We start from the raw sequence: 115,343 nt of genomic DNA on the forward strand, positions 1-115,343 counted from the left end.
CACCGCTCGTGGCTTAAAAGCCGGTGATATCGCCCGCGTTTATAACGCTCGTGGTCAGGTACTGGCTGGCGTGGTTGTCAGTCCGGATTTTTCCCCTGGCGTGATTCGTATTCATGAAGGCGCATGGTATTCCCCGCAGGAAGGAGGGAAAGCCGGGACATTATGCACCTATGGCGACCCGAACGTGCTGAGCGCGGATATAGGTACTTCACAATTGGCCCAGGGGCCTTCGGCGCATACCGTGCTGGTGGAGGTCGAGCGTTATCAGCAGAAAGCCCCGCAGGTGACGGCATTCGGTGGTCCGCAGATTGTGAAAGAGGAGGGGACCAGTGCAGCATAAGCAAATTCATCAGCAGCGGGCGGCTGTGTACCAGTGGTTTTCGCAACTGTTATTTCGTGAGCTGGATGAAAAACAGCTCGCCAGTCTGGAAAACGGCGATAGCCAGGCTTGGATTGCCTCACTGGCGGCGGTTCCTGGAGTGTCTGCCGAGGTTAAACGTTTTGAGCGTAGTCTGAGCCGGGTTTTGCGGCGCGACTCCCGTCAGCTGGAGCTGGCAGCAGATTTTGCCTCGCTGTTTCTGCTGGCCCCGCCGGCTAGTGTTTCTCCCTATGCAGGGCACTATCCACACACGACAGCGGCAGAAGAACGTCGGCAAATGAATGTGTTGCTGATTGAGCAAGGTCTGGCAGCGAGAGAGAATGAGCCCTCCGATCATATTGCCGTGCAGTTGGCATTAATGGCGAGGATGGTTGCTAAAGAGGAGAGGCTATCGGCGCAATACTACTTTTTGCATCATCATATTCTGTGCTGGGCACCGTTATTTCGCGACGCTTGTCTGGTGCGGGATAACGAGGGGTTTTATCCTCAGGCGGTTAATCTGATAGTGCGTTTTATGCAAGAGGATGAACAGTATCTGGAGTCATTGTTGATGGATGATTTTTATCTCAGCAGTCAGCGCTGAATATGACAAAGGGACAGCTGGTGCTGTAATGCCAGTCAGTAAAGTATTATGGAGAACATTCTATTGCGGCATAGGATTCCGTTCACCTCAGCGGAGTCATTTCTCTGGAAGCGCAGATACGCGTGAACGTGCAAGGGAGACTCACCGCCGTCTCCCTTGCATCCCAGGCTCCCGGCGGGAAAATCGTCGCGATGCGAGTTATTCGTCTTATGTCGTCTGCCTGTCGGGTCGGGGCCGAGCCTGCATCCATGCAGGCCGTCCCCTCTGTCCGCATCCCTGCGGACAGACCCGGTCAGCCGTCAACGCCTCATCGATTTTCAGCCGGACCGGTGTCATCGCTTTAACGCTCTGACTTCCAGTTAAATCTTTTTTGCTGTTTAAACAAAATACGCAGATGGTCAGGTGTGGGCTGGTCCGGCTGAAAATTGCCGACGTGTTTTCGTAAGGCCGGGAGAGCCAGCATGGATGCTGGCTCAGGGCGCGCTTTGCAGGGATGCTACCTCGCGCCCGGCCCGATAGCCTGAAGAAATAAGCGGAGGGGACCACGAAGTGGCAATTTTCCCGCTGGGAGCCGGGATTGTTAAGGGTACGGCGATAGTACCCTTAACACGTTCACAGGCAGTATTGTTTCAGATAAGTGATATCACTAAAGTGAACGGAACATTTTGCCAGAGACAACATGTCATTATCTTTGGTTCACCTGTAACGACAGGAGATTAATCTGCACGGCCCATATAGCGACGTTCTTCGATATGAATACGGATTTTTTCACCCGCACTTAGGTACTCAGGAACCTGGATCACCAGACCGGTGCTCAGGGTTGCTGGCTTGTTGCGCGCGCTCGCTGAAGCGCCTTTAATACCCGGTGAGGTTTCAACGATTTCCAGGTCTACAGTCTGCGGCAGTTCAAGCGCCAGCAGTTGGCCGTCCCAGGTCAATACCTGCATGTCCGGCATACCGCCTTCCGGCATGAACAGCAGCTCTTCTTCAATCTGGTCTTTGGTGAAGGTATACGGGGTATAGTCTTCTTTATCCATAAAGATGTATTCGTTGCCATCGACGTAGGAGAAATCAACGCCACGACGGCTCAGAGTGACGGTATCCACGATATCGTCGCCTTTGAAGCGCTCTTCAACTTTCAGACCGGTACGCACATCAGAAAAACGCATTTTGTACAGCGTGGCAGCACCACGTGCAGACGGTGATTGAATATCGATATCTTTTACAATCAGCAGTTTGCTGTTGTAGTTCAGTACCATACCTTTTTTAATTTCGTTCGCTCTTGGCATCGAAAAAATCCTGTAGTGAGGAGTGTCTAAAATATCGCGTAAAACTACTCGCGCCGGGGCATTCAGGCAAGCGGAATTCATGCTTTTGCTGGTGCAAAAAAGGTGGTACTGTGCCCTTCCCGCACAATCCGATGGTTTACGATAAAGAGAGTACTGTATGGAATGCCGTCCGGATTGTGGTGCATGCTGCACCGCGCCTTCAATCTCCAGTCCCATCCCCGGTATGCCTGATGGCAAGCCCGCTAATACGCCCTGCGTTCAGTTGGATGAATCCCTGCGTTGCAAAATTTTTGCGTCGCCGCTACGACCAAAGGTGTGCGCCGGTTTACAGCCCAGTGCGGAAATGTGCGGACAGACGACGCACCAGGCCATGGTTTATCTTATCGAGCTTGAAGCGCTGACCGCACCTTAAACGTCCTTGATGCGCGCCAGGCACACGACGGTGGCGACGATCATCACCAGCGCAAACCAGAACACCGCGTGATAGTTCCAAATTTCAGCGGCAATCCCCGCCAGCGATCCGGCAATAATCCAGCCCACGCGAATGGTATTCGTATAGAGGGTGGTGGCTGAACCCGCCTGTCCCGGCATCAGGTCCTGGAAATAGAGCATACCAATCCCGCCGAGAATACCGATGTAAATCGCGTTCAGCAGCTGTAAGCCAAGCAATATCGCCGGAGAGTGAGCCAGCAGCATACCGGCATAAAAGAAGAATCCGGCAACGACGGCAATTCTCATCAACAGACGTTTACCCAGACGCTTTGCAAAATAGCCAGCAATCAACATGGTCGGGATTTCCAGACCGGCTGCGGTGCCCATCATGATGCCAGCCAGTTTTTCCGGCAGATGCAGTTCGTTGATGATAAACAGCGGCATATTAATGATATAGAGACTATTGGTTCCCCACATTAATGTGCAGATAACAAACAGCAGCAACGTGTCGCGTCGATTGCGGCGCGGGGCCTCAACTGCGCCTGTCGCGAGAGGCACGTTTTTACTCATTGAGGGTAAAAACAGCCAGACCATTACGCCGCAGACAACAAACGCCACCGCCGCGCTGAGATACATCACTGTAAAGCTGAATCCCATGGCCAGCGCGTAGGCCAGCGGCGGGCCAATTACCCAGGCTAGCGAAACCTGCGCACGTAATATTGAGCTGAACATGACGGCTTCCCGACCTGTGCGGTCGGCGTGTTCACGGGCGAGAGCAAACATTTGCGGGTTGGCGGTCGATCCAAAGCTGCTGAGGAATACCCCGATAAACAGCAGAATAAAATAGTTACGGTTCCAGGCGAACAGCACGCAGGCCAGCATCCCCAGTACGCAGCAAAACACAATCAGGTTTTTGCGATCGCCTTTTTTATCCGAGCGTCCGGCCAGAAACTGACTCACCAAAATGCCGATCACGGCGCTGCCGGTAAAAAAGAAACCGACCATGCCGGGACGGGCATGGACTTCATCCGTCAGAAAAAGGCTAAGCGTTGGCGTCTGCAACGCACCGGCGATACCCGTCAGAAATGCGACAAGCAGGAACGCCGAAGACGTTAAATCAAACGCCTTGGGTGTGGCGGCTACGGGGGTGTTATGCATGTTTTGATATCAATGATGTGAAGAGACGCGGAGTTTACGCTGCTTGTCAGAAAATAAACAGGGAGCCAAATCAAAATCGGCATCAAAAATCAAAATAGCATTTCAGTCAGAGAATGCCGTTTGCTGACGCTGCTGAATCTGACATGCTGACGCCGATTTTTCGTCAGCATTTTTTTCTCCCACGCAGAGAAAGTGTGCGTTATCTCTAAATTCAGCAAGTAATTTGTCAACTTTACTTGTGTGCTGAAGAAAAAAGAGCAAGACTTCTTGAAACGTTTCAGCGTCATCTCGCCATAACTGATAGAGTCAGGTGACGCCTTTTTTCTCATGTTAGCTGAATCGTTTCAAATCAGCGGGAGAGGAGAACCATGTTCCAGTTATCTGTTCAGGATATTCACCCGGGCGAACAGGCCGGGAATAAAGAAGAGGCTATTCGCCAGGTTGCCGCTGCCTTAGTACAGGCGGGTAACGTGGCGGAAGGCTACATCGATGGCATGCTGGCGCGTGAACAACAGACGTCCACGTTCCTCGGCAACGGTATTGCTATTCCTCACGGTACGACGGACACGCGCGATCGGGTGCTGAAAACCGGTGTGCAGGTATTTCAGTTTCCGCAGGGCGTGACCTGGGGCGAAGGGCAGGTTGCTTATGTGGCAATCGGCATCGCCGCAAGTTCTGATGAACACCTCGGTTTACTGCGTCAGCTGACACACGTGCTGAGCGATGACTCCGTCGCTGAACAGCTGAAATCTGCGACCACGGCGGAAGAACTGCGTGCGCTGCTGATGGGTGAAAAGCAAAGTGAACAGCTGAAGCTTGATAACGAAACGCTGTCGCTGGATGTCGTGGCCAACTCGCTGGTGACGCTGCAGGCACTCAACGCGGCACGGCTGAAAGAAGTCGGTGCGGTTGACGCCACCTTTGTGGCCAGAGCAATCAATGAGCAACCGATGAATCTCGGTCAGGGGATCTGGCTGAATGACTGTGCTGAAGGTAACGTGCGTAGCGCCGTTGCGGTTAGTCGTGCAGCAACAGCGTTCGATGTACAAGGTGAAGCGGCAGCCTTGCTGGTGACCGTCGCCATGAATGACGATCAACCGGTTGCGGTGCTGAAGCGCCTTGGCGATCTCCTGCTGAATAATAAAGCTGACCGTTTGTTGAAAGCTGATGCGGCAACGGTGCTGGCGCTGCTGACCAGCGATGACGCCTTAACTGATGATGTACTGAGCGCCGAATTTATTGTGCGCAATGAGCATGGTTTACATGCCCGCCCGGGCACCATGCTGGTGAATACGATTAAACAATTTAACAGTGAAATTACCGTGACAAATCTTGATGGAACCGGCAAGCCGGCGAATGGACGCAGTCTGATGAAAGTTGTGGCGTTAGGCGTGAAGAAAGGACATCACCTGCGCTTTACTGCACAGGGCGAAGATGCTGAACAGGCGCTGAAGGCGATTGGCGAAGCCATCGCAGCAGGTCTTGGGGAGGGCGCGTAATGAGCAGACGTGTTGCTACTATCACCCTTAACCCGGCCTACGACCTGGTGGGTTTCTGCCCGGAAATTGAACGCGGTGAAGTGAACCTGGTTAAAACCACCGGTCTGCATGCGGCAGGGAAAGGGATCAACGTCGCTAAGGTTTTGAAGGATTTAGGTATCGATGTCACTGTGGGTGGCTTCCTGGGTAAAGACAACCAGGATGGTTTTCAGCAGTTGTTCAGCGAGCTGGGCATTGCCAACCGTTTTCAGGTCGTGCAGGGCCGTACCCGTATTAACGTCAAGCTGACCGAAAAAGACGGTGAAGTATCTGACTTCAACTTCTCCGGCTTTGAAGTCACCCCGGCTGACTGGGAACGCTTTGTAAATGATTCGCTGAGCTGGCTGGGCCAGTTCGACATGGTGTGCGTCAGCGGCAGTTTGCCAACCGGCGTGAGCCCGGAAGCCTTCACCGACTGGATGACGCGCCTGCGTAGTCAGTGTCCTTGCATTATCTTTGATAGTAGTCGTGAAGCGTTGGTAGCAGGTCTGAAAGCGGCGCCATGGCTGGTGAAGCCAAACCGTCGCGAACTGGAAATCTGGGCCGGTCGTAAGCTGCCGGAAATGAAAGATGTGATTGAAGCGGCGCATGCGCTTCGCGAGCAGGGGATCGCTCATGTGGTGATTTCACTCGGCGCGGAAGGTGCGCTGTGGGTTAACGCCTCAGGCGAGTGGATTGCTAAACCGCCGTCAGTTGAGGTGGTCAGCACCGTCGGCGCGGGTGATTCAATGGTTGGCGGTCTGATTTACGGCCTGCTGATGCGTGAGTCCAGCGAACATACCCTGCGTCTGGCGACGGCTGTTGCCGCCCTGGCGGTAAGCCAAAGTAATGTAGGCATTACCGATCGTCCTCAGTTGGCCGCAATGATGGCGCGTGTCGACTTAAAACCGTTTAACTGACAGCAGGAGAGGCATAATGAAAACGCTGCTGATTATTGACGCTAATCTCGGCCAGGCTCGCGCTTACATGGCGAAAACCCTGCTTGGAGCGGCGGCACAGAAAGCACATCTGGAAATTATTGATAATCCGAATGATGCCGAACTGGCAATTGTTCTGGGCGATACGCTTCCTGCCGACAGTTCGCTGAATGGCAAAAAAGTCTGGCTGGGCGACATTGGTCGTGCGGTTGCGCATCCTGAACTCTTCCTTAGCGAAGCTAAAGGCCATGCAAAACCTTACAGTGCCCCGGTTGCAACAGCAACTGTGGCCAGCAGTGGTCCAAAACGCGTGGTGGCGGTGACGGCTTGTCCGACCGGTGTTGCTCATACGTTTATGGCCGCTGAAGCGATTGAAACTGAAGCGAAAAAACGTGGCTGGTGGGTGAAGGTTGAAACCCGAGGTTCTGTTGGCGCAGGTAACGCTATTACGCCGGAAGAGGTGGCTCAGGCTGATCTGGTGATTGTGGCAGCTGACATTGAAGTTGATCTGGCGAAGTTTGCCGGCAAACCGATGTATCGCACCTCTACCGGTCTTGCGTTGAAGAAAACAAAGCAGGAGCTGGACAAAGCGCTGGAAGAAGCAACACCGTACCAGCCAACCGGTAAAGCGCAGACTTCAGCAACCGAAAGTAAGAAAGAGAGCGCGGGGGCGTATCGTCACCTGCTGACGGGCGTCTCTTATATGCTGCCGATGGTAGTTGCTGGCGGCCTGTGTATTGCACTCTCGTTCGCTTTTGGTATCGAAGCGTTTAAAGAGCAGGGTACGCTGGCGGCGGCGCTGATGCAGATTGGCGGTGGTTCAGCCTTCGCGCTGATGGTGCCGGTACTGGCAGGTTATATCGCATTTTCCATCGCTGACCGTCCGGGTCTGACGCCGGGTCTTATCGGCGGTATGCTGGCGGTAAGCACCGGTTCCGGCTTTATTGGCGGGATTATTGCTGGTTTCCTTGCCGGTTATGTGGCGAAGCTTATCAGCACGAAGCTGAAACTCCCGCAGAGTATGGAAGCGCTGAAACCGATCCTGATCATTCCGCTGTTCTCAAGCCTGGTGGTTGGCCTGGCCATGATTTACCTGATCGGCAAACCGGTGGCGGGTATTCTGGAAGGTTTGACTCACTGGCTGCAAACCATGGGTACGGCCAATGCGGTGCTGCTTGGCGCGATTCTTGGCGGCATGATGTGTACCGACATGGGTGGTCCGGTTAACAAGGCGGCGTATGCTTTCGGTGTGGGTCTGCTGAGTACACAAACTTATGCGCCGATGGCGGCCATCATGGCTGCGGGTATGGTACCTCCGCTGGCTCTGGGTCTGGCAACGCTGGTTGCGCGTCGTAAGTTCGACAAAGCGCAGCAGGAAGGCGGCAAAGCTGCCCTGGTACTGGGCCTGTGCTTTATCACCGAAGGGGCAATCCCGTTCGCTGCCCGTGACCCAATGCGCGTTCTGCCTTGCTGTATCGTTGGTGGTGCGATTACCGGGGCTATCTCGATGGCGGTGGGTGCGAAGCTGATGGCGCCACACGGCGGGCTGTTTGTCCTGTTAATCCCAGGTGCAATCACGCCGGTGTTGGGATACCTGCTGGCAATTATTGCCGGTACGCTGGTAGCCGGTCTCTCCTACGCGGTGCTGAAGCGCCCGGAAGCTGAGGTTGTGGCAAAGGCGGCCTGATTTAACGTCAATACCAGGGGCAGAGAATTCTCTGCCCCTTTTTTATGCTTTTACCTATACCGTTGCAGCATCGCCACAATAATCCATCCAGCCTTAATAAAACGGGTCAGGTAATCATTGGCGCGATGATAAAACCAAAGGCAACGCCAGCAATGATCCCACCCAGTCCTGGCAGCATAAACGGATGGTTTAAGACATACTTGCCCACGCGCGTTGTCCCTGTGGTGTCGAACTCCATTGCCGCCAGCGAAGTCGGGTATGTTGGTAGAACAAACACCCCGGTTACCGCCACATAGGAGGCCAGAATTGCCCATGTAGGCACGCCGAGCGCAACGGCCAGAGGGATGATCAGCGGCGTGGTGGCGCCTTGCGAGTAGAGAAGCGCACAGGTACCAAACAGCACCAGTGCCAACAGCATGGGATAAGCCCGTAGAATATCGCCTGCGATATCCTTAATCTCCGCTAAGTGGGCATCAATGAAGGTCGTTCCCAGTGTAACAATCCCGAGAATGACCGCCAGTGAACTCATCCCTGATCTAAACGTGGATGTCAGGACAATAGCATCGGTTGATGTTTTGCATAACACCACCATCAGGCAAGCGGCAGCCAGCATACAGATAATGATGATATCCCGGGTATTCATTGGGTTGCCTGCATCGAATCCAGGGCGTAGCTGCGGGCAGGCGGCAAGAATAACGATGACGACCGTTGCCAGCATAAACAGGGCGACTGAGAGTTTGGCACCCGGCGTGGTGCTGTTTTGCCCTTCATATTTACGCACTAATCCTTTTTGCAGGCGTTCCAGATAGACTTCATCATCCTGAAGCTCGCATCCCTGACGTGAGGCGATAAAAGCGGCAACCATCGCGGCGACAAACGAAGCTGGTAGACATACCGCCATGACCTGAATAAAGGTGATACCGTTGCCCTCCATAATGGTCAGCATCGCCGCCATTGCGGCACTGATCGGCGAACCGGATATCGCCACCTGGGAGGCGACTACGGATCCGGCGAGCGTACGAGAAGGGCGGATACCGGACTCTTTGGCGACTTCGGCAATCACTGGCAGGGTAGAAAATACAATGAACCCTGTTCCGGCCATTATGGTCATCGACCAGGTGATAATCGGTGCAATAATATTGATATATTTAGGGTTACGCCGCATGAAATTACCGGCAACACGAACCAGATAATCCATACCTCCTGCGGCCTGTAGCGCCGATGCTGCCACGACAACTGTCATAATAATAAGGATAACGTCAACGGGTGGCGAGCCAATTTGCAGATCAAATCCCAACGTTAAAATAGCCAGCCCCAGACCACCGCATAAACCGATACCTATTCCGCCGAGGCGGATACCAAAAAATATTGCACCCAACACGACGATAATTTCTAACCAAACCATAATGGCCTCCGCCAGAGAATAATTTGTTATTAAAATAAGTGGTTGTTTAATGCTTTATTAATCTGGTAATGGCTGTTATTGCGCCAGAAGATGATGTTTGCCAACTCGTTTTTCGTACCATTTAATACCGGCGCGAACTAATGATCCGGTTGAGTCAATATATTTATCTGGAGACTTTCTGACTGCGTCGGCAAGAATGACGGGGACTTCAGTACATCCCAGTACAATGATTTGTGCGCCGCGTGAGAAGAGCACTTCAGCCTGTTCACTCATCAGCGTTTGTGCCCGCTTAAGGTCGCCGGCTTTTAAGCAATAAATACTTTCCATGACCTTTTCCTGATCGGATGAATCAGGACTGATGCAGGTTAAACCAAGAGATTCTATGCCTTTTTGGTAGAGTCCCATGTAAAGGGTGGCGTTAGTAGCAAGTAAACCGATACGTGATTTTCCGCAGTTTTTGACCTCATTCATGGTTGTTTCAACGATACTGAGTAACTCTGTATGACAGCACTCTTTTAATTCATTAAACCAAAAATGGGCGGTATTACAGGGGATCACAATACACTCCGCACCAGCATCTTCCAGTTTGTGCATATAATCACGCATTGCCGGAAGTGGGGAATGACCATGATGCATTAACGCATCAGTTCGGTCTGGAATATCAGGGATGGATGAAATAATTAATGGGATATGTTCCTGATCGCGTTGCGCTGCGGTAAAGGTGACGAATTTATTAAAAAGATCGACGGTTGCAGCAGGCCCCATACCACCAAGTACGCCAATTAAACCTTTCACGATATATACCTCTATTTACCGATATTTAATATTCAGAGCTGGTGTCTATCTGGTGCTTATGTTTAACAGCAGAGTGTCGTGAGGAGAAATGCAATAATGTTTGGTTCAATGCAAAAAACGCATGAGTGTGATGTCTTTTACCACCTCAGCTGGCCGGCAATCAGCCAGAGGCCCGACGTTACGCGGTGGGTGAGCGGTCGTGGTCGATGAGTAAAGAAACATGTTAATGTCAAAAACGAAGGCATTATGCAAAAAATGAATCACCAGATACTGATGTTGAATATCATCTCCGGGAATATTCAGGCATGATGCTTAAGACTAATCGACATATTTAAACATCCGCGTGACAGGCATGAAAAATATCGAGACAAAATGGTTATATGATTTTCTGACGCTGGAAGCGTGTCGTCATTTTTCCCAGGCCGCGGAGGAGCGCAACCTATCCCAACCGGCATTTAGCCGGCGGATCAAGGCGCTCGAATCCGCTGTTGGGGTGCTGCTGTTTGACCGTACGACGAGTCCACTGCAGCTGACGGAGGAGGGTAAGTTATTCCATTCGCAGACCCGTAGCCTGCTGCAACAACTGGAATGCAATTTAGATGAGCTAAGTGGTCACAACCTGCTTGGCGTTCCCAATATCAAAATAGCGGCGGCACATTCTTTGTCGCTGACGATGTTGCCCAGATTAGTACATTCAATGTCGGCATGGGGCGAGGAGTTTGTGTACCACGTCGAAGCGATTGACGTAGTCCAGGCGGTGAATACGCTGCGCGAGGGGAAAAGTGATTTTATTATCTCCTTTCGCGATGAAGACTTAATGCAGTCACCTTTCTGCGGCTTGAAGGTTTTTGAGTCTGAGCTGTATCCCGTCTGTGCTGCGGATGCACAGGGTAAGGCGTTGTTTGATATCTATCAGCCGCAGGTGCCGATTCTGAACTATACTAGCACTTCCTACATGGGAAGATTGGTTAACCGTCACCTGGCGGAGGTGGGCAGTATTTCGGCGCGTACGCTGTTTATGTCTTCGATGAGTGAGCTATTGAAGAATATGGCATTAGATGGTCATGGTATCGCCTGGCTGCCAGCGTGGACGATCGTGAACGAATTGCGCGATAAGCGCCTGGTTTGTCTGGACACGCCGGAGTTTATGGTGCCAATTCAGGCCTATATTTACCGAATGGATACCCGTTTGAATAAAACGGCTGAGCATTTCTGGCGGATTTTGTACAACCATATGCCAGAGGATCTGGTTACGCTCACTTGATACGCGCCAGCTTGTCTGGCGCGCGGAGATCGTTACGCCACTGCTTTTTCTGTTTGCTGGGCTTTCAGCCAGGCGATCTCTTCGGCCCAGATATCCGGATTAATGGTTTCCAGCACCATTGGAATACCGTCAAAACGATTATCCTGCATAATCCAACGGAAGGCATCATGGCCAATATTGCCTTCACCCAGGCTGTGATGACGGTCAACGCGACTGCCAAACGCGCTCTTGGCGTCGTTCAGGTGCATACCGCGTAGATACTTGAAACCGACAATACGTTCAAATTCCGCAAACGTTTTTTCGCACTCTTCTGCGGAACGCAAATCGTAACCCGCCGCGAAAGCGTGGCAGGTATCAATACAAACGCCAACTCGGGACTTATCTTCGACGCCGTCGATAATGGCGGCCAGGTGCTCAAACTTGAATCCCAGATTACTGCCTTGTCCGGCGGTATTTTCGATTACTGCCGTAACGCCCTGGGTCTGAGCGAGGACGATGTTGATGGATTCTGCAATGCGCGCCAGACACTCATCTTCCGGGATCTGCATCAAATGGCTACCCGGGTGAAAGTTCAGCAGGGATAAGCCAAGCAGTTCACAGCGTTGCATTTCATCAAGAAATGCATCACGCGATTTTTCCAGCGCATCGCTGACCGGGTGACCGAGGTTAATCAGGTAACTGTCGTGAGGCAGGATTTGTGCAGAGGTGTAGTGGTACTTCTCACAGGCAGATTTGAAATCATCAATGATTTCGGTGGTCAGCGGCGCGGCACGCCACTGGCGCTGATTCTTGGTGAACAGGGCGAATGCGGTCGCTTCGATTTCTGCGGCTCGAATAGCGGCGTTAGCCAGACCGCCAGCGGCGCTTACGTGCGCTCCGATGTATTTCATAAATTTAACCCGCCATACTCAAATACAAAAAGGGAGAGTATAGCGGGTTAATGGAGGTGAGTCGTGATCGTTTATGCCATCAGGGCGTGGACAGCGACGTTAATCGCAGCACCACCGACAATCAACCAGACAAACAGCAGCAGGGCCATCAGTAACGGTTTGGCACCGGCTTTTTTCAGTGCGCTAACGTGAGTGGTTAACCCCAGTGCAGCCATTGCCATTGCCAGCAAAATGGTGTCCAGCGTTACCAGCATGTTCACAACCGACTGCGGCAGCAGGTGGAACGAGTTAAAAATCGCGACCACAATGAACAGGATGGCAAACCATGGAATAGTGATTTTGCTTTTCTCACCACCCGTAGCCGGAGACAGTTGTTTAACGCGAGCTGCCAGCAGGATGAGGAACGGTGCCAGCATCATGACGCGCAGCATTTTGGCAATAACCGCGGCGTTTTCTGCATCCGGGTTAATGGCGTGCCCGGCAGCCACTACCTGCGCCACTTCATGCATGGTGGAACCAATGTAAATGCCGTAGGTTTCTGGGCTAAACCAGTGTGCCAGCAGCGGATACATTGCCGGATACAGGAAGATAGCGATGGTACCGAAGATCACCACGGTGGCGACAGCGACGGTTACCTTACTGGCTTCCGCTTTCACTACCGGCTCGGTTGCCAGCACGGCGGCGGCACCGCAAATGCTGCTCCCCGCGCCAATCAGCCAGCTGGTGTGGCGGTCCAGACCAAACACTTTTTGCCCCAGGAAACAGGCAATCATAAAGGTACTGCTCAGCGTTAACACATCAATCACGATACCGCTGACGCCGACGTCAGCAATTTGCGCGAAGGTGAGGCGGAAGCCGTAGAGGATGATCCCCAGACGTAATAGATGTTGTTTAGCAAACAGCACGCCGCCGTCACAGCTTTTCCAGATGTGCGGATAGACGGTGTTGCCGAGGACCATTCCCAACAAGATTGCTAAGGTGAGGGCGCTGAACCCGGCACCTGCGACGGCGGGAATAGATCCACCCCATAAGGCGACCCCAGTGATAACTGCACTCAGGGCAAGCCCCGGAATAAAATGCCACGCTGTACGACGATGAGTCTGCAAGGTGAGTTCTGTCATATCCTTCTCCTTTATCTGGGTAAAAGAGTACGGCGAAGTGGTTTAAAAATAAAATTGATTATATATTTATAATTAATCTATATAAGTGGTATACCCGTCATACTTCAAGTTGCATGTGCGTTGGCTGCGCTCGTTCACCCCAGTCACGTACTTAAATACGCTCCCGGGGATGCTCTCTCTTACCGCCTTCCTGCAACTCGAATTATTTAGGGTATAAGTAACGGATATCCGGTGGAAAACGACTATGCATATCACCCTGCGACAACTTGAAGTGTTTGCTGAGGTACTAAAAAGCGGTTCAACGACCCAGGCGTCTGTCATGCTGGCATTGTCGCAGTCGGCGGTGAGTGCGGCACTTACCGATCTGGAAGGGCAACTCGGCGTGCAACTGTTTGACCGTGTCGGTAAACGACTGGTGGTCAACGAGCACGGGCGTTTGCTCTACCCACGAGCGTTGGCGTTACTTGAGCAAACAACCGAAATCGAACAGCTTTTTCGCGAAGATAATGGTGCCATTCGGGTCTATGCCAGTAGCACCATTGGTAACTATATCTTGCCTGCTATGATCGCCCGCTATCGGCAGGATTTTCCTGATTTGCCGCTCGAGCTGAGCGTGGGTAACAGTCAGGATGTGATTAATGCGGTGCTGGATTTTAGGGTAGATATCGGACTGATCGAAGGGCCTTGTCACAGTACTGAAATTATTTCTGAACCGTGGCTGGAAGACGAGCTGGTGGTGTTTGCCGCACCGTCGTCACCGCTCACAAAGGGGCCTGTTACGCTGGAACAGCTGGCTGCTTCGCCGTGGATCCTGCGTGAACGAGGATCGGGTACGCGCGAACTGGTGGATTACCTGCTGCTGTCTCATCTGCCGAGATTTCAGATGGCAATGGAGTTGGGTAACTCCGAGGCCATTAAGCATGCGGTGCGTCATGGTCTCGGGATCAGCTGCTTGTCGCGTCGGGTTATTGCGGAGCAGTTGCAGGCGGGAACGCTGAGCGAAGTTCCCGTGCCGCTGCCGCGTTTAGTCCGTACTCTCTGGCGCGTGCATCACAGGCAAAAACACATCTCCAATGCCATTACGCGTTTTTTACATTACAGCGATCAGGTCGAGCTGGGCGAATAGGGCGCTTACTGTCGTAATGTCACCTCTGTAGAACGGCGGTTATAACTTAACCGCCTTACACCGCATATTTTCTGCTTTACTTATAATCCGCGGCCAGTCATGAAGGTCTCTTATAACAGCGTATTTGTGCCGGAAGAATGCCATTTCGTCTGCTACAATCGCGCCTCATTTTTTGGATGGATAGCATTTTCACATGGTTTCCGAAACTAAAACCACAGAAGCGCCCACGCTACGTCGTGAACTGAAGGCGCGTCACCTGACGATGATTGCCATTGGAGGTTCCATCGGTACGGGTCTTTTCGTTGCATCTGGTGCAACTATTTCTGCAGCGGGTCCAGGCGGCGCGTTGTTCTCTTATATTCTGATCGGTCTGATGGTGTACTTCCTGATGACCAGCCTCGGTGAACTGGCTGCCTATATGCCGGTTTCCGGCTCGTTTTCCACCTACGGTCAGAACTATGTAGAAGAAGGCTTTGGCTTCGCGCTGGGCTGGAACTACTGGTACAACTGGGCGGTAACGATTGCCGTTGACCTGGTGGCCGCACAGCTGGTGATGAGCTGGTGGTTCCCGGACACGCCGGGCTGGATCTGGAGTGCGCTGTTCCTCGGCGTTATCTTCCTGCTGAACTACATTTCCGTTCGTGGATTTGGTGAAGCGGAATATTGGTTCTCACTGATCAAAGTTACCACCGTCATTATCTTCATCGTGGTTGGTGTGATGATGATTTTCGGTATCTTCAAAGGCGCTCAGCCGGTGGGCTGGAGCAACTGGACGACCGGCGATGCACCGTTTGCCGGTGGTTTTGCTGCGATGATTGGCGTGGCGATGATCGTCGGTTTCTCCTTCCAGGGGACGGAGCTTATCGGTATCGCGGCTGGCGAATCTGAAAATCCTGAAAAGAACATTCCACGTGCGGTACGTCAGGTATTCTGGCGAATCCTGCTGTTCTATGTGTTCGCAATTTTGATTATCAGCCTGATCATTCCGTATACCGATCCAAGCCTGCTGCGTAACGATGTAAAAGACATCAGCGTTAGCCCGTTCACGCTGGTATTCCAGCATGCGGGTCTGCTGTCTGCGGCAGCGGTGATGAACGCAGTTATCCTGACGGCGGTGCTGTCCGCAGGTAACTCCGGGATGTACGCCTCCACGCGTATGCTTTACACCCTGGCATGTGACGGTAAAGCGCCGCGTATTTTCGGCAAACTGTCTCGTGGCGGCGTACCGCGTAACGCGCTGTATGCGACCACCGTGGTGGCGGGGCTGTGCTTCCTGACTTCAATGTTTGGCAACCAGACCGTGTACCTGTGGCTGCTGAATACTTCCGGGATGACGGGCTTTATCGCCTGGCTGGGGATTGCTATTAGCCACTATCGCTTCCGTCGCGGTTATGTACTGCAGGGGCACGATGTGAAGGATCTGCCGTACCGTTCTGGCTTCTTCCCGCTGGGTCCGATCTTCGCCTTTGTGCTGTGCCTGATTATCACCCTGGGTCAGAACTACGAAGCGTTCCTGAAAGACAGCATTGACTGGGGCGGCGTGATGGCTACCTATATCGGTATCCCGCTGTTCCTGATTATCTGGTTTGGCTATAAGCTGACCAAAGGAACCCGTTTTGTTCGCTACAGCGAAATGAAATTCCCGGGCCGCGTAAAGAAGTAACAGTATAAAAAAGCATAACAAAAACCCCGGCATGATGAGTGCCGGGGTTTTTTATTGCGCCTAACTTAGAAGCTGTAAGTCATGCCAACCGTGTAACGACGTCCATCAAGGACGGTGTCGTAGGTATCGTAATCGATTTGTTTATCCAGCACGTTATACACGCCAGCGGTCATCAACAGATCCTTGGTAGCATAGTAACGTAAACCAACGTCGACCTGAGTATAGGACGGGGTGCCCTGTGCCATGGAGGTACGGCTCAGGTATTCAGACGTTTTCCCGCGCAGATTCAGACGGCTCCAGAAACCGAGATCCTGCGTAGCCTGCCAGTCCAGCGTCGTGTTAAACATATGCTTCGGCATTTTGTTCAACGGTTGGCCTGAGAACTGACCGCTTTTCTGCTCAGATTCTGTGTAGGTGTAGTTCGCGGTCCAGTTGACGTCAGAGGTTATTTTCCAGCCGAAGGTGGATTCTACGCCGCGCATATTGGCTTTATCGACGTTAACGCGATCGCTGACGAAGTCATAATGAGTGCCGCCGATGGTGCAGGCCGGATCGGAACTGCTGTTACAACGGCGAACTTCGGTGATTTTGTTTTTAAAGTCGGTATTGAACAACGTAACGCCTGCGTTGAGGTCGTTGCCGTTATCCCACAGTAAACCGATCTCTTCGCTGAGGCTTTTCTCCGGTTTCAGGTCCGGGTTGCCGACAATGATTCCGTTCAGACGACCGCCGCCGGTGACCTGTCCCCAACTGGCAGAAGACTGGCGCAGATCCGGTGCGCGATAGCCCGCGGAAACACCGCCTTTTAAGGTCCACTGATCGCTCAGATGCCATACGCCATAGCCGCGCGGCGTCCAGTTGTCACCGTAGTTTTCATCCTTATCCATACGCAGACCGCCGGTCAGCGTGAAGGTATCGGTAACGGCCCATTCATCTTCAGCAAACAGCGCCCAGCTCCAGCGAGTCAGTTTGTTCAGTCCATCAGCAGCTTGCAGCTGGTTGCCATTATCGCGCAGTTTTTCATAACGGTATTGCCCGCCCAACGTCAGGGTGTGCGCCCCAAGGAATACCTGGTTCTGGTTATTGAAAATCGAGTTGTAGGACTTCATCTGGCGACCGGGGTTGTCGGTCTCTTCCTGCTGGACATAGCTGGTGGAGTTGAAGTCGTCGTAATAACCGCTGTGGGTTATTGAGTACGTGGTGTGCACATACTTGTTTTCGCTTTTACTGTTGGGCTTACAGCTTCCGTTGCGGCAGTTTTCCTCGGCCATGGATTTGCCCGGCGTACTGTCGCGATCCTGCAATTCACGTGCATAATCGAAATCGATGTCGTTTTTATCATCTGGCGTAAAGTTCAGGGTTAATCCCCCGCTACGCATACGCTGTTCATTGTAGCCATTTACGATTTCATCTTCCGCGCGGTGGGAGAATAATCCGGTCACCTTCGCGCCAAGTAATCCGTCAATCAGTGGTCCAGACGCATAGGCGTTGGTCTGGTAAATATCGCCGGAGTCTCTGTCTTCCTGGAAAGTGGCATCGCCGTGCAAAGAGCCGGTCCAGGCTTTAGTATTCGACACTTTTTTGGTGATGACGTTAATGACGCCGCCCATCGCATCGGAGCCGTAGAGGGATGACATCGGGCCGCGGATTACCTCGATACGCTCAATGGATTCCAGCGGCGGCAGCCAACCTTGCTCAATACCTGAGTTGTCGCTGTTAGGACGTGTACCGCGGGTGCTGATGCGTTTACCGTTGACCAGGAAGAGAGTGTATTGCGAAGCCATACCGCGAATACTGATATCGCTACTGCTCCCCCCGCCAGTGACGACGACGCCAGGGACATCTTTTAGCGCATCGGTGACATCTCGATAGGCTTTGTCCTCAATCTGCTGCTTGGTAATAACAGATATTGAAGCCGGGGCATCCTGAATTTTCTGCTCGAAACCGGTAGCGGTAACGACCACGGTGTCTTGTTCAGCGGCATGGCCGAGTGATGGGAGGCAGGCGACGCATACTGCGGCAGCTACAGCCTTAACGTGAGGTATAGTCATTTGTATCATTCCATTTAAATGAATCAAACTGCGCGTCATGTGAAAGGCCATGACAATTGTATGTATTTGTCTTTTAAGGACTCTTTTCAGTAAAGAAGCGGGGGGATTGTACAAAAGTATGAATGTTTGTAAACACAAATGATAATAGAAATCATTTGTGTTTGATATGATTTGAAGTTAAATACTTTTTAAATCAATAGGATAATGGACGAAGAAAAAAGGAGAAAAAGTGAAGGAATGATGGAGAAATGAAGAGGGCTTCCGCCCTCAACTAAGAAATTACTTCAGCAAATTCTGGGCGTGGAAGCGCAGGTGATCCTCAATAAACGACGCAATAAAGTAATAGCTATGGTCGTAACCAGGCTGGATGCGTAGCGTCATTGGCCAAGCGGTCTGACGGGCAGTTTCGGCTAGTACCGCGGGCTGCAACTGATCGGCAAGAAACTGATCGCTGTCTCCCTGATCGATTAGCGTCGGGATCGCGTCTGCGGGTTTGCTGGCCAGCATCAACGCGCAGCTATCCCACTCTGCCCACTGTGTTTTATCTTCGCCCAGATAAGCACTAAAAGCCTTCTCACCCCACGGAACACGACAAGGGTTTACGATCGGCGCAAAGGCGGAAACGCTGGTGTATCTCCCGGGATTTTTCAGCGCCATAATCAATGCGCCGTGGCCGCCCATGGAGTGTCCGCTGATGGCGCAGCGATCGCTGACGTTAAACTGCGACTGAATCAGTGCCGGAAGCTCATCACGCAGATAGTCATACATACGAAAATGCGTTGCCCACGGCTGCTGGGTGGCATTGAGGTAAAATCCTGCCCCTTGACCTAAATCGTAGCCGTCATCGTTGGCAACCTGCTCGCCGCGCGGGCTGGTGTCCGGCATCACCAGCACTATACCCAGCTCAGCCGCGATGCGCTGCGCACCCGCTTTGGTGGTGAAGTTTTCATCATTGCAGGTCAGGCCCGACAGCCAGTACAGCACCGGAGGCGGAGCGTTATCGCGGGGTGGTGGAAGAAAAATACTGAAGGTCATGGCGCAATTTAACGTGGTGGAGTCGTGACGCCAGCGTTGCTGCCAGCCTTCAAAACAGCGGTGCTCTTCAAGCATTTCCATGCGTGGCTCCTTGTTGTGTTGAACCTGAATGTGTTTGCGAACTCATCATAATACAGATTATTCATAGCACTGTGAGTAACTTTCACTTCCGCATTGAGCAAACATACTTCATCATCTATATAACTTTACATTAACACTCGACGTCACCGGGCTAAAAGACAAGTGAAATCAGCGACGCTGAAAGGCTGTGCCAATTTCAATAATTATCACGGTGAATACTGGATTATGTGCGCCGCCTCACGCACAATGTTCTGGCTGTGACACAGCCTAAAAACTTTGCCCCATGCAGGGCAGAGGCGCCCCACCTGCAGGAGAAGAAGAAATGTCATCACTCAGTAAAGAAGCGGCACTGGTTCATGAAGCGCTGGTTGCGCGTGGTCTCGAAACCCCGCTGCGCCCACCTGTGCAAGAGATGGATAACGAAACACGCAAACGTCTTATCTCTGGCCATATGACCGAGATTATGCAATTGCTCAATCTCGATTTGAGCGATGACAGTCTGATGGAAACTCCGCATCGCATTGCGAAAATGTATGTCGATGAGATTTTCTCTGGTCTCGATTACGCCAACTTCCCGAAAATCACCGTCATTGAAAACAAAATGAAGGTGGACGAGATGGTCACGGTCCGCGATATCACGCTGACCAGCACCTGCGAACACCACTTTGTCACTATCGATGGCAAAGCGACGGTGGCGTATATTCCGAAAGATTCGGTCATTGGTCTGTCGAAGATTAACCGCATTGTGCAGTTCTTTGCACAGCGTCCGCAGGTACAGGAACGTCTGACCCAGCAAATTCTCACCGCGCTGCAAACGCTGCTCGGGACGAATAATGTGGCGGTATCGATTGATGCGGTGCATTACTGTGTGAAAGCGCGCGGCATTCGCGATGCGACCAGTGCGACCACCACCACTTCTCTTGGCGGATTGTTTAAGTCCAGCCAGAACACGCGTCAGGAATTCCTGCGCGCAGTACGTCATCACAACTGATTAGGGCAGGAACCATGGAGCGTAATGTCACGCTGGATTTTATTCGTGGCGTTGCCATTCTTGGTATCCTGCTTCTCAATATTAGCGCCTTTGGCCTGCCGAAGGCGGCATACCTCAATCCCGCGTGGTATGGCAACATCACCTTATCCGATGCCTGGACCTGGGCGCTGCTCGATCTCTTTGCGCAGGTAAAATTCCTCACGCTGTTTGCATTGCTGTTCGGTGCCGGTCTGCAAATGCTGCTCCCGCGCGGCAAACGCTGGATCCAGTCGCGGCTTACGTTGCTGGTGCTATTGGGATTCATTCACGGTTTACTCTTCTGGGATGGCGATATCCTGCTGGCATATGGCTTGATCGGCCTGATTTGCTGGCGGCTGATCCGGGATGCGCCGTCGGTGAAAAGCTTGTTTAACACCGGCGTGGTGCTTTATTTGGCGGGCGTTGGTGTATTGCTGCTGTTGGGTGTGATCTCCGGGAGCGAAACCAGCCGGGCCTGGACGCCGGATGCTTCAGCGTTGCTGTATGAAAAATACTGGAAAGTGAACGGCGGAATGGAAGCAATCAGTAATCGCGTGGATATGATGTCCAATAGCTTGCTGGCGTTAGGTGCGCAATATGGCTGGCAACTGGCGGGGATGATGCTGCTCGGCGCGGCATTAATGCGTAGCGGCTGGCTAAAAGGGCAGTACAGTTTGCAGCATTATCGACGCACTGGCGTTCTGCTGGTTATTATCGGCATGGCGATTAACCTGCCTGCTATCATCGCCCAGTGGCAACTGGACTGGGCCTACCGCTGGTGTGCCTTCCTGTTGCAAGCTCCGCGAGAACTGGGGGCGCCGTTGCAGACCATTGGTTATGCCGCGCTGATGTTTGGTTTCTGGCCACAGCTTAGTCGCTTAAAATGGGTCATTGCCGTCGCCTGTGTGGGTCGCATGGCATTAACCAACTATCTGTTACAGACCTTAATCTGCACCACGTTGTTTTATCAGGCCGGTTTATTTATGAAATTTGACCGGCTGGAGCTGCTGCTTTTCGTCATCCCGGTCTGGGCGATTAACTTACTTTTCTCTGTCATATGGCTGCGTTTCTACCGGCAGGGCCCGGTGGAATGGCTGTGGCGTCAATTAACCCTGCGTGCTGCGGGGACATCATTACCACGAACATCCAGATAACGATCTGGATCACATTCATTAACAAAATGGATGTAAGCGCTTTCATTCCTGTGACATCACTCACGCAGTCCGTTTCATTGTGCTGACAAAATACCCAGCCTGGGGTGTCTGCGGGCAGCCGCAATCTAAAACAGGGCAGTGAATATGGTAACCATTCGTGATGTGGCACGGCAGTCTGGCGTTTCTGTAGCGACCGTTTCCCGCGTACTGAACAACAGTGCGCTGGTGAGTCCCGATACGCGTGAAGCGGTAATGAAGGCAGTCACTCAGCTTGGCTATCGACCTAATGCCAACGCACAAGCGCTGGCGACGCAGGTAAGCGACACGATTGGTGTTGTCGTCATGGATGTATCAGATGCGTTTTTTGGCGCGCTGGTAAAAGCCGTGGATATGGTTGCTCAGCAGCATCAGAAGTATGTCCTGATTGGCAACAGCTACCATGAGGCGGAAAAAGAACGTCATGCCATTGAGGTGTTGATTCGCCAACGCTGTAACGCGCTGATTGTACACTCTAAAGCGCTGAGCGATCGGGAACTGGCCGAGTTTATGGATCAAATCCCCGGCATGGTACTGATCAACCGCCTTGTTCCTGGCTACGCCCACCGTTGCGTCTGCCTGGATAACATCAGCGGTGCCAAAATGGCTACCCGAATGCTGCTAAATAATGGTCATCAACGCATCGGTTATCTGGCATCAAGCCACCGCATTGAAGATGACGCCATGCGCAAAGAAGGGTGGTTAACTGCTCTGAAAGAGCAGGGGATTGTTGCGGCAGAAAGCTGGGTCGGCACCGGTTCGCCCGATATGCAGGGCGGAGAGTCCGCGATGGTGGAACTGCTGGGGCGTAACTTACAACTGACGGCGGTCTTCGCTTATAACGACAATATGGCAGCCGGCGCGCTGACCGCGCTAAAAGATAACGGCATCGCTATTCCATTACACCTTTCTATCATTGGCTTCGATGATATTCCCATCGCGCGTTACACCGATCCGCAGCTAACCACTGTGCGCTATCCCATTGCTTCAATGGCAAAAATGGCGACGGAGCTTGCGCTACAGGGGGCGGCTGGCACGTTGGATCCGCAGGCGTCGCATTGTTTTATGCCAACGCTGGTGCGTCGCCATTCAGTAGCGCTGCGGCAGAATGCGGCACCGATCACTAACTCATAACGTTGCGCGATGTAACCGCTTTCAATATGTGAGTAAATTCACAGTATATTAACAATGCGATAGCTATGATGACACTGTTTGTTGCGCTGTAACTACTATGTAACGGTGAATAATCACTTTCATCGAGGTATAGGTGCCTTAAACAAAAATTAAAGCCTGTTTTTGGAGCGTTGCCAGACACGGAAGAAATATTTTTTAAAAGTGAGCTTCGGCGTTCAGTAACACTTCAGTAACGTTCTGCCTGCCGAGCATTTATCTCAAGTACTACCCTGCATAATAAAACCGGAGATACCATGAATAAGAAGGTGTTGACCCTGTCTGCTGTAATGGCAAGCATGTTATTCGGCGCGGCTGCGCACGCTGCTGATACCCGCATTGGTGTGACTATCTATAAGTATGACGATAACTTTATGTCTGTAGTACGTAAGGCTATTGAAAAAGATGCCAAAGCGGCACCAGATGTACAGCTGCTGATGAACGACTCGCAGAACGACCAGTCCAAACAAAACGATCAGATCGACGTGCTACTGGCAAAAGGCGTTAAAGCACTGGCGATTAACCTGGTTGACCCGGCAGCTGCTGGCACGGTCATTGAAAAAGCACGCGGACAGAACGTACCGATCGTGTTCTTCAACAAAGAACCTTCTCGTAAAGCGCTGGACAGCTATGACAAAGCGTATTACGTCGGTACCGACTCTAAAGAGTCCGGCATTATTCAGGGTGATTTGATTGCCAAACACTGGGCAGCTAACCCGAACTGGGACCTGAACAAAGACGGCAAAATTCAGTTTGTTCTGCTGAAAGGCGAACCGGGACACCCGGATGCTGAAGCACGTACCACTTACGTGATTAAAGAGCTGAACGACAAGGGCATTAAAACTGAGCAGCTGCAGTTAGATACTGCAATGTGGGATACCGCTCAGGCGAAAGATAAGATGGATGCGTGGATGTCTGGTCCAAACGCGAACAAAATTGAAGTGGTTATCGCTAACAACGATGCGATGGCAATGGGTGCAGTTGAAGCGCTGAAAGCGCACAACAAAACCAGCGTACCGGTATTTGGTGTGGATGCGCTGCCTGAAGCGCTGGCTCTGGTGAAATCTGGCGCCATGGCCGGTACCGTCCTGAACGATGCCAACAACCAGGCGAAAGCCACCTTCGATCTGGCGAAAAACCTGGCTGACGGCAAAGGTGCGGCAGATGGCACTAACTGGAAAATTGAGAACAAGATTGTTCGCGTTCCGTACGTAGGTGTCGATAAAGATAATCTGGCAGAGTTCACCAACAAATAAATACTCCGTATGTGGGCGCAATTTCATTGCGCCCTTAATAATGCACTCTGCAAGGCCAACAAGGTATAATTATGGTCAGCACACATACTCAGTCGTCAGGCGAATACTTGTTGGAAATGACCGGCATCAACAAGTCCTTCCCCGGCGTTAAGGCGCTTGATAATGTCAATTTAAAAGTCCGCCCGCATTCTATTCACGCCCTAATGGGAGAGAATGGAGCGGGGAAATCAACATTATTGAAATGTCTTTTCGGCATCTATCAAAAAGATTCCGGCAGTATTTTATTTCAGGGTAAAGAAATCGATTTTCATTCTGCGAAAGAAGCGCTTGAAAATGGTATTTCGATGGTACACCAGGAATTAAACCTGGTATTACAACGTTCTGTGATGGACAACATGTGGCTGGGACGCTATCCCACCAAAGGCATGTTTGTCGATCAGGAAAAAATGTACCGCGATACCAAAGCGATATTTGATGAACTGGATATTGATATCGATCCACGTGCGCGCGTCGGTACATTATCCGTTTCACAAATGCAGATGATTGAAATTGCGAAAGCATTCTCCTATGACGCCAAAATCGTCATCATGGATGAACCAACTTCATCGTTAACTGAAAAAGAAGTTAACCATCTGTTCACCATCATCCGTAAGCTAAAAGAGCGTGGATGCGGTATTGTTTATATCTCTCACAAAATGGAAGAAATCTTCCAGCTGTGCGATGAAATTACCGTACTACGCGACGGTCAGTGGATTGCGACCCAGCCGCTGGAAGGGCTGGATATGGATAAGATCATCGCCATGATGGTCGGACGTTCACTGAACCAACGTTTTCCGGATAAAGAAAACAAACCTGGTGAAGTCATTCTGCAAGTGCGTAACCTGACCTCGCTGCGCCAGCCGTCGATTCGTGATATCTCGTTTGATTTGCACAAAGGGGAGATTCTTGGGATTGCAGGTCTGGTAGGCGCAAAACGCACGGATATCGTTGAAACGCTTTTTGGTATTCGTGAGAAATCATCAGGTACGATTACGCTACACGGCAAAAAAATTAATAACCACAGTGCAAATGAAGCCATCAACCATGGTTTTGCACTGGTCACGGAAGAGCGCCGCTCAACCGGTATTTATGCATATCTGGACATTGGTTTTAACTCGTTAATCTCCAATATCCAAAACTATAAAAACAAAGTTGGTCTGTTGGATAATTCCCGCATGAAGAGTGATACCCAGTGGGTAATTGACTCCATGAGGGTAAAAACACCGGGTCATCGTACGCAAATCGGTTCACTTTCTGGCGGTAATCAGCAAAAGGTGGTTATTGGTCGTTGGTTATTAACCCAGCCAGAAATTCTGATGCTGGATGAACCGACGCGTGGAATCGATGTTGGCGCGAAATTTGAAATTTATCAGTTGATTGCCGAACTCGCGAAAAAGGATAAGGGGATTATTATTATTTCCTCTGAAATGCCGGAGCTGCTGGGTATTACCGATCGTATTCTGGTGATGAGCAATGGTCTCGTCGCTGGAATTGTTGACACTAAAACAACAACGCAAAACGAAATCCTCCGTCTTGCGTCTTTGCACCTTTAAGATTAGGGGCTCCTCATGAGTGCGTTAAATAAGAAAAGTTTTCTTACTTACCTGAAAGAAGGCGGAATTTACGTTGTTCTTTTGGTTTTGCTGGCGATTATTATTTTCCAGGATCCCACTTTCTTAAGCTTACTGAACCTGAGTAATATTCTCACGCAATCCTCGGTGCGTATTATTATCGCATTGGGTGTGGCTGGACTGATTGTTACCCAAGGGACCGACCTGTCGGCGGGGCGTCAGGTTGGCCTGGCGGCAGTGGTGGCGGCAACTCTGTTGCAGTCGATGGAGAATGCCAACAAGGTATTCCCGGAAATGGCGACGATGCCAATCATTGTAGTGGTGCTGATTGTTTGCGTGATTGGCGCCATTATCGGTCTGGTGAACGGTATTATCATTGCTTATCTGAACGTAACACCGTTTATTACCACACTGGGTACGATGATTATCGTTTACGGGATCAACTCCCTGTACTACGACTTCGTCGGCGCATCGCCAATTTCTGGCTTTGACAGCGGATTCTCAACCTTTGCGCAGGGCTTTATTGCACTGGGCAGTTTCCGACTCTCCTACATCACTTTCTATGCGCTGATTGCGGTGGCTTTTGTGTGGGTGCTGTGGAACAAGACCCGCTTCGGTAAAAACATTTTCGCCATCGGCGGAAACCCGGAAGCTGCGAAAGTGTCCGGGGTAAACGTTGCGCTGAACCTGCTGATTATCTATGCGTTGTCTGGCGTGTTCTATGCCTTCGGCGGTTTGCTCGAAGCCGGGCGTATCGGCTCGGCGACCAACAACCTCGGCTTTATGTATGAGCTGGATGCGATTGCGGCGTGCGTGGTTGGCGGCGTGTCGTTCAGCGGCGGGGTAGGTACCGTGTTTGGCGTAGTAACCGGTGTGATCATCTTCACCGTCATCAACTACGGTTTGACCTACATCGGCGTGAACCCTTACTGGCAGTATATTATCAAGGGCGGCATTATTATCTTCGCGGTCGCGCTGGACTCACTGAAGTACGCGCGTAAGAAGTAATCTGGGAAGAGAAAAATAAAACCGGTGCAGGGGCGTTCTGCATCGGTTTTTTTATTTGATAAAGAGTAACCAGATACCAGTGAACAGTGCACCAATGGCCATACCGAAATAAACGATGATATAGCTCCAGTAAGTGCTGGGTTCTTTAGCGCGAGAAATGATCATTGGCGTCTGCGAACCTTTCACTGTTTTCTCGACGATACCGGAACGCAGTCCCTTCAGGCCTTCTCTGCACGTCCAGAGAACAATCATCAGTACGCCAATAACGATAAAGATCGTTTTTCCTTCCATGCTTATTTTCCTTGTTTCTTTTGTAATTCGAGTAATTGTTCAGGCGTGACCGCCGGATACCCCTGCGCATCGTCCGGTACCTGATGCATAGTAGGGATGGGCACCAGTGGGCCTAAAAAACGGGGCTCACGTTTGAAAATGTAGAGATCGGCGAGTGCGCCAAAACGGGCGCCAAATTCACGTACCCGCACGGTGAGCATATCTTTTGGCGAAGGTACGGCGTAGCACTGGGCCTGAATACCCATATGCAGCGCAATAAACAAGGCGCGCTCACAGTGGAATCGTTGAGTAATAATGATGAAATCGTTGGTATCAAAGACCTTGCGGGTACGCACGATGGAGTCGAGTGTCCGGAACCCTGCGTAATCAAGCACGATGTCAGCGGGATCGACGCCTGCGGCAATCAGATCCTTACGCATCGTCATGGGTTCGTTGTAGCTTTGCTGGGCATTATCGCCGCTTAACAGCAGATAGTTTACCTTCCCGCTGTTATAGGCGTTCAATGCGCCCTGAATGCGGTAACGGTAATATTGGTTGATGACGCCGGTGCGGTAATACTTCGCCGTGCCCAGAACCACACCTACCTGGCGGTAGGGTAAATCCTGCAGTTCGTCGTAAATGTAGGGAGCCGTCTTCCAGCTCATCCAGCGATCGAGTCCAAGCACAGTCAAAAGCAGCAAGCCTAGCAGGACTAACAGGCTGTAAAACACGCGCTTTAACATGCAGAAAACTCGTTATTTGGATGGAATTTCAATCAGGCTACTGTACCGGAAGACGTAGCGCAAGAAACAGCAGTCTGATTGAGGGGATTTTAGGCATTGCGCATAGTGCCGGATAGCGGTGTAAACACCTTATCCGGCCTACGAACTGGCGTTATTGAGTCGATTAACCCAGAAGTACGCGCTCTATATTGTCGCAGCCCAGTGCTTTCAGCGTGGCGGAGGTTGCATCCCACTGAATCAATGGCGCGTCGGCTTTTTCAGCAAGTACAGCACGTTGGATATCTGGATAATCATAACCGTTGAGATTCAACAGGTTTAACGCGCCCTGCAGCGGTGGCAGGGTCGGGTTAAAGGCGGCATTTTCAGCATAGCTGCCGCTAAAAATACGACCATCTTTACACTCCAGCGCCACGCCGCTTGGGGATTTGCTGTACGGCATATGGCATCTGTTGGCAGCGGTGATTGCCGCCTGAGTCAACGTATCGCCCTGCAGCGCGAAGCCGTGATCCTGATCGTCCATCAGCAGCGTTTTAATCTCCAGATCCTTCGGGCCGAAGGCATCTGGCAGGTAATCGCGAAGCACGTGTGGTGCACGTCCCGGCAGATGAATACGTAAATCCAGTCCGCTGTTCAGTTCGTTCATAAACTGGCGACAATGGCCGCACGGCGTGTAGTTGACGGTGATGGCAGCGAGCCCTTTTTCACCGCGCAGCCAGGCGTGGCTGATGGCGCTTTGCTCGGCATGAACGGTTTGCTGCATGGTCGCGCCCAGGAACTCCATGTTCCCACCGAAGTACCAGTTGCCGCTGATGCCGCGAGAAATTGCCCCAACGTTGAAGTTGGATAGCGGAGTACGTGCGCAGGCCGCAGCCAGCGGCAGCAGAGCGAATGCCAGCGCGTCTTCGTCCAGTCCCGATTCGCGTTTCAGCAAAGAGACCTGCTCAGCAGTCAGCATGGCGGGGAAATGTGCATCCGCCAGAACAGGGGCCAGGGCTGATTGCAAGTTATCCGCGAGTTGGGCAAAAGCAGTTTGAAAACGTGGATGCATGGCGATGCCTCATAACAATGTAATGGAATCGTAGTTTACGGGCCTGTTATGGCTTTATATGTGATCCAAATCTCATTGTGTATGCAACTTATGAAACTTAAATGAAAAATGTGCAACGCATCGCAAATAAATAGCTAAAAAATGAAGGTTAACCCACCACTGCCAGAATAATCGGGAACAGGAACGGGGCTACCAGCGAGGTAATAATGCCGCAAATGACCAGCGCCAGTGAGCTAAACGCACCTTCCTGATAGTCCAGTTCCGCACAGCGTGCGGTGCCCAGGGCGTGCGACGCGGTGCCCATTGCCAGCCCACGAGCGGCCTTGGTGCGAATACGCATCGCATTAAGCAACGTATGACCAAATACTGCCCCGAGAATGCCGACAAAAATGACGCAAACGGCGCTGATAGCCGGAATACCGCCAATACTGCCACCCACGGCCATAGCGATAGGCGTGGTGACCGATTTTGGCATGATTGACGCGGCAATTTGCGGCGATGCGCCCATCAACAAGGCGATTGTTGTACCTGTAACCATCGCCACAACGCTGCCGGCAAAACAGATAGCAATGATTGATTTCCAGCGGGCGCGAATCTGGTGCAACTGTTCGTATAACGGATAGGCCAGCGCGACCACGGCAGGTTGCAGCAAATCGTTCAGCACTTCGCTGCCTTTGAAATAGTGATCGTAGGGAATACCGGTCAGCAGCAGAATGGGAATAATTACCACCATGGCCACCAGCAGAGGGTTCAGCAAAGGCATTTTAAAGCGAGCTGCCAGCTTACGTGCGCCAAAAAATACCGCCAGCGTAAGAGGTAACGACCACCAGATATACGACATCATTTTTTTGCTTTAGCCTCTTTTTGCCCAACGATTTTGCGCTCACCGTGCACAATGTGCGAGCTCCAGCTCACCACCAGGAAAACGACCAGCGTACTGATGGTACAAGACACCACCACCGGACCAAATTGTGCGCGGAGCAGGTCAAAGTACTGCATGATCCCCACGCCAATCGGGACAAACAACAGGGCCATATAACGAATCAGCACGTAGCAGCCAGGGTTAACCCATTTTGCCGGTAACACCTGCAAAGCCAGTAAGACAAATAGGATCAGCATGCCGATAATGCTGCCCGGAATGGTGATAGGGAGTAGCGATGCAAGAAAAATACCTGCATAGAGGCAGGCATAAATCAGGACGAATGCGCGCAAATATTGCCAGATAACGTTCAGTGCTTTGCTCATAGTTGAAACCCTTGACGAGACTCATTCATCATACAATTAAACTTAAAAACGTGCTACCGATCACATCATGAATTCTAAGCATAGAGGAAATAGATATCTGGAACATCGGGCGATGGCCCTAACTCTCCGCGCTAAACCTGTGCCAGATAATACAAAAAACGATTCAGGGCGGTAGTCGGCGTTTCGTTGTTGCGCCAGAATACGCCGACGCTGCCTTTTTGTTCAATCTTCGGCAGATTCAGGATAGCCAGCTGTCCCTGGGCGGCATACCTTTGTGCCAGACGCAAAGAAAGAATAGAGATCATGTCGCTACTTTGCAGCAGGTTGGTACTGACGTTGATCGATGCTGATTCAATGATGTTTTCCGGCAACATGACGCCGTTATCAACCAGTGCGTTATCAATGCTTATCCGGATAGGGGTTCCTGTCGGCCAGACAATCCAACGCCAGTTCGCCAGATCGTGCCAGGTGAGCAGGGGATATTTTGCTAAGGGATGGTCGGGACGGGCGACGAAACAGACCGGTTCGGTATATAGCACCTGGTAATTGAGCGGCAACTGAAGCGCCCGACCGCCGACGCGACCGACGACGACATCCACCGAACCCGCGAGCAGATCGTGCAGCAGCGGGGTCATCACTTTCTCTTCAATATTCAGATGCAGGGTTGGTAACTCTTTAAGCAACCCCAGTATTGCCTGAGAAACACAGTCGGTCGCGACCGGCGAGCAGCCAATCTTCAGACTCCCTACAAGGCCGCCTTGCTTAAAACGGGCGATCTCATACTGCGAACGTTCCATATCATTGATTAGGCGTTGGGCATGCTGCAGTAGCAGTTTGCCGCCTTCGGAAGGACGCAAGCCTTTGCTATGACGTTCAAAGAGCGTGATGCCAATCTCATCTTCGAGTTGTGATAACCATTTCGACAACGCGGGCTGGGTGATATTCATCATCCGGGCGACGTGAGTCAGATTTCCCTGTTCGCCCAGTGCAATAAGCGTTTGCAGGTGGTGCAACTTCAGTTTCTGCGCCCAGTTTGCCATTTGCTATAACCTCCAGGTTATACCTCTGCATGAAAAGCCATTGTACATTTCATCTCCAAACATACAAAGTCGCAACATACCTAAAACAAAACAGACATCAACTCTACCTGCACTGAGGCATTCACTATGACTCAACAACATGATCTACAAGCGCTGATCGATTCCGCCCCCGTCGGTAAGACCCAGTGGCGCGTTATCATCTGCTGTTTTCTGGTTGTCATGCTCGACGGATTTGATACCGCGGCGATTGGTTTTATCGCACCCGACATTCGCACTCACTGGCAACTGACTGCCGGCGATCTGGCCCCGCTGTTTGGCGCAGGTCTGCTGGGACTGACCGCTGGCGCGCTGCTCTGTGGCCCGCTGTCCGACCGTTTTGGCCGCAAAAGAGTGATAGAACTCTGCGTGGCATTGTTCGGTGCGCTAAGTCTGATCTCGGCTTTTTCACCCGATCTACAAACGCTGGTTATTTTGCGCTTCCTGACCGGTTTAGGTCTGGGCGGCGCAATGCCAAATACCATCACCATGACGTCTGAATACCTGCCAGCGCGTCGGCGTGGGGCACTGGTCACCATGATGTTCTGCGGATTCACCCTGGGATCGGCAATGGGCGGCATCGTCAGCGCGCAGCTGGTGCCGGTGATTGGCTGGCACGGCATCCTGGTGCTGGGAGGCGTTCTACCGCTGATGCTGTTTGTGGCCCTGCTGTTTGCGCTACCGGAATCCCCACGCTGGCAGGTTCGTCGTCAACTGCCGCAAAACGTGATTGCCAGAACCGTTAGCGCCATCACCCGGGAACGTTATGACAATACCCATTTTTATCTCAACGAGGGCGCCGCAATTGCTAAAGGCAGCATTCGCCAGCTGTTCGTCGGGCGACAGCTGCCCATTACCCTGATGCTATGGGTAGTGTTCTTTATGAGCTTGCTGATTATTTATCTGCTCTCCAGCTGGATGCCAACGCTGTTAAACCACCGTGGAATTGATCTGCAGCATGCCTCCTGGGTGACCGCTGCCTTCCAGATTGGCGGTACGCTTGGCGCGCTGGCGCTGGGCGTGCTGATGGATAAATACAATCCTTTCCGCGTGCTGGCCGTGAGCTATGCGCTGGGCGCGGTATGCATCGTCATGATTGGTCTGAGTGAGAACGGCCTGTGGCTGATGGCGCTGGCCATTTTTGGCACCGGCATTGGTATCAGCGGTTCTCAGGTTGGTCTTAATGCGTTAACCGCCACGCTTTATCCGACACAAAGCCGGGCGACGGGCGTCAGCTGGTCTAATGCGGTGGGACGCTGCGGCGCGATTGTCGGCTCACTTTCCGGCGGCGTGATGATGGCGATGAATTTCTCATTCGATAACCTGTTTTTCATTATTGCCGTCCCGGCGGCCATCAGCGCGGTGATGCTTACGCTGCTGACGGTTGTTATCCGCCAGTCGGCCTCTGCCTCGAATACTCTGCCTCGCGCAGGTGTTGTGAATGAATAAGGAGAATCCCTATGTCTGAACTGAATCAGGATGTTAAGAACAGCCGTCAGCAGTTTTACCAGCATATTTCCGGGCAGAATCTGACCCCGCTGTGGGAGTCGCTGCATCGTCTGGTGCCGCCAACTCCGAACGCACATTGCGCGCCAGCGTACTGGAACTATCAGGAGATCCGTCCACTACTGTTAGAAAGTGGCAATCTGATTGGCGCGAAAGAGGCGATTCGTCGCGTGCTGGTGCTGGAAAACCCAATGCTGCGCGGACAGTCTTCAATCACCCCAACGTTGTACGCGGGATTGCAGTTAATTATGCCGGGCGAGGTTGCGCCGAGTCACCGCCACAACCAGTCTGCGCTGCGCTTTATTGTCGAAGGGAAAGGGGCATTTACCGCCGTGGATGGCGAGCGCACCCAGATGCAAGAAGGCGATTTTATTCTGACGCCGCAGTGGCGCTGGCACGATCACGGCAACCCGGGCAGTGAACCGGTGGTGTGGCTGGACGGTCTGGACCTGCCGTTGGTGAACCTGCTGGGCTGTGGCTTTGCGGAAGACTACCCGGAAGATCAGCAGCCGGTCACGCGCAAGGAAGGGGATTATTTACCGCGCTACGCGGCCAATATGCTGCCGCTGCGTCATCAGAAAGGTAACTCATCGCCGATTTTTAACTATCGCTACGATCGCAGCCGTGAGGCACTGCATGACCTGACCCGTATGGGCGACGCCGATGAATGGGACGGTTACAAGATGCGTTACGTCAACCCGGTAACCGGCGGTTATCCCATGCCTTCAATGGGAACCTTCCTGCAACTGTTGCCGCAGGGCTTTTCCTCACGAATGGCGCGTACCACCGACAGCACTATCTACCACGTGGTGGAAGGAAGTGGGCAGGTCACCATCGGCAATGAGGCCTTCAACTTTTCGCCAAAAGATATCTTTGTGGTGCCGACCTGGCACGGCGTGTCGTTCCAGACCCGCGAAGATACCGTCTTATTCAGTTTTTCGGACAGACCGGTTCAGGAAGCACTGGGGTTGTTCCGCGAAGCACGTTATTAATTTGGGAGAGAGAAAATGACGCAATACGTATTTGAACCACAAGCGCCTGTTACCGTTCCGGTTGTTGGCTGTGATGAACAATTTCCTGTGCGCCGTGTTTACTGTGTGGGCCGTAACTATGCCGCTCATGCCCGTGAAATGGGCTTTGATCCGGATCGCGAACCGCCGTTCTTTTTCTGTAAACCTGCCGATGCGGTAGTCCCGGTGGCGGCTGGTCAGACCCTCGAACTACCGTACCCATCGCAAACCGATAACTATCACTATGAGATAGAGCTGGTGGTGGCGATTGGCAAAAAGGGCAGTGATATTCCGCTGGAAAAAGCGCACGAATATATCTGGGGCTATGCCACCGGTCTGGATATGACTCGCCGTGATCGGCAGATGGAGATGCGCCAGATGGGGCGTCCGTGGGAAATTGGCAAAGCGTTTGATCTCTCCGCGCCCATCGCGCCGCTGCATAAAGCCAGCGAAAGTGTGGATGTTAACCATGCGCCAATCTGGTTGCAGGTCAACGGCGACGATCATCAGCGTAGCGATATTCGCCACCTCATCTGGTCTGTGAATGAAACCATCAGCTATCTGTCTGGCTTCTTCGAACTGCAGCCGGGCGATCTGATCTACACCGGTACCCCTGAAGGCGTGGGGGCGGTAGTGAAAGGGGATGTGATCACCGGAAACGTAGACGGTTTAACCCCCATCGCCGTGAAGATTGTCTGAGGTGGATGATGAAGCTGTACAGTTTCTTTAATAGCTCGGCGTCATATCGGGTGCGCATTGCGCTGGCGCTGAAGGGGCTGGATTACCAGACGGTGGGCGTCAACATTCGCATTGGTCAGCAGAACGAACTGGCCTACCGACGGATGAACCCGGTGGGACTGGTGCCGACGCTGGTGACCGATGACGGAGAATCACTTGGGCAGTCGCTGGCAATAATTGACTGGCTGGATGGCCACTTTCCGCAAACGCCGCTGCTGCCTGCCGACTTCCCGGTGCGCAGTAAGGTGCTGGAAATTGTCTATGCCATCGCCTGTGATATCCACCCGGTGAATAACATGCGGGTACTGCGCTACCTGAGCGAAGAGTTAAAGGTCAGTGAAGAAGATAAAAAACGCTGGTATGCACACTGGATCCAGCAAGGGTTAAGCGCGGTGGAACAGATGCTGCGCCAGAGTCATTCGGGTAAGTTCTGCGTGGGTGATGCGCCGACGCTGGCGGATTGCTGTCTGATCCCACAGTGGGCGAACGCGTTACGTATGGGCTGCGATCTGAGCGGATATCCGCGCTGTAAGGCGGTATATGATGCCTGTACTCAGCTTCCGGCGTTTATCGCCGCCGCGCCCGAGAATCAACAAGATAAAATTCCAGCCTGATAAGGAGAACGACAATGGCTAAAGTGACACGCGCAATTATCGTGGGTGGCGGGATTGGCGGCGCGGCAACCGCGCTATCGCTGGCCCGTCAGGGCATTAAAGTGATGTTGCTGGAGAAAGCGCACGAGATTGGTGAAATTGGCGCGGGTATTCAGCTCGGGCCGAATGCATTCTCTGCTCTGGACAGCCTTGGCGTGGGGGAAGTCGCCCGTCAGCGTGCTGTTTTTACCGATCACATCACGATGATGGATGCGGTAAACGCAAAAGAGGTTGTGCGCATTGAAACCGGGCAGGCGTTCCGCGATCACTTTGGCGGTCCTTATGCGGTTATCCATCGGGTTGATATTCACGCCAGCGTTTGGGAAGCGGCGCTGGTGCATCCTAACGTTGAGTATCGCACTTCAACTAACGTGGTTGATATTCGCCAGACAGAGAATGACGTGACGGTATTTGATGAGCACGGCAACAGCTGGACGGCGGATATTTTGGTGGGCTGTGACGGTGTAAAATCGGTCGTTCGTCAGTCTCTGATTGGCGATGCGCCACGGGTTACCGGACACGTGGTCTATCGCGCCGTGATTGATTGTGATGATATGCCGGAAGATTTACGCATTAACGCACCGGTGCTGTGGGCCGGACCACACTGTCACCTGGTGCACTATCCGCTGCGCGGAGGTAAGCAGTATAACCTGGTGGTGACCTTCCACAGTCGTCAGCAGGAAGAGTGGGGCGTGAAGGATGGCAGCAAAGAGGAAGTGCTCTCCTATTTTGCGGGTATCCATCCGCGCCCGCGCCAGATGCTGGATAAACCGACATCATGGCGGCGCTGGTCCACCGCCGACCGCGAGCCGGTAGAAAAATGGGGAACCGACCGCATCACGCTGGTGGGAGACGCCGCGCACCCGGTGGCGCAATATATGGCGCAGGGTGCCTGTATGGCGTTGGAAGACGCGGTAACGCTCGGTAAAGCGCTACAGCAATGTGACGGCGATGCGGCTGCTGCCTTTGCGCTGTATGAGTCGGTGCGTATTCCGCGTACCGCACGCATCGTCTGGTCAACGCGTGAAATGGGCCGTGTCTACCATGCTGCAGGCGTCGAGCGGCAGGTGCGTAATCTGCTGTGGAAAGACAAATCGCAGGCGGAGTTTTATCGCGGTATGGAATGGCTGTACGGTTGGAAAGAAGATAACTGCCTGTTGCCGCGCTGAGCCTCTTTAATCTCCCGAACGGAGGCGCTACCATAGCGCCTCTTTTTTTGCGGGTGACGATATGCGTGTTTTACTGGCGCCGATGGAAGGCGTGCTCGACTCACTGGTGCGCGAGCTGCTGACTGAAGTGAATGATTACGATCTGTGCATCACCGAGTTTGTGCGCGTGGTGGATCAGCTCCTGCCGGCAAAAGTATTTCATCGACTCTGCCCGGAACTGCATAATAACAGCCGGACGCCATCCGGCACGTTGGTTCGCATTCAGCTGTTAGGACAGTATCCGCAGTGGCTGGCGGAGAATGCCGCACGCGCGGTAGAACTGGGCTCGTACGGTGTCGATCTGAACTGCGGCTGTCCGTCGAAGCTGGTGAACGGTAGCGGCGGTGGCGCAACGTTATTGAAAGATCCTGAGCTTATCTACCGGGGCGCAAAAGCTATGCGTGAGGCGGTCCCGGCTCATCTTCCGGTGACGGTGAAAGTTCGTCTGGGCTGGGACAACAGCGACCGGCAGTTTGAAATTGCCGATGCCGTCCAGCAGGCCGGTGCCAGCGAACTGGCGGTGCATGGCCGAACCAAAGAGCAGGGCTACAAGGCCGAACATATTAACTGGCAGGCGATTGGCGAGATCCGCCAGCGGCTGACCATTCCGGTTATTGCGAATGGCGAAATCTGGGACTGGCAGAGCGCCCAGGATTGTATGGCCATCAGCGGATGCGATGCGGTGATGATCGGACGTGGCGCATTAAATATTCCGAACCTGAGCCGCGTGGTGAAATACAACGAGCCGCGTATGCCGTGGCCTGAAGTCGTGACGCTGTTGCAAAAATATACCCGCCTTGAAAAGCAGGGGGACACCGGGCTGTATCATGTAGCGCGGATTAAGCAGTGGTTAGGGTATTTGCGCAAAGAATATTCAGAGGCAACCGCGCTTTTTCAGGAAATTCGTGCGTTAAACAATTCGCCGGATATCGCGCGGGCGATTCAGGCCATCGATGTAGCCCAATTGCATTAACAAATGAACCGGCCACCGGAGTGGAAGTTCCTGTCAGTTAAGAATTATTGAGAACATTTGATTCTTGCTCAAGGTTCCGTTCACCTCAGCAGTGTCATTTCTCTGAAGCGCAGATACCTGTGAACGTGCAAGGGAGGCTCGCCGCCACCTCCCTTGCAACCCAGGCTCCCGGCGGGAAAATCGTCGCTGTGCGATTCATTCACCTTATGCCGTCTGCCTGTCGGGTCGGGGCCGAGCCTGCATCCATGCAGGCCGTCCCCTCTGCCCGCATCCCTGCGGGCAGACCCGGCCAGACGTCAACGCCTCATCGATTTTCAGCCGGACCGGGGTCATCGCTTCAACTCTCTGACTTCCATTGAAACCCGTTTTGCTATTTAAACAAAAAAACGCAGATGGTCAGGTGTGGACTGGTCCGGCTGAAAATTGCCGACGTGTTTCCGTAAGGCCGGGAGAGCCAGCATGGATGCTGGCTCAGGGCGCGCTTTGCAAGGACGCTTCCTCGCGCCCGGCCCGGTAGCCTGGAGGAATAAGCGGAGGGTATTGCGTAGCAACAATTTTCCCGCCGGGAGCCGGGATTGTTAAGGGTACGGCGATAGTACCCTTAACACGTTCACAGGCAGTATTGTTTCAGAGAAGTGAAAAACATAAGGTGAACGTAGCAATACACCGGAGGCAACAAATTCATTACTACCGGAGTAATCTTTTTTAAAAAATCATCTTAAACACGCCTGTTACCACCAATAGCCCAATCAGAAAAATAATCAGAATTACCCACAGCAGAATTTTCATTAACTTTCCTTTTTTTGGTAAGTTCAGATTGAGTATAGGAAAGTATCAATCATTCTGCCTGGGGGCGTTGTTATGCTGGTTTACGTGCGCTGAGCAGAAACACCATCGGCCGCTCTTTTTCTTCATCTAAAGCCGGGTTTTCAGCAATCTGTTGCCCGGAAGGTCCCCATTCATCGAGACAAACGATCTCGAATCCGGCGGCAATCAGCGCATTAATCCAGGTCGCCAGCTTACGGTGCTGTTTTTTGACGCCTTCAGCAAACCAGTTACTGATGCGCTCACCTTCCTGCTGATAATGATTAACCGGCCAGGACTGCTGCCCGGTTTTATCTTTTATCCAGCCCTGATTAAGCGGTGCGGTATAAATTGGATGCTCGGCAGAGAAAACTAACATACCGCCTGGTGTTAATGACTGGTAAATGGTTACGAATAATCGTTCTATATCGTGCAAATAGTGCAGGGCAAGCGAGCTATAAACCAGGTCAAAAGAATTTGGGGACAGGGTTAGCGTTTCGAGATCTTCACGCTGATAAACGATGCCATTACCCTGCGTCATACTGTGTGCCTGGGTTAACATTTTTTGTGAAATATCCAGTCCCATTACGCTGGCTGCCTGATTATCGCGCGCGTAGCGGCAAAACCAACCATATCCACAGCCCAAATCAAGAATGTTTTTGCCTTGAAGAGAGGGGAGCATCGCTTGTATTGTCGGCCATTCTGGCGCGCCGTCGAGTCCCTTTACTGAACGATCCAGCGTGGCATATCCGGCAAAGAACTCAGGATCGTCATAGATATTCTGTGACATAACATCTCCATCCATTAATTATTAAAATTATTTAATCTATATTATTCACAAGGTGTATATTTTTCTGATTATATATTTTTATTGCCAAAGATGTATTGCCACGCGTAACTAAAAAAGCAACAGCGACAAGTCGTAATCTCTGCACATCTTTTCTTACCTGTATATCTCCATGAATCGTAATTCTGTGTTTGTCACGACGGCATTGTTGCCGCTTTTTGTTCTGATGTCTGGATGCGCGCCGATGCATGATGACCGCCAGTCTCTGTCACAGCAGACGCCTGCCGCAAATGTCGATACCACATTGCCTGCCGCGTTAAAAAATGGCTGGCCGGACAGCCAGTGGTGGAAGGCATATCACGACCCCCAGCTTAATGCGTTGATTGACAGCACGTTGCGAAATTCTCCTGATATGCAGGTCGCGGAACAGCGCATTCAACTGGCGGAGGCGCAGGCTAAGGCCGTGGAAGCGCAGGATGGCCCGGAGATCGACTTCTCCGCAGACGTTGAGCGTCAGAAAATGTCAGCAGAAGGACTGATGGGACCGTTTGCTACTGATTTGGATGGAAATACAGGGCCGTGGTACACCAACGGTACCTTTGGTTTAACCGCCGGCTGGAATCTGGATCTGTGGGGTAAGAATCGGGCCGAAGTGACTGCGCGTATAGGAGCCGTTAAGGCGCGTGAGGCTGAGCGCGAGCAAACCCGGCAGCTGCTGGCGAGCGGTGTCTCCCGTCTTTACTGGGAATGGCAGACGCAGGCGGCGCTGAAAACCGTGCTGACGCAAATCGAAACTGAGCAGCAAAACGTGATTACCGTCGATCGTCAACTGTATCAAAACGGCCTCACTTCTTCGGTGGAAGGCGTCGAAACCGATATCGATTCCAGCAAAACAGAGCAGCAGCTGAATGATGTCAGCGGTAAAATGAAGGTGATTGAGGCGCGCCTAAGCGCGTTGAGCAACTCGCAGTCCGTTGCCCTGAAGCTCCATTCGACCAAACTGCCCGTGGTTGAAAGTCAGCTCCCGTCCCAGCTAGGTTATTCGCTGCTTGCCCGTCGACCAGATTTGCAGGCGGCTCACTGGTACATTGAGTCATCGCTGAGTAGCATTGATGCGGCGAAAGCGGCGTTTTATCCCGATGTGAATCTGATGGCATTTTTACAACAGGATGCGTTACATCTGAGTGACCTGTTCCGCCATTCCGCGCAGCAAATGGGCGTAACCGCCGGGCTGACGCTGCCTATCTTTGACAGTGGCAGGCTGAATGCGAATCTCGATATAACGAAAGCGCAAAGTAATCTGACGGTGGCGAATTACAACAAAGCTGTGGTGGATGCGGTGAATGACGTGGCACGTGCGGCATCGCAGGTAGAAACATTGGCGCAGAAAAATCAGCATCAGCAGCAGATTGAACATGACGCTCAGCGCGTAGTGGGGCTGGCACAGGCGCGCTTTAATGCGGGTATTATTGCGGGCTCCAGGGTCAGCGAGGCAAAGATCCCGGCATTACGTGAGCAGTGCAACGGTCTGCTTTTACAAGGGCAGTGGCTGGATGCCTCAATCCAGTTGACCAGCGCGCTGGGTGGCGGTTATCACGCATCCTGATTGTTCGGCCCGCCGGTGTTCCGCTGTCGGGCCATCTTCATTGCGCTTTACGCGTGCTTCGGCGTTTCATCCACCAGCGGACGCCCGCGACTATCCCGATAACCAGCACCAGCCAGATGCCATGCTTGATATGCTGGTCAAGGCTGTGCAGCCACGGCGCGATCACTTCACCACCGACGTAGCCGAGGGTGGTAAATAGCAATGCCCAGACAAACGCGCCAAGAATATTCAGCGGTAAAAAGATCTTCGGCGGCAGGTGACTGGCGCCAATCAGTAAGGGACCAATAACGCGAAAGCCGTACATAAAGCGAGTACCGACAACAAACAGGTAAGGACGTCGTTGGATCATTTTCTGCGCATAATGAATTTTCGCCTGATGGCGCGAGAAACGACGCAGAATTTTGCCGCCAAAACGACGTCCGAGTAAATAGAGCAACTGATCGCCAATCATCCCACCCAGCGCGACCGAGAGCACCACCAGCGGGAATTTCAGGACTCCCTGATGCGCCACGACGCCGCCTAACAGGGTAATGGTTTCACCTTCTGCCAGGCTGCCGATGATTAACGCAGCATAGCCGTATTGCGCAACATAATGCGTTATATCCATACGTTGTATGACCTCCACTGGTCATAGCATACACCCAATGAATACTTGATGCCGGAAAAGACGCATAGTAGCGCTTAACGTCGTTCAGTTCCCTAATGCCTGATGGCGCTTCGGCGCTTCGCTTATCAAGCCTACGGCTTACACACTTTTTACCCGGCGCTTCGGTATTTTTCATGTGTACATAAAATAATCAAAAGCTGAATTATACTTGAAGTGTTGAGGTCCGGAGCTGACAAGAAGGGGGCGGTATGAACCATGTCTGGGGGCTGTTTTCCCATCCCGATCGTGAAATGCACGTGATCAACAGCGAAAACGAAAGTGTTTCGCATCACTATACCCACCATGTACTGCTGATGGCGGCAATCCCGGTTGTTTGCGCATTTATCGGTACCACGCAAATCGGCTGGAATTTTGGTGATGGCAATATCCTGAAGTTATCTCTGTTGACCGGATTTGCGATGGCAATTCTGTTTTACGGGGTCATGCTGGCAGGCGTCGCTGTCATGGGCCGGGTTATCTGGTGGATGGCACGTAATTACCCGCTGCGTCCGTCGTTGGCCCACTGTATGGTCTTTGCAGGATATGTCGCGACGCCGCTGTTTTTAAGCGGATTGGTCGCACTTTATCCGCTGGTCTGGCTGTGTGCATTAGTAGGAACGATCGCGCTATTTTACACCGGCTATTTACTTTATCTCGGCATACCGACGTTCCTGAACATCTCTAAAGAGGAAGGCCTGAGCTTTTCCAGTTCGACGCTGGCGATCGGTGTGCTGGTACTGGAAGTTCTGCTGGCGATTACGGTAATCCTGTGGGGTTACGGCTATCGATTATTCTGACGGGTAAACCTGTCTGCACTGCGTTGTTGACGTAAAAGTCAGCAACGCAGCATTTCGAGACGATTCTCCTGTGGCGGCAAACCTGCTGGATCGCTATGATGCCTGAGCTAGCTTGAGATAATACTTAGTCTCTGGCGGTGTGCGTTGTGACGTGCGTGAACCATTATCAGAAATCTCATCATGCTGAAATTCCGAGTTTCATTATTAAGCCTTGCCCTGGTGCTGGCCGTTCCTTTTGCACCCCAAGCCGTGGCTAAAACGGCAACTACCGCAGCGGCTTCTCAACCTGAGATAGCGTCCGGTAGCGCGATGATTGTTGATCTGAATACCAACAAAGTTATCTATTCGAACCACCCGGACCTTGTGCGTCCGATTGCGTCGATTACCAAATTAATGACCGCGATGGTGGTGCTTGATGCACGACTGCCGTTGGATGAGAAACTGAAAGTTGATATCAGTCAGACGCCGGAAATGAAAGGCATCTACTCTCGTGTGCGACTGAACAGTGAAATTAGCCGTAAAGACATGCTGTTGCTGGCGCTGATGTCATCAGAAAACCGTGCGGCGGCGAGCCTGGCGCATCATTACCCTGGCGGTTATAACGCGTTTATTAAGGCCATGAATGCCAAAGCGAAAGCGCTCGGCATGACTCAGACTCGCTTTGTGGAACCAACTGGCTTATCGATTCATAACGTATCGACCGCTGGTGATTTAACCAAGCTGCTGATCGCCAGCAAGCAGTATCCGCTGATTGGCCAGTTAAGCACCACGCGTGAAGATATGGCGACCTTTGCCAACCCGGCTTATACGCTGCCATTCCGTAACACCAACCATCTGGTATACCGCGATAACTGGAATATTCAGTTAACCAAAACCGGGTTTACCAATGCGGCAGGACACTGTCTGGTGATGCGCACGGTGATCAATAACAAACCGGTGGCGCTGGTGGTGATGGATGCGTTCGGTAAATATACCCACTTTGCCGATGCCAGCCGTTTACGAACCTGGATTGAAACGGGCAAGGTGATGCCGGTTCCGGCGGCGGCGCTGAGCTATAAAAAGCAAAAAGCCGCGCAGATGGCGGCGGCAGGTTCGGCGACGGGCGAGCAAACCGCACAGAACGATTAAACAAGACGTCTTATCCGGCCTGCACAAAACTAATGTGGCTGTAGGCCGGGCAAGCGAAGCGCCCCCGGTAACATGCCCGGTGGCGCTTATCTTTTTCTGGTTTACGACTCTTTCCAGAACTTTTGCTTACTCGTTTTACCAATCCCCGGATTCATACTGTTGGTGGGGTCATTCTCGCGGTAAAAACGGGTTAATGTTTCCGGTGCTTTATACAGATGTCCGACGTTATGCTCTGCCGGATACTGTGCTCCGCGCTCGTGCAGAAGCTCCAGCATCTGCTCTTTCAGCGCATGCGCATCCACGCCTTTTTTCACGATGTAATCCTGATGGAAGACGTAGCACATAAAGTGGCCGTAATAGAGTTTGTGCACCAGTTGGCTGTCGATCTCTGCAGGCAGATGCTCGTACCATTCGGTATCGTTCCGACGCAGTGCGATATCCAGCGCCAGAATATCTTCCACTTCATCGGCATGTACTGCCTGATAACGAATCGCCGCGCCAGCCGCCGCAAAGCGATGCAAAAACGCCTTGCTGCCTTCTTCCGGCGTACAGGCAAAGAAGTCGCCTTCAGCGGTTTTGAAAAACTCGCTTAGCCAGTTTTGCGCTTCAGCCACGCCGCCACCGGCCATTTTTAACAGCAGGTGATGTTCATACTTATCGCGCCAGCTTTTCATGCGCGCGGGTAAGTGGCTGGGGAACAAATGGCCAAATTTCTGCATTGCCCGATCGGTGAAATGCGGACGGAAAATTTTCACTTTTTCCAGCATCGCATCGGTGCGACCTTTCAGGGTGAAGAAGAACGGCATTTTGTCGGTGCCGAGCTTGTCGATCATCAGAAACGTATCTTTGCCGTATTGCTCAGCGATGTCATAAATATCGCGGTGCATATATTCACCGGCGACCGGCAGATGCTCAAATTTTGCCAAAATATGACGGCGGATCTCCGTCAGCACCTCTGGCTGGTTGGTACCGATGTAAAAGACCTGCTGGTTTTTTTCGGCTTCGAAGGTGTCCAGACGCACAGCAAAAACCGCGAGCTTGCCTGCACAACCGGATGATTCAAACAACCGGTCCGGGTCGGCGTTATAGCGAGCGGGCGTGTCCGCCTCAATATCTCTGACGCGGGTAACGTAGTCGTGATCGTGTGCATGACGTCCATCGTGGCGCACATCGTCATCTTTGATACGGTCGTCATCAAGTTTGCTAAGGATCTGTTCCGGGGTCTGGCCCAGTTCGATACCCAGATGGTTAACCAGCTGTAATTTACCCTGCTCGTCAATACGCGCAAACAGCGACATCTCCGTGTATGCCGGACCGCGCTGAACCAGCGAGCCGCCGGAGTTGTTACAAATACCGCCAATCACTGAAGCGCCGATACAGGAAGATCCGATCACCGAATGCGGCTCGCGGCCAAACGGTTTGAGCGCTTTTTCCAGTGAATAAAGCGTGGTGCCGGGATAGGCCAGCACCTGTTCGCCTTTGCCGATGACGTGCAGCTTATCAAGGCGCAGGGTGCTGATAATGACAATCTCGCGATCGTAATCATTACCGCTCGGCGTAGAGCCCTCGGTCAGGCCAGTGTTGGCGGCCTGCATCAGGATAATTTTATCTGCGGCGACGCAAGCGTTGAGGACGCGCCACAGTTCTAAAAGCGAGCCAGGGAACACCACGGCGAGTGCATCGCCCTGACCGGAGCGGAATCCCTTGCGATAGCGGGCGGTTTTAGCAGGGTCTGTGAGCAGGTGTGAATGACCTACCAGACGGGTCAGTTCATTCAGAAAAGCTTTATTATCTGTTGTAATGGAAGACATTCTCCACTCCTTGTGGTGGGACTCAATATCAGAAACAAGCATAGCGCTTTGTATGACAATACGCTTTCTCATTCACATTGTCTCTGGGTTGTCTTCCACTGAGTCGCGTTGGTTTCGAAAATTAGGAGAATAACCTTAGCTTTCTTTATCGCTCCCGTTTAGTCTTACGGCAAACTGCGGTTTTTGTTATATTTTCGCTGCCTCGTCGGGAAAAAATAAAGAGAGAATCAACATGAAATGGCTATGTTCTGTAGGTGTCGCGGTGAGTCTGGCGTTGCAACCAGCGCTGGCGGACACGCTGTTTGGTAACCATCCTCTGACGCCAGAAGCGCGGGATGCATTCGTTACCGATTTACTTAAACAGATGACCGTGGATGAGAAAATTGGGCAACTACGCTTGATAAGCGTCGGGCCTGATAACCCGAAAGAAGCCATCCGCGAGATGATCAAAGACGGGCAGGTTGGGGCAATTTTTAACACCGTCACGCGCCAGGATATCCGCAAAATGCAGGATCAGGTGATGGAGCTCAGCCGCCTGAAAATTCCTCTCTTTTTTGCCTACGACGTATTGCACGGCCAGCGTACCGTGTTCCCGATAAGTCTCGGCCTGGCATCCTCTTTTAATCTCGATGCGGTCAGAACCGTTGGCCGTATTTCCGCGTACGAAGCTGCCGATGATGGTCTGAATATGACCTGGGCGCCAATGGTCGATGTCTCTCGCGATCCACGCTGGGGCCGTGCCTCGGAAGGTTTTGGTGAAGACACGTATTTAACGGCTACGATGGGTAAAACCATGGTGGAAGCGATGCAGGGGAAAAGCCCAGCGGATCGCTATTCGGTGATGACCAGCGTCAAGCACTTCGCCGCCTATGGCGCGGTTGAAGGTGGCAAGGAATATAACACCGTCGATATGAGCCCGCAGCGTCTGTTCAACGACTATATGCCGCCGTACAAAGCTGGGCTGGATGCCGGTAGCGGTGCGGTGATGGTGGGTCTTAATTCGCTAAACGGTACGCCTGCAACCTCAGACGCCTGGCTGTTAAAAGACGTGCTGCGAGATGAATGGGGCTTTAAGGGGATTACCGTTTCCGATCACGGCGCGATTAAGGAACTGATTAAGCACGGTACCGCCTCCGATCCTGAAGATGCGGTGCGTGTGGCGATCAAGTCCGGCATCAACATGAGTATGAGCGATGAGTATTACAGCAAATATCTGCCGGGCTTGATTAAATCCGGCAAAGTGACGATGGCGGAGCTGGACGACGCCGCGCGCCACGTGCTGAACGTGAAATATGATATGGGGCTGTTTAACGATCCGTACAGCCATCTGGGAGCCAAAGAATCTGACCCACAGGACACCAACGCAGAAAGCCGTTTGCATCGCAAAGAGGCGCGTGAAGTGGCGCGTGAAAGCCTGGTGCTGCTGAAAAACCGTCTGGAAACGTTGCCGCTGAAAAAATCCGCCACCGTGGCGGTTGTCGGTCCGCTGGCCGACAGCAAGCGTGATGTGATGGGCAGTTGGTCCGCCGCTGGTGTTGCCGATCAGTCAGTAACGGTACTGACGGGGATTAAACATGCCGTCGGCGATCAGGGCAAAGTGCTGTACGCCAAAGGGGCGAATATCACCAACGACAAAGGCATTGTTGATTTCCTCAACCTGTATGAAGAAGCGGTGAAGGTTGACCCTCGTTCGCCACAGGCGATGATCGATGAAGCCGTTAACGCCGCGAAGCAATCTGATGTGGTTGTCGCGGTAGTCGGTGAAGCGCAGGGGATGGCGCATGAAGCCTCCAGCCGCACCGATATCACCATTCCGCAAAGTCAGCGTGACCTGATTGCTGCGCTGAAAGCCACGGGTAAACCTCTGGTTCTGGTGTTGATGAACGGTCGTCCGCTGGCGCTGGTTAAGGAAGATCAACAAGCCGATGCGATCCTCGAAACCTGGTTTGCCGGGACGGAAGGCGGTAACGCCATCGCCGATGTGCTGTTTGGTGATTACAATCCGTCAGGCAAGCTGCCGATGTCTTTCCCGCGCTCTGTTGGACAGATCCCGGTCTATTACAGCCATCTCAATACCGGTCGTCCGTATAACGCCGATAAGCCGAACAAGTACACGTCGCGCTACTTTGATGAAGCCAATGGTCCGTTGTATCCCTTTGGTTATGGCCTGAGCTACACCACGTTTACGGTTTCTGATGTGAAGCTCTCTTCTCCGACGATGAAGCGTGACGGAACCGTGACGGCCAGCGTGCAGGTGACCAACACCGGCAAGCGCGAAGGTGCAACGGTGATTCAGATGTATTTACAGGATGTGACCGCCTCCATGAGTCGTCCGGTAAAACAGCTGAAAGGTTTTGAAAAAGTGAATCTTAAGCCAGGTGAAACCCAGACCGTCAGCTTCCCGATTGATATTGAAGCGCTCAAATTCTGGAATCAGCAGATGAAATACGATGCAGAGCCTGGCAAGTTTAACGTCTTTATCGGTGTGGATTCCGCCAGAGTGAAGCAGGGCGAATTCGAACTGCTTTAATTGACGAGTAAATTCATGCAGCAGGCCTGATGGCGCAATGCTTATCAGGCCGACTAAATCGTACCACCCGGCAAATTCATATTGGGTTTGCCGGATTTTTTTTATTTTATTATCGCCTTACCGCTAATAACTCTCAGCGTTACCACCCAATAGCCAGGTTAAGGCTTGATTTTTCGACTATGCTTTTTCCTCAAGTCTCTGAAAAGGGCCGCAAAAGGATGAGGAGTACAGCATGATAATCTCAAAAGTATCGGTGGGTTCGCTGGCGCTGTTAGCCGCGATAAGCCTGCCCTTACAGGCCGCGTCACCCGTCACGGTCGGTTCAAAAATCGATACCGAAGGGGCGCTGCTCGGCAACATTATTTTGCAGGTGCTCGAAAGCCATGGCGTGAAAACCGTCAATAAAGTACAGCTGGGTACTACCCCAGTGGTGCGTGGGGCAATCACCTCCGGTGAGCTGGATATTTATCCGGAATATACCGGTAATGGCGCATTCTTTTTTAAAGATGAAAATGATCCCGCGTGGAAAAATGCGCAGGCCGGATTCGAGAAAGTGAAAAAGCTGGACGCAGAGCAAAATAAGCTGGTCTGGCTAACGCCTGCTCCTGCCAACAATACCTGGACCATTGCAGTACGCCAGGATATCGCGCAAAAGAACAAGCTTGAGTCCCTTGCTGATTTAGGCCGTTACCTGAAAGACGGCGGAACGTTCAAACTTGCCGCCTCTGCTGAATTTATCGAGCGGGCTGACGCGCTGCCTGCGTTTGAAAAAGCCTATGATTTCAAACTGAATCAAAACCAGCTGTTGTCGCTGGCAGGAGGGGATACCGCGGTGACGATTAAAGCGGCGGCGCAGCAGACTTCTGGCGTCAATGCGGCGATGGCTTATGGCACCGATGGCCCGGTTGCGGCGCTCGGTCTGCAAACTTTAAGCGATCCAAAAGGTGTCCAGCCCATTTATGCGCCAGCACCCGTGGTGCGTGAATCGGTGCTGAAAGACTACCCGCAAATGGGAGAATGGCTACAACCGGTTTTTGCCAGCCTGGATGAAAAAACGTTGCAGCAGCTGAATGCCAGTATTGCCGTGGAGGGGCTGGATGCGAAAAAAGTTGCAGCAGACTACCTGAAGCAAAAAGGATGGGTGAAGTAACGGAGTTTGCAGCAGGTGGGTGTTTTGTCAAAGATTTCAGTTAATCGGGTGCTGTTGTTACTGGTACTTCTTACCTTCGCGGCGGCAGCGCTGCCTTTCATTAGCTATGCGCCTAATCGCCTGGTCTCTGGTGAGGGGCGCCAACTCTGGGATATCCGGCCCGACATGGCGTGGGGATTGGCAGTAGCCTGTTTGCTGCTGTTTCTTCTGTGCTTTGTACCGGGAAAGCCCGGCAATATATTGACGCTTGTTATTAGCCAGTTGCTGGTTATAGCAGCGCTGGTAACCGCAGGAACAACGGCAACGTATCTGGCCCAGACGGGAAGTCCACTGGCCAGAACCAGCCTGGGCAGCGGGTTCTGGTTGGGGCTAGGACTGATGCTGCTGGCCGCCAGTGACGCCATTCGTCGCATCACCGAACAGGCGTCATGGCGCTGGCTTTTGCACGCGCAAATGTTTATTTTTCCGCTGGTGCTTTTGTTCTCCGGCACGTTTAACGATCTTTCCCTTCTTAAAGAGTATGCCAACCGCCAGGATGTTTTTAACGACGCCCTGGCACAACATCTGACAATTCTGTTCGCTACCGTGGTGCCCGCACTCGTGATTGGCGTACCGCTGGGCATCTGGTGTGCTTTCTCTGTCGCCCGTCAGGGACCGGTTTTTGCAGTACTGAATATCATCCAAACCATCCCCTCCGTCGCGCTGTTTGGCCTGTTGATTGCGCCCCTTGCCGGGCTGGTGAAGCATTTTCCCTTGCTGGGTTCACTCGGCGTCGCCGGAACCGGCCTGACGCCTGCGCTTATTGCGTTGGTGCTGTATGCGCTGTTACCGCTGGTGCGCGGCGTAGTAGCTGGATTGCATCAGGTTCCACGCGATGTGCTGGAAAGCGCCCGAGCGATGGGAATGAGCGCGCGACAGCGGTTTTTCTCGGTGCAGTTCCCGCTGGCATTGCCGGTCTTCTTGCGCAGTTTACGGGTAGTGATGGTGCAAACGGTGGGAATGGCGGTGATTGCCGCGCTGATTGGCGCAGGGGGATTTGGCGCGCTGGTCTTTCAGGGATTGCTCAGTAGCGCCGTCGATTTAGTGTTGCTGGGCGTGATCCCGGTTGTGGTACTGGCGATATTGATTGATGCGCTGTTTGATTTAGGGCTCGTGCTGTTGAAGGTAACAAACAATGATTGAATTTCGCCATGTCAGTAAAACCTATGGTCAGCAAACAGCCGTTGACGACCTTAATCTGCGGTTGGGGGAGGGCAGCTTTTCGGTGTTAATTGGCACGTCAGGTTCCGGGAAATCCACCACACTGAAAATGATCAATCGGCTGGTTGAACATGACAGCGGACAGATTCGCTTTGCTGGGGAAGAGATCCGCAGCCTGCCGGTGCTGGAGTTAAGGCGGCGCATGGGATACGCGATTCAGTCTATTGGCTTGTTTCCCCACTGGACCGTCGCGCAGAACATCGCCACGGTGCCGCAGCTACAAAAGTGGTCGCGTTCACGTATTGATGACCGAACAGACGAACTGATGGCGCTGCTGGGTCTTGAGGAAAGTTTGCGCCATCGTTATCCGCATCAGCTGTCTGGCGGGCAACAGCAGCGGGTCGGCGTGGCGCGTGCCTTGGCGGCAGATCCGCAGGTACTGCTGATGGATGAGCCTTTTGGCGCGCTGGATCCGGTCACCCGCGGTGCGCTGCAGCAGGAGATGACGCGTATTCATCGTCTGCTCGGGCGTACCATTGTGCTGGTGACGCATGATATCGACGAGGCGCTAAGGCTGGCGGAGCATCTGGTTCTGATGGATGCAGGAAAGGTAGTACAGCAAGGCACGCCGCTGTCGATGCTGACTGCACCGGCGAACGAATTCGTGCAAACATTCTTTGGCCGTAGTGAACTGGGCGTACGTCTGTTGTCGCTTCGCATGGTAGGGGATTTTATCCGTCGCGGTGAACACACCGCCGGTGAACCGTTGGTAGATGAAATGACGCTGCGTGATGCGTTGTCGGTGTTCGTAGCGCGCGGTTGCGACGTCTTGCCGGTCGTGACCCTGCAGGGGGTGTCCTGCGGGACGCTTCATTTTCGTGATTTGCTTTCCGAGATGCCGACCCGTGAAACGTCTTGCTGATCCGTTGTTATGGCTTATTGTCCTGTTTCTGGTCCTGTTAGTTGGGTTGCCTCATAGTCAGGCCTTGTTCAGTGCGCTATTTCCGGCGCTACCGCGTCCCGTGTATCAGCAGGAAAGTTTTGCGGTGCTGGCACTGAGCCATTTTGGCCTGGTGGGGATTTCAAGCCTGATTGCCGTACTTATTGGCACCGGGGCCGGTATAGCGGTAACCCGGTCCTGGGGCGCGGAATTCAGGCCCATGGTGGAAACCATCGCCGCCGTGGGACAGACCTTTCCGCCAGTTGCTGTGCTGGCGATCGCCGTACCGGTGATGGGATTTGGTCCTGAACCGGCAATTATCGCGTTGATCCTGTATGGCGTATTACCGATCTTGCAGGCAACGCTGGCGGGACTCGGCGGAATTTCACCCAGCGTGATGGATATTGCCAGCGGAATGGGCATGAGTCAGGGGCAGCGGCTGCGTAAAGTCGAGTTGCCGCTGGCGGCCCCGGTGATTCTGGCCGGGATTCGCACGTCGGTGATTATTAATATCGGCACCGCAACCATCGCCTCAACCGTTGGGGCGAACACGCTGGGTACGCCGATTATTATCGGGCTGAGTGGGTTCAATACCGCCTATGTGATTCAGGGGGCGCTGCTGGTCGCGCTGGCGGCGGTAATTGTTGACCGCGGGTTTGAGAAATTAGCGAGACATCTTACCCGGCACGTAAAATAAAGGTATAACCTGCCAGCATGACACCGCCGATACCGCCGATGGCCATCAGCAGGAAGAGGGTAATGACACCGATTTTAGCTGCGCTCATTATGCACTCCTTATGTGAATTCAAGGATTGTACACTATTTGTTAATAGAATATTAAATGCCGAGTGGATAAATATCGTGACCTAACGCGCGCCATTCATTCAGCTGTTGCTGCTGAGCGGGCGTTTGGTTTTCGCCGCACCAGACAAGCAAGGTGCGACCTTCAAACAGCTCCGGTCGCAGTTGGTTCAGCGAATGGGCAAGGACGTCAATGCGCCATCCCTGCTGGCTGGCGACCCAACCTTCCAGCCATAAGCGGGTCGTATCCTGAATGTTCCAGCCAACCACCAGAGCATCTTTCCCCTGTTTCTTACGTGCTGAGGCCAGACAAATCGCGATGTAGTTGATCAGTACGCCGTCGAGGATCCCCAGTAACGCCTGCAGGATCGGCTGTTGGCATTGCAGACGTCGGCGTAACGGAATGAACAAATGGGTGTTGAGCGTTTGTGCGGGATAATCCTGGCCACGCTCTTTGATCCATAGTCTGAGGCTATGCAGATTATTACTTTGCAAATAGCTCAACAGCGTCTCTTGTTGTTCACGCCAACCGTTATGCACATCAATGCTCTCATTGCTGAGCAACATTTTAACCTTACTTACCTGGACACCGTTGTTTATCCAGCGTTTTATCTCGCGGATCCGGTCAATATCTGCATCGTTAAACAGGCGATGCCCGCCGTCTGTCCGCTGCGGTTTAAGTAATCCGTAACGCCTCTGCCACGCGCGTAAAGTGACAGGGTTGATATCACAAAGCAAAGCCACTTCACCTATTGTGTAAAGCGCCATCGTCGTCTCACTCTTGCTCGCGAGGTCCCAGTTTTACTTTAGACGCTCTTTTGCGAACTAGGTAGTTTTGTCTGTTTTTTGATCTATGAATGGGTGAATTTGTAACCATGCTCGCGCTTTCGAGTGATCGTTCTCACAAATTCGTCTTTTTTTGCAACACTTCAAAGAAAGTTACACGCAGCCCATGTATGTTACGCGCTTTTAAGTGATGTGTGGTTGGCGGGTATGTACGAGTTTAATCTGGTGTTGCTGCTGCTTCAGCAGATGTGTGTGTTCCTCGTTATCGCGTGGCTCATGAGCAAAACGCGTTTGTTTATCCCGCTGATGCAGGTGACTATCCGACTCCCGCATAAACTGCTTTGCTATGTTACTTTTTCCATTTTCTGCATTTTAGGCACCTATTTCGGGCTGCATATCGATGACTCTATTGCTAACACTCGCGCTATTGGCGCGGTGATGGGCGGGCTGCTTGGCGGCCCGGTGGTCGGTGGCTTAGTTGGTCTTACCGGCGGTTTGCATCGTTATTCTATGGGTGGGATGACAGCGCTTAGCTGCATGATCTCGACCATTGTGGAAGGGTTGCTCGGCGGGCTGGTGCACAGCGTGCTCACCCGTCGTGGTCGTACCGATAAAGTCTTTAGTCCGCTGACTGCGGGGGCGATTACCTTTGTCGCCGAACTGGTGCAGATGCTGATCATCTTATTAATTGCCCGTCCGTTTGACGATGCGTTTCGGTTGGTCAGCAATATTGCCGCACCTATGATGGTAACCAATACCGTGGGCGCCGCCTTGTTTATGCGTATTTTGCTCGATAAACGGGCGATGTTTGAAAAATATACCTCCGCTTTTTCCGCCACAGCACTCAAAGTTGCCGCCTCAACGGAAGGTATTTTACGCCAGGGGTTCAACGAGGTTAACAGCATGAAGGTTGCTCAGGTGCTGTATGAAGAGCTGGATATCGGTGCGGTGGCGATTACCGATCGTGAGAAACTGCTGGCATTTACCGGTATTGGTGACGATCACCATCTACCCGGAAAACCTATTTCATCGTCATATACCCAACGCGCGATTGAAACCGGAGAGGTGGTGTATGCCGATGGGAATGAAGTTCCTTACCGTTGCTCTTTGCACCCGCAATGCAAATTAGGCTCGACGCTGGTGATCCCTCTGCGAGGTGAAAACCAGCGGGTAATGGGGACCATCAAACTGTATGAAGCCAAAAACCGCCTCTTTAGTTCGATCAACCGTACGCTGGGGGAAGGGATCGCCCAACTGCTTTCGGCACAGATTCTGGCCGGGCAGTATGAGCGGCAAAAAGCGATGCTCACGCAGTCGGAAATAAAACTCCTGCACGCCCAGGTCAATCCCCATTTTCTGTTTAATGCACTTAACACCATCAAAGCTGTGATCCGACGCGATAGCGAGCAGGCCAGCCAACTGGTGCAGTATCTGTCGACGTTCTTTCGTAAAAATTTAAAACGCCCGTCGGAAATTGTGACGCTGGCCGATGAAATTGAACACGTTAATGCTTATCTGCAAATTGAAAAGGCACGATTCCAGTCGCGTCTTCAGGTGACCTTGACGGTGCCAGAAGAACTTTCGCATCAGCAATTACCCGCCTTTACTCTGCAGCCCATCGTGGAGAATGCCATCAAACACGGCACTTCTCAGTTACTGGATACCGGTGAAGTATCGATTACCGCCCGTCGCGAAGGGCAATATCTGATGCTGGATATTGAAGACAATGCTGGGCTGTATCAGCCAACCTCAGAAGCCAGTGGACTGGGTATGAATCTGGTCGATAAACGACTGCGCGAGCGGTTTGGCGATGATTTTGGCATCAGCGTAGCGTGTGAACCTGACCGCTTTACCCGAATCACTTTACGACTTCCTCTGGAGGAACTGGCATGATCAAAGTGCTGATTGTCGATGACGAACCGTTAGCCCGGGAGAATCTGCGGATCCTGTTGCAAGAGCAAAGCGACATCGAGATTGTCGGTGAATGTTCGAATGCGGTGGAAGCCATTGGCGCGGTGCATAAATTGCGTCCGGATGTTCTGTTCCTTGATATTCAGATGCCGCGAATCAGCGGCCTGGAAATGGTTGGTATGCTTGATCCTGAGCATCGTCCATACATTGTTTTTCTGACCGCCTTTGATGAGTATGCGGTGAAAGCCTTCGAAGAACATGCGTTTGATTATCTGCTCAAGCCGATTGAAGAAACACGGCTGGAAAAAACGCTGATCCGTTTGCGTCAGGAGCGCACCAAGCAGGATGTATCACTGCTGCCAGAAAATCAGCAGGCACTGAAGTTTATTCCGTGCAGCGGCCATAGTCGGATTTATTTGCTGCAAATGGATGATGTGGCGTTTATCAGCAGTCGCATGAGTGGTGTGTATGTGACGAGCAGTGATGGTAAAGAAGGTTTCACTGAGTTGACGCTCAGGACGCTGGAGAGCCGTACTCCTCTGCTGCGTTGTCATCGGCAATATCTGGTGAATATGGCGCAATTGCAGGAGATCCGTCTGGAAGACAACGGTCAGGCGGAACTGATTTTGCGTAACGGACTGACCGTTCCGGTGAGTCGTCGTTATCTTAAAAGTCTAAAAGAGGCGATTGGACTGTAAAACTGATACACTGCGCGCCATTGCATCACCGACAGTTGAAGGCTCTATGCTAAGTAACGATATTCTTCGTAGCCTGCGCTACACCCTAAAAGCGAACAATAACGACATGGTGCGTATTCTTGCGCTTGCTGACATGGAATCCACCTCCGCAGGTTTCGATACCTGGATGACAAAAGAAGATGAAGCAGGGTTTGTTCGTTGCCCGGATATCATTCTCTCCGGTTTTTTAAACGGCCTGATTTATCATCTGCGTGGTAAAGATGATTCTGCACCGGAACTGGCGCTGGAGCGTCGTGTTAATAACAATACGGTGCTGAAAAAGCTGCGTATCGCTTTTTCGCTGAAAACCGACGATATTCTGGCTATTATGACCGAGCAGAAATTCCGTGTGTCGATGCCGGAAATTACCGCCATGATGCGTGCACCTGATCATAAGAACTATCGCGAATGCGGCGATCAGTTCCTGCGTTATTTTCTGCGTGGTTTGACATCACGGGTACATAACGCGAAGCCATAAAGAAAAAATGGGCGACGCCGATTAACATCGGGTCGCCGATGGTTTACTTCACTTCTTTAAAACCCGCCGATTCCATTACCGTTTGCATTTGCTTCATGCTGATGTTTTTATCGGCGTTTTCAGATAGCTTCATCCCTGAAATAGCCTGCAACGCTTTTATATCAACTTTTTCCATATCGATAGTGACATTTTCTTGCGCGTAGGTATCTGAATAGGTGAGTTTTTCTTCTATGCCAGTAATGTTTTGATATTTGGCGCTTAATGCGTCGAATACTTTTGCTGCCTCCTCTTTATTGCTGGCACCGACTGACGCATAGCTAATTTTACTTTCGGAGATTTGCTTCAGGACTTTATCACCTTTATAGGTGTAAGAGACGGTGATATCAGAACCATTAAGGTTGGCATTGAATGTTTTTGTCTCTTCTTTATCACCACATCCCGCCAGGGAAAAAACCACAATCGATGCCACGGCGAGAAAAAATAATTTTTGTAACGCTTTCATGTAAAACTCCATTTCATGAATATCGGATGTTAAATAATAACGTCCACGAATCTGGTGAGCTCAGACTATCTTGATACCAGAGCAGTATAGAATAAATCTAATATTAACAACGAAGCAGTCCGAAAATGGAGCAGGGGTTGAGATTAGAGGAAGCACTTGCGTAGCAAAAAAAAGCGCTGCAGTTGCAGCGCTTGAGATGTTTGATTTACTTCACCTGTTGGCCTGGTTTTGCACCTTCATCCGGGCTTAACAGGAAGATATCTTTCCCGCCAGGACCTGCGGCCATCACCATCCCTTCGGAAATGCCGAAGCGCATCTTACGAGGAGCCAGGTTGGCAACCATAATGGTCTGGCGGCCAATCAGGACCTTCGGATCTGGATACGCAGAACGAATACCAGAGAAGACGTTACGTTTCTCACCACCGAGATCCAGCGTCAGACGCAGCAGTTTGTCGGAACCTTCCACGAACTCGGCGTTTTCAATCAGCGCTACGCGCAGGTCAACTTTGGCGAAATCGTCAAAGGTGATGGTTTCCTGAATCGGGTCATCAGCCAGCGGGCCGGTAACCGGTGCAGCTGCTGCTTTCACTTCTTCTTTCGACGCTTCAACCAGCGCTTCAACTTGTTTCATGTCGATACGATTGTAGAGCGCTTTAAAGGTGTTGACCTTGTGGCCGAGCAGTGGCTGCTCAATGGCATCCCAGCTCAGTTCGCTGTTCAGGAAAGCTTCAACACGTTCAGCAAGCGTTGGCAGAACCGGTTTCAGGTAGGTCATCAGCACGCGGAACAGGTTGATACCCATAGAGCAGATCGCCTGCAGGTCGGCATCGCGGCCTTCCTGTTTAGCCACGACCCACGGTGCCTGTTCGTCAACGTAGCGGTTTGCCACGTCGGCTAGCGCCATGATTTCACGGATCGCTTTACCAAATTCGCGGCTTTCCCATGCTTCGCCAATCACCGCTGCGGCGTCGGTGAAGGTTTTATACAGCGCCGGGTCGGCCAGTTCATTCGCCAGAACGCCGTCAAAACGCTTAGCAATAAAGCCGGCGTTACGGGATGCCAGGTTGACTACTTTGTTGACGATATCGGCGTTAACGCGCTGGACAAAGTCTTCCAGGTTCAGGTCGATGTCATCAATACGTGAAGAAAGCTTCGCGGTGTAGTAATAGCGCAGACTGTCGGCATCGAAGTGCTTCAGCCAGGTGCTGGCCTTAATGAAGGTGCCGCGAGATTTGGACATCTTCGCGCCGTTCACCGTCACATAACCGTGTACGAACAGGTTGGTCGGCTTACGGAAGTTGCTGCCTTCCAGCATGGCAGGCCAGAACAGGCTGTGGAAGTAAACGATATCTTTACCGATGAAGTGATACAGCTCGGCGTCGGAATCTTTCTTCCAGTATTCGTCAAAACTGGTGGTGTCACCGCGCTTATCGCACAGGTTTTTGAATGAACCCATATAGCCAATTGGCGCGTCCAGCCAGACATAGAAGTACTTGCCAGGCGCATTCGGGATTTCAAAACCGAAGTACGGGGAATCGCGAGAGATATCCCACTGTTGCAGGCCGGATTCGAACCATTCCTGCATTTTGTTGGCGACCTGCTCCTGTAACGCGCCGCTGCGTGTCCACGCCTGCAGCATTTCGCTGAATGACGGCAGATCAAAGAAGAAGTGTTCGGAGTCACGCATCACCGGCGTTGCGCCAGACACGACGGATTTCGGCTCGATAAGTTCGGTCGGGCTGTAGGTTGCGCCGCAGACTTCACAGTTATCGCCGTACTGATCCGGAGACTTACATTTCGGGCAGGTGCCTTTAACGAAACGGTCCGGCAAGAACATGCCTTTTTCCGGATCGTAAAGCTGGGAGATTGTGCGGTTCTTAATAAAACCGTTCTCCTTCAGGCGAGTATAAATCAGCTCAGACAACTCACGGTTCTCTTCGCTGTGCGTCGAGTGGTAGTTGTCGTAGCTGATGTCAAAACCTGCAAAATCAGTCTGATGCTCCTGACTCATTTCACCGATCATCTGCTCTGGCGTGATCCCAAGCTGCTGTGCTTTCAGCATGATTGGCGTACCGTGTGCGTCGTCCGCGCAGATGAAGTTAACCTGGTGGCCGCGCATTCGCTGGTAACGGACCCAGACATCAGCCTGGATGTGCTCCAGCATATGGCCGAGGTGGATTGAGCCGTTGGCGTACGGCAGCGCGCACGTTACCAGAATTTTCTTCGCGACTTGAGTCATAGTGGGCAATTACTTCTTTTGTAGTGAAAAGGGCTTTGATAGTACCAAAATGGTAATTACTGCGCCAAGCGATAAGGGCATTTATCCGTAAATGAATAATTGTTGCGGTTGGAGTAAACTACCTGGTGACTATTGTATATTCAGAACAACAAAAAGGAGTCGGGATGAACGCACAATCCCAGGCCAAATCACCAGAGACCCTGCGCGCCATGGTTGCCGGGACGCTGGCGAATTTTCAGCATTCAACCCTGAAGCATAATCTGACGACGCTTAAAGCGTTGCACCACGTCGCCTGGATGGATGACACGTTGCACGTTGAGCTGGTCATGCCGTTTGTCTGGCATAGCGCGTTTGAGGACTTAAAAGAGCAATGTAGCGCCGATCTGCTGCGTATTACCGGTGCGAAAGCGATCGACTGGAAACTGTCGCATAACATCGCGACGCTGAAACGCGTGAAAAACCAGCCGGGTATTAATGGTGTGAAAAACATCATCGCCGTCAGTTCAGGTAAGGGTGGTGTGGGTAAATCCTCTACCGCCGTGAACCTGGCGCTGGCGCTGGCTGCAGAAGGTGCGAAGGTGGGGATTCTGGACGCCGATATTTATGGTCCGTCTATCCCGACAATGCTTGGCGCGGAAAACCAGCGTCCAACCTCGCCAGATGGTACCCACATGGCACCGATCATGTCTCATGGTCTGGCAACGAATTCCATTGGTTATCTGGTCACTGACGATAACGCAATGGTATGGCGCGGCCCGATGGCCAGTAAAGCGCTGCTGCAGATGTTGCAGGAAACCTTATGGCCGGATCTTGATTATCTGGTACTGGATATGCCGCCGGGCACCGGTGACATCCAGTTGACGCTGGCGCAGAACATTCCGGTAACGGGTGCGGTTGTTGTCACTACGCCGCAGGACATTGCGCTGATCGATGCGAAAAAAGGCATCGTGATGTTCGAAAAAGTCGAAGTGCCGGTATTGGGTATTGTTGAGAATATGAGTATGCATATTTGCAGCAACTGCGGTCACCATGAACCGATCTTCGGTACCGGTGGGGCGCAGAAGCTGGCCGAGCAGTATCACACCCAACTGCTGGGACAGATGCCGCTGCATATTTCTCTGCGTGAGGACCTCGATCGTGGTACGCCGACGGTTATCAGTCGCCCTGACAGCGAATTTACTGCTATTTACCGCGACCTGGCAGGACGAGTGGCTGCACAGCTCTACTGGCAAGGAGAAGTTATTCCGGGCGAGATTGCCTTCCGCGCGGTGTAATTTATAGCATTACAGATATTCACCGTATCAATGTATTATTGATGCGGTGAATATATTAAATTTAAAAATCTTACGATATTGTCCATTCTGCGTTTATAATTCATGCCTTTTTCCGAATAAATCACCTCGATGCATCATTATAATTGATCAAATCTATCTCATTAATCTACAATTTCAATTGGTTCAAATAGGGTGTTATGCCCATAATCTGCTGAACAGGTCCTCTGTATGCTATTTGATGCTAACCACAGGAATAACGATTAAAATGAAAAAAAGTTTACTGATGGGAATTATAGCTCTGACTTATGGAATGAGCGCACCTACCTTCGCTTCCGATACTGCGACCTTAACAATCAGTGGGCGAGTCGTTGAACCAACCTGTAGTGCTGACGTCGTGAATAACAACGTTCAACAGAAATGTGGTCAATCTCTTCATCTTTCAAATGTCAGTCATGTGGATCCTGTTCCGGCGAAGGGTGTCGTGACCGAGGTCGTTTCTGTGCCTGGAGATTCTTTGCGGCAAATAGTGTTAAATCGTTACGACTAGACTAAGAATCTCAGCGTTAATATTAAGCACTCATCATTTATATGAATGATGAGTGCTTTTTTATTATCATCACAAATAAAAATCAACAATTAATAACGCTAATTTATTAAATGTATAAATAGTGTTTATCTTCACTTATTTGTTGCAATTATATTGCAATTCGTAACTTGTTTTAAATCAACAAAACAACGCGTTCACATTGCGATAACGTTTTTGTTGTGCGAATTTAAATCCAAGAGTTAACCCTCTTAACAAATAGAAATTATTTTATTAAGGAAGATATTATGAAACGTTCAATTATTTCTGTTGCTGTACTGTCTGCTGTATTTATGAGCGCTGGGGCTTTTGCTGCCAATGAAATTGGCACGTTAACCATCAATGGTACGGTGGAAAATAGTTCCTGTTATTTTAAAAATAGCGATGCGAAAAGCACTATTACACTGCCAAATATTGATGCTTCACGTTTTTCTGGTTTGTCTACTGGTGCTACCGTAGGTGACGAAAAGAGGGATGATGATTCAACACCAATGGTTATTGTGTGTCCAGTAGGTACAGAATTAAATACTGTAAGAATTACTGGTGCACAATTTACATCCGGAGTTCTGAATAAAACGTCTGGTGATGCAAACGGTGTTGGTTTTAATTTAGCATTGGGTGATAAGCAAATTACAGATGCTGAAGAGAGTAATCTAAAAAATGAGCTTACAGTAAAAGAAACCAATGATGGAATTGAGTATACTCTGGATTTCAAAGCAAAATATGCTCGTCTTAATTCTGATATCCCGGTAACCGCAGGGACATTGTCTTCGGTTTTAACCATTTCCGTTTCTGCAGACTAAATTTCTATGCCGGTGTCTTCACCGGCAATTTATTAAAAAGGACGAACGCGAAATGAAATGGATTCTAACGGCTTTATTAATTGCATCTACGCACCCCGTCCATGCTGGTATAGTGATTTATGGCACTCGCGTTATCTACCCGGCAGAAAAAAAAGAAGTATTGGTTCAATTGACGAATCAGGGGGTGCGGTCTTCACTGGTACAGTCATGGATTGATGATGGATATACATCGTTACCACCGGAAAAAATTCACGTACCATTTATGCTTACTCCTCCAGTGGCTAAGATAGCAGCGGACTCTGGCCAGCAGTTGAAAATTAAAAAAATGCCGAATATGTTGCCAAATAATAAAGAAAGTTTGTTTTATCTTAATGTACTGGATATTCCACCAAACAATCCAGACAGTACTGGTAAAAATGTATTGAAATTTGCAATGCAGAATCGCATTAAATTATTCTATCGGCCTAAAGGAATTGCCCCAGTTAATAGAGGTACATTTCAGAAACTTTCCATGAAACGTAGCGGTAGTATTTATTCCATTAAGAATGATGCCGCTAACTGGGTCACGGTGACGGAAGTAAAAGCTAATAATGTTAAAATTAATAACGAAAGTATTATGCTTGCACCGCTCTCCAGCACAGACGTGGCATTAAAAAGTGCTAATGCCAATCAGTATAAAATGACTATTATTGACGATCACGGTAATTATATTAGCCATAACGTCAGCCTAAAATAACAGGAGCTGGTTATGTTAAGGATGACTCCGATTGCTTCGGCGGTATTACTGTTGCTACTTGGCATTGATGCCCATGCCGCAGAAGAAACGTTTGATACAAATTTTATGATGGGTGGAATGAAGGGTGAGAAAGTTTCTGATTTTCGCCTCGATGATAATCAACCTCTGCCAGGCCAATATGATATTGACATCTACGTCAATAAACAGTGGCGTGGTAAGTATGATATTACTGTTAAGGATAATCCGGATGACACCTGTCTATCCCGCGATGCATTAACGCGTCTGGGGATAAATATACAAGCATTGGACAAGCAGAATGAATGCCCAACCCTAAAGCAGGTGGTGCAAGGGGGCAGTTATGCCTGGAATATCGGCACGTTTCGTCTGGATCTCAGCGTTCCGCAGGCGTTTGTCGATGAACTTGAGCAAGGGTATGTTCCTCCTGAGAATTGGGATCGTGGCATCAATGCTTTCTATACTTCCTATTATGCCAGTCAGTATTACAGCGACTATAAGGATTCTGGTAACAGCAAAAGTACCTATGCGCGTTTTACCAGTGGGTTAAACCTGCTGGGCTGGCAGCTGCATTCTGATGCCAGCTATAACAAAACCGATGACAGCAGCGGGGAGTGGAAAAGCAACACCCTGTATCTGGAACGCGGCATCCCGCAAATTTTGGGCACTCTGCGTGCCGGGGATATGTATACCTCATCAGATATTTTTGATGCTGTGCGCTTTCGTGGCGTACGGTTGTATCGCGATATGCAGATGCTGCCAAACTCAAAGCAGAATTTTACGCCGCTGGTTCAGGGGATTGCGCAAAGCAATGCGTTGGTCACCATCGAGCAGAACGGCTTTGTGGTTTACCAGAAAGAGGTTCCGCCTGGCCCGTTCTCAATTGCTGATTTGCAGTTGGCTGGTGGCGGTGCGGATCTTGACGTCAGTATCAAAGAGGCGGACGGATCGGTAACAACCTATCTGGTGCCCTATGCTGCGGTGCCCAATATGTTGCAGCCGGGTGTCTCAAAATATGATTTTGCCGCCGGGCGTAGCCATATCGAAGGCGCCAGTAACCAGACCGACTTTGCACAGATGAGCTATCAGTACGGGCTGAATAATCTGTTAACGCTGTACGGCGGTACCATGCTGGCGGATAACTACAATGCGTTTACGTTGGGTACCGGCTGGAATACGCGTATTGGCGCGATTTCCGTTGATGCAACACAGTCCCACAGTAAGCAGGATAGCGGTGATGTGTTTGACGGGCAGAGCTACCAGATTGCCTACAACAAGTATTTGACGCAAACCGCCACCCGTTTTGGCTTAGCGGCGTATCGCTACTCTTCAAAAGACTATCGCACGTTTAACGATCATGTCTGGGCCAATAACAAAAATAGCTACCGTCGTGATGAAAACGATGTGTATGACATTGCAGATTATTATCAGAATGATTTTGGTCGTAAGAACAGTTTTTCGGCCAACGTCAGCCAGTCTCTGCCGCAAGGCTGGGGTTCATTCTCGCTCAGTACGCTGTGGCGAGATTACTGGGGGCGTAGCGGTAGCAGCAAAGATTATCAACTGAGTTATTCCAATAGCTGGCAACGGATTAGCTATACCTTTTCAGCTAGTCAGACTTACGATGAAGATCATCACGAAGATAAACGTTTTAACATCTTTATCTCCATTCCGTTTGACTGGGGAGATGATATTAGCGCTCCGCGCAGACATTTGTATGTGTCTAACTCAACGACTTTTGATGATGATGGTTTTGCGTCTAACAATACCGGGCTTTCCGGTACTGCAGGCAGTCGCGATCAGTTTAACTATGGGGTGAATCTCAGTCATCAACGGCAGGACAGCGAGACAACAGCGGGCGGCAATCTGACGTGGAATGCGCCAGTTGCTACGCTTAACGGCAGCTACAGCCAGTCGTCTAAATATACGCAAGCTGGCGGCAGCATTTCGGGTGGCCTTGTGGCCTGGTCTGGTGGTGTGAATTTAGCCAATCGATTATCAGAAACGTTTGCTGTAATGCATGCACCGGGTCTGGAAGGGGCTTATGTAAATGGGCAAAAATACCGTACGACCAACCGTAATGGTGTGGTGGTCTACGACGGTTTAACGCCGTTTCGTGAAAACCACCTGACGCTGGATGTGTCTAACACCAATAGTGAAACCGACCTGCAAGGCAACCGCCGCAGCGCCGCCCCGTACCGCGGAGCGGTAGTGCTGACAAGGTTTGATACCGACCAACGCAAACCCTGGTATATCCGGGCGCAGCGCCCTGATGGTTCACCGCTGACGTTTGGTTACGAAGTAGAGGATATTCATGGACACAATATTGGGGTGGTAGGCCAGGGAAGCCAGCTTTTTATTCGCACCAATGAAGTACCGCCGGAAATAAAAGTAGCGGTCGATAAACAACAGGGACTTTCATGCTCAATCACCTTCGGCAAAACGATTGATGAAAGTAAAGTTTATATTTGTCGGTGAGGAGGAGATATGAGATTTATCCTGGGATTAATTTTGGTTATGATGTCAAGTTCAGTATTATGCAATTGTTTTCCGGTTTCATTTAAATTTTTGGATTTTAATCCAAGTACTACTGGTGCAACAGCTGAAAGTGACGTGATTGAGTTGGATTTGAATGATGCCTCTCTTAATTCATTTCAATCAATAGAAGACATTCCTCTTAATTTTACGGGAGGAAATAGTACCTATCATTGTGATTTTGGAATGTCTAACCCAGGCTCACTTTATAAGTTAACAGCCAGAAGTCAAGAATCTGGCACCTCTGAATACTATCAGATATTAACAACTGGAAATAATGATGGTGTATATGTTGAAGTTCAGCTGTCTGTTAATAGTTTACTCGGTTCTTATAGCGTTGAGAATAGTCTTTATGGTTTTGCTCGTTATTATTTTAATTTCCCAAGAGATGATCTTAATTCTAAGGTAACCTATGCAATTAAATACAGATTAACGAAAAATAAACCTGTTTCATCTGAAACAAAAAACATAGGGGATACAGTGACTCTTAAAGATCATGTGCGTTTTAATGAAAGTCCTGGATCGAATTCTTATAATTTAAAACAAAATATAAGAGTTAAGTTTAATTACACTCCAACCACATGTTCTTTTAATGATACTACCGTTAAAGTTAGCAACATAAGTTACGGAGATGTAAGTAAAGGGCTTGCGCATGATGCTGATGCCGAAGTAAAAATTGATTGTGACCAAACTGTGGCCTATGCCACAAGATCTGTTCATTACAGATTCGTTTCTGATAATGCTGTAGGTAATGTTTTGCCTAATGAATATACGAATAGTGATAGCGCGGGAAATATTGGCTTTGAGTTAATAAAAGATGGTTCTGTAGTGAATTTAAGCAATAACCGTTATGATCTGATAGCATGGGGAGATTTAAAAGAAAACGTGGCCAGAAATACGATTATACCGCTGAAATATAAATATACTCCTTATGGAAATAAGATATTTAAAGCCGGGCAGGTACTAAGCCGTGTAAAAATTGTTATCGATTATGATTGATCATGCTATGGTATTTTACGCACTCCCTCATCAGAGCGAGTGCGTATTTTTTCACCGATGATAAAAAATCTCGCCATCGTAGGCTTTAATGATCTTTGCATCGGCATCATTGACCAGCACATACGCGCCGCCCATGTAGGTCCAGTGGGTGCCTGCCGTCGGCGCGGGCAGGTTGCGCAGATTCCACTGTTTAATGGTGTATTCTTCGGTGAGATACAGTGGTGGAACCTTGTCACCGGGTTTGAAATGGGTGAAGTCAGCAATAAAGCTGCTCAGTTCATACTTATCGATACCGGTGGGGGCAGCTGTTGCAGCTGGTGCGGCCCAGACGACGCTGCTTGCAAGCAGAAGTGCACCCAGCAACATTTTATTCTTCATACCCATCCTCTCTACCTCTTCGGGTCATCAAAATCAGTCATGTATCATTCCTGGCATACCGGATGTCTGACAAGCACTATTTTGTGATCACTCCAGTCATTTCGTAAAAAGTGTAAATGAAAGTACAGAATTGCAGCAACCTTGACCAGTAGTTTCACTGCGGGAGTGGGGAGTGCGCCAATTTACATCGTTAAGCACAGGCAGTATCCTGTTACTGAAACCAGCATATTACGTTTGTGTTTCAACGACTCGGGGTGCCCTTCTGGTGAAGGCTGAGAAATACCCGTACCACCTGATCTGGATAATGCCAGCGTAGGGAAGTCTGACACTGCTCGTGTCCCTTCTTCGCGCGGGCAGGAGCTGAACCATGCAGCCTGACCTGCACAGCCGCGCACTCGCGGCTCACACTTTGCACCAATTTAGAACCTTATCCCCGCTCACACACTGTATGACCAATGAGGTCGTGCAAAGCTTTACTGCCAATACATTACTGGCGCTGGGCGCATCGCCTGCGATGGTGATCGAGCCTGAGGAAGCCAGCCAATTCGCCGCTATTGCCAGTGCATTGCTGGTTAATGTCGGCACCTTAACTCGGGAACGGGCCGCGGCGATGCGTGCCGCAGTTAAGCAGGCTCATCATGCTAAAACCCCGTGGACGCTCGATCCCGTTGCCGTAGGTGCGCTTGAGTTTCGCCGTCACTTCTGCCTGGAATTATTGTCACTACAGCCTGCTGCTATTCGTGGCAACGCTTCGGAAATACTTGCTCTGGCCGGCATGAACGGTGGTGGACGTGGCGTGGATACAACCGATACGGCTGTTGCTGCGCTTCCGGCAGCGCAGGCGCTGGCTCGTCAGGTTGGGACTATTGTCGTGGTTACCGGCGAAGTGGATTACGTCACCGATGGTCAGCGTACCGTCCGCGTTGACGGCGGTGACCCGTTGATGACTCGCGTGGTGGGCACTGGATGCGCTCTTTCAGCGGTTGTTGCGGCCAGTTGTGCCTTGCGTGGTGACCGACTTGATAACGTCGCCTCCGCCTGTAGTTGGATGAAACAGGCCGGGCAAATAGCCACCGAGCAATCAAACGGACCGGGTAGCTTTGTCCCGGCATTTCTCGACGCCCTCTATAACCTGAACGCCCAGGAGCAAGCATGAAACGGATTAACGCATTAACGATCGCCGGAACCGACCCAAGCGGTGGCGCGGGTATTCAGGCTGATTTAAAAACCTTCTCGGCGCTGGGTGCTTACGGCTGTTCGGTTATCACGGCGTTGGTGGCGCAAAATACGCGCGGGGTGCAGTCGGTGTATCGTATTGAACCTGATTTTGTCGCCGCGCAGCTGGATTCGGTGTTGAGTGATGTGCGTATTGATACGACTAAAATCGGTATGTTGGCGGAGACGGACATTGTCGAAGCTGTCGCCGAACGTTTACGTCGCCATCGGGTACAAAATGTGGTGCTGGACACGGTGATGTTGGCGAAAAGCGGCGATCCGTTGCTGTCTCCCTCGGCGGTAGAAACGCTGCGTACCCGTTTGCTGCCGCAGGTTTCGATTATCACCCCTAATTTACCGGAAGCGGCGGCGTTGCTCGGGGCATCGCATGCGCAGACTGAGCAGGAGATGTTAGAGCAGGGAAGGGCGCTACGGGCGTTGGGCTGCGAGGCGGTGTTGATGAAGGGCGGTCATCTGGATGATGCACAAAGCCCCGACTGGCTCTTTACTCGCGATGGTGAGCAGCGTTTTACCGCACCAAGGGTGATGACCAAAAATACCCATGGCACCGGTTGTACGCTATCGGCGGCGTTGGCAGCCCTGCGTCCGCGCCATAACAACTGGGCCGATACCGTACAGGAAGCCAAACTGTGGCTTTCAGCGGCGCTGGCACAGGCCGACACGCTGGAAGTTGGCGAAGGAATCGGTCCGGTCCATCATTTCCACGCGTGGTGGTAATGGGTATACTGGCTGCAGAAACGGCGGCCAGGAAAAAGATAAATGGAACAAGCGCATACCCAGCTTATCGCACAACTGAATGAACGTATTTCAGCGGCGGATAACACGCCGCTATATATGAAATTTGCGCAGACGGTGAAGAATGCTGTGCGCAGTGGGATCCTGGAGCACGGCAATATCCTGCCCGGCGAGCGCGACCTCAGCCAGTTGACCGGCGTTTCTCGGATTACGGTACGCAAGGCGATGCGGGCCCTGGAAGAAGAAGGTGTAGTAACACGTGCCCGCGGTTATGGAACGCAAATTAATAATATTTTCGAGTATTCGCTTAAAGAAGCGCGCGGTTTTTCTCAGCAGGTGGTGTTGCGCGGTAAAAAACCGGATACGCTGTGGGTCAACAAGCGCATTGTGCCTTGCCCGGAAGAGGTGGCCCAGCAGTTGGCTGTCGCCGTGGGGAGTGATGTCTTCTTGCTCAAACGCATTCGTTACGTTGACGAAGACGCTGTTTCTATTGAAGAGTCCTGGGTACCCGCACACCTAATTCATGATGTGGATGCCATCGGTGTTTCGCTGTATGACTATTTTCGTAGCCAGCATATTTTCCCACAGCGCACGCGCTCACGCGTTAGCGCCAGAATGCCTGACGCAGAGTTCCAGGCGCACATTCAAATGGATAGCAAAGTGCCGGTACTGGTGATCAAGCAGGTAGCGCTTGACCAGCAGCAACGGCCTATTGAATACAGCATCAGTTACTGTCGTAGCGATCTATACGTCTTTGTGTGCGAGGAGTAGTTCCTCGCGCGACGGGGCGCAATCGCCGCCGCGATGCCCAACTACCCAGGACGCCACCGCGTTACCTAACAGCACTGAGTCGGCCAGCGTCCAGCCAGCCGCCAGCCCAGCCAGCATGCCGCCAGCGTGGCTGTCACCTGCGCCAATGGTATCAACGACCGCCGTTGCAAATGCCGGTACGTAGCCGGATGTCTGTGCGCTGAAATACCATGCGCCGTCTTTATCGTGACGCACGACCACCGGTGCGGTGAAACGTTGCCCCCATTCTGCGCCAAAACCTTCCACATCCTGACTCAATGCAAACCGCTCGGCAGCAATTTCCGCCTCCTGACGATTAAGTGACACCAGCGGACGGCAGGCCATAATTCGTGCCAGTAAAGGCTCAGGAATGTCGCCGATGCGCGGGCCAAAATCGATAAACGGTGTCACCTCTTCCAGACCTTCCAGCCACTGCACCAGCAATTCACCGCACGGGGACGCCAGCTGATAACCAGAAAGATACACCAGGCTATGACGCGGGATATCCAGCTGTGCCAGCCAGGCGGCATTCCACTGATTCTCAACGCCGCTAAAAGACATAAAGGTACGCTCGCCATCCGGCTCCACCAGCGCCAGACACCAGCCGTTATCGCCTTCGGCATTGTCGATCCGGCTGTGCAGTCCCTCTTTTGCCATCCGGCTGCGGATAATGTCGGCCCACACTCCCTGACCCAGCGGTAGAGCATTGCAGGCATCGATACCTAAACGCTTAAGCGTGACGGCGATATTGAGCGCGCAGCCGCCAACGTTAACACCTTGCTGCTTGAGCTCGATGTCACAGCCGCGCCAGGGGAGGGCATACGCATCGGCAATGACATCAATCACCGCCGCACCCACCACCGTTACTGGCCGCTGTGTACGTAACTGCGAGAGAAGTTGTTGCAGATGCGTGTTGCTCATAGCGCCTCCCGCTGCTCACGCAGTCGCATTAACCCACTGGCGTAGCGGGTAAAGTCCAGCTGGTTTACCGCATCTAACTCCTGCTTCAATGCCGGGTTGATCGCGCTCACGCCGTGTAATGCACCACAAATGGCGGTTGCCATCGCCCCGATGGTGTCGGTATCGCCGCCGAGGTTCGCGCACAGAATGGCGCAGCGGTTAGGATCGGTCTGCGCCAGTTCAACCATGGCGATGGCGCAAGGCACGGACTCAATGGTGCTGGTTCCGGCACCTACAACCTGATACAGCTGCTCGCTGGCGGACTCGACGCCATCGGCGTTACGGACGATTTTTAGCGCCAGTTCAAGGCGTGCACAAAGCGATGCGCTAAAAGTGGTGATTCGTTTTTGCTGCGCATGCAGGGCAATGGCAGGTAGCGCGTCGACAATCTCTGACCATTTTCCTCCGTCGATGGCGCGCGATACCGCCCACGCGACGACAACGGCTCCCGCGATAGCCAGATCCGATTTATGCGTCGGGCTGGAGGCCAATGCCACATCATCGATAAAGGCATCAAGATTGCGAGCGGGCAGCAGGCATCCCAGCGGGGAAACGCGCATTGCCGCGCCATTGGTCACGCCGTTGTTTTCCAGTTCGGCGACCGGTTTACCGTCACGAATAGCTTTCAACGCAATTTTCGAGGTCGGGCCGAGCACGTTTTTATTAAAAGCATCAAACTGCTCGGCCCAGGCCAGAATATTGCGACCAATAACGTCAGGCACAATTTCGCCGTCGCACTCAAGCAGGGCATCTGCCAGACACAGTGCCATGGACGTGTCATCAGTGAACTCCGCCTGGTTAAAATAGCAGGCGGCATTATTTTCCGCAGGGCCGGGCAAAAAACGGTCGATCCAACCGAAGTGTGCTTTTACCCGGGTTCTTGGCCACAGTTCCGACGGCATGCCCATCGCATCCCCTAACGCCTGCCCATAAAGAGCACCGAGAATACGTTCTGCTTTCATTTTACTTCCCCTTGTTTCAACGCTATATCGCGATCGTCCACCTTAATGGCGGTGATTTCTTTGTCTGATTCGCGAAAGAAAATCATGAACAACACGGCAATGATGGCAATCATGACCGCGCCAAATCCCCACATGCCAGCCCAGTTAAAGGTGAGACCATTAACCGGTTCCTGATAAGCAAACATTTTTTCCATCATCACGCCGCCCAGACGGTACCCGAGCAGGCTGCCGAATCCCTGACAGCAGAGGGTGATAAGCCCTTGCGCTGCGGTGCGCATGTGGACCGGCGCTTTTTTATCGACATAGATGTAAGCCGTGACGTAATAGAAGTCGTAACTGACGCCGTGCAGCAGAATGCCGAGAAACAGCAGGGCGTAAGTGAAATATTCTTCCGCACCGCCGTAAACGAAAAATCCGTAGCGGATCGCCGCAGTAATAAGACCAAGCAACAACACCTTTTTAATACCAAAGCGTTTGGTGAAAAACGGTAGCGCCAGCATGAAGAAGATTTCAGAGAACTGGCCCAGCGTCATCCAGCCGGTGGCGTTTTTCATTCCGACTTCTGTCAGATAGCCGTTGGCGAAGATGTAATAGAACGCCAGTGGCATCGCAAACAGGAAAGAGCAAAAGAAGAAGACGAGGAAGTTCTTATCGCGCAGCAGGATCAGCGCATCCAGACCCAGCATAACTTTGAAATCCATTTTGCCGGTACTTTTTGGCGGCGTATCCGGTAAAAAGAAGGCAAAAACACCTAACAATGCGGAGCTTCCGGCAGTGATAAGCAGGGGAATATTGGTGGGTGAGATGTCGTTATAGCCAAGCATTTGCGGTAAGAAACCGCAGGCCAAACCGGAGGCAATCCAGCCAATGGTGCCCATCACGCGGATGCGCGGGAAATCACGTTCAACATCCGGTACGTTGGCAAAAGCAATACTATTGGTCAGCGCAATCGTCGGCATATAGGTCAACGAATAGGCCAGTAACAGCGGGAAGAATCCGCTAAAGGTGGTTTGCTGGGCGGCGAAGTACATCAGAATAGCGCCGACGAACATCAACACCGCCAGTACTTTTTGCGCGGAGAAAAAACGATCAGTGATTGAACCGACCAGAATGGGCGACAGGATCGCCGCAATGGCGGTGCAGGCGTAGGACCAGCCTATCTCTCCGGCACTAAAGCCACTTTTACTCAGCCACAGCCACAGTGGTACAAACCAGGCGCCCCAGATAAACCACTCTACAAACATCATGAACGACAGCTTAACTGTAGTTTTCATCTTTAAATCCTTCATGACAGGTAAGGTACGCGCTGATAGTACCATTCAATAATACCTTTAAAATACCTTTGAGATTAAACTTTGACCGTCTTAACATTATTTTTTCCTGAATCGAGCCAGCAGAAGTTGCTGAAAAGTGCGCTAAAGATGGAAAAAAAGCGCAGTCGGTACCAGGCTTAATGCTGCCCGCAAAAAGGCGGGTCAGGACAATCCATATTCCGGTTTTAAACCGGAACTTACGGGAGCATAGCTATGACTGATATTGCGCAGTTGCTTGGCAAAGATGCCGACAGCCTTTTACAGCATCGTTGTATGACCATTCCTTCTGACCAACTTTACCTGCCTGGACATGATTACGTCGATCGCGTAATGGTGGATAACAATCGGCCGCCTGCCGTGCTGCGTAATATGCAGACGCTGTATAACACGGGGCGACTTGCCGGGACAGGGTATCTGTCGATCCTACCGGTGGATCAGGGGGTAGAGCATTCTGCTGGGGCTTCGTTTGCCGCTAACCCGCTGTACTTTGATCCGAAGAATATTGTGGAGTTGGCTATCGAAGCAGGGTGCAACTGCGTGGCATCGACTTACGGTGTGCTGGCTTCTGTCTCCCGCCGCTACGCACACCGTATCCCGTTCCTCGTTAAAATTAACCACAATGAAACGCTCAGCTATCCGAATACCTTTGACCAGACGCTGTATGCCAGCGTAGAGCAGGCGTTCAATATGGGTGCGGTTGCGGTAGGGGCAACCATATATTTCGGTTCTGAGGAATCTCGCCGCCAGATTGAAGAGATTTCAGCAGCGTTTGAGCGCGCCCATGAGTTGGGTATGGTTACCGTGCTGTGGGCGTATCTGCGTAACTCCGCGTTTAAAAAAGATGGCGTGGATTACCATGTTTCCGCCGATCTTACCGGGCAGGCTAACCATCTGGCTGCCACTATCGGAGCGGATATCGTTAAGCAGAAAATGGCGGAAAATAACGGCGGGTATAAAGCGGTTAATTTTGGCTACACCGACGATCGCGTTTACACCAAGTTGACCAGTGAGAATCCAATTGACCTGGTGCGTTATCAACTGGCGAACTGTTATATGGGGCGCGCCGGATTAATTAACTCTGGCGGGGCGGCCGGCGGCGACACCGACCTGAGCGATGCAGTGCGTACAGCGGTGATTAACAAACGTGCGGGCGGTATGGGGCTGATTCTGGGACGTAAAGCGTTCAAGAAAACCATGGCCGACGGCGTTAAGTTGATTAACGCCGTACAGGACGTTTATCTGGACAGCAAAGTCACTATTGCCTGATCCCTCGGATTGTCGTTGGGTTAGCGCAACAGCGGACAACCCGGCGGCAGTCTGCAACGTAGCGCAGCGGGCAGGATTTCAATATGAAACTCTTGTCCGCTGAGCGGTTCGCCATCGAGATTAAAGGTAATTTCGTGTGGGGCGCGGATATCAAACCATGACGATGCGCCGTCAATAATGTTAGGGTTATCTTCGGATTGCGTTAACGCCGAAAGCAGTCCTGGCAGTAGTTCCTCGCCGGTAAAAATGCGCAGTTGCAGCAGGCCGTCGTTGATCAGCGCCGTCGGGCAAAGCTGTTGCCCACCACCGGCCTGGCGACCATTACCGATACCAATCACCAGCGCCTTACCCTGCCAGTGAAAATCTTCTCCACGAATGTCACAGATGTCGGGCTTGAGCGTATCCATGCGCATTAATCCGTGAATAAAATACGATACACCGCCCAATGCGGCCTTGAGTTTTTCCGGCGTTTCGGTGGTGATGCGAGTGCCAAACCCGCCGGTCGCCATGTTGATAAAACAGGTTTTATCGTTGACCTGTACCATATCGATTGCAGTCGCATTTGCAGCGATAGCCAGCTTTAACGCCTTATCAAGGTCATCGGGTATACCAACGCTGGTGGCAAAGTCATTCGCCGTTCCCAACGGTAAAATACCCAGCGCCGGAATATTGCCGCCCTGCGACTGAATCAGCGCCGTCGAGACTTCGTTGATGGTGCCGTCACCGCCGCCGGCTATCACCGTGGCAACGCCTAGCTGACGAGCTTCATCAACGTAGCGTTGGGCATCGCCTTTTTCCCAGGTCACGCGAACATGGATTTCCACGCCTTCATCGCGAAGCTTCGCAATGGCATCACGCAGGGGGAGATTATCAGCACTTTTTCCATTGAGGATCAGTAAACTGGCAGGGAACGCTATCATCCGTTTGCCTCACTTTTTTTCGTTTTAACAAGTGTATGCCAGGAAAGCATTTATGGCGTAAGAACTGACTGAAAGCGCAGGCGAAGAGATAAAAAAAGCCGCAGAGCGCGGCTTTTCAGATTGGGCAGACGTTACTGCGGGAACCACTGATCGCTGATTTTCTGGTACGTGCCGTCAGCTTTGATTGCCGCCAACGCGCTGTTCAGTTTTTCCAGCAGGGCTTTGTTATCCGGGCGAACCGCGATGCCAAGGCCAGTACCGAAATATTGCGGATCGGTTACTTTGTCAGTGGCGACGCCTAACTGCGGGTTGGTTTTCAGCCATTCGTTAACCACAGCAGTATCGCCAAATACGCCATCAATACGGCCATTTTTCAGGTCGATAATCGCATTCTGATAGCTATCATAGGCCACAGTTTTCACCTCAGGATGTTTATCCTGCAGGTATTTCTGATGGGTGGTGCCGTTTTCCATACCGATGCGCTTACCTTTCAGGTCGGCAAAGGTTTTATAGGTGTCTTTTTTCGCAATCACCAGCGCGGAGTTGGCATAGTAAGGCTGAGTAAATGCAACCTGCTTGCTACGCTCAGGTGTGATATCCATTCCGGAAATTACCGCATCATATTTCTTGAATTTCAGCGCGGGGATCAGGCTGTCGAAAGCGTGATTGGTGAAAGTACATTCTGCCTGCATTTGTTTGCACAGCGCCGTTGCCAGGTCGATGTCAAAACCGACAATTTTATTGCTTGCGTCCAGTGATTCAAATGGCGGATATGTGGCTGATACACCGAAACTAATTTTATCAGCAGCTGAGGCGCCAGCGGCGAAAGTAGCAAGTAATGCGGCCAGTACTAACTTTTTCATGGTGGAACTCCCGTCTGTCAATCTTATGATTATTACCGTGTCTGCGGCGTGGAGTAACAATGCCATTTAATGAATTTATATGCAATAAAAATGATTAAGTATTTTTATTGGTATGAAAAAAGACGGACAATTTAGGTTGTTGTCCGTCTTTATGTTTTTTACTTATGCACATTTGCCGGATGGCGGTGCTAGCACCTTATCCGGCCTACAAAAGGTGCATGAACCGTAGGCCTGATAAGCGTAGCGCCATCAGGCATATGCTTAATTCCGGTGTTCAAACGCCAGCGCTTTACGTTCGATTAAGCGCATCATCAGCGTCAGCAAGCCGTTGACGATCAGGTAAATCACACCCGCGGCACCGAAGACCATAACGTCATAAGTACGACCGTACAGCAGTTGGCTATAACCCATGACTTCCATCAGCGTGATGGTGTAAGCCAGTGAGGTACTTTTAAATACCAGCACCACTTCGTTGGAATACGAGGAGAGGGCGCGTTTAAAGGCATACGGCAACAGAATCGCCAGCGTATCCTTTTTGCTCATCCCTAACGCTCCGCAGGACTGCCACTGACCTTCCGGGATTGCACGAATAGCGCCGTAGAACAGTTGCGTAGTGTAGGCCGCACTGTTTAACGACAGCGCAATTAAGGCGCATAACCAGGGTTCAGAGAGCAGATGCCACAGTACCGGATATTCTTGCAATGCCGGAAACTGCCCTGGTCCGTAGTAGATCAGGAAGATTTGCACCAGCAGCGGTGTACCGGTAAACAGCGTGATATACGCGCGTACCAGCCACACCAGCACCGGCGTTTTCAGCGTCAGGATGACGGTGAAGATTAGCGCCAGCACCAGAGCAACCACGATGGAGGCGACCGTCAGCGTCAGGCTGGTATGCAGCCCTTTCAACAATTCAGGTAAATACTCAAGCATCAGCCTGGTCTCCGCTCAAAACGTGTCGCGCGCAGGTCAATGCGTTTGAGAATGTACTGACTCACCAGCGTAATCACCAGGTAAATAGCGGCCGCCACAATGTACCAGGTAAACGGCTCCTGGGTGCGGGTGGCAATACTCTTGGTTTGCAACATCAGATCGTTCACGCTGATAAGGCTGACCAGCGCGGTATCTTTCAGCAATACCAGCCACTGGTTACCCAGTCCCGGTAAGGCATGACGCCACATCTGCGGCATCACCAGACGAAAGAAGATCGCGGCTTTAGACAAACCCAACGCCTGACCTGATTCCCATTGTCCGAGTGGCACGGCCTTCAGCGCGCCACGCAGCGTTTGCGACGCGTAAGCGGCGTACAATAATGACAGTGCAATGACACCGCACAGGAACGGGCTGACGTCGAAGTTTTCGATCTGCATCTGAACCGGGATTTGTACAAACCCGAGATTGATCGTAAAGCCATCGGCCAGCGTCAGCAGCAATTGTGAGGAACCGAAATAGATAAACAGAACCACCAGGATTTCTGGCAGACCACGCAGGATGGTGACCAGGGCCGAGCCCGCCCATGCCACCGGGCGCCATTTTACTGACTCCCAGACGGCAAAAAACATGGCGAGTGCAAGGCCAATGATCAGCGCACAAACGGCAAGGCCGACGGTCATCCCGGCGGCGCTTGCTAAAGGAAAAAATTCATTCATCAAATATTACTTCTGGAACCATTTGTTGTAGATGGTCTCGTAAGTCCCATCTTTCTTCACTTTTTCCAGCGCAGCGTTAAATTTCTGCTGCAGCTCGGTATTGCCCTGGCGTACCGCGATGCCCAGACCTGTACCGAAGTAATCTTTATCCGTGACTTTGTCACCAACCGCGGCAAGCTTAGGATTGTCTTTCAGCCACTCGGTTACTACTGCGGTATCACCAAAGACGCCGTCAATACGACCGTTTTGCAGATCGAGTTTGGCATTCTGGTAGCTGTCATACGGCACAGTGGTCACTTCCGGATGTTTATCCATGATGAATTTCTGGTGCGTGGTACCGTTTTGAACGCCGACTTTTTTACCTTTCAGCTGGTCGATGCTGGTGTATTTACCCTGCTGGCCCACAAACAGCGCAGAGTTGTCGTAGTAAGGGGTGGTGAACAGCACCTGTTTTTCACGCTCAGGCGTGATGTCCATACCGGCCATCACCGCGTCAAAACGACGGAATTTCAGGCTCGGAATCAGGCTGTCGAAGGCCTGATTGGTGAAGGTACAAGTAGCGTCAATCTCTTTACACAGCGCGTTTGCCAGATCAACGTCAAAACCTACGATCTTGTTATTCGCATCGATAGATTCAAACGGAGGATAAGACGCTTCGGTGGCGAAACGAATGGTTTGGGCTGCGGTAGCGGAAAGACTAAAACCTGCGATTAGCGCGGCAATCAGAACTTTTTTCATTGTATTGTCCCGAATCTTAGTGAGAAAGATAGTTTTTAAACGCTTCGGTTTGCGGGTTGGCAAAGCAGCTCGCATCCCCAAACTCGACGATGTGACCGTTTTCCATATACACCACACGACTGGCCGTTTTACGTGCAACTTCCACTTCGTGGGTGACGATCACCTGAGTAATATTGGTTTCCGCCAGTTCGCGAATGATGCTGACGATTTGGGCGGTAATTTCCGGGTCAAGCGCGGCGGTCGGTTCATCAAACAGCAGCACCTGCGGCTCCATCATCAACGCGCGGGCAATGGCTACACGCTGTTGCTGGCCACCGGAAAGATGTAATGGGTAACGATCGCTGTAAGGCTTGAGGCGCAGACGTTCCAGCAGTTTCTCGGCGCGCGCCATCGCTTGCTCTTTTGTCAGACCCAGTACGCGGCAGGGCGCTTCAATCAGGTTATGCACCACCGTGAGATGCGGCCAGAGATTATATTGCTGAAAGACCATGCCCACGTTCTGACGCAGATCCCGAATGGCTTTATCCGACGGGGTCTTCGTGAAGTCGAAACGGTTGCCCGCAATAGAGAGCGTGCCCGAGCGCGGCATCTCAAGCAGGTTGAGTACGCGCAGCAGCGAGCTTTTCCCGGCTCCACTTGGGCCAAGTAACACCAGTGTTTCACCCTGAGGGCAATCCAGCGTGATATCGAACAGCGCCTGATGTGCGCCGTAGAAGCAGTTAATGCCGTTTAATTGAATACTCATTGACACTCGATACTGGCAGTCTGATAGCTATTGAAGCCGCAGATACTACCTTTGACAGAATAGTTATGCAATATTTATGCGTTAAAAGTTAAATGCAAACCGCATTCTTCTCTAAACATAGCACAAAATAGCGAGGTCACCAGTGGGTAAGAATAATTGTCGGCATTCTATGCAGAATGCCAGACAATTTATGGGGGTTATGATTTAAGCGGGTGAATGGGGCGGTTAGCGGTTTTCGACAGACTGGCGCAACGTCCCGGCTGGCGCGTGTACGCTGCCGCCCAGATAGCGTACATCATCAACGACCCAGCACTGACCTTCACGGATCATCAGCACTTCATCACGCCAGCTTTGCTCACCCTGTTTCAGCTCTACGCGCAGTGGAATGTTGCGTGCATCACTATTCGGAATAGTCGATGCGCTAGCGACACTGGCGCTGTCTGGTAACGTAGCGCGACTGGAGAACGGATCGCTGTTAAACAGGTCGCGGTGTGCATTATCGCGGCTGGCGTCGGTCAGCAGTTTAGCCAGATTGTCGCTCAGGTACGGACGAAGGGCGGTAATGTCATTGTTTCGATGCTGAATACGGTAATCATAGAATTGTTGAGCCACGCTGTCTGGCCCACCTTCTATGCATGAACCACTACGTGTGCCGTTATCTTTATAGACCGGCGTCACGGTAGTACAGGCGCTGAGAAGAAGTGCACAGGGAACCAGCAGAGAGAGTTTCGAGTAGCGCATAATGATTTCCTTATTAGCTTTCTACGATTAGTGTTCTACGTTGATAGAATATATCCTTTCAATGATAGTGGATCGGTTCGATAATGCTTTTGAGATCGTGCTCTTAGCGCAAAAAGGAGATTAACCATGCAGTTTTCGACAACCCCTACGCTGGAAGGACAGAGCATCGTGGAATACTGCGGTGTTGTTACCGGTGAAGCCATTTTAGGCGCGAATATCTTCCGCGATTTCTTCGCCGGCATTCGCGATATTGTCGGTGGTCGCTCCGGTGCGTATGAAAAAGAGCTGCGTAAAGCGCGTGAAATTGCTTTTCAGGAGCTGGGCGAACAGGCGAAAGCGCTGGGTGCTGATGCGGTGGTCGGTATCGATATCGATTACGAAACCGTAGGCAAAGACGGTAGCATGCTGATGGTGAGCGTCAGCGGTACCGCGGTGAAAACTCGCCGATGAAACGTCTGTTGTGTCTGCTGGCATTTACGCTGTTGCTGGTGGGATGTGCTGGCGAAAAAGGGATTGTCGACAAAGACGGGTATCAGTTAGATACCCGCCGACAGGCACAGGCTGCTTATCCGCGCATTAAAGTGCTGGTTATCCATTACACGGCCGATGATTTTGACTCTTCTCTGGCTACGCTGACCGATAAAAACGTCAGTTCGCACTATTTGATCCCAGCAGTGCCGCCGCTTTACCATGGTAAGCCGCGTATCTGGCAACTGGTGCCGGAAAAAGATCTGGCCTGGCATGCGGGGATTAGCTTCTGGCGCGGCGCTACGCGTATTAACGATACCTCAATTGGCATTGAGCTGGAAAACCGCGGCTGGCAAAAATCAGCGGGCAGCAAGTATTTTGCGCCGTTTGAGCCCGCGCAGATTCAGGCGTTAGTCCCATTGGCGAAAGATATCATCGCCCGCTACGACATAAAACCGCAAAACGTGGTGGCTCATGCAGACATTGCGCCGCAGCGTAAGGACGATCCCGGTCCGCTGTTTCCGTGGCAAGCACTGGCCGTTCAGGGCATTGGCGCATGGCCGGATGCTCAGCGTGTGGCATTTTATCTCGCCGGACGAGCGCCCCATACGCCGGTAGAAACCGCGTCATTGCTCGATCTACTGTCACGCTATGGCTATGAGGTAAAACCCGAGATGACGCCGCGTGAACAGCAGCGGGTGATTATGGCGTTCCAGATGCACTTCCGCCCGACGTTGTGGAATGGCGTGGCGGACGCGGAAACGCAGGCGATTGCCGAAGCGTTACTGGAGAAATACGGGCAGGGTTAACGCAGACACCAATGCCTGATGGCGCTTCGCTTATCAGGCCTACGGTTAATTTGGCAGGTATTTGTGGCGCTTGTGCCGCCACCCTGCAATGGATATCAGCCTAACGCGGCAGCTTACCGTGGTCGCGCAGCCAGGCCGCGGTACGCTCAATCCCTTCATCCAGCGTCACAACGGGCTGATAACCTAACTCTTCCTGAGCGCGGCTGGTATCCAGCGTAAAGTCAAAATTTAGCTTCGAAACGCCGTAATGCGTAAGCTTTGGCTCTTTCGCCGATTTATTGCCTAAGCGCTCCATGCTGCGGGCAATCATGTCCAGCATCGGGTAGGGCACGGAGCGGATACGGCAGTCAATATTCAGCTCGTCGATAAGTTTCTGCACAATACTGCGCAGGGTGCGATGTTCACCGTTGGTTATATTGTACGCACGACCCGACGGCAGCTTATCGCAGGCTTCCTGACTCGCCAGCCACATCGCGTGAACTGCGTTCTCGTAATAGGTCATATCCACCAGCGCACTCCCGCCGTGCGGCAACAGGATACTGCCGTAGTGGTACATCATATGGGCGAGGCGGGGAATAAAGACTTTATCGTGAGGTCCGAACAAGCTTTGCGGGCGCAAGACAGTAAAGCGAGTCTGCGGATTGGCCTGGGCGAGCAGCGCAATCACCTCTTCTCCAGCCGCTTTGCTGCGGGCGAATTCATTGGCGAAGCGATGGGGACGGAAGTCTTCTTTGATATCGCGATGATGGTGATAATCAAAATACAGCGACGGAGAGGAGATATGAATAAAGTTACGTACGCCCCAGGCTACGGCCCACTCGCCCAGACGGCGGGTAGCACGAACGTTGGCCAGATCAAAAGCTTCCTGAGTTCCCCATGGAGAGGTGAAGCTGGAGCAGTGCCACAGCGTGTCAATGCCGGCAAGCATCACTTTTGCCTGCGAAGAAACCAGCTCGGTCAAATCCGCATGCACAAATTCTGCGCCCATTTTCTCCAGCAGCTTGCCCATCGCTTCGTTGCGACCGGTGGCTCTGACGCTGACGCCTTTGCTGCATAAAAACTCAACCGCGTTTCGGCCCAAGCCGCTGGTGGCTCCGGTAACCAGTACCTTCATATCAATCCACTGTGTTTAAAAAACGTCGTGCGCATTCTTCCGTGAATTACGCCTGTATGCAATGGGAAACATGAAAGAATACAGGCTCTTTTTATCATTAGTCTGTGATTTGTTCTGCAAGTTTGGCTATACGCTTCGCCATCCCCCTGAAAATGAACAGGTGGGCGGGGATCATCAACAGCCAGTAGAAGAGGCCAGGCATACCGTGCGGATGCCACCACGCGCGTACATCAATGCGTCGGTGGTCACCTTTATCTTCCAGTGTGAAGCTCAGACGACCCAGTCCCGGCGCTTTCATCCCAAACAGCAGTGTCAGCTGTTTCTCCGGCTCAACGATGATGACTTTCCAGCTATCAACGGTATCGCCAACTTGCAATAGTGGGTGTTTGGGACGACCTTTTGCCAGCTTATGGCCGACCAGCAGGTCCAACGCCGCGCGCGTCTTCCATAGAATATTGCCAAAGAAATAGCCTTCTTTGCCGCCGAGTCGATTCACAACCTGCCACAGAGCCTTTTTGCTGGCGGAGGTTTCAACGCTAAAGCCAGCTTGTTTAGCAAAATAGCCATATTCTGGACGCCAGCGGGCAAACGCCTGTGCGTCGTAACCCCAGTCGCTGGAGTTGACCAGCTTCTCTTCTTCCTTCAAGGTGCTGCGCACCGCGTCATCAAAGGCAATCAGCTTTTGCGGGATCAGCGCACGTAATTCGGTGTCATCAGCCAGCAGGTCGTGTTTTAAGCCCTGGATCAGCGCTTTGGCCGTGGTCGGCGGCACTGACGTAATGACGTTCAAAAACCAGACCGAAATCCAGCGGGTAGGGAAGGGGATGGGGATGAGCAGGCGATGTTTACCGCTGACCGCCATAAAATGCTCGAACTGTTCCTGATAGCTCAACACCTGCGGTCCGGCGGCTTCGAGGACGCGGTGATGCTGTGTGGGATGTTCCAGCAACGCTACCAGGTAGTACATTAAATTCTCCAGCGCGATAGGTGTGGTACGCGAGCGTACCCAGCGTGGAGGGGTGAGAACCGGTAGGTTGTAAACCATATCGCGCATTACTTCAAAAGCAGCGGAACCAGCCCCCACGATAATGCCCGCGCGCAATTCCGTCATTGGCACGCCTGACTCGCGCAAGGTGTCCGCGGTTATCTGTCGTGCACGCAGATGATCGGATTGTTCATGCCGGGGAGCCTGCAATGAGCTCAGGAAAATAAGCTGTTTAACTGGCGTATTACGTAGTGCATCGCGCACGTTCATCGCCACCTGACGTTCGTGGGCGATAAAATCACCGCCTTCGCCCATACCATGAACCAGATAATAAACCGTATCAACACCCGTCAGCAGCGGGGTGAGGTTATCTGGCCAATTCAAATCGACCTTGTGGCAACTGACATTGGCCAGTTGCTGCTTTTCCAGCCGTTCAATGCGACGTGCCGCAGCCAACACCTGATGCCCTTGCTGACTGAGCGCCTGTACCAAATGCTGACCAATGTAGCCACTGGCGCCAAGAACCAAAATCCGTTGCGGCACGCCCATCTCCTTATTGGGTTAAAAAAGCGCGCCAGTGGGCGACGACTTCAGCAAGTTGTTCACGCGATACGTCCAGGTGCATCACCAGGCGCACAATTGGGGAGGCGTTAATCAGCACGCCTTGCGCTTTCATATATTCTCCCAGCGCGGCAGCGTGCTCTTCGCCAACGCGAACAAACAGCATATTTGTGTCGTGGCGCATGACGTCCGCCCCTGCTTCGCGCAGCTGCTCCGCCATCCAGGCGGCGTTGTCATGGTCTTCCTGCAAACGCGGCACGTTATTTTTCAGCGCATACAGTCCGGCTGCTGCCAGAATACCGGCCTGACGCATTCCGCCGCCGGTCATTTTGCGCCAGCGAATAGCGCGTTTGATGTACTCGTGGCTGCCGACCAGCAGTGAACCAACGGGGGTGCCGAGGCCTTTGGAGAGGCAAATGGTGAACGAATCACAGTATTGCGTGACATCTTTAAGTTCACAGCCGTAGGCGACGATGGCGTTAAAAATACGTGCGCCGTCGACGTGCAGGGCAAGATTACGCTCGCGGGTGAATTCCCAGGCGTCTTTCAGATACGCGCGCGGCAGCACTTTGCCGTTGTGGGTATTTTCCAGGCTGAGCAAGCGGGTGCGGGCAAAATGGATATCGTCCACTTTGATTTTTGCAGCCACTTTGTCCAGCGGCAGGGAGCCATCCGGTGCGGCGTCGATAGGCTGCGGTTGAATGCTACCGAGCACCGCTGCGCCACCTGCTTCGTAGAGATAGTTATGTGCGCCCTGACCGGCAATGTACTCTTCGCCACGCTGACAATGGCTGAGCAGCGCCACCAGGTTTGCCTGAGTGCCGGTGGGTAGGAAAATAGCGGCTTCTTTACCAGAAAGCTCTGCGGCGTATTGCTGGAGGGCGTTAACGGTAGGGTCGTCTCCATACACGTCATCCCCGACCGGGGCTGCCATCATCTCTTCCAGCATGGCGCGACTCGGCCGAGTGACGGTATCACTGCGTAAATCAATCATGGTGTCTCCTTATTACACTTCATCCTTCAAGCTGCTTCGGCGTTGGCCGCACCCTTAAACCCCAGTCACATAGTATACCTATGCTCCTGGGGATTTTCGGGCTAGCCGCCTAGATGCATCATGAATGATTTTGTGTGTGATTTAATAAGGATGTTTTACCTGAGCCAGTTCGTTTTCGCCAGTTCGATCACTTCATCACCGCGCCCGCTGATGATTGCGCGCAGCATATACAGGCTAAAACCTTTGGCTTGTTCGAGTTTGATTTGCGGCGGGATCGCCAGCTCTTCTTTCGCTACGACCACATCGACCAGCACCGGGCCGTCAATCGACATCGCCCTTTGCAGTGCTTCATCAACCTCTGAGGATTTTTCCACGCGAATGCCTGTAATGCCGCAGGCTTCGGCAATCCGCGCGAAGTTAGTGTCGTGCAGTTCGGTGCCGTCGGTCAGATAACCGCCCGCTTTCATCTCCATTGCGACAAATCCCAGCACGCTGTTGTTGAAGACAATAATCTTCACTGGCAGCTTCATCTGAACAACCGAAAGAAAGTCGCCCATCAGCATGCTAAAGCCGCCGTCACCGCACATTGCCACAACCTGGCGTCCTGGTTCGGTCGCTTGTGCGCCGAGTGCCTGCGGCATGGCATTCGCCATCGACCCGTGGTTAAACGATCCGAGCAGGCGACGTTTGCCGTTCATTTTCAGATAGCGTGCTGCCCACACCGTTGGCGTGCCAACGTCGCAGGTAAAGATGGCATCGTCAGCGGCAAAGTGGCTGATCTGTTGCGCCAGATATTGCGGGTGAATGGCTTTATCGCTGGGTTTGGCTAAATCATCCAGCCCTTTGCGCGCCTCGCGATAGTGCTCCAGCGCTTTGTCCAGGAACTGCCGCTCGGTTTTCTCTTCCACCAGAGGCAGTAGGGCCCGTAACGTGGATTTAATATCGCCTACCAGCGCCATATCCACTTTACTGTGCGCGCCAATACTCGCCGGATTGATATCAATCTGAATAATTTTGGCGTCGGTGGGGTAGAACGGGCGATAAGGGAACTGGGTACCGAGCAGGATCAGCGTGTCGGCATTCATCATGGTATGGAAGCCGGATGAAAAGCCAATCAGCCCGGTCATTCCCACGTCATAGGGGTTATCGTACTCAACATGTTCTTTACCACGCAGGGCGTGAACAATCGGCGCTTTGATTTTAGCCGCAAACTCAACCAGTTCTTTATGCGCACCGGCGCAGCCACTACCGCACATCAGGGCGATATTGCTGGAGTAGCGCAGCAGTTTCGCCAGTTTTCTCAGCTCTTCTTCTTGTGGAGTCACCACCGGGAGCGGCGCATGATACCAGTGCGTGGTGGCGCTTTCAGGTGCAGGTTTTAGCGCCACGTCACCGGGTAAAACCACCACGGAAACGCCACGGTTGAGCACCGCCTTACGCATGGCAATTGCCAGCACCTGTGGGATCTGTTCTGGGCTGGAAACCAGCTCGCAATAGTGGCTACATTCGCGGAACAACTCTTGCGGGTGGGTCTCCTGAAAATAACCGCTGCCTATTTCACTGGAGGGAATATGCGCGGCGATTGCCAGCACCGGGACGTGGTTACGGTGACAATCAAACAGCCCGTTGATCAGGTGCAGGTTGCCTGGTCCGCACGAGCCTGCGCAGACGGCTAGTTCGCCCGTCAACTGCGCTTCAGCGCCCGCAGCGAAGGCTGCAACCTCTTCATGACGGGTTGGCATCCAGTCAATTGTTCCCATACGATTCAGACTGTCACTCAGACCATTTAGCGAGTCACCCGTTACACCCCAAATGCGTTTTACGCCAGCCTGTTCGAGTGTTTTAGCAATAAAAGCGGCAACCGTTTGTTTCATGGTTTTCCTTCTCCTCTAATGTGATACCGGTTACAAGTTTAGATGAAGATAATAGTTATGCTTCTCATTTCCCCCTTATTTCCGGCAGGTTTCATTTAACCTGTATTAAGCGTAGTTTGTTTTGGACATGGTGAAACAAGGAATAAATTCAAATGGTTATAAAACTATTAAATTCAGTTAACCGAGTGCTGACTCACGAAGATTTTGGCAAGTTATTGTTACGCTTTGCCGTCGGTGGGCTGATGCTGTTTCATGGGCTGCATAAACTGTTCGCGGGTATTGATGGCATCAGCGGTATGTTGATAGCGAAAGGTTTCCCAGGCTTTATTGCGTACGGCGTTCTGCTGGGAGAAGTTGTAGCACCGTGCCTGATTATTCTTGGCATCCTGACGCGTCCGGCGGCGTTGGGGCTGGCGTTTACGATGGTTGTGGCATGGCTGATGGTCGGGATGGGCGAAACCTGGACACTGGATAAAACCGGCGCATGGGCGATTGAAAGTCTGGTGTATTTCTTCATCGGCGCGCTGGCCGTGGCGTTTTTGGGGGCGGGGCGTTACTCCGTTGCCGGAAATTCAGCCTGGCGATAGTTACCATCTGAGAGTCAATACCGAGGCGGGAAAGCGTAGCATTGCTCCCCCTCGTCGTTCAATCTGTCGCTAATCTATGTCGTCACTGTTCCATAGTTTGTGCCGACGTCTCAGCGCTCGCTGCGTCAATGCCCTTGCCATCGCGGCGCCTATTTCAGCGCTGACCACTAATCCCTGAATAAACGGACGATCGTGCATCAACCACGGCAGCCCGCCAAAAGCGATGCGATTGCGGGCGTTTTCCGGCGCTTGCAGCGTGTAATCTTCGCCGACATCTGGGATCTCATCGCCACAGGCCAGCAGTTGATCGCGTAGCGTTGGGAACGGGATATCTTTGCTCTGCAATGCCCGTTGTCCTCGGGCGTCAATAAACACATCAAATTCGCTGCGCTGACCGTGGTGGGAAATTACCGTCATTTCCTGTTCATTCATACGCTCATAATCTGTGCCAAGCGCGAGGATCTCAATCAGCCCGGCTTCGTGCAGCGCCAGCATTCGGCGAACTGACTCTGACGGGATTGCCGCATAGTTATCAATAAATACCCGCGCCAGTCCGCACCTGAAACGTTTTTCGTCGCGGGTATCAAGATGAGGGACTATCTCCTCGATAACCTCGTGCAGGCGCAGCAAGGTATAGCGCCAGGCGACGGTATGTTGTTTTTGCTTGTTGCGCTCAACTTCTACCAGGTTACGTCTCGCCCAGTCAAAAGGGTCATGTCTGAGCCTGTCGGCGAAATAGACTTCGGGGAACGTGTCGGCGTTAAGCGTCGCAAGCGCCACCTGTTGGCACCAGCCTGGCGCTGCGTCTTGCAGTTGTTGCGCCATAAGCTGAAAGATGCGGTCCAGTAATCCGTTTTGGCCATGGGCAATGGCATCTTCAATCGCTTCTGGCGTCGCGATATTCAGCGATTCATACGGAAGGGGGCAGTAAAAATCCGCTTCAGGCAGTACCCCGCTGCGCGACATCAGGGTCAGTTTCAGGTTTTGACTGTCGGATTTAGGTGTGAATTGCAGTGAATGGTCGGTATTGGTAGTGAAGGTGCCATGCTGACTGGCCACAGCCATCGCGGCGTCGATAGCACTTAACGAGGTGCCCAGAATCCCTACCCGGCAAGCACCAATCTGCGCGTCCATCAGACCGGTCCACGGACTGGGGAAAAATTTGCGTGCCTGAGCATCCGTTTCAGGCCACAGATGACCAGTGGCGATAGCGGCGAAATCCACCTCAACGGGCTGTGACGCGTGGTTGATCCACAAAGAAACCCCATTCGGGTCTGCTCGCAGGTCGGTGACTTCGCTTGATTCATGTACGCGAATCGTGAAACCGGCTTGTTGCGCTTTCTCGACAATGGCTAAGAAACGATCGCGATAATAGTCGCCGAGGATCACGCGGGGTAAAAATTGCCGCTCATGCAAAGACGCGCGTTCAATCTGAAACTGGGCCAGATAGTCATCACTTTGATTCTGAAGCCACGTCAGATAACTGATATAGATCGGCGGGATCTCAATGCTGGCTATATTTGCCAGCATGTGGTCTGCGTTGTTGTTGCTATTGTAAGGCATGCCAACGCCCGCCTCTTCAGCTTGCTCGTAAAGCTCTATTTCCAGCGGTTCACCGCGCTCAACCAGGGCATGAAACGTATAAATCCCGGTGGGACCGACGCCGACAATAGCCACTTTTTTCATGGGGATCCTTGTAGAAAGTTCGACGTGCTAGTCGGGGATTATGTTTAATCTGCGCAGGGTAAGTGTGGTCGATAATTTGCGGGGAGAGTGAAAACATCAGAATTTTTCAACGCCTGACAGCATAAAAAAAGGCCACCCGGTACAGCCAGGCAGCCTTTTGTACATCAGATACCGGCCAATTACGCCAGCACTAAATCACCCTGCGGATGACAGGAACAAGCCAGCACATAACCTTCAGCGATTTCTGCGTCGGTCAGCGTCATGGTGCTGCTGACCGTGTAGTTACCGTCAACCACTTTGGTTTTGCAGCAGCCGCAAACGCCTGCACGGCATGCGGCAACAACCGGAACCTTGTTGCTTTCCAGCGCATCCAGCAGCGTACTGCCCACCGGCGCGTAGAACTCTTTCGCCGGCTGTAGCTTGGTAAACTTCAGACCGCTGGTGGCGGCTTCGGCAACAGGTGTGAAGAACTGCTCTTTAAAGAAGCGCGTCACGCCCAGCGCTTTGACTTCTTTCTCGACCAGATCCATATACGGTGCCGGGCCACAGGTCATCACGGTACGCGAGGTCAGATCCGGTACGCTTTTCAGCAGTTCAGTCGTCAGTCGGCCGGAAACAAAACCTTCTGTGGCATTGTTTTCAGCAACTAATGTCACCGGATATTCGCGCCATTCGTCGGCAAAAATGACATCTTGCGGCGAGCGAACGTTAAAGATTACCTGTACATCCGCTTGTGGGCGGTACTTTGCCAACCAGCGACGCATTGACATGATTGGCGTGACACCACAGCCGGCGGCCAGCATCAGGAACTTGTCTTCCGCTTTATCTTCACAGGTGAACTCACCCATTGCATCCGACAGCCAGATATAGTCGCCGCGCTTCACGTCGCGGGTTAGCCACTGTGAACCTGCGCCATCGTCAATCCGGCGGATGGTCAACGTGATGTACTCGCTAACGCCCGGCGTTGAAGAAATGGTGTAAGCACGCAGCGTATCCGCTGAATTACGTACGCTGACCAGTGCATACTGCCCGGCGCGGTAAGGATAATAATCGTGGCACAGCAACGAAATTGTCCATACATCCGGCGTTTCCTGATGGATGTGGTGAACCTGCATCCGCCATGGGCACTGATGAGTTGGCATTGTCATTCTTTACTCCTTACGCGCTCAGCAGTTGCTTCATGTCTTCTTCAACGGTGGTCACGGAACGCAGACCAAATTTCTCGTTGAGAACTGCCAGCAGATCCGGTGTGAAGAAACCAGGTGCAGTCGGGCCAGTGACGATGTTTTTCACGCCCAGAGACAGCAGGGTCAGCAGAATAACAATCGCTTTCTGTTCGAACCAGGAGAGCACCAGAGACAGCGGCAGATCGTTCACGCCACAGCCCAGTTTCTCAGCCAGGGTTACCGCCAGGATGATGGCAGAGTAAGCATCGTTACACTGACCAGCATCCACCAGACGCGGCAGACCTTCGATATCGCCGAACTCCAGTTTGTTGAAACGGTATTTACCGCAAGCAAGGGTCAGGATCAGGCAGTCATCCGGCACGCTGGTGGCGAAGTCGGTAAAGTAGTTACGTTCGCCACGTGCGCCGTCACAACCGCCAACCAGGAAGATGTGACGCAGTTTTTCGCGGCTCACCAGGTCGATCAGGGTATCAGCAGCGCCCAGCAGGGTCTGACGACCGAAACCTACGGTGATCAGGTGCGGAATTTCACTGTACGGGAAGCCAGCCATCTGCTGCGCCTGCGCGATAACCGGACCGAAGTTGTCGCCTTCGAGGTGGCTCACACCCGGCCAACCGACAATGCTACGGGTCCAGATACGATCGTCGTACGCGCCAACAGTCGGGTCGATGATGCAGTTAGAGGTCATGACGATCGGACCTGGGAAGCGGGCAAACTCTACCTGCTGGTTCTGCCAACCGCTGCCGTAGTTACCGATCAGGTGTTTGAACTTACGCAGTTCCGGGTAGCCGTGTGCCGGCAGCATTTCACCGTGGGTATAGACGTTAACACCGGTACCTTCGGTCTGCTCCAGCAGGTTGTAGAGATCTTTCAGGTCGTGACCGGAGATCAGGATGCACTTACCTTCGGTTGCTTTTACGTTGACCTGGGTCGGGGTCGGGTGACCGTATTTGGTGGTTTCACCGGCGTCCAGAATGCTCATTACTTTGAAGTTCATCTGGCCGATTTCCATTGAACACTCCAACAGAGCGTTCATATCGGAAGGCCAGGTACCCAGCCACGCCATGATTTTGTGGTACTGAGCATAGATATCGTTGTCGTACTGACCGAGAACGTGTGCGTGCTCCATGTAAGCTGCCGCACCTTTCAGGCCGTACAGACACAGCAGACGCAGGCCGAGAATGTTCTCGCCGATGGCTGCTTTGTCTTTGTTCGGGGTAAATTCAGCGGCCTGACGTTGCAGGTCGCCCAGATCGTCGCTGACCAGTTGCAGATCGGCCATCGGGTTGGTGACCGCTGCCTTCGCGTCGATGTTCAGGCATTGCGCTTTCAGGGCGTCGCGCATGGCGATAGCTTCACGGGCATAGCCAACAATACGCGGGGAATCGAAGTTAACGTTCGTCAGTGTGGAGAAGAACGCACGCGGCGCAAAGTTATCAACCTCATGGTCGATGATGCCGTATTCACGTGCTTTAACAGCCCATGCAGACAGACCTTGTAGGGAAGCAATCAGCAGATCCTGCAAATCGGAGGTTTCAGCCGTTTTACCGCACATACCCTGCGCGTAAGAGCAGCCGTTTCCTGCCGGAGTACGGATGGTTTGTTCACATTGCACACAAAACATGGTCACACCTTTTAAAGTTATATTTAATATACATGTTTAAGATTATGCCTGTGCGCGAAGGGATAAAAGGGATTTCTGCTACTACTTGCAGGGAGATTGATTTAGCGCAATTTTGGCGGTAGCTGACTACCGCCAGAGAGGTATTTATCCCGGCGTCAGGCGGAGAAAAACGCCATCAGCAGAGGCACTAACAGACTCAGAATAAAGCCGTGGACGATGGCTGCCGGGACCATTTCCAGACCGCCGCTGCGTTGTAAAACGGGCAGGGTGAAATCCATTGATGTTGCGCCGCATAATCCCAGCGCGGTAGAGCGGCTGTGGCCCACCATTCCTGGAATCAACATAATGGCGATCAGCTCACGGGCCAGGTCGTTAAAGAAGGCGGCACTACCAATTACGGGCCCGAATGATTCGGTTAACAGAATACCGGATAGGGAATACCAGCCAAAACCTGATGCCATCGCCAGCGCGGTTTTCAGCGGTAGACCGAGGATCAAGGCATTGATAACCCCCGCCAGCATCGAACTGGCGACGACGACGACGGCCACGATCATCCCCCGACGGTTCAGCACAATTTGTTTTAAGGTCATACCGCTGTTGCGCAGTTGAATCCCCACCAGGAACAGTAAAAAGATTAACGTATATTCGCTGGCTTCGGTGGCATGTTGCAGAATGGGAAGCCCAGTGAGGCCGAGCAGGAAACCGATGACGACGACGCCGCAAAGCTGAAGCGACTCAAGCGCCATTGCAATTCGCGAAGGGAGCTTTTCTTGCTTGTGGTTGTGTCTCCAGGGCAGCGAACGTTCCAGCCAGAACAGCGCCGCAATATTACACAGTATAATGACTGTCACGCTGACCGCAGAATAATGAAGAATGGCTAACAGGTTGCTGGCGAGATTATCCAGAAACGCCAGGCTAATACCCATAAAAAAGAGAATAAGGTAGACGATCCAGCTTAACAGGCGATTGATAAGTTGTAATGCAGTCCTGTGCCGGAGCGGAATAAGGTAGCCCACAATAAGGGGAACCAGAATGATTAACAGCCCTGAAAACATGAAAATCAGATCCTTGCTGAGAAGTAAGACGAAATGCGACACTATAACCTAAATAATTCAAGTTGCAGGAAGGCGGCAAGGGAGTGAATCCCCGGGAGCGTACATAAGTACGTGACTGGGGGGAGCGAGCGCAGTCAACACATCTGCAACTTGAAGTATAACGGGTATACACACTACTCAATGCAAAGAGGGGAGTAAAGTTGCAAATAAAAGGAAATATAGCGTGGAGAAAAAAGACCTGACAATAGTCAGGTCTTTTTGTTAGCGATTAATCGCGTTTTTCCAGCAGAGTGCGGTAAATAAGACCGCCGAGTACCCCACCGATAATCGGCATAACCCAGAAGAACCACAATTGCTGTAACGCCCAGCCGCCCTGGAAGATGGCGACTGCGGTACTACGCGCCGGGTTTACGGAAGTGTTGGTGACCGGAATACTGATCAAGTGGATCAGCGTTAATGCCAGACCTATTGCGATAGGTGCAAAACCTGCCGGAGCATGTTTATCGGTCGCGCCGTGGATCACTAATAAGAAACCTGCGGTCAGAATAATTTCAATGACGACGGCAGAAAGCATGGAATAACCACCAGGTGAATGTTCACCAAAACCGTTCGAAGCAAAACCACTGGCCGTTGCATCAAAACCAGCTTTACCGCTGGCAATAAGATACAGGGCCGCAGCTGCAACAATACCGCCCACAACCTGAGCAATAACGTAACCAATAACGTCTTTTGCCGGGAAGCGACCGCCAGCCCATAAACCGAAGGTTACCGCTGGGTTAAAGTGTCCACCGGAAATATGACCCACAGCGAATGCCATGGTTAATACTGTCAGGCCGAATGCCAGCGCGACACCGGCAAATCCAATACCCAACTCCGGGAATGCTGCGGCCAGTATTGCGCTACCGCACCCGCCAAAGACGAGCCAAAACGTACCGAAGAATTCAGCTGCTAATTTCCTGAACATAACCACCTCAATTAAAAGTTCCGGGTTCGAGTTCCTTGCCCGGTAATTCATCGCTAAAAAGGGACGATGATGAAAGAGCGGGTATTTTAGAAAAAAACATCATCCCTTCGCCAGTTAAATTGATGAAAAAATTTGATTTAAGGCAATATGTTGTTATTCCTTTATGAATATTGGATGAATGAAGCATAGTTCAATTAGGAAAAGGTGATGATTGAGTTCTGAAATAATATTCCGAGGAAAACATAAGAAGAATATTCTTATATTTTTCAATTTCTGCTACTAACCTCCTGATCATACCGGGTGTCCTGAGCGCCCGCTTGCCGTTATACTCCTGATAACTTGAAGGAAAAAGTTAGCATTTCCGGAGGCTATATGATTCTCGAACGCGTTGAGATTGTTGGATTTCGTGGTATTAACCGTCTGTCGTTGATGCTGGAGCAGAGCAACGTGCTGATTGGGGAGAACGCGTGGGGTAAATCCAGTCTGCTGGATGCCTTGACCCTGCTGCTGTCGCCGGAGTCAGACCTGTATCATTTTGTCCGCGAGGATTTCTGGTTCCCGCCGGGTGATATACAGGGCCGGGAACACCACCTGCACATTATCCTGACGTTTCGTGAATCCCAACCAGGTCGTCACCGGGTGCGTCGTTATCGTCCTCTGGAAGCCAGCTGGACGCCGTGCCAGGATGGCTATCACCGCATTTTTTATCGCCTGGAAGGCGAGTGTGCGGATGACGGTAGCGTTCTGACCTTGCGCAGTTTTCTTGACGGCGACGGCCATCCATTACCTCTCGATGACATTAACGATCAGGCGCGACACCTCGTGCGCCTGATGCCGGTACTGCGTCTGCGTGACGCGCGATTTATGCGACGGATCCGCAACGGTACGGTGCCAGATTCGGCGGATGTCGAAGTCACCGCCCGCCAACTGGATTTTCTGGCGCGTGAGCTGGCTACCCGGCCGCAAAACCTGACAGACGGGCAGATCCGTCAGGGTTTATCGGCCATGGTACAGCTGTTGGAGCACTATTTTTCCGAGCAGGGGGCTGGCCAGTCCCGCTACCGTCTGATGCGCCGTCGCTCCAATAACGAACAACGGAGCTGGCGCTATCTGGACATTATTAACCGCATGATTGATAAACCCGGCGGACGTACGCACCGGGTTATTCTGTTGGGCCTGTTTTCGACCTTGTTGCAGGCCAAAGGCACGCTAAGGCTGGATAAAGACGCCCGACCTTTATTGCTGGTGGAAGATCCGGAAACACGTTTACATCCGATCATGCTGTCGGTGGCCTGGCACTTGTTGAATTTACTGCCTCTGCAGCGAGTGGCGACCACCAACTCCGGTGAGCTGCTGTCCCTTACGCCTGTTGAACATGTTGTTCGTCTGGTGCGTGAATCATCCCGCGTCGCCGCCTGGCGGCTGGGACCGGGTGGGATCAGTGCAGAAGACGGTCGGCGAATCGCATTTCATATTCGTTTTAATCGTGCGTCATCGTTGTTTGCCCGCTGCTGGCTGCTGGTGGAAGGTGAAACGGAAACCTGGGTGATTAACGAACTGGCCCGCCAGTGCGGACACCACTTTGATGCGGAAGGGATTAAAGTCATTGAATTTGCCCAGTCAGGTCTTAAGCCGCTGGTTAAATTCGCCCGCCGGATGGGAATAGAGTGGCATGTGCTGGTCGATGGAGATGAAGCCGGGAAAAAGTACGCGGCCACGGTACGTAGCTTATTGAATGACGACAGAGAGGAAGAGCGCGAGCATTTGACCATGCTCCCCGCACTGGATATGGAACACTTTATGTATCGCCAGGGGTTTGCTGACGTCTTTCACCGGGTGGCGCAAATTCCGGAGAACGTGCCTATGAATATGCGCAAAATAATCTCCAAGGCGATTCATCGGTCGTCAAAACCGGATCTGGCGATCGAGGTGGCGATGGAAGCCGGGCGGCGGGGCGTTGATGCGGTGCCAACGCTGCTGCGAAAAATGTTTTCCCGCGTGCTGTGGCTGGCACGCGGCAGAGCGGATTAGTGGCGAAACATCGACGACAGCTGCGAATGGATGCTGTCCAGTAGCTGATAGCGGCGGCGGTATTCTGCGCGTTTTTTGCTCGCAATATCCGCCTCGCTTTTTCGCGCCAGCGTGCGCGGAATATGATAGTACCCGTTGCTGTCGCACTCACCGCCAACCGACTCCCAAAAAGTGTTGTAGTCGGAAAGGATTACCTTGTTTTTATCGTCGTAGCGCGGGCTGCGAAAAATATGCTGTTCATTGCTTACAGCCAGAATTTGTTCGATATTTAATTGTTCCGCAAAACAGCAAATGGCTTCCATCACAATACGTTTTGGGAAAATCCCATGGCATGATTTGGTCGCTTTTTGAATTTCTTCATGTGGCAGTAATCGGCTGCCTCCCTGTAACCCGCCAATAAACAGTGTACTGCTCCCTTCATAATTGCACAGCGTAAACGTCATTTCCGCTAAAGTCTCGCCAGTGCAATTGCGTACCAGAATGGTGCTTTCACCTTCTTTATCCAGTATGATGAATGAAGTCATTATTACGCTAAATACTTCGCTATTTTTTCCCTCAATTTGTGCTAGTTGTAATCCATCTTCACTTAAATAATTCTTAAATTCAGTGGCTGAAAAAAAGCTACGGATAGCATTGTAATGATAACGCACGGCATCCAGTTTCGTTTTGTGGTCAAGATTTTTCGCGAGATAGGCGCGATGCAAACGAACCGGCAATCGTGGCTGGCGTGCAAGTATGCTATCAAGGTCAGGCCATTGCGCCAACTCGGTCATCCATTCACGCGTTAATCGCGGCATAAGCGCTGAGCGCAACAAAAACTTACGACGAAAGCTACGCTGATGCCAAAATTGTCCGGGGCGCCAATGTCCGGTCATCAGGCTACAAAAGAGGCTAAAACTTGTGACTGGTTTTGAAGAATGAAAAGTGCTTTCAGTTAGCTGGCTCATAATATAAATCCGATTGATACCCTTGTACTAATTTCAGCACAGCGGATCTTAACCATTCATCAATAACTCTGTTATTCTTGCGCTTTTCAACGGCGATTTATTTAACGTTGATGTTTAGCACTCCACTCTGGTGGACGTATTGGGGGAATTGGGACATTTATGAAGCTCAAGGGAAAAATCAAAAAACGCTATTTTCTGTTCGCCATCATCCTTATTGTGGCGGTAATTGCACTTTGGCGAACGCTTAATGCGCCTTTACCTCAGTATCAAACATTAATTGTTCGTCCTGGCGATCTGCAGCAAAGCGTGTTGGCTACCGGTAAGCTGGATGCGCTGCGTAAAGTTGACGTCGGGGCGCAGGTCAGCGGGCAGTTAAAAACGCTGTCGGTTGCGATTGGCGATAAAGTAAAAAAGGATCAGTTGCTCGGCGTTATCGATCCTGAACAGGCGCAAAACCAAATCAAAGAGGTTGAAGCAACGCTGATGGAATTGCGCGCCCAGCGTTTACAAGCCGAAGCTGAGTGGAAGCTGGCGCGGGTTACTCTTTCCCGCCAACAACAGCTGGCGAAAACCCAGGCTGTTTCACAGCAGGATCTCGACACGGCGGCCACCGAAATGGCGGTCAAACAGGCGCAAATTGGCACAATTGACGCGCAAATTAAACGTAATCAGGCCTCACTCGATACGGCAAAAACCAACCTTGATTACACCCGCATCGTTGCGCCAATGGCTGGCGAAGTAACGCAAATTACTACGCTGCAAGGGCAAACCGTTATTGCCGCCCAGCAGGCCCCTAATATTCTGACGCTGGCGGATATGAGCACCATGCTGGTAAAAGCGCAGGTTTCTGAGGCTGATGTAATTCACCTGCATCCAGGGCAAAAGGCCTGGTTTACCGTGCTGGGCGATCCGCAAACACGCTATGAAGGTAAACTCAAAGATGTTCTTCCGACGCCAGAGAAAGTGAATGATGCGATTTTCTACTATGCCCGCTTCGAAGTTCCAAACCCGAAAGGGATCCTGCGTCTGGATATGACCGCGCAGGTCCATATCCAGCTCACGGATGTCAAAAATGTCCTGACCATCCCGCTGTCGGCGCTGGGCGATCCTATTGGCAATAATCGTTATAACGTCAGGCTGCTGCGTAACGGCGAAACCCGCGAACGTGAAGTGGTTATCGGCGCGCGTAATGACACCGATGTGGAGATCGTGAAAGGGCTGGAAGAGGGGGATGAAGTCATTACCGGTGAGGGCAACGCTGGAGCTGCAAAATGACAGCATTGCTTGAGCTGAGCCATATCCGCCGCAGCTATCCGTCAGGTGAAGGCCAGGTTGAGGTGTTGAAGGACGTATCCTTGAGCATTCAGGCCGGGGAAATGGTGGCGATTGTCGGGGCGTCGGGTTCGGGTAAATCGACGCTGATGAACATTCTCGGCTGTCTGGATAAGCCAACCAGCGGTACGTATCGCGTTGCCGGACGCGATGTCTCTACGCTGGATAGCGATGCGCTAGCGCAACTCCGTCGTGAGCATTTTGGTTTTATCTTCCAGCGCTATCACCTGCTGTCGCATTTAACCGCCGCACAAAACGTTGAGGTACCCGCGGTCTACGTTGGCACTGAACGTAAGCAGCGCCTGGCGCGTGCGCAGGAATTACTCCAGCGGCTGGGGTTGGGTGACCGGGTTGACTATCAACCTTCCCAGCTTTCCGGTGGTCAGCAGCAGCGGGTCAGTATCGCGCGTGCGCTGATGAACGGGGGGCAGGTTATTCTTGCCGACGAACCCACCGGTGCACTGGATAGCCATTCCGGCGAAGAGGTGATGGCGATTTTGCATCAGCTGCGCGATCGCGGGCATACGGTAATTATCGTTACTCACGACAGCCAGGTCGCCGCGCAGGCCGAACGGGTCATTGAAATTCGTGACGGCGAGATTGTGCGCAATCCACCGCCACAGAAACCCTCTGGCGGACGCGATATCGCGGAGCCAACGGTGAAAACGGCATCCGGCTGGAGCCAATTTGTCAGCGGTTTTCGTGAAGCGCTTACCATGGCCTGGCTGGCAATGGCCGCGAATAAAATGCGAACGCTACTGACCATGCTTGGGATCATCATCGGTATTGCTTCGGTGGTGTCGATTGTGGTGGTAGGCGATGCGGCTAAACAGCTGGTACTGGCAGATATTCGCGCTATTGGTACTAACACCATTGATATCTATCCAGGCAAAGATTTCGGCGACGACGATCCGCAATATCAACAGGCGTTGAAGTATGACGATTTGACGGCGCTAAAGAAGCAGCCCTGGGTCAGTTCAGTAACGCCTGCAGTGTCGAAGAACCTGCGGTTACGCTATGGCAACATCGATGTTGCTGCCAGTGCTAATGGCGTTAGCGGCGACTATTTCAACGTCTATGGCATGACATTTAGCGAAGGGACCACCTTTAACGCCGAGCAACTGGCGGGGCGTGCTCAGGTGGTGGTGCTCGACAGCAATACCCGTCGTCAGTTGTTCCCCAACAAAGCGAAAGTTGTTGGCGAGGTCGTGCTGGTGGGGAATATGCCTGCCACGGTGATTGGTGTTGCAGAAGAGAAACAGTCGATGTTTGGCAGTAGCAAGATCCTGCGTGTCTGGCTGCCTTACAGCACTATGTCCGGGCGCATAATGGGACAGTCGTGGCTGAACTCGATCACCGTGCGGGTGAAGGATGGTTTTGACAGTGCCCAGGCCGAACAGCAACTGACCCGACTGTTGACGTTGCGCCACGGTAAGAAGGATTTCTTCACCTGGAATATGGACGGTATCTTGAAAACCGCCGAAAAGACCACACGTACATTACAACTCTTCCTGACGCTGGTGGCGGTGATTTCGCTGGTGGTCGGTGGGATTGGCGTGATGAATATTATGCTGGTTTCGGTAACCGAACGAACGCGTGAGATTGGCATTCGTATGGCGGTTGGCGCTCGCGCCAGTGACGTGCTGCAACAGTTCTTAATTGAAGCAGTGTTGGTGTGTCTGGTTGGCGGCGCGTTGGGCATTAGCCTGTCGATGCTGATCGCCTTTACGCTACAGCTATTTCTGCCGGGCTGGGAAATTGGATTTTCACCCGTCGCGCTGTTGACGGCTTTCCTGTGTTCGACTGCAACCGGGGTGTTGTTTGGCTGGCTACCGGCGCGGAATGCGGCACGTCTGGATCCGGTAGATGCTCTGGCGCGGGAATAATGCCACAGAGATAAAAATGCCAGCCGCAAGGGCTGGCATTTTGACTGCGGGATGTACACAATGAGACAGAAGAGCTATGCGACAGCTTCTGCTTCAATGACAGGCACGATGACACTGGCATGATTGCCTTTTGGCCCCTGGTGGACATCAAACTGGACAGACTGTCCGGCTTTTAGCGTTCTGTAACCATCCATCTGAATGGTGGAGTAATGGGCGAAAATATCTTCGCCGCCGCCTTCGGGGCAAATGAAACCAAACCCTTTGGCGTTGTTGAACCACTTAACAGTACCCGTTTCCATACTTCGACATCCTTCGTAAATCTTATATAAGTAAGATGGAATGAACCGGTGGCGGAGTGGGGGCTGTTCAAAACCTCGCCAACTCTCGAAACTACAATTTAGAGAAATCAGGCGGGGCGTCAAGCGCCATGCAGACGGAATAGGGTAAAAATGCATCAAAATTTGAAGCAGTTAACGCTATTGTCGGTTATGTGACAGATGTCGCGGATGGCACTAATAGATGATAGTTATCTAATACTTGAGGTAGATTGATTGTGCGCATAGGCTGCTTGTCAGCGGCAAGATTTTCTGCCGGAAACCGTAACTGAAGATGACGACTGACAATGGGTAAGACGAACGACTGGCTGGATTTCGATCTGCTGGCGGAAGATAAATTGCGCGACGCGCTAAAACCGCCATCTATGTATAAAGTGATATTAGTCAATGATGATTACACTCCGATGGAGTTTGTTATTGACGTGTTACAAAAATTCTTTTCTTATGATGTAGAACGTGCAACGCAACTGATGCTTGCAGTTCACTATCAAGGCAAAGCTATCTGCGGTGTGTTCACTGCCGAAGTGGCTGAAACCAAAGTAGCGATGGTGAACAAATATGCGAGGGAGAACGAGCATCCGTTGCTGTGTACGCTGGAAAAAGCCTGAATGCAGGCATAAACATTGGGGGAGGTGCCTATGCTCAATCAAGAACTGGAACTCAGTTTAAACATGGCTTTCGCCAGAGCGCGCGAGCACCGACATGAGTTTATGACCGTCGAGCACTTGTTACTGGCGTTGCTCAGTAACCCATCGGCCCGCGAAGCGCTGGAAGCGTGTTCTGTGGATCTGGTGGCGCTTCGTCAGGAACTCGAAGCCTTCATTGAACAGACCACACCTGTATTGCCTGCCAGTGAGGAAGAACGCGACACGCAGCCAACGTTGAGTTTTCAGCGTGTACTGCAACGCGCGGTCTTTCATGTTCAGTCCTCCGGGCGCAATGAAGTTACCGGCGCAAATGTGCTGGTCGCTATCTTCAGCGAGCAGGAATCTCAGGCGGCTTATCTGCTGCGTAAGCATGAAGTAAGTCGTCTTGATGTGGTGAATTTTATTTCTCATGGCACGCGCAAAGACGAACCCAGCCAGACTTCTGACTCTGGGAATCAGCCAAATAACGAAGAGCAAGCTGGCGGGGAGGACCGTATGGAAAACTTCACGACTAACCTTAACCAGCTTGCCCGAGTGGGCGGAATTGATCCGCTCATTGGCCGGGACAAAGAGCTGGAGCGCGCCATTCAGGTACTGTGCCGTCGCAGAAAAAACAACCCGCTGCTGGTGGGAGAGTCTGGTGTCGGTAAAACCGCCATTGCCGAAGGTCTCGCCTGGCGTATCGTCCAGGGTGATGTGCCTGAAATTATGGCTGATTGTACTCTTTACTCCCTGGATATCGGCTCGCTGCTGGCAGGCACCAAATATCGCGGTGATTTTGAAAAACGCTTTAAGGCGCTGTTGAAACAGCTGGAACAGGATACTAACAGCATTCTGTTTATCGATGAGATCCACACCATTATCGGTGCGGGTGCGGCATCGGGCGGCCAGGTGGATGCGGCTAACCTTATCAAGCCGTTGCTCTCCAGCGGGAAGATTCGTGTGATAGGGTCCACAACCTATCAGGAATTCAGCAATATCTTTGAAAAGGATCGTGCCTTAGCGCGCCGTTTCCAGAAAATCGATGTCACTGAGCCATCGGTAGAAGAGACCGTGCAGATCATCAACGGTCTGAAGCCGAAATACGAAGCGCACCATGACGTCCGCTATACCGCCAAAGCGGTGCGTGCAGCGGTCGAACTGGCGGTGAAATACATTAACGATCGTCATCTGCCGGATAAAGCGATTGACGTGATTGATGAGGCGGGCGCGCGTGCGCGTCTGATGCCGGTCAGCAAGCGCAAGAAAACCGTCAACGTGGCGGATATCGAGTCCGTTGTGGCCCGCATTGCGCGGATCCCGGAGAAGAGCGTTTCGCAGAGCGATCGCGACACGCTGAAAAACCTGGGCAACCGTCTGAAAATGCTGGTATTCGGACAGGATAAAGCCATTGAGGCGCTGACTGAAGCGATCAAAATGAGCCGTGCCGGTCTGGGACACGAGCATAAACCGGTCGGTTCGTTCCTGTTTGCCGGGCCAACTGGCGTCGGTAAGACCGAAGTCACGGTGCAGTTGTCCAAAGCACTCGGTATTGAACTGCTGCGTTTTGATATGTCCGAATATATGGAACGCCACACCGTCAGCCGCCTGATTGGTGCGCCTCCGGGGTATGTCGGTTTCGACCAGGGCGGTTTGCTGACCGATGCTGTTATTAAGCATCCGCATGCGGTACTGCTGCTGGATGAAATCGAAAAAGCACACCCGGATGTCTTTAACCTGCTGTTGCAGGTGATGGATAACGGCACGCTGACCGACAATAACGGGCGTAAAGCGGATTTCCGCAATGTGGTGCTGGTCATGACCACCAACGCCGGTGTGCGTGAAACTGAGCGTAAATCGATTGGGTTGATTCATCAGGACAATAGTACTGATGCAATGGGCGAAATCAAAAAAGTGTTTACGCCGGAATTCCGTAACCGCCTCGACAACATTATCTGGTTTGATCATCTCTCTACCGAGGTGATTCATCAGGTTGTTGATAAGTTTATCGTCGAGCTTCAGGTTCAGCTGGATCAGAAAGGTGTCTCTCTGGAAGTGAGCCAGGAAGCACGTGACTGGCTGGCAGAGAAAGGCTACGACCGCGCAATGGGCGCACGTCCAATGACGCGTGTTGTCCAGGATAACCTGAAAAAACCATTGGCTAACGAACTGCTGTTCGGTTCGCTGGTGGATGGTGGCCAGGTGACCGTTGCGCTGGATAAAGAGAAAAATGAGCTGACTTATGGTTTCCAGAGTGCGCAAAAGCACAAGCCAGAAGCTGCACATTAATCTTTAATCACCTAATCAGCCGGGCGTAATGCCCGGTTTTTTTTCGCCTGATAAAAGTGATTTGAATTGGGATGTTCAGGGAGTTTAAACGGCAGGCAAAAAATAAGCCTGCGTAAGGGAGATTACGCAGGCTAAGGAGGTGGTTCCTGGTACAGCTAGCATTTATGGGTTATGTTTTTCAGCGGAGGGGATAATACCCTTAATGAACGAAACGGTATGTGATCGATTTCTAAGAATCTTCCGAACGCTGAAAAATAACCGTAATTAACTACTTAGCATGCGGGTCGCGCGTGGACTCACCGGTAAAATTACGCATCAACAATGCATAATTCAGATCGATATCCTCCGGTACAGGCATCCACACGGTGTAACCATCGCCCGGCGCAACCGGCATCGCTTCGCCTTTCGCGTTTTCCATCTGTTCGAGGGTAAAGTTGATGTTGCCCTGTGGGGTCATCAGCTCCAGGCTGTCGCCGACGGTGAATTTGTTTTTCACCAGTACGGCTGCCAGTTCACCTTTACGTTCGCCGGTAAACTCGCCGACAAACTGCTGACGCTCGGAAACTGAGAAGCCGTATTCGTAGTTCTGATAGTCGTCATGCGTATGACGGCGCAGGAACCCTTCGGTGTAACCACGATGCGCCAGACCTTCCAGCGTTTCCAGCAGTTGCGGGTCGAACGGTTTACCGGCTGCGGCATCATCAATGGCTTTACGATAGACCTGCGCGGTACGTGCACAGTAATAGTATGACTTGGTGCGGCCTTCGATCTTCAGGGAATGCACACCCATCTGCGTCAGACGTTCAACGTGGGCAATGGCACGCAAATCCTTCGAATTCATGATGTAAGTGCCGTGTTCGTCTTCGAACGCGGTCATGTACTCGCCCGGGCGCTGGGCTTCTTCGATCATAAAGACTTTGTCTGTCGGTGCGCCAATACCCAGCGTAGGCTCAACGTTTTGTACCGGGATAGGCTCGTACTTATGCACGATATTGCCCACCACGTCTTCTTTGCCTTCCTGCACGTTGTATTCCCAGCGGCAGGCATTGGTGCAGGTACCCTGGTTAGGGTCACGTTTGTTGATATAGCCAGAAAGCAGGCAACGGCCGGAGTAGGCCATACACAGCGCACCGTGAACGAAGATCTCAAGCTCCATATCCGGCACCTGGGTGCGGATCTCTTCGATTTCTTCCAGCGACAGCTCGCGGGAGAGGATCACGCGGGTCAGCCCCATCTGCTTCCAGAATTTCACCGTCGCCCAGTTTACGGCGTTAGCCTGTACTGAAAGGTGAATGTCCATGTCAGGGAAGTTTTCGCGCACCAGCATAATCAGACCAGGGTCTGACATGATCAGTGCATCCGGCCCCATTTCCACCACCGGTTTCAGATCACGAATGAAGGTCTTCAGCTTGGCATTGTGTGGGGCAATGTTAACCACCACATAGAATTTTTTACCCAGTTCATGAGCTTCATTAATGCCGAGCTGCAGGTTTTCGTGGTTGAATTCGTTGTTGCGTACGCGCAGTGAGTAACGCGGTTGGCCCGCATACACAGCGTCTGCGCCATAGGCGAAAGCGTAACGCATGTTTTTCAGCGTTCCCGCCGGGGAAAGGAGTTCCGGTTTAAACATAATTTTCTCGTTCTGATGACAGGTCAGACTCGCCTCACTCAATGAGGCGGTTAGGGGAGTGCCCCCATATTAAGGGCGGGCATTGTAGCGCTGTGGGAGAGGGGAGTAAACCACCTTACACCATTGCGTTGGTCTGCCCCGGCAGCTCAGAATCCGGGATACGGAAGGTATGCCAGGTGAAACGAAGGCGTTTCCAGAACGAATCGAAATGAAGTGCGTCCAGATCCATAAATAATTCATGTTCAGGGTACAGGGTGGTGAAAAAATGCGCCCAGCGCGCGCTCCTTTTTATATCAAAGAGATCTTTATCCAGTTTATTTCCGTAGAGCTGTGACAGCGCCACCATGGCCTCCGGCGTCCCTTTGTTAGCCTCCTCTTGCACGAGTTCCAGATGCGAGTGAGCCAGGGCTAAATCTTTCACGCCGGGAATATTGAGCAGGAATAATTCCCAGGCCCTCCTATCACCATACAGAGACGCCAGATACAGATTGTCGAGCAGGTTTTTTTCGTAAACGGCGCGTTTTTCCGCTGGGGGAGCCTGATTGATTAAGCGTTCGCTGCAGTTGGCCATGCGGAAATGGATCTCTTGCAGATCGTTTTCATACCTGTCATCGCCGCCGTTAGCGATCAAGCGATATTCATCTGCGTCGCGCAATGCAATGTGCTGGTACAAAATCTCTGCCGCTTGCTGGAAGTAACCGAAGGCAATAGCGGGATCGTACGGCAAGAGGCCTTCGTTATCTCTATCATTAGATTCCACACCGAGCTGATTAAGCGCGCTGGGGATGTTTCTCTGCGCGCCCAGTTCCGCCAGCGGCAGGAGATATTGCGGGTACCCCAGCCAGCGAAAATCTTTAATCGCTGCCCGCCAGTTATGGTCGTATTCAATATCGGCGACGCTATCGAGCCAGGCAGCACCTTGGGCTTCGTCTTTTTCAAAACCAAATAACCCAGCGTACTGGAAATAGCCGCGATAGAGCTTCGGCACGCAGTGTTCCGTTTGCTGCGCATTCTGGCAGAGGAAATTATAAATCCACCAGGTATCCGGGAAATCGCGCAGCGCAAACTTTAGCGCGTACGCAGTGTAGTAATTTCTGAGCTTAACTTTTTCCACGATCGAACGCTGAAGGGTTCGCCAGAGCGCGTCATTATCTTCCAGATCGCTATAGCAGACCCGCAGCCACTCCAGCGCGTTGTGACGAGACTCCTGAATATGCGCCCGCTGCGCAATCTCTTCGGCTTTGGCGATAATGCGTTCCCGTTCGTCTGGGGAATCAACCTCTTTGATACTTAAATCGCGGTGATCGTCCCACCAGATTAAGAGCTCCAGATGTTCACGTTCTGCGGCGGAAAGGTGATCGCATACGCTCGATTCCAGAAATTCACGGATTTCCTCGTGAGACCCTCCCCAGCGCGGCATATGAAACGGAATATATTCATCCAGCACGTAAAATGCCGTCGGGAAAATAGCCAGACAAACGGCGATCCAGCAGTTTTGCCTGGCATCGTCATTGTCCTCCGGCAGTATGAACGGACGCGGTAGATTTGGGCATATCGCGTCGGCAAACGACAACCCGGAATGGGCCATTAGCGCCTCTATCTCCTGCGGCGAGCGGCGGTGATATTCTGCAAGATCCTCCATTAATGGTTGCCCGGCAACCTCTGCGCCCACGAGGAACTCAACCAGCCAGTCGGGCTGGCCGAAGACCTTTGAGTTGGTGCTGGTCAGCGCAGCGGCCATCCACTGGCGCGGTTCACAGTCGATAGCGTTGAGGGCGGCAATCACCATTCGCTCGTTGCAGGCGGCGGCGCAGATCCACATGGCGCGGGTGGTTTCTCTCGCCCAGCCGTAGCTGCGGTAGAGCCACGCGCGGTGGTTCCAGTACTGCGCTTCGGCGAGCCAGGCGTGTGTGGAGCGGGGGCGGGCGCGCTGCCAGCTTTTGATCAGCGCTAATCCTTCTGGCCCGGCCTCAACCAGCGCGTCCATATCGTAAAAGTGATTGCACATCTGCGTCCAGGCGAGGAAATAGCGCTTTTCCGCTTCGCGGCTGGTAAAGCTCTCCGTCAGCGCCTGGTTGTAGCGTTCGTCCAGCTCGTCATAGCTTTCTTCATGCAGCAGGCCGGGAATATCGGCGATATACCACTCGCGTTGACCATCATTGAGGGGATTTTTGTGATTACACATCTCAAACATAGCGTTGAGGAGTTGGTCATCCTGTTCCATAAATAGTCCTTTTAAATTGGCTCGAAAATTTTAAATTCTTTCCACGGTAGCTGTCGCCAGCGGCTGACAGGGTCTTTCAGATAATGGGTGGCTTCCTGCAAATCACGTCCGGCGATGGTCACGGGCGTATCGTGAAGCGTGAGCCATACCCGGCGGGCGCGGACGTAGGCGGTGGCGTAATCTTCCCAGGAATCAAAACAGTCCTGCGCGCGTTGAGCGTTGAGCAATAGCACCAGCCAGGCCTCGTTTTCGTTACACCAGCCGAGCCCGGCGACACAGCGGGTCAGAAAGGCGGTGCGCATACAGTCGAAGGCCAGCGCGTCGCGGACCTGTCCCTGGGCTGCCAGATGGTGATAAAAAGTGCGCGGAGAGCTGCCGATACCCGCAGGCCAGCGGCGCAACATATCGGCAATTCGTTGGCGTAGCGCATCGCCGTCGAGGTTGTCCTGCAAGCCCAGCTCTTTTTTCAACTGCTGCGCCAGATGGCGGCGTTTGTCATCGTCAAGTTTAAATACCAGGTCAACGCCTTTGGTCGATAACCCGTTGCGCCGGGCAAGGATATCGGCTAACGCCAGCGCCCATTGACGGCGTCGGGTATCGCGACGCCGATCTTTCAGACGATCTTTTTCTTTCTCTTCGGCGATGCGAGCGGCAACCAGTGGTTTATTTTTTTTATAGTTGCGCCAGCTAAAGAACAGGGTGGCAGTAATAAGAACAATCCAGAACATTACAGCACCTCCTTGATGACAGGGAGGTAACGCGTGGTTTGTAGGGTCAGACTTTCAATCTCGAAAGGTTCGCTACTGGTATTTTTCCCGGCCAGCATCGGATGCCATTCATGCTGCGGGAACAACATTTCCGCCGCGGTTGCCACGTTGGAGTCAATAACCTGAAGGTAGCGCAGCGCGTCCGGGGCGCTATGCAGCAGCAGCCACTGTAAAGCTACCGGGGGAGTGGGGAAGTGTTCCATTAAATGAAAATTGTTATGCAGGACGTTGAGCAGAAAATTGAAATCATGGATGTCGGTAATAAATTTCCAGCCGGTATATTCCGGCGTTTCTTCGTAAACGATACCCATACCTTCACAATCGGCGTGGCGTTCTGGATGCGGTTGAAGCTCCTGTAGTAGAGATAAAACGTCGGCGGCATATTTCTTAATGGGATGACGGTTCTGTTTACCCTTAATCTGGTCAATGCTCAGACCGTCATTATTAACCACCAGGCTTATTGTGATGTGGGGAATATTATTGCCGTCGCGCAGGCTGAACAGGCGTAGTTTTCCGTGCTCAATTTGCCGGGCGTAGTAATCACCATAGCCGCCAGAAAGCGCGCCTTGATTGTCGAACTGCCCAACGCAATGCTGCATATGCCAGGATTCATAAGCCATTTCACTGCGCAGGTCGGGGCTTACTGCATCAAGCTCAACCCATTCACCGTTATTCAGCGACATCATCGGTTTTAGCGCGTCGCAGTTGGAAGGATACCAACCCTGATCACGCAGGCGCTGCATTTTCAGATGCTCCGCCTCGCGCATTTCCAGCAGGGTAAAACAGTTGATGCGCTGTAGTTTAGCGCCCAGTCGAGTCCCTTCCAGGCGAGAGAGGAATTCCAGTAAGTCTCTTTCCATTGCCAGCAACTGCGGATGCTGGGGGTTGAGATAGTAAAAGCCCTCATCGCCGCCGAGCTTTGGCCTCAGCCAGGTGGGAATCTCCGTGTCGGCGCCAAAATAAACAGCGTAATCCTCGATGGAGCGCACGGGATAAACATGGGGAAGGTCACCGATAATCCAACGATAAAAATGGTTGCTTAACCAGCGCCGGATATTTTCGTTATCACCGCGTTGTTGGCTACGGGAAATAATCGACGACTTGATATTGGGTGCGTTTATTATATTTCGCGGTTTATATTTTTTATTTATATCACTCATGGCATTCCTTGCACGATTGAGTACTGGCAGTCTTTGTCGGGAATATATCATGATGAATGGCGATTGCTTCTCATTGTTCTTGGTATGGAGGAATTCTCAGATTATAGCTCGAAGGGGGGGAGTGAGTTTCCCCGGAGGCCGGATGCGGTGCTGCGCACTTGTCCGGGCTACAACATGGCAGACTGCGGTAGCCTGGGGAGCCGCAGTGCCACAGGGAACATGCCAGGCAGATGGGAAATTAAGCAATTCGGCAGGCGTCGGCTTCCCAGCGATACCCCACGCCATAGACCGCGCGGATAAACGACTGCTCGGCATCCAGCGACTCCAGCTTGCGTCGCAGGTTCTTAATATGGCTGTCGATGGTGCGGTCGGTAACGACGCGGTAATCGTCATAGAGATGATTGAGCAACTGTTCACGGGAGAACACTTTTCCCGGCTCATGTGACAACGTTTTAAGTAAGCGGAATTCGGCGGGCGTTAAATCGAGCATCTTCCCACGCCAGGAGGCCTGAAAACGGCCTTCATCGACGATAAGCGGGCTTTCTGCATCCATTTGTTGCAGTTCGCGCTGCGGTTTGCATCGGCGCAGGATCGTTTTTACGCGCGCGACAACTTCACGCGGGCTGTAAGGTTTACAAATATAATCATCAGCACCGATCTCCAGCCCCAGCAGGCGATCAATCTCTTCGATTTTAGCGGTTACCATCATGATGGGGACTTCTGAGAAGCGGCGGATTTCCCGACACAGGGTCAGACCGTCGGTACCGGGCAGCATCAGATCCAACAAGATCAGATCGGGCGGCGTTTGGCGCACGTAAGGCAGAACCAGGTCGCCGTGGTTGATCAGCGTAGGGGCATAGCTCGCTGCCCGCAGGTAGTCGATCAGCAGTTGCCCCAGCTTAGGCTCATCTTCCACGATCAGAATACGCGGTGTGTTTTCATCAATGGGTAACTCAGTCATACATCTCTCTGTAAATCGCGTTCCAGCGGTAACTCTACTGTAATGCTAACCCCACCAAAAGGCGAATGGGCGGCACGAATCAGACCATTATGCGCCTGTACGATATTGACGCAAATCGCCAGCCCCAATCCAGAACCTCCGCTGGCGCGGTTGCGCGAGCCTTCGGTGCGATAAAATCGTTCAAACAGCTTCTGTAACTGCTCGTCACTTACGCCAGGAGCGGAATCTGCGAAGGTTAATAACACCATGCGTTCGCGTTGTTCGGCGCTGATATGCAACCCGCCACCGCTATCGGTGTAGCGCAGACTGTTTTCCAGCAGGTTGTTGAACAGCTGCATCAGACGATCCCTGTCACCAAATACCGTCATGCTGTCGGGGAGCGAAAGCTGTATGGTCAATCCACGGCTGGCGAAGCGTTCACGAAATGCGCCGCTTGCCACTTCCAATAGGGGGATGAGGTCCAGCGATGTTTTCTGATAGGCCAGCGCGCCTTCATCTGACATGGAGAGCTGATGAAGGTCGTCAACCAGTTTGGTGAGCGTAGCGACTTCAGCCTGCAACGAGGCAACGGAGTCAGGGGTAAACTGGCGTACGCCATCCTGAATGGCCTCCAGTTCACCGCGCAACACCGCCAACGGCGTACGCAGTTCGTGAGAAATATCGGCCATAAAGTCACGACGCATCTGCTGGTTTTTTTCCAACGTACTGGCGAGTTGGTTGAAGTCCTGCGCCAGCTTGCCCAGCTCATCCGTACTGGTTGGCGTAACGCGAGTGGTGAAATCGCCCGCTGCCAGTTTGTGCGTGCCTTCCACCAACCGCTTAACCGGGGCCAGCAGGCTGCGCGCCAGCGTAAACGTCGCCAGCGCGGCCAGGATCGTGGAGAGCGCAACGATAAGCCAACTGGATCGTCTTTGCTGCATGTCGAAATTGATATCCGTATTCCGCGTTAAGCGTTCTACAGGAGAGGCGATCACGGCGCCCACTTCGCTACCGTTAACGCGTATGGGATGGCGCATGCCGTCGCGAGGAACTGGGCCGCGCGGGCCGACCAGCACGCGGGCATTTTGGTCGACAACCCAAAACTGTGTACGCCAGCCGTGTGGCGGCATGCCTGGGCCCGGTTTATCATCGTCGTTATCGTGTTCAAAAGAGCGCAGGATCTGGAAAACAAAACGATCGTTATTGCGTAAGAATCGCCAGTTGCCGTGCTGCTCGTACTGCTCGCTTAATGCGTCGCTGAGCATTTGCAGCCGCTGCTCGTTGCCGTGCTTGATATAGTCAATAAAACCACGTTCGAAGCTAATGCGTACGGCCCAGTGCATGCTGATCAGCAACACAATGCAGGTGGCGAAAATTGCCAGAAACAGTTTGCCGGTGATACCGGGCCGCCAGAACTTCATCAGGTGCTCCTTTTGCGCCGTGAAATCACCGCGTTGGTTTGCGTGTCGTTCGGCACGCGGGCAAAAATAATGGCGGGCAGCGCAATAATGAAGGCGATGCACAGCCAGGTATACATAAAGACGGTATGCGTACTTCCGCTGTCGATGGCGATATGCTGTTGGCCGAACATGCCCAGCAGCAGGCCTGCGATGGTCACACCAATACTCATCGATAGCTGCATGATCATCGACAGCAGGCTGTTACCGCTGCTGGCCAGATCGTCAGGCAGATCTTTTAACGTAAGCGTGTTCATGGATGAAAAACGCGTTGAGTTGACCATTCCCTGTAAAAACAGCACGAAGGGCAGGGCGTAATACCAGCCCAGCAGTGCCGTGGTCATTAGCAACAGACTGACCAGCGACAGGCCAAGCGTAGTGGTAATCAGCACACGACGGTAACCAAAGCGGTTAACGACCTGCACCACAATGCGCTTCATGCCCATACTGCCCAGCACCATCGGGATCATCATCAGCCCGGCATGAAAAGGTGAAAAACCGAGGCCAATCTGTAAAAACACCGGTGTCATAAACGGCAACATGCCGCTGCCGATGCGTCCGGCAAAACTGCCGAACAGACCTAGCGAGAAGGTTGGTGTGCGAAACAGATTCAGGCTGAATAGCGCACGCGGATTACGATGGGCGTGTTTCAGATACAGCGCAATAGCCAATACCCCGCAGATAACCAGCGCCGCCAGCGTGATACTGGAGAGGCCGGTTCCTTTGCTGCCATCGAGCGCCAGCGTCAGTACCGCCATGCCGACCGCCAGCATCGCGAACCCTGAGAGGTCGAAACGTCGGGTTTGCATGGTGTAGTTGGGCATCAGCATTAACGTCGCTATTGCGCCGACAATGCCTACCGGAATGTTAATCAAAAATATCCAGTGCCAGGAGGCGTATTCAACCAGAATCCCGCCTAACGCTGGGCCCAGCAGCGGGCCGATTTGACCGGGTAAAGTGACAAACGTCATTGCCGCCATATATTGCTCACGCGGGACGATTTTCATCACCGTTAGCCTGCCGACCGGCACCATCATCGCGCCGCCAACGCCTTGTAAGACGCGCGCCATCACCAGCTCGTTGAGCGTGCTGGACCCGGCACAAAACAGCGAGCCAAGCGTAAACAGGATGATGGCGGTGAAGAAGATATTACGCACGCCAACTTTGTCCGCCAGCCATCCGCTGGCGGGCAGCATCACGGCAACAGTTAAAACATATGACACAATGACCATATGCATGTGTAACGGGCTTTCCCCGAGGCTTGCCGCCATCGAGGGAAGCGCGGTGTTAACGATAGTGGTATCCAGCGACTGCATAAAAAAGCCAAATGCCACAATCCAAAGTTGCCAGCGGGTGCTGTCGGGAAGTTCTGTCATAACTCTGCTACCGGTTTGCTGTTTTTACGCGAAAAACGCAGACGCAGACGGTCGAAAAAGAGATAGACCACGGGCGTGGTGTACAGCGTCAGGAGTTGGCTCACGACCAGCCCACCGACAATGGTTATCCCCAAGGGCTGACGCAGTTCAGAGCCATCCCCTGCGGATAACACCAACGGCAACGCGCCAAACAACGCCGCCAGCGTGGTCATCATTATTGGGCGAAAGCGCAACAGGCAGGCCTGGAAAATAGCTTCTTCCGGCTGTAGCTTGCCGTTTCTCTGCGCTTCCAGCGCAAAATCGACCATCATGATGGCGTTTTTCTTCACAATGCCAATTAATAGCATGATCCCTATCAGGGCGATTAGGCTGAACGGGGCATTGAACAGTTCCAGCGCCAGCAACGCCCCGACGCCAGCCGAAGGTAGCGTGGAGAGGATGGTCAGCGGATGGACATAGCTTTCATACAGCATACCCAGCACGATATAGACCGTGGCGATGGCGGCGATAATCAGGATCACCTGCGAATTCATCGTGTCCTGAAATACCTGTGCGGTACCGGCAAAGCTACCGCGAACCGTGGAAGGGACGCCGAGCTGGGTCATGGTTCTGTTGATGGCCTCTGTCGCTTCTGACAGTGAAGAACCTGTCGGCAGGTTAAACGACACGGTTGAGGCGGCAGACAAGCCCTGATGGTTCACAGACAGTGGCGCATTCGCCGGCTGCCATTTGGCAAAGTATGATAACGGGATCGCTTTACCGTTATTGTTGATGACGAACATTTTGTCCAGTGCGCTGATGTCCTGGGTGTAACGTCGATCGACCTCCATCACCACTTTGTACTGGTTCATCGGCTGATAGATGGTTGAGATCTGTCGTTGTCCGAAAGCATTATTCAACAGGCTGTTGGCGACTGCCACGTCGATCCCCAGACGAGACATGGTGTCGCGATCGTAAATCAGATTCATCTCCGCGCCATTGTCCTGCTGATCGGAGTTAACGTCTGCCAGTTGGGGCAGGGCGGCAAGCGCCTTACGGATCTTCGGTTCCCACTCACGCAGCGCCGCGAGATCGTCGGACAGCAATGTGTATTGATAGCTGGCGTTGGCCTGGCGTCCACCAACGCGAATATCTTGCACCGCCATTAAAAACAGATTCGCACCTGGCTCTTTTGAAAGCGCGACGCGCAGGCGGTCGATCACCTGCTGAGCGGTTTCACGGCGCTCATCGCGTGGCTTGAGGGTAATAAACATCATCCCGCTGTTAACCCGCGAACCACCGGTAAAACCGGTGACGTTATTCACCGCCGGGTCGTCGCGGATGATCTTCATAAAGTCCTGCAGTTTGCCGCGCATGGCCTGAAATGAGATGCTCTGGTCGGCCTGGATCCCACCCATCAATACACCCGTATCCTGCTCCGGGAAGAAGGTTTTGGGGATGGAAATATAAAGCCAGATATTCAGCGCAATGGTGCCAAGCAACACCACGCCTACCAGCCGCGTATGGTGCAGCACCCATTTAAGCGAGGTGCCGTAACTCTGTTGCAGCGCCACCAGCACACGACCAAAACCCCGTTTGCGAGACTGTTCGCGCGGGGAGCTAGATTTGAGCATCCAGCCGCACATCATTGGCGTTAATGTCAGCGACACCAGCAGCGAGATACCGATAGCAACCGACAGCGTGACGGCAAATTCGCGCAGCAAGCGCCCAGGCAATCCGCCCATTAATAGCAGTGGCAGGAACACCGCCACCAGCGACAGACTCATGGAGAGCACGGTGAATCCCACTTCGCGCGTACCCTGTAACGCTGCCTGGAGAGGCTTCATTCCTGCTTCCAGGTGGCGGGCAATATTTTCCAGCACCACGATGGCGTCATCGACGACAAATCCCGTGGCAATGGTTAACGCCATCAACGACAGGTTGTTCAGGCTGAATCCGCACAGATACATGGCGGCAAAGGTACCGATCAGCGAGACCGGGACTGCTACCGCGGGGATCAGCGTCGCACGCCCGGAGCGCAGGAAAACAAAGACCACCAGGATAACAAGCGCCACGGAGATAATCAGCGTCTGTTCGACTTCCTCCAGTGAAGCGCGAATGGTCGGCGAGCGGTCCTGGGCGATTTGCAGATCGATGGCGGCCGGTACCAGCGTTTGTAGCTCCGGTAATTTGGCGCGAATGCTGTCTACCGTCTGAATGATATTGGCTTCCGGTAGCTTGCGGATCATCAACAGAATGGCCGGTTTGGCATTGGTCATCCCCGCGTTGCGTACGTCCTGCACCGAGTCGGTTACAGACGCAACGTCGCCCAGTCGCACCGCCGCGCCGTTATTGTAGTGGATGATGATCGGCTGGTATTCGGCGGCGGTTTTCAGCTCATCGTTGGTCTGGACCTGCCAGCGGTGGGTATCATTCTCGATAGCGCCCTGCGGCTTACGTACGTTGGCGTTGTCAATTGCGCTACGCACGTCGTCCAGCGATACGCCCTGGTTAAACAGCGCTTGTGGATTAAGCCCTACACGCACGGCAGGCAGAGAGCTGCCTCCAACGTCCACGTCACCCACGCCGTCAATTTGCGCGATGGTTTGCGCCAGTTGAGTTGATGCGAAATCGTACAGCTCGCCCTGCGAGTACGTGTCCGATGTCAGCGTCAGGATCATGATTGGCGCATCGGAAGGGTTGGCTTTGCGATACGTTGGTCGGCTCGGCATCCCGCTGGGTAGCAGACTTTGCGCGGCGTTAATCGCGGCCTGAACGTCCCGCGCCGCGCCATTGATGTCACGGTCGAATTTGAATTCGAGAATAATACGCGTACTGCCAAGCGAACTACTCGAAGTCATTTCGTTCACGCCCGCGATGCGGCCCAGCGAGCGCTCCAGCGGAGTTGCGACCGAAGACGCCATCGTTTCAGGGGAAGCGCCGGGTAATGATGCGCTGACCATGATCACCGGAAAATCCACCTGCGGCAGCGGAGCGACCGGCAGCAGACGAAATCCGAGTATGCCGCACAGGGTGATGGCTACCGAAATGAGAATAGTCGCCACTGGACGATGAATGAAAAGCGCGAAAAATTTCATTTACGCTTCCTCTTCCTGACGCGGGAAGCGGCTTTTCACGTACAACGACAGACGGTCAAACAGCAGATAAATCACCGGGGTGGTAAACAGGGTTAATACCTGACTCACCAGCAGCCCACCGACCATGCCAATACCTAATGGGCGACGTAACTCTGCGCCCACGCCGGTACTCAACATCAGCGGCAACGCGCCGAGCAGTGCCGCCAGTGTAGTCATCAGGATCGGGCGAAAACGCAGCAGACAGGCCTGGAAAATGGCATCGCGTGGTGACATTCCCTGTTCGCGCTCCGCGGCAAGGGCAAAATCGATCATCATGATGGCGTTTTTCTTGACGATACCGATGAGCAAAATAATGCCGATAATCGCGATGACGTCCAGTTCGCTCCCGGCAATCATTAACGCCAGAAGCGCCCCGACACCCGCCGTCGGCAACGTGGAGAGAATAGTAATTGGGTGAATAAAGCTCTCATACAGCACGCCGAGGACGATATACATCGCGACAACCGCAGCCACAATCAACCAGATGGTATTTCCCAGCGCGGCCTGGAAAGCGAGCGTACTGCCCTGGAACTGGGTGGTAATATTTGCGGGTAGGTTAAGCGTTTTTTCGGCATCCAGAATGGCCTGTACCGCATCGCCCAGCGAATGTTCGTCTGGCACGTTGAACGAGATGGTGGTGACCGGGAACTGATCGAGGTGGTTAATCGACAGTGGGGCAAAACGCTGTTCAATGCTGGCGATCGCGCTGAGCGGTACTATGCCACCGTCGCTACTGGTCAGACGTATTGTATCCAGCGCCGCAAGCCCCGGTGTATTGTTGGTGTCATGTTCTAACACCACGCGATACTGATTTGCCTGGGTGTAGATGGTTGAAATCAGTCGCTGGCCGAAAGCGTTGTACAGGGCGTTGTCGACATCTGACATGCTGATGCCCAAACGGCTGGCGCTGTCGCGATTGACGTTCACATACGCCACCAGCCCTTTGTCCTGCCAGTCGCTACTGACATCGGACAGTTGCGGTAGCTGATTTAGTTTTGCTATCAGTTGTGGAACCCAGGTGCTGAGGGCATCAAGGGATGTCGCTTGCAGCGTGAACTGATATTGCGTCCGGCTGACCTGAGTATCAATCGTCAAGTCCTGA

General features: G+C 52.2%; 103 protein-coding genes and 1 riboswitch (2 of these 104 running past the window's edge). Of the genes, 50 read left to right on the forward strand and 53 right to left on the reverse strand.

Annotated elements, in window-relative coordinates; translation table 11 throughout:
* On the forward strand, positions 1-340 hold the end of the coding sequence (torA, locus tag OGY37_RS03255; RefSeq protein WP_286620059.1) for a trimethylamine-N-oxide reductase TorA. Its footprint begins 2,159 nt before the window's first position; 340 of the gene's 2,499 nt are visible here — the last part of the coding sequence; the start codon falls outside the window, past its left edge; it ends in the stop codon at positions 338-340.
* Positions 330-962, forward strand: a complete 633-nt coding sequence (torD, locus tag OGY37_RS03260; protein ID WP_191222350.1) for a molecular chaperone TorD — start codon at positions 330-332, stop codon at positions 960-962. The genes torA and torD overlap by 11 nt, the downstream gene beginning before the upstream one ends.
* Before the next feature lie 716 nt (positions 963-1,678).
* Here the strand turns inward: torD and yeiP are convergent.
* Entirely contained in the window at positions 1,679-2,251 is a 573-nt protein-coding gene (yeiP, locus tag OGY37_RS03265; protein WP_126317680.1) for an elongation factor P-like protein YeiP, read from the reverse strand.
* 157 nt (positions 2,252-2,408) lie between these two features.
* On the opposite strand from yeiP, the gene OGY37_RS03270 reads away from it, so the two are divergent.
* The gene (locus OGY37_RS03270) at positions 2,409-2,663 is read left to right on the forward strand and encodes a YkgJ family cysteine cluster protein (RefSeq protein ID WP_016153739.1); all 255 of its coding nucleotides are present in this window, start codon (positions 2,409-2,411) and stop codon (positions 2,661-2,663) included.
* Here OGY37_RS03270 and setB read toward each other — a convergent pair.
* Positions 2,660-3,841, reverse strand: coding sequence for a sugar efflux transporter SetB (setB, locus tag OGY37_RS03275; RefSeq protein WP_016150664.1), 1,182 nt, complete (start codon positions 3,839-3,841; stop codon positions 2,660-2,662). The genes OGY37_RS03270 and setB overlap by 4 nt on opposite strands.
* A 368-nt stretch (positions 3,842-4,209) precedes the next feature.
* Between setB and fruB the strand changes: the two genes are divergently transcribed.
* Genes fruB through fruA form a run of 3 tightly spaced genes read left to right on the forward strand, consistent with a single transcriptional unit; the run spans position 4,210 to position 7,983 of the window.
* Complete coding sequence (fruB, locus tag OGY37_RS03280) at positions 4,210-5,340, forward strand: fused PTS fructose transporter subunit IIA/HPr protein (protein ID WP_286620061.1); 1,131 nt, start codon at positions 4,210-4,212, stop codon at positions 5,338-5,340.
* Positions 5,340-6,278, forward strand: coding sequence for a 1-phosphofructokinase (fruK, locus tag OGY37_RS03285; RefSeq protein WP_003834544.1), 939 nt, complete (start codon positions 5,340-5,342; stop codon positions 6,276-6,278). The genes fruB and fruK overlap by 1 nt, the downstream gene beginning before the upstream one ends.
* Before the next feature lie 16 nt (positions 6,279-6,294).
* Entirely contained in the window at positions 6,295-7,983 is a 1,689-nt protein-coding gene (gene fruA / locus OGY37_RS03290) for a PTS fructose transporter subunit IIBC (RefSeq protein ID WP_286547753.1), read from the forward strand.
* A 106-nt stretch (positions 7,984-8,089) separates the two neighbouring features.
* Here the strand turns inward: fruA and OGY37_RS03295 are convergent, their stop codons facing one another.
* Positions 8,090-9,388 (reverse strand): anaerobic C4-dicarboxylate transporter, encoded by a 1,299-nt coding sequence (locus tag OGY37_RS03295; protein ID WP_063940523.1) that lies wholly within the window; start codon positions 9,386-9,388, stop codon positions 8,090-8,092.
* A gap of 75 nt (positions 9,389-9,463) precedes the next feature.
* Positions 9,464-10,183 carry a cysteate racemase gene (cuyB, locus tag OGY37_RS03300; protein WP_286620063.1) on the reverse strand — a complete coding sequence of 240 codons (720 nt, stop codon included), beginning with the start codon at positions 10,181-10,183 and terminating at the stop codon, positions 9,464-9,466.
* A 352-nt stretch (positions 10,184-10,535) separates the two neighbouring features.
* Between cuyB and hypT the strand changes: the two genes are divergently transcribed.
* Positions 10,536-11,447 (forward strand): hypochlorite stress DNA-binding transcriptional regulator HypT, encoded by a 912-nt coding sequence (hypT, locus tag OGY37_RS03305; RefSeq protein WP_286620065.1) that lies wholly within the window; start codon positions 10,536-10,538, stop codon positions 11,445-11,447.
* A gap of 32 nt (positions 11,448-11,479) precedes the next feature.
* Here hypT and nfo read toward each other — a convergent pair whose 3' ends face one another.
* Positions 11,480-12,337, reverse strand: a complete 858-nt coding sequence (gene nfo / locus OGY37_RS03310; RefSeq protein ID WP_003834523.1) for a deoxyribonuclease IV — start codon at positions 12,335-12,337, stop codon at positions 11,480-11,482.
* A 71-nt stretch (positions 12,338-12,408) separates the two neighbouring features.
* Positions 12,409-13,458, reverse strand: a complete 1,050-nt coding sequence (locus tag OGY37_RS03315) for a YeiH family protein (RefSeq protein WP_043016967.1) — start codon at positions 13,456-13,458, stop codon at positions 12,409-12,411.
* A 244-nt stretch (positions 13,459-13,702) separates the two neighbouring features.
* Between OGY37_RS03315 and yieE the strand changes: the two genes are divergently transcribed.
* Entirely contained in the window at positions 13,703-14,584 is an 882-nt protein-coding gene (gene yieE, locus OGY37_RS03320) for a DNA-binding transcriptional regulator YeiE (protein ID WP_003834519.1), read from the forward strand.
* Between the two features lie 193 nt (positions 14,585-14,777).
* Positions 14,778-16,247 carry a lysine-specific permease gene (gene lysP, locus OGY37_RS03325; protein WP_149281496.1) on the forward strand — a complete coding sequence of 490 codons (1,470 nt, stop codon included), beginning with the start codon at positions 14,778-14,780 and terminating at the stop codon, positions 16,245-16,247.
* 65 nt (positions 16,248-16,312) lie between these two features.
* On the opposite strand, the gene OGY37_RS03330 is transcribed toward lysP, so the two are convergent.
* Both OGY37_RS03330 and fghA read right to left on the reverse strand, forming a co-directional pair.
* Positions 16,313-18,298 carry a ligand-gated channel protein gene (locus tag OGY37_RS03330; RefSeq protein ID WP_286620068.1) on the reverse strand — a complete coding sequence of 662 codons (1,986 nt, stop codon included), beginning with the start codon at positions 18,296-18,298 and terminating at the stop codon, positions 16,313-16,315.
* Between the two features lie 279 nt (positions 18,299-18,577).
* A complete protein-coding gene (fghA, locus tag OGY37_RS03335) occupies positions 18,578-19,414 on the reverse strand; it encodes an S-formylglutathione hydrolase (RefSeq protein ID WP_149281501.1) in 837 nt (278 codons plus the stop codon).
* Positions 19,415-19,736: 322 nt separating this feature from the next.
* Between fghA and folE the strand changes: the two genes are divergently transcribed.
* The 6 genes from folE (at position 19,737) to mglC (ending at position 26,657) form a co-directional block, all read left to right on the forward strand.
* Positions 19,737-20,405: a GTP cyclohydrolase I FolE gene (folE, locus tag OGY37_RS03340; RefSeq protein ID WP_003027410.1), complete on the forward strand. Its 669-nt coding sequence runs from the start codon at positions 19,737-19,739 to the stop codon at positions 20,403-20,405.
* A 14-nt stretch (positions 20,406-20,419) separates the two neighbouring features.
* Positions 20,420-21,577: a DUF418 domain-containing protein YeiB gene (yeiB, locus tag OGY37_RS03345; RefSeq protein WP_286620070.1), complete on the forward strand. Its 1,158-nt coding sequence runs from the start codon at positions 20,420-20,422 to the stop codon at positions 21,575-21,577.
* A gap of 144 nt (positions 21,578-21,721) precedes the next feature.
* Positions 21,722-22,747 (forward strand): HTH-type transcriptional regulator GalS, encoded by a 1,026-nt coding sequence (gene galS, locus OGY37_RS03350; RefSeq protein ID WP_032943995.1) that lies wholly within the window; start codon positions 21,722-21,724, stop codon positions 22,745-22,747.
* A 293-nt stretch (positions 22,748-23,040) separates the two neighbouring features.
* Positions 23,041-24,039 carry a galactose/glucose ABC transporter substrate-binding protein MglB gene (gene mglB, locus OGY37_RS03355; protein ID WP_003027399.1) on the forward strand — a complete coding sequence of 333 codons (999 nt, stop codon included), beginning with the start codon at positions 23,041-23,043 and terminating at the stop codon, positions 24,037-24,039.
* A gap of 71 nt (positions 24,040-24,110) precedes the next feature.
* Positions 24,111-25,631, forward strand: coding sequence for a galactose/methyl galactoside ABC transporter ATP-binding protein MglA (mglA, locus tag OGY37_RS03360; protein WP_003027396.1), 1,521 nt, complete (start codon positions 24,111-24,113; stop codon positions 25,629-25,631).
* Positions 25,632-25,646: 15 nt separating this feature from the next.
* Positions 25,647-26,657 (forward strand): galactose/methyl galactoside ABC transporter permease MglC, encoded by a 1,011-nt coding sequence (gene mglC / locus OGY37_RS03365; protein ID WP_003027393.1) that lies wholly within the window; start codon positions 25,647-25,649, stop codon positions 26,655-26,657.
* Positions 26,658-26,708: 51 nt separating this feature from the next.
* On the opposite strand, the gene OGY37_RS03370 is transcribed toward mglC, so the two are convergent.
* The 6 genes from OGY37_RS03370 to OGY37_RS03395 form a co-directional block, all read right to left on the reverse strand.
* Positions 26,709-26,948, reverse strand: a complete 240-nt coding sequence (locus tag OGY37_RS03370; RefSeq protein WP_003834502.1) for a DUF2542 family protein — start codon at positions 26,946-26,948, stop codon at positions 26,709-26,711.
* A 2-nt stretch (positions 26,949-26,950) separates the two neighbouring features.
* A complete protein-coding gene (gene sanA / locus OGY37_RS03375; protein ID WP_003027383.1) occupies positions 26,951-27,670 on the reverse strand; it encodes an outer membrane permeability protein SanA in 720 nt (239 codons plus the stop codon).
* Positions 27,671-27,833: 163 nt separating this feature from the next.
* The gene (cdd, locus tag OGY37_RS03380; protein WP_003834500.1) at positions 27,834-28,718 is read right to left on the reverse strand and encodes a cytidine deaminase; all 885 of its coding nucleotides are present in this window, start codon (positions 28,716-28,718) and stop codon (positions 27,834-27,836) included.
* Positions 28,719-28,866: 148 nt separating this feature from the next.
* Entirely contained in the window at positions 28,867-29,562 is a 696-nt protein-coding gene (locus OGY37_RS03385) for a CidB/LrgB family autolysis modulator (RefSeq protein ID WP_003027380.1), read from the reverse strand.
* Positions 29,559-29,963: a CidA/LrgA family protein gene (locus tag OGY37_RS03390; RefSeq protein WP_003834497.1), complete on the reverse strand. Its 405-nt coding sequence runs from the start codon at positions 29,961-29,963 to the stop codon at positions 29,559-29,561. Before OGY37_RS03390 ends, OGY37_RS03385 begins: the two co-directional genes overlap by 4 nt.
* Positions 29,964-30,094: 131 nt before the next feature.
* On the reverse strand, positions 30,095-31,003 hold the full coding sequence (locus OGY37_RS03395; RefSeq protein WP_003834495.1) for a LysR substrate-binding domain-containing protein: 909 nt from the start codon (positions 31,001-31,003) through the stop codon (positions 30,095-30,097).
* A 126-nt stretch (positions 31,004-31,129) separates the two neighbouring features.
* Between OGY37_RS03395 and mhbT the strand changes: the two genes are divergently transcribed.
* The 6 genes from mhbT (at position 31,130) to dusC (ending at position 37,127) form a co-directional block, all read left to right on the forward strand.
* Positions 31,130-32,488, forward strand: a complete 1,359-nt coding sequence (gene mhbT / locus OGY37_RS03400) for a 3-hydroxybenzoate transporter MhbT (RefSeq protein WP_279275701.1) — start codon at positions 31,130-31,132, stop codon at positions 32,486-32,488.
* 11 nt (positions 32,489-32,499) lie between these two features.
* Positions 32,500-33,537, forward strand: coding sequence for a gentisate 1,2-dioxygenase (gene gtdA, locus OGY37_RS03405; RefSeq protein ID WP_286620072.1), 1,038 nt, complete (start codon positions 32,500-32,502; stop codon positions 33,535-33,537).
* A 15-nt stretch (positions 33,538-33,552) separates the two neighbouring features.
* Positions 33,553-34,254, forward strand: a complete 702-nt coding sequence (locus tag OGY37_RS03410) for a fumarylacetoacetate hydrolase family protein (RefSeq protein WP_063940516.1) — start codon at positions 33,553-33,555, stop codon at positions 34,252-34,254.
* 8 nt (positions 34,255-34,262) lie between these two features.
* Positions 34,263-34,907, forward strand: coding sequence for a maleylacetoacetate isomerase (gene maiA / locus OGY37_RS03415; protein ID WP_003834489.1), 645 nt, complete (start codon positions 34,263-34,265; stop codon positions 34,905-34,907).
* A gap of 14 nt (positions 34,908-34,921) precedes the next feature.
* Positions 34,922-36,115, forward strand: coding sequence for a 3-hydroxybenzoate 6-monooxygenase (locus tag OGY37_RS03420; RefSeq protein WP_063940515.1), 1,194 nt, complete (start codon positions 34,922-34,924; stop codon positions 36,113-36,115).
* A 61-nt stretch (positions 36,116-36,176) separates the two neighbouring features.
* A complete protein-coding gene (gene dusC / locus OGY37_RS03425) occupies positions 36,177-37,127 on the forward strand; it encodes a tRNA dihydrouridine(16) synthase DusC (protein ID WP_149281506.1) in 951 nt (316 codons plus the stop codon).
* 705 nt (positions 37,128-37,832) lie between these two features.
* On the opposite strand, the gene yohP is transcribed toward dusC, so the two are convergent.
* Together yohP and OGY37_RS03430 are read right to left on the reverse strand one after the other, a co-directional pair.
* The gene (yohP, locus tag OGY37_RS23465) at positions 37,833-37,916 is read right to left on the reverse strand and encodes a small membrane protein YohP (RefSeq protein WP_015572324.1); all 84 of its coding nucleotides are present in this window, start codon (positions 37,914-37,916) and stop codon (positions 37,833-37,835) included.
* A 70-nt stretch (positions 37,917-37,986) separates the two neighbouring features.
* Positions 37,987-38,721: a class I SAM-dependent DNA methyltransferase gene (locus tag OGY37_RS03430; RefSeq protein WP_125112591.1), complete on the reverse strand. Its 735-nt coding sequence runs from the start codon at positions 38,719-38,721 to the stop codon at positions 37,987-37,989.
* Positions 38,722-38,890: 169 nt separating this feature from the next.
* Here OGY37_RS03430 and mdtQ point away from each other — a divergent pair, with 169 nt between their 5' ends.
* Positions 38,891-40,324 (forward strand): multidrug resistance outer membrane protein MdtQ, encoded by a 1,434-nt coding sequence (mdtQ, locus tag OGY37_RS03435; RefSeq protein WP_126317690.1) that lies wholly within the window; start codon positions 38,891-38,893, stop codon positions 40,322-40,324.
* Positions 40,325-40,361: 37 nt separating this feature from the next.
* On the opposite strand, the gene OGY37_RS03440 is transcribed toward mdtQ, so the two are convergent.
* Complete coding sequence (locus OGY37_RS03440; RefSeq protein ID WP_003834476.1) at positions 40,362-40,931, reverse strand: DedA family protein; 570 nt, start codon at positions 40,929-40,931, stop codon at positions 40,362-40,364.
* Positions 40,932-41,179: 248 nt separating this feature from the next.
* Between OGY37_RS03440 and OGY37_RS03445 the strand changes: the two genes are divergently transcribed.
* Both OGY37_RS03445 and pbpG read left to right on the forward strand, forming a co-directional pair.
* Complete coding sequence (locus OGY37_RS03445) at positions 41,180-41,767, forward strand: Yip1 family protein (protein ID WP_286620074.1); 588 nt, start codon at positions 41,180-41,182, stop codon at positions 41,765-41,767.
* A gap of 180 nt (positions 41,768-41,947) precedes the next feature.
* Positions 41,948-42,895 carry a D-alanyl-D-alanine endopeptidase gene (gene pbpG / locus OGY37_RS03450; protein WP_286620076.1) on the forward strand — a complete coding sequence of 316 codons (948 nt, stop codon included), beginning with the start codon at positions 41,948-41,950 and terminating at the stop codon, positions 42,893-42,895.
* A 101-nt stretch (positions 42,896-42,996) separates the two neighbouring features.
* Here the strand turns inward: pbpG and dld are convergent, their stop codons facing one another.
* On the reverse strand, positions 42,997-44,706 hold the full coding sequence (gene dld, locus OGY37_RS03455) for a D-lactate dehydrogenase (RefSeq protein ID WP_003834473.1): 1,710 nt from the start codon (positions 44,704-44,706) through the stop codon (positions 42,997-42,999).
* Positions 44,707-44,938: 232 nt separating this feature from the next.
* Here dld and bglX point away from each other — a divergent pair, with 232 nt between their 5' ends.
* From bglX to OGY37_RS03480, 5 genes are all read left to right on the forward strand, one after another.
* The gene (bglX, locus tag OGY37_RS03460; protein ID WP_286620078.1) at positions 44,939-47,236 is read left to right on the forward strand and encodes a beta-glucosidase BglX; all 2,298 of its coding nucleotides are present in this window, start codon (positions 44,939-44,941) and stop codon (positions 47,234-47,236) included.
* Between the two features lie 232 nt (positions 47,237-47,468).
* Positions 47,469-48,386 carry a glycine betaine ABC transporter substrate-binding protein OsmF gene (gene osmF, locus OGY37_RS03465; protein ID WP_063940510.1) on the forward strand — a complete coding sequence of 306 codons (918 nt, stop codon included), beginning with the start codon at positions 47,469-47,471 and terminating at the stop codon, positions 48,384-48,386.
* Positions 48,387-48,401: 15 nt separating this feature from the next.
* Positions 48,402-49,568: an ABC transporter permease gene (locus OGY37_RS03470; RefSeq protein ID WP_286620080.1), complete on the forward strand. Its 1,167-nt coding sequence runs from the start codon at positions 48,402-48,404 to the stop codon at positions 49,566-49,568.
* Complete coding sequence (locus OGY37_RS03475; RefSeq protein ID WP_149281512.1) at positions 49,561-50,508, forward strand: ABC transporter ATP-binding protein; 948 nt, start codon at positions 49,561-49,563, stop codon at positions 50,506-50,508. Before OGY37_RS03470 ends, OGY37_RS03475 begins: the two co-directional genes overlap by 8 nt.
* Entirely contained in the window at positions 50,492-51,223 is a 732-nt protein-coding gene (locus OGY37_RS03480; protein WP_128316781.1) for an ABC transporter permease, read from the forward strand. The genes OGY37_RS03475 and OGY37_RS03480 overlap by 17 nt, the downstream gene beginning before the upstream one ends.
* On the opposite strand, the gene OGY37_RS03485 is transcribed toward OGY37_RS03480, so the two are convergent.
* Together OGY37_RS03485 and mlrA are read right to left on the reverse strand one after the other, a co-directional pair.
* The gene (locus OGY37_RS03485; RefSeq protein WP_003027354.1) at positions 51,204-51,311 is read right to left on the reverse strand and encodes a protein YohO; all 108 of its coding nucleotides are present in this window, start codon (positions 51,309-51,311) and stop codon (positions 51,204-51,206) included. The genes OGY37_RS03480 and OGY37_RS03485 overlap by 20 nt on opposite strands.
* Positions 51,312-51,363: 52 nt before the next feature.
* Complete coding sequence (mlrA, locus tag OGY37_RS03490) at positions 51,364-52,095, reverse strand: HTH-type transcriptional regulator MlrA (protein ID WP_003027351.1); 732 nt, start codon at positions 52,093-52,095, stop codon at positions 51,364-51,366.
* Positions 52,096-52,320: 225 nt separating this feature from the next.
* On the opposite strand from mlrA, the gene OGY37_RS03495 reads away from it, so the two are divergent.
* The 3 genes from OGY37_RS03495 to OGY37_RS03505 are packed head-to-tail and all read left to right on the forward strand — an operon-like array spanning position 52,321 to position 55,239.
* Positions 52,321-54,006, forward strand: a complete 1,686-nt coding sequence (locus tag OGY37_RS03495; RefSeq protein WP_003834458.1) for a sensor histidine kinase — start codon at positions 52,321-52,323, stop codon at positions 54,004-54,006.
* Positions 54,003-54,722 (forward strand): two-component system response regulator BtsR, encoded by a 720-nt coding sequence (gene btsR, locus OGY37_RS03500; RefSeq protein WP_003834456.1) that lies wholly within the window; start codon positions 54,003-54,005, stop codon positions 54,720-54,722. Before OGY37_RS03495 ends, btsR begins: the two co-directional genes overlap by 4 nt.
* Positions 54,723-54,768: 46 nt before the next feature.
* Positions 54,769-55,239, forward strand: coding sequence for a YehS family protein (locus tag OGY37_RS03505; protein ID WP_003834454.1), 471 nt, complete (start codon positions 54,769-54,771; stop codon positions 55,237-55,239).
* Between the two features lie 43 nt (positions 55,240-55,282).
* Here OGY37_RS03505 and OGY37_RS03510 read toward each other — a convergent pair whose 3' ends face one another.
* Together OGY37_RS03510 and metG are read right to left on the reverse strand one after the other, a co-directional pair.
* The gene (locus OGY37_RS03510) at positions 55,283-55,741 is read right to left on the reverse strand and encodes a YehR family lipoprotein (RefSeq protein ID WP_125112583.1); all 459 of its coding nucleotides are present in this window, start codon (positions 55,739-55,741) and stop codon (positions 55,283-55,285) included.
* 205 nt (positions 55,742-55,946) lie between these two features.
* Positions 55,947-57,980, reverse strand: a complete 2,034-nt coding sequence (gene metG / locus OGY37_RS03515; protein ID WP_286620082.1) for a methionine--tRNA ligase — start codon at positions 57,978-57,980, stop codon at positions 55,947-55,949.
* A gap of 164 nt (positions 57,981-58,144) precedes the next feature.
* Here metG and apbC point away from each other — a divergent pair, with 164 nt between their 5' ends.
* The 6 genes from apbC (at position 58,145) to OGY37_RS03545 (ending at position 64,925) form a co-directional block, all read left to right on the forward strand.
* Entirely contained in the window at positions 58,145-59,254 is a 1,110-nt protein-coding gene (apbC, locus tag OGY37_RS03520; protein ID WP_003027343.1) for an iron-sulfur cluster carrier protein ApbC, read from the forward strand.
* 265 nt (positions 59,255-59,519) lie between these two features.
* On the forward strand, positions 59,520-59,801 hold the full coding sequence (locus tag OGY37_RS03525) for a DUF2574 family protein (protein ID WP_126317697.1): 282 nt from the start codon (positions 59,520-59,522) through the stop codon (positions 59,799-59,801).
* Between the two features lie 284 nt (positions 59,802-60,085).
* Positions 60,086-60,640: a fimbrial protein gene (locus OGY37_RS03530; protein ID WP_286620085.1), complete on the forward strand. Its 555-nt coding sequence runs from the start codon at positions 60,086-60,088 to the stop codon at positions 60,638-60,640.
* A 52-nt stretch (positions 60,641-60,692) separates the two neighbouring features.
* Positions 60,693-61,376, forward strand: coding sequence for a fimbria/pilus periplasmic chaperone (locus OGY37_RS03535; protein ID WP_286620086.1), 684 nt, complete (start codon positions 60,693-60,695; stop codon positions 61,374-61,376).
* Between the two features lie 12 nt (positions 61,377-61,388).
* Positions 61,389-63,869 (forward strand): fimbrial biogenesis outer membrane usher protein, encoded by a 2,481-nt coding sequence (locus OGY37_RS03540; RefSeq protein WP_126317699.1) that lies wholly within the window; start codon positions 61,389-61,391, stop codon positions 63,867-63,869.
* A 9-nt stretch (positions 63,870-63,878) separates the two neighbouring features.
* Entirely contained in the window at positions 63,879-64,925 is a 1,047-nt protein-coding gene (locus OGY37_RS03545) for a fimbrial protein (RefSeq protein WP_126317700.1), read from the forward strand.
* 51 nt (positions 64,926-64,976) lie between these two features.
* Here the strand turns inward: OGY37_RS03545 and OGY37_RS03550 are convergent, their stop codons facing one another.
* Entirely contained in the window at positions 64,977-65,309 is a 333-nt protein-coding gene (locus tag OGY37_RS03550) for an RcnB family protein (RefSeq protein ID WP_003834436.1), read from the reverse strand.
* A 234-nt stretch (positions 65,310-65,543) separates the two neighbouring features.
* Positions 65,544-65,639, forward strand: a riboswitch (TPP riboswitch).
* Positions 65,640-65,670: 31 nt separating this feature from the next.
* On the opposite strand from OGY37_RS03550, the gene thiM reads away from it, so the two are divergent.
* Genes thiM through OGY37_RS03565 form a run of 3 tightly spaced genes read left to right on the forward strand, consistent with a single transcriptional unit; the run spans position 65,671 to position 68,045 of the window.
* Positions 65,671-66,459, forward strand: a complete 789-nt coding sequence (thiM, locus tag OGY37_RS03555) for a hydroxyethylthiazole kinase (RefSeq protein WP_003834434.1) — start codon at positions 65,671-65,673, stop codon at positions 66,457-66,459.
* Positions 66,456-67,256, forward strand: coding sequence for a bifunctional hydroxymethylpyrimidine kinase/phosphomethylpyrimidine kinase (thiD, locus tag OGY37_RS03560; RefSeq protein ID WP_003844369.1), 801 nt, complete (start codon positions 66,456-66,458; stop codon positions 67,254-67,256). The genes thiM and thiD overlap by 4 nt, the downstream gene beginning before the upstream one ends.
* A gap of 42 nt (positions 67,257-67,298) precedes the next feature.
* Positions 67,299-68,045, forward strand: a complete 747-nt coding sequence (locus OGY37_RS03565; RefSeq protein ID WP_198579338.1) for a GntR family transcriptional regulator — start codon at positions 67,299-67,301, stop codon at positions 68,043-68,045.
* Here OGY37_RS03565 and OGY37_RS03570 read toward each other — a convergent pair.
* From OGY37_RS03570 to OGY37_RS03580, 3 genes are read right to left on the reverse strand one after another with little or no spacing between them, the layout of a single operon-like run.
* The gene (locus OGY37_RS03570; RefSeq protein WP_198579337.1) at positions 68,019-68,984 is read right to left on the reverse strand and encodes a PfkB family carbohydrate kinase; all 966 of its coding nucleotides are present in this window, start codon (positions 68,982-68,984) and stop codon (positions 68,019-68,021) included. The genes OGY37_RS03565 and OGY37_RS03570 overlap by 27 nt on opposite strands.
* Positions 68,981-69,985 carry an ADP-ribosylglycohydrolase family protein gene (locus OGY37_RS03575; protein ID WP_125112574.1) on the reverse strand — a complete coding sequence of 335 codons (1,005 nt, stop codon included), beginning with the start codon at positions 69,983-69,985 and terminating at the stop codon, positions 68,981-68,983. Before OGY37_RS03575 ends, OGY37_RS03570 begins: the two co-directional genes overlap by 4 nt.
* Positions 69,982-71,259: a nucleoside permease gene (locus OGY37_RS03580; protein ID WP_003834424.1), complete on the reverse strand. Its 1,278-nt coding sequence runs from the start codon at positions 71,257-71,259 to the stop codon at positions 69,982-69,984. The genes OGY37_RS03575 and OGY37_RS03580 overlap by 4 nt, the downstream gene beginning before the upstream one ends.
* 252 nt (positions 71,260-71,511) lie before the next feature.
* Here OGY37_RS03580 and fbaB point away from each other — a divergent pair, with 252 nt between their 5' ends.
* Positions 71,512-72,564 (forward strand): class I fructose-bisphosphate aldolase, encoded by a 1,053-nt coding sequence (gene fbaB / locus OGY37_RS03585; RefSeq protein ID WP_003834421.1) that lies wholly within the window; start codon positions 71,512-71,514, stop codon positions 72,562-72,564.
* A 20-nt stretch (positions 72,565-72,584) separates the two neighbouring features.
* Here fbaB and yegS read toward each other — a convergent pair whose 3' ends face one another.
* The 7 genes from yegS to OGY37_RS03620 all read right to left on the reverse strand — a co-directional run bounded on the left by yegS (position 72,585) and on the right by OGY37_RS03620 (position 78,217).
* The gene (gene yegS / locus OGY37_RS03590; protein WP_048215937.1) at positions 72,585-73,484 is read right to left on the reverse strand and encodes a lipid kinase YegS; all 900 of its coding nucleotides are present in this window, start codon (positions 73,482-73,484) and stop codon (positions 72,585-72,587) included.
* A 131-nt stretch (positions 73,485-73,615) separates the two neighbouring features.
* Entirely contained in the window at positions 73,616-74,347 is a 732-nt protein-coding gene (gene artJ, locus OGY37_RS03595) for an arginine ABC transporter substrate-binding protein ArtJ (RefSeq protein ID WP_003027308.1), read from the reverse strand.
* A 261-nt stretch (positions 74,348-74,608) separates the two neighbouring features.
* On the reverse strand, positions 74,609-75,277 hold the full coding sequence (gene artM, locus OGY37_RS03600) for an arginine ABC transporter permease ArtM (RefSeq protein ID WP_003840185.1): 669 nt from the start codon (positions 75,275-75,277) through the stop codon (positions 74,609-74,611).
* Positions 75,277-75,993, reverse strand: a complete 717-nt coding sequence (artQ, locus tag OGY37_RS03605; RefSeq protein WP_003027301.1) for an arginine ABC transporter permease ArtQ — start codon at positions 75,991-75,993, stop codon at positions 75,277-75,279. The genes artM and artQ overlap by 1 nt, the downstream gene beginning before the upstream one ends.
* 6 nt (positions 75,994-75,999) lie before the next feature.
* Positions 76,000-76,731 (reverse strand): arginine ABC transporter substrate-binding protein ArtI, encoded by a 732-nt coding sequence (artI, locus tag OGY37_RS03610; RefSeq protein ID WP_003027298.1) that lies wholly within the window; start codon positions 76,729-76,731, stop codon positions 76,000-76,002.
* A gap of 16 nt (positions 76,732-76,747) precedes the next feature.
* Positions 76,748-77,476, reverse strand: coding sequence for an arginine ABC transporter ATP-binding protein ArtP (artP, locus tag OGY37_RS03615; RefSeq protein WP_286620090.1), 729 nt, complete (start codon positions 77,474-77,476; stop codon positions 76,748-76,750).
* A 225-nt stretch (positions 77,477-77,701) separates the two neighbouring features.
* Positions 77,702-78,217, reverse strand: a complete 516-nt coding sequence (locus tag OGY37_RS03620) for a lipoprotein (protein WP_164562602.1) — start codon at positions 78,215-78,217, stop codon at positions 77,702-77,704.
* A gap of 126 nt (positions 78,218-78,343) precedes the next feature.
* On the opposite strand from OGY37_RS03620, the gene OGY37_RS03625 reads away from it, so the two are divergent.
* On the forward strand, positions 78,344-78,667 hold the full coding sequence (locus OGY37_RS03625; protein WP_001160725.1) for a heavy metal-binding domain-containing protein: 324 nt from the start codon (positions 78,344-78,346) through the stop codon (positions 78,665-78,667).
* A complete protein-coding gene (locus OGY37_RS03630) occupies positions 78,664-79,494 on the forward strand; it encodes an N-acetylmuramoyl-L-alanine amidase (RefSeq protein WP_003834315.1) in 831 nt (276 codons plus the stop codon). Before OGY37_RS03625 ends, OGY37_RS03630 begins: the two co-directional genes overlap by 4 nt.
* A 100-nt stretch (positions 79,495-79,594) precedes the next feature.
* Here OGY37_RS03630 and OGY37_RS03635 read toward each other — a convergent pair whose 3' ends face one another.
* From OGY37_RS03635 to poxB, 4 genes are all read right to left on the reverse strand, one after another.
* On the reverse strand, positions 79,595-80,608 hold the full coding sequence (locus OGY37_RS03635) for a 3-beta-hydroxysteroid dehydrogenase (RefSeq protein ID WP_003834312.1): 1,014 nt from the start codon (positions 80,606-80,608) through the stop codon (positions 79,595-79,597).
* A gap of 97 nt (positions 80,609-80,705) precedes the next feature.
* Positions 80,706-82,136: an SDR family oxidoreductase gene (locus tag OGY37_RS03640; RefSeq protein ID WP_198579335.1), complete on the reverse strand. Its 1,431-nt coding sequence runs from the start codon at positions 82,134-82,136 to the stop codon at positions 80,706-80,708.
* A 10-nt stretch (positions 82,137-82,146) separates the two neighbouring features.
* Positions 82,147-83,148 (reverse strand): low-specificity L-threonine aldolase, encoded by a 1,002-nt coding sequence (ltaE, locus tag OGY37_RS03645; protein ID WP_063940499.1) that lies wholly within the window; start codon positions 83,146-83,148, stop codon positions 82,147-82,149.
* Between the two features lie 155 nt (positions 83,149-83,303).
* Positions 83,304-85,022, reverse strand: a complete 1,719-nt coding sequence (gene poxB, locus OGY37_RS03650) for a ubiquinone-dependent pyruvate dehydrogenase (RefSeq protein ID WP_286620092.1) — start codon at positions 85,020-85,022, stop codon at positions 83,304-83,306.
* Positions 85,023-85,174: 152 nt separating this feature from the next.
* On the opposite strand from poxB, the gene OGY37_RS03655 reads away from it, so the two are divergent.
* The gene (locus tag OGY37_RS03655; protein WP_003834302.1) at positions 85,175-85,609 is read left to right on the forward strand and encodes a DoxX family protein; all 435 of its coding nucleotides are present in this window, start codon (positions 85,175-85,177) and stop codon (positions 85,607-85,609) included.
* Positions 85,610-85,678: 69 nt separating this feature from the next.
* Here OGY37_RS03655 and OGY37_RS03660 read toward each other — a convergent pair whose 3' ends face one another.
* The 5 genes from OGY37_RS03660 to aqpZ all read right to left on the reverse strand — a co-directional run bounded on the left by OGY37_RS03660 (position 85,679) and on the right by aqpZ (position 92,125).
* Positions 85,679-87,295, reverse strand: a complete 1,617-nt coding sequence (locus tag OGY37_RS03660; RefSeq protein WP_126317707.1) for an FAD-NAD(P)-binding protein — start codon at positions 87,293-87,295, stop codon at positions 85,679-85,681.
* Between the two features lie 179 nt (positions 87,296-87,474).
* The gene (gene hcr / locus OGY37_RS03665; protein WP_003834299.1) at positions 87,475-88,443 is read right to left on the reverse strand and encodes an NADH oxidoreductase; all 969 of its coding nucleotides are present in this window, start codon (positions 88,441-88,443) and stop codon (positions 87,475-87,477) included.
* A gap of 10 nt (positions 88,444-88,453) precedes the next feature.
* Positions 88,454-90,106 carry a hydroxylamine reductase gene (gene hcp, locus OGY37_RS03670; protein WP_286620095.1) on the reverse strand — a complete coding sequence of 551 codons (1,653 nt, stop codon included), beginning with the start codon at positions 90,104-90,106 and terminating at the stop codon, positions 88,454-88,456.
* 155 nt (positions 90,107-90,261) lie between these two features.
* A complete protein-coding gene (locus tag OGY37_RS03675; RefSeq protein ID WP_286620099.1) occupies positions 90,262-91,161 on the reverse strand; it encodes a LysO family transporter in 900 nt (299 codons plus the stop codon).
* A gap of 268 nt (positions 91,162-91,429) precedes the next feature.
* Complete coding sequence (gene aqpZ / locus OGY37_RS03680; protein WP_003834293.1) at positions 91,430-92,125, reverse strand: aquaporin Z; 696 nt, start codon at positions 92,123-92,125, stop codon at positions 91,430-91,432.
* A gap of 372 nt (positions 92,126-92,497) precedes the next feature.
* On the opposite strand from aqpZ, the gene OGY37_RS03685 reads away from it, so the two are divergent.
* Entirely contained in the window at positions 92,498-94,156 is a 1,659-nt protein-coding gene (locus OGY37_RS03685; protein WP_003834292.1) for an ATP-dependent endonuclease, read from the forward strand.
* Here the strand turns inward: OGY37_RS03685 and OGY37_RS03690 are convergent.
* Positions 94,153-95,103, reverse strand: a complete 951-nt coding sequence (locus OGY37_RS03690) for a VirK/YbjX family protein (RefSeq protein WP_003834290.1) — start codon at positions 95,101-95,103, stop codon at positions 94,153-94,155. The two genes, OGY37_RS03685 and OGY37_RS03690, sit on opposite strands and share 4 nt — an antisense overlap.
* Before the next feature lie 159 nt (positions 95,104-95,262).
* Here OGY37_RS03690 and macA point away from each other — a divergent pair, with 159 nt between their 5' ends.
* Positions 95,263-96,378, forward strand: coding sequence for a macrolide transporter subunit MacA (gene macA / locus OGY37_RS03695; RefSeq protein ID WP_148361767.1), 1,116 nt, complete (start codon positions 95,263-95,265; stop codon positions 96,376-96,378).
* Entirely contained in the window at positions 96,375-98,321 is a 1,947-nt protein-coding gene (gene macB / locus OGY37_RS03700) for a macrolide ABC transporter ATP-binding protein/permease MacB (RefSeq protein ID WP_286620101.1), read from the forward strand. Before macA ends, macB begins: the two co-directional genes overlap by 4 nt.
* A 74-nt stretch (positions 98,322-98,395) precedes the next feature.
* Here the strand turns inward: macB and cspD are convergent, their stop codons facing one another.
* A complete protein-coding gene (gene cspD / locus OGY37_RS03705; RefSeq protein ID WP_003036813.1) occupies positions 98,396-98,620 on the reverse strand; it encodes a cold shock-like protein CspD in 225 nt (74 codons plus the stop codon).
* A 323-nt stretch (positions 98,621-98,943) separates the two neighbouring features.
* Here cspD and clpS point away from each other — a divergent pair, with 323 nt between their 5' ends.
* Positions 98,944-99,264, forward strand: coding sequence for an ATP-dependent Clp protease adapter ClpS (gene clpS, locus OGY37_RS03710; protein WP_003036810.1), 321 nt, complete (start codon positions 98,944-98,946; stop codon positions 99,262-99,264).
* A 30-nt stretch (positions 99,265-99,294) separates the two neighbouring features.
* Complete coding sequence (gene clpA / locus OGY37_RS03715; RefSeq protein ID WP_286620103.1) at positions 99,295-101,571, forward strand: ATP-dependent Clp protease ATP-binding subunit ClpA; 2,277 nt, start codon at positions 99,295-99,297, stop codon at positions 101,569-101,571.
* Between the two features lie 268 nt (positions 101,572-101,839).
* On the opposite strand, the gene trhP is transcribed toward clpA, so the two are convergent.
* From trhP to OGY37_RS03760, 9 genes are all read right to left on the reverse strand, one after another.
* Positions 101,840-103,201, reverse strand: a complete 1,362-nt coding sequence (gene trhP, locus OGY37_RS03720) for a prephenate-dependent tRNA uridine(34) hydroxylase TrhP (RefSeq protein WP_003834280.1) — start codon at positions 103,199-103,201, stop codon at positions 101,840-101,842.
* A gap of 115 nt (positions 103,202-103,316) precedes the next feature.
* A complete protein-coding gene (locus tag OGY37_RS03725; RefSeq protein WP_286620105.1) occupies positions 103,317-105,425 on the reverse strand; it encodes a DUF4034 domain-containing protein in 2,109 nt (702 codons plus the stop codon).
* An 11-nt stretch (positions 105,426-105,436) separates the two neighbouring features.
* Positions 105,437-106,153: a DUF1266 domain-containing protein gene (locus OGY37_RS03730; protein WP_286620107.1), complete on the reverse strand. Its 717-nt coding sequence runs from the start codon at positions 106,151-106,153 to the stop codon at positions 105,437-105,439.
* Positions 106,153-107,352 carry a PcfJ domain-containing protein gene (locus tag OGY37_RS03735; RefSeq protein WP_201357078.1) on the reverse strand — a complete coding sequence of 400 codons (1,200 nt, stop codon included), beginning with the start codon at positions 107,350-107,352 and terminating at the stop codon, positions 106,153-106,155. Before OGY37_RS03735 ends, OGY37_RS03730 begins: the two co-directional genes overlap by 1 nt.
* Before the next feature lie 238 nt (positions 107,353-107,590).
* The gene (baeR, locus tag OGY37_RS03740; protein ID WP_003834278.1) at positions 107,591-108,313 is read right to left on the reverse strand and encodes an envelope stress response regulator BaeR; all 723 of its coding nucleotides are present in this window, start codon (positions 108,311-108,313) and stop codon (positions 107,591-107,593) included.
* Positions 108,310-109,713 (reverse strand): envelope stress sensor histidine kinase BaeS, encoded by a 1,404-nt coding sequence (baeS, locus tag OGY37_RS03745; protein WP_286620114.1) that lies wholly within the window; start codon positions 109,711-109,713, stop codon positions 108,310-108,312. Before baeS ends, baeR begins: the two co-directional genes overlap by 4 nt.
* Positions 109,713-111,125 carry an MFS transporter gene (locus tag OGY37_RS03750; protein ID WP_003834276.1) on the reverse strand — a complete coding sequence of 471 codons (1,413 nt, stop codon included), beginning with the start codon at positions 111,123-111,125 and terminating at the stop codon, positions 109,713-109,715. Before OGY37_RS03750 ends, baeS begins: the two co-directional genes overlap by 1 nt.
* Positions 111,122-114,202 (reverse strand): multidrug efflux RND transporter permease subunit MdtC, encoded by a 3,081-nt coding sequence (mdtC, locus tag OGY37_RS03755; protein ID WP_286620115.1) that lies wholly within the window; start codon positions 114,200-114,202, stop codon positions 111,122-111,124. The genes OGY37_RS03750 and mdtC overlap by 4 nt, the downstream gene beginning before the upstream one ends.
* On the reverse strand, positions 114,203-115,343 hold the end of the coding sequence (locus tag OGY37_RS03760) for an MdtB/MuxB family multidrug efflux RND transporter permease subunit (RefSeq protein WP_286620117.1). The gene runs 1,982 nt beyond the window's last position; 1,141 of the gene's 3,123 nt are visible here — the last part of the coding sequence; the start codon falls outside the window, past its right edge; its stop codon occupies positions 114,203-114,205.

The sequence above is a fragment of the Citrobacter sp. Cpo030 genome (assembly GCF_030333005.1).
GTDB lineage: Bacteria > Pseudomonadota > Gammaproteobacteria > Enterobacterales > Enterobacteriaceae > Citrobacter > Citrobacter portucalensis.

Coding starts and splice junctions, on each gene's coding strand:
- yeiP (WP_126317680.1), bottom strand. CDS start 2,251: ATGCCAAGAGCGAACGAAATTAAAAAAGGTATGGTACTGAACTACAAC.
- OGY37_RS03270 (WP_016153739.1), top strand. CDS start 2,409: ATGGAATGCCGTCCGGATTGTGGTGCATGCTGCACCGCGCCTTCAATC.
- setB (WP_016150664.1), bottom strand. CDS start 3,841: ATGCATAACACCCCCGTAGCCGCCACACCCAAGGCGTTTGATTTAACG.
- fruB (WP_286620061.1), top strand. CDS start 4,210: ATGTTCCAGTTATCTGTTCAGGATATTCACCCGGGCGAACAGGCCGGG.
- fruK (WP_003834544.1), top strand. CDS start 5,340: ATGAGCAGACGTGTTGCTACTATCACCCTTAACCCGGCCTACGACCTG.
- fruA (WP_286547753.1), top strand. CDS start 6,295: ATGAAAACGCTGCTGATTATTGACGCTAATCTCGGCCAGGCTCGCGCT.
- OGY37_RS03295 (WP_063940523.1), bottom strand. CDS start 9,388: ATGGTTTGGTTAGAAATTATCGTCGTGTTGGGTGCAATATTTTTTGGT.
- hypT (WP_286620065.1), top strand. CDS start 10,536: ATGAAAAATATCGAGACAAAATGGTTATATGATTTTCTGACGCTGGAA.
- nfo (WP_003834523.1), bottom strand. CDS start 12,337: ATGAAATACATCGGAGCGCACGTAAGCGCCGCTGGCGGTCTGGCTAAC.
- OGY37_RS03315 (WP_043016967.1), bottom strand. CDS start 13,458: ATGACAGAACTCACCTTGCAGACTCATCGTCGTACAGCGTGGCATTTT.
- yieE (WP_003834519.1), top strand. CDS start 13,703: ATGCATATCACCCTGCGACAACTTGAAGTGTTTGCTGAGGTACTAAAA.
- lysP (WP_149281496.1), top strand. CDS start 14,778: ATGGTTTCCGAAACTAAAACCACAGAAGCGCCCACGCTACGTCGTGAA.
- OGY37_RS03330 (WP_286620068.1), bottom strand. CDS start 18,298: ATGACTATACCTCACGTTAAGGCTGTAGCTGCCGCAGTATGCGTCGCC.
- fghA (WP_149281501.1), bottom strand. CDS start 19,414: ATGGAAATGCTTGAAGAGCACCGCTGTTTTGAAGGCTGGCAGCAACGC.
- folE (WP_003027410.1), top strand. CDS start 19,737: ATGTCATCACTCAGTAAAGAAGCGGCACTGGTTCATGAAGCGCTGGTT.
- yeiB (WP_286620070.1), top strand. CDS start 20,420: ATGGAGCGTAATGTCACGCTGGATTTTATTCGTGGCGTTGCCATTCTT.
- galS (WP_032943995.1), top strand. CDS start 21,722: ATGGTAACCATTCGTGATGTGGCACGGCAGTCTGGCGTTTCTGTAGCG.
- mglB (WP_003027399.1), top strand. CDS start 23,041: ATGAATAAGAAGGTGTTGACCCTGTCTGCTGTAATGGCAAGCATGTTA.
- mglA (WP_003027396.1), top strand. CDS start 24,111: ATGGTCAGCACACATACTCAGTCGTCAGGCGAATACTTGTTGGAAATG.
- mglC (WP_003027393.1), top strand. CDS start 25,647: ATGAGTGCGTTAAATAAGAAAAGTTTTCTTACTTACCTGAAAGAAGGC.
- OGY37_RS03370 (WP_003834502.1), bottom strand. CDS start 26,948: ATGGAAGGAAAAACGATCTTTATCGTTATTGGCGTACTGATGATTGTT.
- sanA (WP_003027383.1), bottom strand. CDS start 27,670: ATGTTAAAGCGCGTGTTTTACAGCCTGTTAGTCCTGCTAGGCTTGCTG.
- cdd (WP_003834500.1), bottom strand. CDS start 28,718: ATGCATCCACGTTTTCAAACTGCTTTTGCCCAACTCGCGGATAACTTG.
- OGY37_RS03385 (WP_003027380.1), bottom strand. CDS start 29,562: ATGATGTCGTATATCTGGTGGTCGTTACCTCTTACGCTGGCGGTATTT.
- OGY37_RS03390 (WP_003834497.1), bottom strand. CDS start 29,963: ATGAGCAAAGCACTGAACGTTATCTGGCAATATTTGCGCGCATTCGTC.
- OGY37_RS03395 (WP_003834495.1), bottom strand. CDS start 31,003: ATGGCAAACTGGGCGCAGAAACTGAAGTTGCACCACCTGCAAACGCTT.
- mhbT (WP_279275701.1), top strand. CDS start 31,130: ATGACTCAACAACATGATCTACAAGCGCTGATCGATTCCGCCCCCGTC.
- gtdA (WP_286620072.1), top strand. CDS start 32,500: ATGTCTGAACTGAATCAGGATGTTAAGAACAGCCGTCAGCAGTTTTAC.
- OGY37_RS03410 (WP_063940516.1), top strand. CDS start 33,553: ATGACGCAATACGTATTTGAACCACAAGCGCCTGTTACCGTTCCGGTT.
- maiA (WP_003834489.1), top strand. CDS start 34,263: ATGAAGCTGTACAGTTTCTTTAATAGCTCGGCGTCATATCGGGTGCGC.
- OGY37_RS03420 (WP_063940515.1), top strand. CDS start 34,922: ATGGCTAAAGTGACACGCGCAATTATCGTGGGTGGCGGGATTGGCGGC.
- dusC (WP_149281506.1), top strand. CDS start 36,177: ATGCGTGTTTTACTGGCGCCGATGGAAGGCGTGCTCGACTCACTGGTG.
- yohP (WP_015572324.1), bottom strand. CDS start 37,916: ATGAAAATTCTGCTGTGGGTAATTCTGATTATTTTTCTGATTGGGCTA.
- OGY37_RS03430 (WP_125112591.1), bottom strand. CDS start 38,721: ATGTCACAGAATATCTATGACGATCCTGAGTTCTTTGCCGGATATGCC.
- mdtQ (WP_126317690.1), top strand. CDS start 38,891: ATGAATCGTAATTCTGTGTTTGTCACGACGGCATTGTTGCCGCTTTTT.
- OGY37_RS03440 (WP_003834476.1), bottom strand. CDS start 40,931: ATGGATATAACGCATTATGTTGCGCAATACGGCTATGCTGCGTTAATC.
- OGY37_RS03445 (WP_286620074.1), top strand. CDS start 41,180: ATGAACCATGTCTGGGGGCTGTTTTCCCATCCCGATCGTGAAATGCAC.
- pbpG (WP_286620076.1), top strand. CDS start 41,948: ATGCTGAAATTCCGAGTTTCATTATTAAGCCTTGCCCTGGTGCTGGCC.
- dld (WP_003834473.1), bottom strand. CDS start 44,706: ATGTCTTCCATTACAACAGATAATAAAGCTTTTCTGAATGAACTGACC.
- bglX (WP_286620078.1), top strand. CDS start 44,939: ATGAAATGGCTATGTTCTGTAGGTGTCGCGGTGAGTCTGGCGTTGCAA.
- osmF (WP_063940510.1), top strand. CDS start 47,469: ATGATAATCTCAAAAGTATCGGTGGGTTCGCTGGCGCTGTTAGCCGCG.
- OGY37_RS03475 (WP_149281512.1), top strand. CDS start 49,561: ATGATTGAATTTCGCCATGTCAGTAAAACCTATGGTCAGCAAACAGCC.
- OGY37_RS03485 (WP_003027354.1), bottom strand. CDS start 51,311: ATGAGCGCAGCTAAAATCGGTGTCATTACCCTCTTCCTGCTGATGGCC.
- mlrA (WP_003027351.1), bottom strand. CDS start 52,095: ATGGCGCTTTACACAATAGGTGAAGTGGCTTTGCTTTGTGATATCAAC.
- OGY37_RS03495 (WP_003834458.1), top strand. CDS start 52,321: ATGTACGAGTTTAATCTGGTGTTGCTGCTGCTTCAGCAGATGTGTGTG.
- btsR (WP_003834456.1), top strand. CDS start 54,003: ATGATCAAAGTGCTGATTGTCGATGACGAACCGTTAGCCCGGGAGAAT.
- OGY37_RS03505 (WP_003834454.1), top strand. CDS start 54,769: ATGCTAAGTAACGATATTCTTCGTAGCCTGCGCTACACCCTAAAAGCG.
- OGY37_RS03510 (WP_125112583.1), bottom strand. CDS start 55,741: ATGAAAGCGTTACAAAAATTATTTTTTCTCGCCGTGGCATCGATTGTG.
- metG (WP_286620082.1), bottom strand. CDS start 57,980: ATGACTCAAGTCGCGAAGAAAATTCTGGTAACGTGCGCGCTGCCGTAC.
- apbC (WP_003027343.1), top strand. CDS start 58,145: ATGAACGCACAATCCCAGGCCAAATCACCAGAGACCCTGCGCGCCATG.
- OGY37_RS03525 (WP_126317697.1), top strand. CDS start 59,520: ATGAAAAAAAGTTTACTGATGGGAATTATAGCTCTGACTTATGGAATG.
- OGY37_RS03530 (WP_286620085.1), top strand. CDS start 60,086: ATGAAACGTTCAATTATTTCTGTTGCTGTACTGTCTGCTGTATTTATG.
- OGY37_RS03535 (WP_286620086.1), top strand. CDS start 60,693: ATGAAATGGATTCTAACGGCTTTATTAATTGCATCTACGCACCCCGTC.
- OGY37_RS03540 (WP_126317699.1), top strand. CDS start 61,389: ATGTTAAGGATGACTCCGATTGCTTCGGCGGTATTACTGTTGCTACTT.
- OGY37_RS03545 (WP_126317700.1), top strand. CDS start 63,879: ATGAGATTTATCCTGGGATTAATTTTGGTTATGATGTCAAGTTCAGTA.
- OGY37_RS03550 (WP_003834436.1), bottom strand. CDS start 65,309: ATGGGTATGAAGAATAAAATGTTGCTGGGTGCACTTCTGCTTGCAAGC.
- thiM (WP_003834434.1), top strand. CDS start 65,671: ATGCAGCCTGACCTGCACAGCCGCGCACTCGCGGCTCACACTTTGCAC.
- thiD (WP_003844369.1), top strand. CDS start 66,456: ATGAAACGGATTAACGCATTAACGATCGCCGGAACCGACCCAAGCGGT.
- OGY37_RS03565 (WP_198579338.1), top strand. CDS start 67,299: ATGGAACAAGCGCATACCCAGCTTATCGCACAACTGAATGAACGTATT.
- OGY37_RS03570 (WP_198579337.1), bottom strand. CDS start 68,984: ATGAGCAACACGCATCTGCAACAACTTCTCTCGCAGTTACGTACACAG.
- OGY37_RS03575 (WP_125112574.1), bottom strand. CDS start 69,985: ATGAAAGCAGAACGTATTCTCGGTGCTCTTTATGGGCAGGCGTTAGGG.
- OGY37_RS03580 (WP_003834424.1), bottom strand. CDS start 71,259: ATGAAAACTACAGTTAAGCTGTCGTTCATGATGTTTGTAGAGTGGTTT.
- fbaB (WP_003834421.1), top strand. CDS start 71,512: ATGACTGATATTGCGCAGTTGCTTGGCAAAGATGCCGACAGCCTTTTA.
- yegS (WP_048215937.1), bottom strand. CDS start 73,484: ATGATAGCGTTCCCTGCCAGTTTACTGATCCTCAATGGAAAAAGTGCT.
- artJ (WP_003027308.1), bottom strand. CDS start 74,347: ATGAAAAAGTTAGTACTGGCCGCATTACTTGCTACTTTCGCCGCTGGC.
- artM (WP_003840185.1), bottom strand. CDS start 75,277: ATGCTTGAGTATTTACCTGAATTGTTGAAAGGGCTGCATACCAGCCTG.
- artQ (WP_003027301.1), bottom strand. CDS start 75,993: ATGAATGAATTTTTTCCTTTAGCAAGCGCCGCCGGGATGACCGTCGGC.
- artI (WP_003027298.1), bottom strand. CDS start 76,731: ATGAAAAAAGTTCTGATTGCCGCGCTAATCGCAGGTTTTAGTCTTTCC.
- artP (WP_286620090.1), bottom strand. CDS start 77,476: ATGAGTATTCAATTAAACGGCATTAACTGCTTCTACGGCGCACATCAG.
- OGY37_RS03620 (WP_164562602.1), bottom strand. CDS start 78,217: ATGCGCTACTCGAAACTCTCTCTGCTGGTTCCCTGTGCACTTCTTCTC.
- OGY37_RS03625 (WP_001160725.1), top strand. CDS start 78,344: ATGCAGTTTTCGACAACCCCTACGCTGGAAGGACAGAGCATCGTGGAA.
- OGY37_RS03630 (WP_003834315.1), top strand. CDS start 78,664: ATGAAACGTCTGTTGTGTCTGCTGGCATTTACGCTGTTGCTGGTGGGA.
- OGY37_RS03635 (WP_003834312.1), bottom strand. CDS start 80,608: ATGAAGGTACTGGTTACCGGAGCCACCAGCGGCTTGGGCCGAAACGCG.
- ltaE (WP_063940499.1), bottom strand. CDS start 83,148: ATGATTGATTTACGCAGTGATACCGTCACTCGGCCGAGTCGCGCCATG.
- poxB (WP_286620092.1), bottom strand. CDS start 85,022: ATGAAACAAACGGTTGCCGCTTTTATTGCTAAAACACTCGAACAGGCT.
- OGY37_RS03655 (WP_003834302.1), top strand. CDS start 85,175: ATGGTTATAAAACTATTAAATTCAGTTAACCGAGTGCTGACTCACGAA.
- OGY37_RS03660 (WP_126317707.1), bottom strand. CDS start 87,295: ATGAAAAAAGTGGCTATTGTCGGCGTCGGTCCCACCGGGATTTATACG.
- hcr (WP_003834299.1), bottom strand. CDS start 88,443: ATGACAATGCCAACTCATCAGTGCCCATGGCGGATGCAGGTTCACCAC.
- hcp (WP_286620095.1), bottom strand. CDS start 90,106: ATGTTTTGTGTGCAATGTGAACAAACCATCCGTACTCCGGCAGGAAAC.
- OGY37_RS03675 (WP_286620099.1), bottom strand. CDS start 91,161: ATGTTTTCAGGGCTGTTAATCATTCTGGTTCCCCTTATTGTGGGCTAC.
- aqpZ (WP_003834293.1), bottom strand. CDS start 92,125: ATGTTCAGGAAATTAGCAGCTGAATTCTTCGGTACGTTTTGGCTCGTC.
- OGY37_RS03685 (WP_003834292.1), top strand. CDS start 92,498: ATGATTCTCGAACGCGTTGAGATTGTTGGATTTCGTGGTATTAACCGT.
- OGY37_RS03690 (WP_003834290.1), bottom strand. CDS start 95,103: ATGAGCCAGCTAACTGAAAGCACTTTTCATTCTTCAAAACCAGTCACA.
- macA (WP_148361767.1), top strand. CDS start 95,263: ATGAAGCTCAAGGGAAAAATCAAAAAACGCTATTTTCTGTTCGCCATC.
- macB (WP_286620101.1), top strand. CDS start 96,375: ATGACAGCATTGCTTGAGCTGAGCCATATCCGCCGCAGCTATCCGTCA.
- cspD (WP_003036813.1), bottom strand. CDS start 98,620: ATGGAAACGGGTACTGTTAAGTGGTTCAACAACGCCAAAGGGTTTGGT.
- clpS (WP_003036810.1), top strand. CDS start 98,944: ATGGGTAAGACGAACGACTGGCTGGATTTCGATCTGCTGGCGGAAGAT.
- clpA (WP_286620103.1), top strand. CDS start 99,295: ATGCTCAATCAAGAACTGGAACTCAGTTTAAACATGGCTTTCGCCAGA.
- trhP (WP_003834280.1), bottom strand. CDS start 103,201: ATGTTTAAACCGGAACTCCTTTCCCCGGCGGGAACGCTGAAAAACATG.
- OGY37_RS03725 (WP_286620105.1), bottom strand. CDS start 105,425: ATGGAACAGGATGACCAACTCCTCAACGCTATGTTTGAGATGTGTAAT.
- OGY37_RS03730 (WP_286620107.1), bottom strand. CDS start 106,153: ATGTTCTGGATTGTTCTTATTACTGCCACCCTGTTCTTTAGCTGGCGC.
- OGY37_RS03735 (WP_201357078.1), bottom strand. CDS start 107,352: ATGAGTGATATAAATAAAAAATATAAACCGCGAAATATAATAAACGCA.
- baeR (WP_003834278.1), bottom strand. CDS start 108,313: ATGACTGAGTTACCCATTGATGAAAACACACCGCGTATTCTGATCGTG.
- baeS (WP_286620114.1), bottom strand. CDS start 109,713: ATGAAGTTCTGGCGGCCCGGTATCACCGGCAAACTGTTTCTGGCAATT.
- OGY37_RS03750 (WP_003834276.1), bottom strand. CDS start 111,125: ATGACAGAACTTCCCGACAGCACCCGCTGGCAACTTTGGATTGTGGCA.
- mdtC (WP_286620115.1), bottom strand. CDS start 114,202: ATGAAATTTTTCGCGCTTTTCATTCATCGTCCAGTGGCGACTATTCTC.